The organism is Asticcacaulis sp. P2_C5 (assembly GCF_056404555.1).
Window position 1 is genome coordinate 1 of record NZ_JBFUDU010000018.1, and the last position, 115,343, is coordinate 115,343.

Sequence of the window (115,343 nt, forward strand, 5' to 3'; positions counted from 1 at the left end):
ACTCGGTCGTTAAGCCTTCCTGGGCCGATGGTACTTCGTCTTAAGTCGCGGGAGAGTAGGTCGTCGCCAGGTCTATTAAGCTCAGTCAAAATACCCTTCACTTACATCTCAAAGACCGGGCGGCCCCTAAAGCCCTCCGGTCTTTTTAGTTTCCAGCTGGCTTTTGGCGCGGGGTGGAGCAGCCCGGTAGCTCGTCAGGCTCATAACCTGAAGGTCGTCAGTTCAAATCTGGCCCCCGCAACCAAAGCGAAACCTCGGAAACACAAAGCGCCCCGGATAATCCCCGGGGCTTTTTTGCGTCTGGGCCGATGCCCTGAGGGAGGTCTATCCTAACTGCCGGCCAGCCGTCGGTAACCGTTCTGCACCGCGTCACGGGTATCGCTGTCCAATGTCGATGCGTCGGGCTGTGCGACTTCGTGGCGCAATTTGATCCCGGGCTGCGTCGGATAGTCCTTATTGTCGTCCTGGCGCTGTGCCGTTTCATCGAGGTGCCATTGCCCGGCCGCATCCCGACCGACCTTGGCCAGCATCATTACTGCATCATCCTCTTCGCGCGTGCAGGCCGCCGTAAAATGATCCTTATCCTGCCACGCAACAGGAGAACAATTGGCCTTAAATATCACGATCCGGGGATAGGCGGCGCCATTCCATTCGGCGACACGCATCTGGCTGTCCCAGTCGGTGCCGCCATAGCCGGATGCAATGAAACGGCCGTCGGGCGATATCAGGATCTCATCATCAAGCGCGACAACTGTACCGTCGCGGCGCACGATATAGTGCCAGCCGATTTCGCCACCGTTGTGATAAACGACCGCCAATGTCTCCGATTTTCCCTCGGCGTCTGCAACCTTAATCGTACCGGCAAAAACCCAGGCGACGTACGGTGCCGTGAATGACGCGACCGCCTTTCCGTCATAGCTGATGGTCAGAGTGTCGCCGGTGCGCACCGCCAGTCCCGGATGCGCGGCGATAGTGCTCTTTTCGGTCGCCAACTGCGACTTGACATACGCCGGGTCGGGCGCGTCCGGCGATACCTCAGCTTCGGACTCTGCCGAAATGGCGGCCGAAGACTGTGCAGCTTGCTCAGCCTGGCCTTGCGGGGCTTTCCACCGATCGCATCCGCTGAACGTGACCGCTGCAATAATGGTGGTAATCAGCAAACTGCGCATATTGGCCCCCCGAAGTCGCGGCCAGTTTAAATCAGTCCTGGCGGGTTGCCAAGTCTGGCCGCCGTTTCCTGAAACAAGCCCCGAAACAAACAACCTCAAAAGGACATGATTAGGGCGGATTAGCTGATATGTTTGCGGTCCGGCCATGTCCGGAATTGTTAATATTTGCCGCGCACAATCGCCTGATCGGATGCCTTCGGGCGCCAGCCTACCGAAATACTGACGACATCAGGATGCGCCGCCCGGACGGGCCGCTGCCTGGAAAAATGCCCTGCTACGAAACAAATACCTGGAGATCTGTCACCGATCAAATGGATCGGGAAAGGCTCTGGTCCTGTCCATTATCCTTGTACCCACGCAGTTTGCGTGTCTTTCGAAAGCCAACCTATTGTCGCCCCCTGAACAAGCCTGGCTCCAACGCCTGGCACCTTATCGCAAGCCCCACGGTGTGCGCAGTTCCTTCGAACTCATCATTACTGCGGTTCCTTTCATCTGCCTGTGCGCCTGCGCCTGGGCCTCGGCGCATTTCGGCTGGTGGTGGGGCCTGATCAGCGTTCCCCTGGCGGCGGGTTTCCTCGTCCGCCTGTTCATGATCCAGCACGACTGCGGCCACGGCGCCTTTTTCGGCCGCCGCCTGGCCGACGACTGGACCGGCCGGCTCATCGGCATCTTCACCTTCACCCCCTATGACTGCTGGCGACGTGACCATGCCGTGCACCATGCCCATACCGGCAATCTCGATAAGCGCGGTGTCGGCGATATCATGACCCTGACCGTGTCCGAATTTCAAAAACTGGGCTGGTGGGGCCGGCTTGGCTATCGGCTGTATCGCCACCCGGTCGTTATGTTCGGTCTCGGGCCGGCCTGGATCTTCGTGCTGCAGCAGCGCTTGCCGGCGGATCCGAAAAAAGCCGGCCTACGCGGCTGGACCTCGGCGATGGCCACCAATCTTGCCATCCTGGTCCTGTCGGCGCTTCTGATCTGGTGGATCGGCCCGTTAAGCTTCAGCCTCGTCTATCTGTCCATCATGCTGCTGGCGGGCGCTGCCGGGATCTGGCTGTTCTATGTCCAGCATCAGTTCCCCGACGCCCATTGGACGCGCACTGGTGACTGGGATTTCCAGACTGCGGCCCTGCAGGGCTCGTCCTACTATGATCTGCCGCACGTCCTGCGCTGGTTCACCGCCAATATCGGCCTCCACCACATCCATCATCTGGCCAGCCGCATACCCTTTTACCGCCTGAGCCAGGTCCTCCGCGACTATCCGGCCCTGGCCGATGTCGGCCGTATTTCGGTGCCGGACAGCCTGCGCAGCGTCAAGCTGGTCCTGTGGGACGAAGAGCAAAATCGCCTGGTGTCATTTCGCCAGGCCCGCGGCAAGCCGAGCAAGTAGGCAGGCGGTCGGCCCCGACGGAACGCAGATGGGTCTCCAGCTAGGAAAGACGCCGCAGCGCCCTATACGAACGGGGTATAGTGGGTCGCGCCCAGGAACCCGGCATCGGTCGCCATGAGGTCGTCTGTTCAAACCTGGGGACCGCAACCAATCAACAAAAAGCGACTTCAGCGCTGTGCAGGCTGGCGTTCGCACTCGTAACTTGACATCGCAGACGGCTGCGGACATGCATGCCATGTGGAACGCGCTCACAAAACCTTTCTCAATCGACTCTGGTCGTGGGTCGCCATGCTTTGCATCGGCCTCACCCTGAGCCTGAGCGTGACCACGGCTCAGGCTAGCACTTCCGTTATGTCCCACCTGGTCTGCGGAGACACGGAACTGCCGGACGGCGGTTGGGTCTCCAAATGCGCGGCGGGCGAAGTTGGTTCTTTCCAGCACACGCCCCAAGATGAGGGTCAGGCAAGTGATGTGCTTGAACTCAACCATCATCACCACGCGGAAGTGCCTTCCAGCGTGCTTTCAGACCCGCAGGCCACGACCATGCCGTCGCGCTGGACCGTTGCGTCGCCTGAGCCTGAAAAAACGGCGGCTTTGGACGACGTAACGCCGTCTCAGGCCGATCAGCCTCCGAAAATCTAGACCCGTCGATCCGGCGCGTGCGCCGGCGTAAGCGCAGTTCTATATTTTCCAGAGGATATCATGAGATTTCTAGCGAAACGGCCGCTGTGCGCGGCCATGACAGGCGTGAGCCTGATGGCACTGGCCATGCCGATATGGGCCGATCCGGCGCCGCCCTTTTCCGAACTGCTGCGTCAGGCGCAAAATGCGCCGCGTCTGCGGGAAGCCGAAGCGCGCATTGGACAGGCAGAAGGGTTGCAGCGGCAATCCACGGCACGTCTTAATCCCAACCTCAGCCTCGAAGTCGAGAACTTTGGCGGCGGCGGTCCTTTTCAAGGCGTTGACAACGCAGAGATCACCGCAGCCATCGAGCAGACGATCGAACTTGGCGGCAAGCGCAAGGCGCGCGCCGACCTGGGCCAAGCCAACCTGGACACGGCCCGGGCCAGAGTCGTCCAGACCAGGGCTGATTTCGCTTTCCACCTGGCAGAAGCCTACGCCAATGCCGAGGCGGCGGACCTGCGCCTGCAATTGGCGCGGGACGTACAGGTTCTGGCCAAGGAGGACGCGCGCATAGCCAATGCGCGCGTGGCGGCCGGCAAGGAGCCGGATTTGCGATCCATTCAGGCCCTGGCCGCCGTCGACGCCGCCCAGGCCGGAATCGAACAGGCCGTTGCCGAGCGGGCGACCATTTTCGCCAGATTGACGGCGCTGGTGAATTCTGCGGCACCGATCACCTCGATCCCGGTCAGCCTGTTGGCACATGCAGAGCGTGACGAAGCGATCCCCGTGATCGATCCGCTGCAAAGCCCGGCCTATCTGGCGGCCCGGGCCGAACGCCTTACGATCGCCCGGCAAGTGCGCATTGAAGAAACCCGCACAAGTCCCGATCTCACCGTTTCGTTGGGCGTGCGCAATTTTTCGGGGGAGGACGCCAATGCCCTGGTTGGCGGCGTATCCGTCCCATTCCCGATCTTCGACCGCAATCGCGGCAATATCAGTGCCGCACAGGCAGAGCTAAACAGCGCGGATGAGCGGGTCACGATCGCCCGGCTGGACGCCTATGCCGACGGGCAATCCGCGGCGGCGCGCCTGCAGGCGTCGTTCAGCCGTGTTCGTGCTGCCATCTCCGGCGAACAGGCCGCTGCTGAAGCCTATCGCCTGACCCGCATCGGTTACGAAGGCGGCAAATTGCCGTTGAGCGAGCTGGTAACAGCGCGCCGTGCCCTGACGGATGCACGTGAACAAGCCATCAAAGCCAAACTCGAACGCCTGAGCGCTGAGGCAGCCCTTGCCCGCCTGCAGGGGATTACGCCTTTCGGAGACCTGTCATGACGCGCGACACCAGATTCTATTATGGGGCTGCCCTGGCGGTAATCGTCGCGGCGGCCGGCGGTTTCGGCCTGGCACGTTGCACGGGCGACAAAGCCGTTGTGCCGTCGGCCCAGGCGCACGATGACGACGCGGCCCATGGGCAGTCTGTCAAGGTTACAAACGAAGCTATTCAAGCGGCCGGGATTGACGTGACGACGGTCACGTCCGGCGGACTTTCGTCTGAGATATTGTCTCAAGCGACGGTCGTCGCCCTGCCGAACGGCCAGGCCGTCCTTACGGCGCGGGCCGGAGGCGCGGTGACACGCATATTCAAACGGCTCGGTGATCCGGTGAGGGCCGGCGAAACGCTCGCGCTTATCGAAAGTCGTGATGCCGGGCAGATTGCCGCTGACCGCGCCAGTGCCAGGGCTCGGGTTGATCTGGCGCAACTCAATCTCGTGCGCGAAAAATCCCTGTTCGATCAGAAAGTATCGCCGCGCATCGATTACGAACAGGCGCAGGCCGAGGCAAGCGCGGCCCAGGCCGAACTTCGCCGTACCGAGGCGGCGGCCAGTGCGGCGCATGTCACGGGCGACGGCCGCAGCGTCGCCGTAACCAGCCCGATCACGGGCCGGATCACCGGCAGCACAGTGACACTGGGGGCGTTCGTCCAGCCGGAAACCGAACTGCTCCGCGTCTCTGACCCTGGCCTCGTCCAGGTCGAAGCCGCGGTGAGCGTGGCGGATATCCCGCGTATCGCTGTCGGCGACCGTGCCATCATCGAGCTGCCAGACGGCGTCACTATCGACGGGCGCGTGCGCTCGGTGACCCCCTCACTCAATATCGAAACCCGTAGCGCGACGGCTGTTATAGAGGTTGTATCGCCACACCTGACTGGCCTGACGCCCGGCCTGTCGCTGCGGGTACGCATCCTGCCAAGCATCGCCACAAGCTCAAACGCCGTCGTCGTACCGGATGAGGCTGTCCAGACGGTCGAAGGCCAGCAGGTCGTGTTTGTACGAACCGCCGATGGTTTCAAGCCGCAGCCTGTGACCGTCGGCCAAGGTTCGGCCGGTCGGGTAGAAATCCTCACCGGTCTTGCCGGCGGCGAAGCCATCGCTACACGCAACGCTTTCGTCCTGAAGGCGGAGCTTGGCAAGGGCGAAGGCGAGGAACATTGATATGATCGCCAATATCATTGCCCTGAGTGTGCGCGCCCGCTGGGCGGTCGCGCTGCTCTTCGTCATCGTCTCGGCCGTCGGAGCCTGGCAACTGACAAGGCTGCCGATCGATGCCGTGCCCGACATCACCAACAACCAGGTCCAGATCAATACGCTCGACGCTGGCCTGTCGCCGATCGAAATCGAAAAACGCGTGACGTTTCCGATTGAAACGGTTCTGGCCGGTATTCCTGGTCTGGAGACAACGCGCTCGCTATCGCGCAACGGTTTTTCGCAGGTCACGGCGATCTTCAGTGAAAGCACCGACCTCTATTTTGCCCGCCAGCAGGTCAGCGAACGATTGACCCAGGCGCGCGATAGTTTGCCGGAAGGCACCCAGCCGCAAATCGGGCCGGTTACGACGGGCCTTGGTGAGGTCTATATGTACGCAGTGGACTTCGCCAACCCAGGTGGCAAGGGCGCAACCGTTCGCGACGGTCAGCCGGGATGGCAGTCGGACGGCAGTTTTCTAACCCCGGAAGGCGACCGTCTGATCGACGAGGTCGCGCGGGCGGCCTATCTGCGGACAGTCCAGGACTGGATCATTTCGCCGCAGCTTCGCGCCGTGGCCGGCGTGGCTGGCGTCGATTCCATCGGCGGCTATGAGAAGCAATATGTGGTCGAACCCGATCCGGTAAAACTCAGCGCCTATGGCGTCTCGTTTTCGGAATTGGCCGAGGCTTTGGAAAAAGCCAATCTCTCCGTCGGCGCCAACTTCCACAATCGCGGCGGTGAAGCCTATCTGGTCAGGGCTGATGCCCGCATCCGTTCGCTTGACCAGATCCGCGAAGCCGTCATCGCCACACGGGGCGGCGTGGCGGTCGCGATCAAGGACGTCGCCAGTGTGCGCATCGGCGGCGAGTTGCGCACCGGCGCCGCCACCATGAACGGCCATGAAGTCGTTATAGGCACGACCCTGATGCTCATTGGTGAAAACAGTCGCACTGTCGCCAAGGCCGTTGGCGACAAGCTGAAAGTGATCGAAAGATCGCTGCCGCCCGGCATCAGGCTCACGCCCACACTCGACCGGTCGAAGCTGGTCAATGCGACCGTCCATACCGTTCAGAAGAACCTGCTGGAAGGCGCAGTCCTGGTCGCTGCGGCGTTGTTCTTTCTGCTCGGCAATGTCCGTGCAGCCATTATCGCCGTCCTGGTCATCCCGATTTCGTTCCTGATGATGGCCATCGGCATGAACGGACTCAAGGTATCGGGCAATCTCATGAGCCTGGGTGCGCTCGATTTCGGATTGATCGTCGATGGCACGGTCATCATTATCGAAAACAGCCTGCGGCGCCTGGCGGAGCGGCAGCATGGTGAGGGGCGCCTGCTCAATCTGCGGGAACGGCTCGAAGAAACGACCGGGGCTTCGCAGGAGATGATAAGGCCAACACTTTATGGCCAGGCCATCATCTTCCTCGTCTTCGTACCGCTGCTCATGTTCACGGGAGTCGAAGGCAAGACCTTTTCGCCGATGGCGATCACGATCATGCTCGCGCTCGGCGCGGCATTCATTCTGTCACTGACATTTGTGCCGGCGCTGATTGCCTTGCTTGTTCGTGGCAGGATCGCCGAAAAGGAAGCCGGGCTGATCCGTTACATCAAGACCCTGTACGCGCCGGTTCTCAGCCGGGCCGTGGCAAGGCCCTGGCCCTTCATCGCGGGCGGTTTCGGCATTGTCTTGATCTCGGGATTTGTCTTCACCCTGCTGGGGCAGGAATTCATCCCGCAACTCGATGAAAAAAACATGGCGCTCGCCTCCCAGCGCGTACCCTCAACCTCGCTCGAGCAATCCGTTGCCATGCAGCGCGGTGTCGAACGCGCTGTCTCCAGCCTTCCGGAAGTCGAGTTGATGTTTTCCAAAACCGGGACGGCAGAGGTCGCCACCGATCCCATGCCTCCCAATATCTCGGATGGGTTCGTCATTCTGAAGCCGCAAAGCCAATGGCCGAAGGGCGTCAAGTCCAAGGCCGATATTGTGGAGCGGATAGAAGACCGTGCCAATGGCCAGATCGGCCAGGGCTATGAGATCAGCCAGCCGATCCAGCTTCGCTTTAATGAACTGATCGCCGGCGTGCGCGGGGATGTCGCCATCAAACTCTATGGCGACGACCTTGAGAAGATGGGAATGACGGCCGGCAGGATTGTCGCAGCGCTCCAGTCGGTGCGCGGCGCAGCCGACGTCAAGGCTGAACAAACGGACGGCTCTCCCACGCTCGATGTCCAGTTCGACCGCGCCGCCATCGCGCGTTACGGCCTGACGGTCGAAGACGTGGCCGATACCGTCGCCACGGCCATGGGCGGGCGGGAGGCGGGGCTTGTCTTCGAGGGCGACCGGCGCTTCGACATTGTTGTCCGCGTGCCGCAAGCGACACGCGATAATCTCGATGCGCTGAAGGGCCTTCCGGTCATGTTGCCGCAAGTCGGTCAGGTTCGGGCTTCGGTGCCATTGTCCGAGGTAGCTCAGTTCCGTTTCTCGGAAGGGCTGAATCAGATCAGCCGGGAGAATGGCAAGCGGCGCATCGTCATCCAGGCCAATGTGCGTGACCGGGACGTCGGCTCGTTCGTTAAGGACGCGCTACCGAAGGTCGAGGCGGTAGCGCTTCCAACCGGCTCATGGCTCGAATGGGGCGGCCAGTTCCAGAACCTGAAGGCGGCCTCCCATCGTCTGATGATCGTGGTTCCCATCTGCTTCGTCGTCATCTTTGGGCTGTTGTACCTGGCCCTTGGTGGACTGGGCCGTGCCATATCGGTCTTTGCGGCCGTGCCGCTCGGCCTGGCGGGTGGTGTTTTCACCCTGGCGCTCACCGGCATCGCCTTTTCCGTGTCGGCTGCCGTTGGCTTCATATGCCTGTCGGGTGTCGCGGTGCTCAACGGCCTGGTCGTCATGACCAGTATTCGCGAACGCCTGGAGGCGGGCCTTGAACTGGGACGCGCCATCATCGAAGGCACGATGGCGCGGGTCCGTCCCGTGATCATGACCGGTCTCGTGCCCGCGATCGGTTTTATCCCCATGGCGATTGGCACCGGCACAGGCGCGGAGGTGCAAAAGCCGCTGGCAACCGTCGTCATCGGTGGTCTTCTGACCGCGACGATTCTGACCTTGCTGGTTCTGCCGGCGATTACGCAGGTGATTTTGCGTGCGACCGCGCGGCTTCGGCCGCAACGCGAGCGTACGGTCGTCGTCGAAACGCCCGCAGAATAGTCTGAACAACAAAACGCCGCCCGGAGACAAGGCGGCGTTTTGCGGTTCGATCGGCCGATCGTATCAGGCGGAGAAGGCCGCCAGGGTCGCCTTGTTCAGGTGGCCGGAGGCGTGCAGGTGATGCTGGGTCTGGAACGACTTCAACGCAGTAACATAGGCGATGGTGCGTTTGCCGTCGATCGGGCCGGAATAGTCGCCCGCCGCCGTGAGCTTTTGCTGGGCGGTCATGCGTTCCTGCACAAGGCTGGCCTGCACCAGGCCGGACGGCTTGCTGCTCTTGCTCTTCGCCGCCTGTGCGGTAGCGGTCGATCGGGCAGAGACGTTGGCGGCCTGGGTCAGCACGGGCGTGGCCAGTAGGGCGACGGTGAGGGCGGCGAAGGAAAGCGAACGGAGGGACATGGCTAAGGTTCCTTTTTTTGACGTCAGGCGTCGCAACGGTGCGGCGCTGACAGGAACTTTAACGGCTCTGTCTGTCGTCCATCTCACCGTCGCATTACATGCGTGACAGGTAATCGGAAATGTTCGTTTTTGTAGTACGGAACTAAAATCCGAGACATCGCCATACAATTATCACAAAGGCGGCTCAGAACGGCAATCATCACCGCGTATTCAGAACAAGGTTCGCCATATGATACGGGCAAATACAGCCGTCATGCTGATGACTAGGATGATTTCAGCGGCATTGGCCGAATGGAAACTTATGTAGGTGATGGCAGATGCAATAATGCCGACAGCGAATAAAGCTTCTTCGATATAAAACCGTTTCAAGATGGCCTCCCTCATCGCCAAACGGCTTAAATTATGAACCCGGTCTGACACGCCCCTGTGCCAAACCTTACATGGCTGTAAGTTTCGGAGCTTGATCCATGCCCTTTCGTATCCTGGTCGTGGAAGATGACCCGAACGGAGCAGAGTTCGTCATCAATGGCCTGCGCCAGGCCGGCTACACGGTTGAACTGGCCATGACCGGACCGGACGCCCTGCATATGGCCATTTCCGAGTCCTTCGACGCCCTTGTTCTCGATCGCAACCTGCCGGGTCTCGATGGCCTGTCAGTGTTGAAAGCGCTCAGGGCGGCGCAGAAGAATGTCCCCATCCTCATTCTCTCGGCCCTGGCCCATGCCGACGAACGGGTGAACGGCCTGCGCGCCGGCGCCGGCGATTATCTCGGCAAGCCCTTCTCGTTTTCGGAGCTGGAACTGCGCCTGCAGAATCTCCTGAAGACACGCGGCGATGGGCGCACGGACACGACCTTGCGCTGCGCCGATCTGGAGATGGACCTCCTGACCCGGCGCGTGTCGCGTGGCGGCCGGGCGATCGACCTGCTGCAACGCGAGTTCCAGATTCTGGAGCAACTGTTGCGTCACAAGGACAAGATCGTCACCCGCACCATGCTGCTGGAACAGGTATGGGACTATCGCTTCGAGCCCCATACCAGCCTGATCGACACCCATATGAGCCGGTTGCGCAAGAAGCTCGAGGACGGCTTTGCTTTGCCCCTGCTGCATACGGTGCGCAGTGTCGGATATCGCCTGGCCGAAAGCCGGTGACCCGCCGCCTGACCCTGTCTTGGTCCCTGCGCAGCATCGCCCTGATCGTGGCGATCATCGTGGCCGTGGCCGCAGCCTACGCAACCGCCGTCTGGCTGGTCGACGCCAAGGGCCAGGCCCTGATGGCCAGCCTGGAACGCGATGCCGTCAGCGACGAACTGGACCTGTTTTCCGTTGTCTATCGCGACGAAGGCCGGACCGGCCTGTTGCGTGAAATGGCGCAACAGGTCGAACTGAACGGCGCGCACAAGGTCTATGGTGTCAGGGACGGCACCGGCGTCCTGCTGGCCGGCAATCTGAAGACCTGGCCGGAGACCGTTCCGGACACGGCCGATTGGGTCAGCCTGGAAGATCCGGGCGGCCGCGGCGAACTGCACCTGTCGGCGCATCGCCTGCCCGACGGCCTGACGGTCCTGGTCGGGCACGACAACGACGTGCTGCAAACCTTTCAGGCGACCATTGTCGGCTCGCTGTGGCTGGCCGTCACCATTGTCGCCGTCACCTGCCTGCTGATGGCCGTCCTCGTCACCGCTTTTGTCATGATCCGCGTTCGCGAACTGTCGGACACCGCGGCCCGCGTGTCGGCCGGCGACTTTTCCGCCCGGGCCACGGCCAGTCTGGGCAAGGATCCGTTCGGCCAGATCGCCCAGGCGCAAAATACCATGCTCGACCGTATCGAAGACCTGGTTACCGGCCTGCGCACCGTGACCGACAGCCTGGCCCACGACCTGCGCACGCCCCTGGCTCGCACGCGGCGCTATATCGAGCAAGGCGTGTTGTCCGACACTCCGGAGGCGAAACAGGCGGCGCTGGAGGACGCCCTTAGCGAGACCGACCGCACCATCGCCACCTTCACCGGCCTGATCGATATCGCCCGCGCGGAAGGCGGCCTGTCGCGCGACTCCATGGCCCAGGTCGATCTGGCAGCCCTTCTGGTCGACGTCTATGACCTGTTCGAGCCCCTGGCCGACGAGCGCGCGGTGCGCTTCGCCGTGCTGTCGCAGGACATCACCATCAACGGCCATAAGGCCATACTGATGCAGGCCGTGTCCAACCTGGTGCACAATGCGCTAAAGTACGCGCCCGAGGGTGGCGAGGTCGAGCTGCGGATCGCGGGCCTGCGCGACGGTGAGGCGGTGCAGATCGTCGTTCGCGACAATGGTCCCGGGATTTCGGCCGAAGACCGCGCCGACGCCGTGCGCCGCTTCAGCCAGGTCGGGGCGCAGCCGCGTCCCGAAGGTCTTGGTCTGGGCCTGGCCATTGTCGAAGCCTGCGCCCGCCTGCACCGCGGCGCCCTGCTGCTCGAAGACAACCAGCCCGGCCTGTGCGCCCGGCTGGTCCTGTCGATGGTTTGAACCTTACACACAATTAGGCTTTGGCTCAGTTGGCCCGAAGGCAGGACGCCCATAGTGAGCGGGTTCCCGTTGCCTCCAGGAGTTCGCTATGTCCTCTTCCGCTCAGCCCACGCATGGCGCCAGCCCTGTTTCGATGCGGCGTCTCGGCAACGATGCCGCATTCGAAAGGCTTTTCCATAGTTCGGAAGCCTTGCGCCAGGCCTGCGGTTTCGATTCCGAATTGTTCGATGCGGTCGACAGCCTGGCCCGGACGGCGCCTATGCGAGGCAAGAGCTCAACCAAGCGATAGGTCGTGTAGTAGACGGATCGACCGCTGTATTATTTTTTTTCAAGGTCTTGTCGTCAGGCCCATCGAAAGGCTTGAACATTTATACGGCCCCGCTTTGGCTGCTGCCGAGGCCGGGGCGGTATAAATGTAGGTCTGCCTTGGGGCGAAGGTACGGGCACGAAGTTGGCTATTTGATGCGCGGCGCACCGGCCTTGCAGCTGTCGCGGGTTTCGCCTGCGATCAATCGATCGAGTATGCTGTGAAAGGTTATTGCCATGTGCTGATTTTCGCGTACCGCCGGCACATAGTCAACGAGGCTCTCGATTGCCGAAGCCGTCGATCGGATACACGCCAGCACTTGCTTCGACAGGGTATGCTCGTTGCGTAACCCTTCCGCTTTTTGCCACAGGTAGTCTTCGAGCGCCTGGAACGCCGCCAGGTCGAACACTTCGGCCATAAGCAGCCGTCCAGTTGACCGGTACAACAGCTCTTCAAGATGCAGGTCGTAATTGTTCTCCGACATCCGATGCTCCACTGACAGACGCAGCTAGGGTAACAGCATGCTTCAGCAGATAAGCCAGATAACCCAGTTTGTCACGGCGTGCGCGTCATCAAGGTCACAGGCCCTATGAGACCCGAGGGGCGCAATGGCGCGTCGGCCGTATAGGTCGGAGCGGCGGTGAAGGTGACCTTTTGCGCGCCGGGCTGGGCGTCGCCGATCAGGCGATTGACCCACAGATTGGCGACACGGACCTCAACAGAGTTGGCGCCCATGACCGTCAGCGTGCCGATATCGACGCGGTAAGGCGCTTTCCAGGCAATGCCGGCCGACTTGCCGTTGACGAAGACCTCGGCGACGTCGCCGACCTGGCCCAGATCGAGCCACAGCGGCGCACCGGCATTGGCGCCTTTTGGCAAGGTCAGGCTACGACTGTAGATGGTCGTGCCGGAGAAATACTTGACCGCCGGATCGCTGTTGGCTGCCAGGGAGCCGAGTTCCCCGGCCTTGATCGCCGGCGGCGCAGCCAGGCCGTCGAAACGGATATCCCAAGGTCCGGTCACGTCGGCAAGCTTTGACCAGGCAACCCCTGCGACTGTGGCCGCAGGTGCCGCGGCCGGCTGGCGGAAGACGACAAAGACCGATTCCTGGGCGGCGAGGTCGAGCGGAATGACCGTGGTATCGCCTTCGGTCCGGTAGCTGACGGGCTCGGACGTGCCGGTATCGGCGTGCCACAACTCCGGCGTCTTTCCGGTAACGTGGAAACGCGCTTCGGTGGTCACCGGCGCATTGGCGCGGTTATCGACGAAATAGAGGTCGCCGTCATCCAGGCGGCGGTGGACGAACAGGATCGGGGCGTTGCCGCTTTGCACGAAGTCGGGCGTCTGGCCAACCAAGGCCAGGGCGGACTCGACGTCGGGTTTGGCGATGACCTGACCCTTGCCGACCTTGGTGACCGCGTCGCCGCTCCACAAGCGTTTGACGAGGCTTGAGAATTCAGCGGGATCATCGTTCAGACCGGGCGTTGTGGTCGGGGCGGGGCCGACTATGGTGGCGCCGGCCTCGGCCAGTTCGGCAATGCGGCGCAGTGTCGCGACCGTCATGTGGCCGCTGGTGCCGCCGAGATACAAAACCCGATAGCGCGCGCCGCTGTCGGAGACCAGATCGCCGTCCCTGACCGACAGTTTCTGCATCAGGGCGTCGCTATTGATGAAATCGTAGGCGTATCGGGTGGGCGCGTCGGCCGGGGCCTGGTTGTGGTAGAGCGTGACCAGGGGCGCTTCTTCGCCGTAAAAATAGGCGACATCGGCGTAAAACCGGCCCTGTTGGAGCAGATAGGCGTTGCGCGCGATATAGTCGACCCACGGCCGCGCCATGCCGCCCCAGGTTTCATTGCGGTTGAAATACTGGCCGAAGATCATAAGCGACAGGCCGGGCTTCTTGTCGTCGCCTAAGGGCTGGTGGACCGAGGTGTGGATGACCGGGCGATTGACGCCGCTGGCAAATTCCAGGTCGATCATTGGGCGCAGGTCGGACGGTGCAAAGGCCCAGGGCGAGACGGCAGCGGTAAGGCTTTCGGCGGCGACCAGGTTCTGGCCATAGATGTGCGACACCGAAGCGGCGCCACGCATATCGGCCAAGGCGGTCGCGCTGGGCCCGAACTGCGGGCTATAGGTCCACATGGCCGACATCGGTATGTCGGCATGGCTGCGCATGGCCATGTCGTCTCCCAGGGTGACGCGGGTGCTTTCCAACGCTTCGCCATATACCGTCAGGCCGTGCTCATGGGCGACCGTCGCGACCGTGCCGTAGTGTTCTGACGCCATCAGGTCGGCCAGGGTGCGGCGATAGTCGTAAAGAAAAGCATCGGTCTGGGCGCGCGTGCCGATGATCACGCCGGTCAGGGCCGGCAGCCACGGCCGGGCGTCGTAGCCGCGCAGGCGTTGGAATTGATCCAGCAAGGACGGCGTCCAGTTAGACGAGCCGACCTCGGTCGAGTCGGTGACCATGGCGCGCACACCCTTGGCGCCTACCAGGTCGTTGCCGACAGCGTCTTGGTACTTGGCCAGGTAGGTTTCCATATAGGCGCGCACCGCCTGGCCGTCATATTTGTCGACCTCCAGCCCGGTCGCTTCCGGCGTCGCCGGGTGGTTTTCAGTGCCAACCAGCGACCAGCCGATGCGAACGATCTTCCACTTCTGTCCTTTTGCGCCCTTGGGCGGCATCCAGGTGAGCGTGCCGTCGGCGGCGATCTTGCCCGTCAGATCGATGACCGAGGCGGCCGGAACACCGCTTTCTGCGGGATCGACCCCGTCATCCAGTTTGTAATAGTCGCTAACCGTGGCAAAGCCTGCCTTGGCCTGGAACTGGTTGACCGCCGGCTGGTCCGACAGGGCCAGTTGCCCCAGATGCAGGCCCTTGGGTTTACCGAATGCCGCGAAAGGGCCCATGTCGGCGCCGGGCACAGGGATAAAGGCCGGATTGAAAGGCGCAGGTGTCGCCGCCAGGCTGAGGCGGAAATGGGCGGCGGTGACGGGCGCGAAACCGGCCGTGCTGGGCACAAGGCTGAGCGGGATGTCGGCGACCTTGCGCCAGGCCTGGCCATCGTCGCTGGCTTCCAGCACAGGCGTAAAGGTGGCGGCATCGAAAATGGTGGCGGCGCCCGGGAAAAAGACGGTCGCCGAGCGGATCGTCTGGGGCGATGGATAGTCGATCGTCACGTAAACCGGGGCATCGGCTGTCAGCGGCGGCAGATCGGAGCCGGCGCCGAGGCTGGCCAGGGCCTTTGCGTCCAGGTTCACGGCGCCGGCGCGGATGACGGGCGCGGGCAGGGGCGTTTCCGTGACCGGCCAGGCATAAACGGCGATATCCTGGGCAAAGCGCGGCGTCTTGGCGGGATCGGGCAGGGCGCCCATGATGTCGGGCTGTACGTCCATGGCCTGGTAGGGGCCGGTGGTCTCGGGCGCCGCGGGCAGTTTGAGCTTTGCGGGCTTGCCGCCGTCGACGACGGTTTCGCTCCACACAACCTTTTTCATCCCGTCCTGGGGCTTGACCCAGGGGCCACCGGTCTCGCTCCAGCCAGGGGAGGCGGCGATGCCAAACTCCAGCCCCTTGGCGTCGGCCTGCTGGACGGCAAAGCGGAAGGCGTCGGACCAGTCAGGCGTCATATAGACCAGGCGTTTGTCGACCACCTGGGGCGTCATCAGCTGGGCGTCGAAATTCTGCAGGCCGCCCAGGCCGCTCTTCGCCATCCAGTCGATGTCCCTGGTGATGCCTTCCTTGGTGATATTACCGTTCATCCAGTGCCACCAGACGCGCGGACGGGCACTTTGCGGCGGATCCCTGAAGCCCGAGGCCAGGGGATCGTCGCCGGCCATGGCAGACAGGGATATGGGCGAGATAAGGCAGGACGCGGCCAGCAACAGGGCGGCAAATCTAGCTGTGCGTGGCATGAGGCATCCCTATCGGTTGACGCGAACTCTATCAGGCGAGTTTAGCAGATTTCGGAACCAGGGCGGCGATCAGGCTGAGCACCGCGGCGGCACCTGCCGCTGCGCCAATCGCCAGCAAGGCGGTCGACAGGCCATGCAATTGCGCGGTCAGGGCCAGGACGAGAACCGGGCTGATGAAGTTGCCGAGGAAGAAGGCGGTCTGCCAGCCGCCCGTGCCGGCGCCGCGCTGTTCGAAGCTGAGCCTGGCCATGATCGCCGTCAAAACGGCGGGAAGGGTGATGCCACAGCCGAGGCCGGTCATGACGATGCCGGCGCAGGTCACGGCATAGCGGCCGTCGCCGACAAATAGAAAGAGGCCACCGGCGATCAGGACGAAGGCCAGCAGCAGGTGTTGCGACAGTTTCCACTTCGACAGGATCTTGAAGATCAGGCCGCCCAGGGGCACTGCAATACCGCCGACGGCGCTGGTCAGGCCGATGATCTGCGGCGCGCCCATGCCGCGTTCGGTCAGCAGGAAGGGGGTCTGGATCGGCACGATAAAGAACAGGATGGCGATGACCAAGCCGATGACATACAGCGGCAGAACGCGGCCCAGCGGAAAGCGCTGAACCAGTTCGGCCTTTTCGTGTTTCGGTTCGCGGATCAGCAGCATCACCATGGGAATGAACAGCAGGGCCAGGCCGTAAACGGCGAACGGCGCGCGCCAGCCATATTGCCCCAGCAGGCCGCCGACGGCGGTCAGCACAACCGCGGCGACCGAGGCTGTTCCGGTTTGGACGACCAGCCAGTTTTCACGGCGCGGCCCCTTGAAATAGTCGCCGATCAGGGTGGTCGAAGCGGTCATGAAGCCCGACTCGGCCAGGCCGACGCCGACGCGCGACAGCAGGATATGGTCGAGATTGGTCAGGATAAACGGCGCCAGGCCGCAGGCAAGGTACAGCACCAACGACAGCAGAAGCACACCCTTGCGGCCGGCCCGGTCGACCAGCCCGCCGGCAAAGGGTGCGGTGACGGCAACGACCAGGGCAGGGACCGCGAGGGCCAGTATGGTCTTGGTCTGGGCGTTCGGGTCGCTGGCAAAGGCCGTCGCAATGGCTGGCAGGACCGGCGCGATCAGCAGGGCCGCCGCCACCGACAGGGTTGACAGAAGGCACAGCAATATCCCCTGCGCCGCATTGCCGTCTCCGCGTTCGACCTCGGTCATGTTGGTTCCTTTTTGTCCTGCAACGGTTGGTTGCTTATCGAAGCTTAGATTGACCCCTCCGGCGCTGCGCGCCACCTCCCCACCTTCGATAGGAAGGAGGGAGCCAGTTCGGCCCCTTCGGGCTATTGTGAAGCCGTGGTCAGGTGTTCGGCAACCAGCCAGTTGTAATAGTCGTCTATCCAGTGATCGGAACTGGTGCCCAGATGGCGCATGCCGAAGCCGTGCTCGCCATGAGCATAGATGTGCAGTTCGGCTGACTTGCCGGCTTCGCGCCAGGCATCGAAGATCGGCGTACCGGCATAGCCCAGCAAGCCGTCGTTGGCGGCGAGCGCAATAAAGGCCGGCGGCGCATCGGCCGGAACCGGCGTGTCATGCATGGCGCCGTAGATGACGCCGATAAAGTCGGGGCGCGAGTCGGCCGTGTAGGTGGTGGCGACGTTCATCGTCGTCATGCCGCCCGCCGAAAAGCCCATGAAACCAATCTTGTGCGCATCTAAGCCGTAATCGCCGGCATGGGCGCGGACATAGGCCATGGCCGCCAGGCCATCGGTCTTGGCGAGCGCCTCGGCGGGCGCCTCGATCTGGCCGTGGGTCATTTTCGGAGGTGCGCTTCCCATACGTTGCCCCATTGTCTGCATGAAGCCCATGGTATCGACCGGCGTCGCATCGACACGATATTTCAGCACAAAACAGGTGATGCCGCGCTCGGCGAGGTATTTCGCCACCAGCAGGCCTTCGGAATCCATCGACAGGGCTAGGAAGGCGCCACCGGGGGCAATAATGACCGCTGTACCATTGGCCGTGCCGGCCTTGGGCAGGACCGGGATGAGGGCGGGTTGGGTGACATTACGCACCGACAACTGGCCAAACATCAGTTCCCAGGTATCGGAATTGGGCGTGCCAGTCGATGACAGCGGAATTTGTTTCAACTCGGCAGGAACCGTGATCTTCTTCGGCGGATTGTCGCGCAGCATGGCATCCCACGCCGCTGCCCCGTTGTCTTGGGCGGTGGCTATGGCTGGCATGACCAGGCAGGCGCTGCACAATAGGAGGGCTTTCACTAATTTCATGGTTTCGACTCCGGTGCTGTCAGATAGGTGATGAAGAAATCCGTGGCGCTTTTGTAGGCCTGGCGACCCTCCGGGCTGTCGGCCACAAAGGCCTGGAAGCCGTGTGGCAGGCCTTCGTACAGGTCGAGTATCGCGACCTGGCCGGCCATGCGCGCAGCCTGGTATTGGCGCACAAAGTTGGAAAGGAAGATTTCGCGTGTGCCGCCCTGGATCAGCATCGGTGGATAGCCCTTGCTGTAATCGCCGTAGACCGGCGAGACATAGGGGTTTTTCTGGTCCGTCGGTGCCGCATAGAGATCGGCGCCGATTTTCAGGCTGTCATAGGTCAGGATGGGATCGGCATTGGCCAGGGTGCAGTAGCTGTCGCCGGTATTGGTGATATCCGACCAAGGCGACATCAGGACCAGAGCACCCGGCAGGGGCAGGCCCTGGTCGCGGATCTTGAACACCGCTCCGCCGATCAGTCCGCCGCCCGCGGAACCGCCGAACAGGCCGATCTGGCCTGCTGCATGGCCTTGTTTGAGCAGGCCGCTATAGACGGCCGCGAGCTCATCGGTCGCCGTCTTCCAGGTGCCGTGCGGCGCCAGGGTATAGTCGACAGAGACGACCGGCAGGCCTGTGGCGTGCGCCATCTCAATGGCTGCCAGCAGATTGCCGCGCGCCGACCCCATGGTGTAGCCGCCGCCATGGACAAAGACCAGGACTCGGCCGTCCGTGACCAGGGAAGGTGATTCGACACGAATGACGTGGACGCCGTTGATCGTGTCGTCGCGAGAGGATTCCGGGAAGGCCGCCAGCTTTGGGGCATCCATATGGGCAATAAAGGCATTGAAACCGGCATTGAGCTTGTCCCAGTCCTCAGTCGTCCTGGGCGGGGGGCCAGCCGCTGGCCCGCCCGAGGCAAACAGTCCGGCCAATTTGTCCAGCTCGCCGCGCGCCTCCGGACTCACCGTGTCGGGTGTGAAGTTGAGACTCTTGCGTATGTCCGGATTGAGCGCCGGGCAGGTTGGATTGGCAGTGGCACTACCGCATAACACCGCCAGTGCTAAACCGATCATGCTTACGCGGTACAGGGTTTTCGGCAGGGACATGCAGTGTGTCATGGTGATCAGATCCGGTTGGCCTTAGCGATGTTGCCGAGCAGGCGGGCGCTCGGCTTGACGGTGCGCTTTTGCGTGGTGCGATCAACGGCAATCAGGCCCAGTTTGGGCCCGTACCCCGACACCCACTCGAAGTTGTCGAGAAGCGACCAGTGGATATAGGATTTCACTGGAATGCCGTCCTTCAGGCAGGCCGCGACGCCCTTGAGTGCGGCCGGTATATAGGCGACGCGGCGCGTGTCATCGTCAGTCGCAAGGCCGTTTTCGGTGACATAGACGGGCTTGCTCGTCTCTGCATAGGCATAGCGGATCGAGGCTTCGAGCGAGGTGGGCCAGTATTCCTCGCCCTGCTGGTTCAGTTCCACCCCGGCTTCGGGCGGCATGGTGCCCTTAGCGTCGATGCGCGTGCGGCTGTAGTTCTGGACACCGACAAAGTCGCTGGCCTTGGCGGCGTCCAGCCACGGGGCATAGACCTGGGCGCGCTTCTCGTCGCGGCGGCTGTTATCGCCGATTGCCCAGTCGTCCTGAATGGCCAGGGTAACGCCGACGGGGAAGTCGCCCGGGCCGCTCTTGATCGCCTCATAGCCCTTGCGATGGGCGGCCAGCATGTTGGGCAGCATCTTCTGTTGATTGCCGAACTGGATGCTGGAAAAGCTCGCCGTACCCGTGACTTTGGCGGCGTCGGCCATGGCCTGGTGCATGCCGGCGACGACGAAATCGGGCAGCATCCATTGCAGCAGGATACCGAGCTGCGGTTCGTTGAAGGTTGCGGCCAGGGCGACATAGGGGCCGACGGCCTGGGTGGCATACTCACAGAAACGGGCGAACAGGTCGGCGGAGTCGGGGTTTTCAAACCCACCAAGGGCCGCGAACCAGACGGGCACCGAATAGTGATTATAGGTCAGGACCGGTTTGATACCATGCCTCAGGCAGCATTGCGCCACTCGGACATAGTGGCTCATCTCGGCGGCAGAAAACTCGCCCTGGGCCGGTTCGATGCGCGCCCATTCCAGCGAGAAGCGATAGCTGTTCAGCCCCAGTGAGGCTAGCAGAGCGATATCGCGTTCGTAGAGGTGGTAATGATCGACCGCGTCGCCGGACGGCTCCTTGAAGGGACCACCTTTGAGATGCTCCAGAAGCCACATATCGGAATTGACATTGCCGCCTTCGACCTGATGGCCGGCGGTCGCCGCCCCCCACAGAAACCCCTTGGGGAAGGCAAAGCCCGCCGTGGCAGCGCGGGCCGCGGATGTGGCGAGCAAGCTGCTGGCGATGCCACCGGCGAGAAGGCTTCTGCGTGTCGAAAGGATCATGGTGTACTCGAATCTGTCTGTGAAAACCTGGAAAAGACCTTAGCTGAGTCGAACCTCCGGACCGCTTACGGGTGCGGCGGGACTGCGCCCAACAGGGTCATAAGGTCCTTGTCATGGTCGCGCCGGACCTCGGACCTGGTATCGAAGATCATGGTGTCGCCACCGTCGGCGGTGAAGCGTTCCCAGTGCGGCATGCCGGGCTGATTAGGATTGCCGCTACGGGCAAAATTGATCCAGGCCTGGCTCATCTGATCGGCCAGGGCGGCCACCTGTGCGCCGCCGCCCGTCGCCTGGGCGCCCAGATCGGCATTGTCGAAGGTAAAGGTCAGGTCGGTCGAGTGGCCGGCGCCCCAGAAGCCGTCAAGAATGGGCGACTGCCAGGCAAACAGGTAGCTGTAAACGGGCGCCGTCTGCGTCGCCTTCATCCGCGCCGCCCGCAGTACGCCAGCCCGCCCCATGCTGTCGACGACGGCCCAGTCCTTCGGCGCCATGGCCGGGTAGGCTGATTTGAAATCGGCGACGATGCGCGGCGTGGCGTCGCCGTAACGGTTGCGGAAATAGGTCGTGGCTTCCGCTTCGCCCCAGGTGGCTCGCCCGGCCTTGTCCGGGGTCGGTATCATCTGGAATTCGTTCAGCGTGCTGCCGATCAGCAGCGGGACATCGGCTGAGCCCGCCGGGGGCGAAGCTGTAAACGGGTATTGCGACAGGAAATCGCCGTCGGCGGTCGGGCCCCAATTGACGATCGGGAAGCCCAGCGGCCCGCCGCTGCCGGGTGCGATTTCATTGCTGACCTTGCGCAGGGCGCGATCACCGGCCGCGGCTAGCTGGTCGTACGGCAGGGCGGCCAGGCCCTGGACGTCGCCGGGCTTAAGTCCGGCCTCGGCAAAGGTAAGTTCGGTGACGCGGCGCGCCGTCGTCTGGCTGCCGGCATCGGGGCCGCCGCCCATGACGCCGCTCTGGATAATAGCCTTGTCAAACAGGCCCTTGGCCGACGGCGTGTAGAGGAGGGTGCCGACCTTGGCGCCGCCACCGGACTGCCCGAAAATGGTGACATTGGACGGATCGCCGCCGAAGGCTGCGATATTGTCGCGCACCCAGGCCAGGGCGGCGACGATGTCCTCCATGCCGGCATTGCCCGAATGGCTGTAGTCGGCGCCGTAGGCCGACAGATCGAGGAAGCCCAATATGTTCAGGCGGTGATTGATCGAGACGACCACCACGTCGCCTTTCTGGCTCAGATTGCTGCCGTCATAGATCGGCAGTTCCATCGACGAGCCGCTGAAAAACCCGCCACCATGCAGCCAGACCATGACGGGCCGCTTCTTGCCGTCGTTAAGGCCTGGCGTCCAGATATTGAGGTTCTGGCAATCTTCCGACTGCGGCCAGTAGCGGTTATCCGAAATGAAGGTCTGGGGTTCACGCAACTCGGTGCTTACCGGCTGCGGGCAGGTTTTGCCCCATGACAAGGCCGGTCTCACGCCCGTCCAGGCGGCCGCGGCCTGCGGCGCCTTGAAACGCTCGGCGGAGGCGTAGGGCATGCCGCGGAAGGTGAAGATGTCGCCACGCTTGAAGCCCTGGACCTGGCCTTGCCGGGTTTGTGCGATGGCAACGTTCGATGAGGCGACCAGGACCGGCGCATGGGATTCGAACGCCACGGCCGGCGTCAGGGACAGCAGGGAGAGGGCTAACAGGGATACGGAGAGTTTATACATGTGAAGCTTCCTCGGCACGGCTGGGTTTCAGGACTGTGGTCGAGCGCCGCTCACGACGCCGGAGCTTGTCTCAAAAAAAGAGCGTTCGCCCGACCGTCTTGGGTCGATCGGGCGAACGCAGGGGGTCGCTACGGGTCAGAAGCGGCCGTCGAGGCTTATGCCAACCTGGCGGAAGGATTGCGGCGCCAGCATCTGGCCGATCGAGCCGGTCGAGCCATCCGGGAAGTTGCGGATGCGCAGGACGGGTTCGTGTTCGTTGCCCAGGTTGCGGCCATACAGCGACAGGGTCCAGTTGCCGCTCGAGTCGCGAATGCCGATGCGGCCGCCCGTGATCCAGTGGGCGCGATAGAAGACGTCCGGACTGGAGGAAGCGTCGTAGCGGATCTTCGACTTGTAGACGGCGTCGAAGGAGATGAAGCCGTCGAGCTTGTCGCCCAGGCTGTGGCTGTATTCGCCGCCGACATTGAACTTGATCTTGGGCGCCAGGGCCAGCTGGGTGCCGCCGATATCGGTGCCATCGCCGCCGAGGAAGCCGTCGGGATAGGAAACCTCGTTGTAGATCAGGCCGGCGTTCATGTTGAGGCCTTGCGCCACCTTACCGGAGATGCTGGCTTCGATGCCCTTCGAGATGACTTGCGAAATATTGGTCGGCGTGCAGTTCAGGCCGCCCGTGCTTACAGAGACGCAGACCTGACCCTGATAGTCCTTCATATCGATATAGAAGGCATTGAGGTCGGTCGACAGGCGTCCGCCCATCAGGCTCGATTTCACGCCGGCTTCGAAGGCGGTGGGCAATTCCGGATTGATGATGGTCGGCGGGGTTGGATCCGAGGCGGCGCCCTGGGCGATCTGCGGACCCTTGTAGCCGCGTGAGGCCGTAAAGTAGCCCATGGTGTCGGCGCTGAACGTATATTGGGCGCCGAGTTTGAGCGAGACGTTGTCGATAGACGCCTTGGCGCTCTTTTCGGTAATGACCGGCGTGGAGGCAACATAGGTCAGGTGGAAGGACGGCGCGAAGACCGGCACCACGGACTGGCCCTGGCTGCCATAATCCTTGTAAAAGACCGACAGGTTTTCATGATTCAGGCGCGTGCCGGCGATGAGACGCAGCTTGTCGCTGACCCGCCAGGTCAACTGGCCGAACAGGGCATAGGATTCGTCGCTGATATCGATATAGGAACCCAGATTGTCGACCGGCTTGAACAGGCCGATCGGACCCGGGACGATGACGCTGAAGGTCTGCGGATTGCGGACCGAAGTCGAATTCGAATAGAAGGCGCCCACAGTATATTCGACCGTCGAGCCGGTCGGTGACGCCAGGCGGAATTCCTGAGTGAACAGTTCGTCCTTGCCCGTCTGGTCGCCCGCAATCAGTTCCGGGTGATAGGGATCGAGGCGGAAGATGTTCAGATTGTTGGGGCCGACGTCCTGCTGGCGGCTGGATGTGATCGAGGTAAAGCTGAGATTGTCGAAATCATAGTCGATCTGCGCCGACGCGGCCTTTGTCTCGAAGTTGTTGTGGATGCCGGTGTTGGAGCAGTAGTCGCGATTGCCGTCACCCGCAGTGATGTTGCAGGTCGCCAGGGCGCCTGCCAACTGGCCGGAGTCGGCGTTGTTAGCGACCTTCTGGATTGTGAAGAAATCGAGGCCTTCATCCCTGACCTTGGCATACTCGCCGATCAGATTGACGGTCAACCTGTCATTGACTTCCCACAGGTAACGGGCGCGAAGGCTGTCGGTGCTGTGGTCGTCGAGCTTGCCGGTCAGGATGTTGCGGTCGACACCCTGGCGCTGGTTGCGGCTGGCCGACACGCGCAGGGCCGAGGTTGAGGTCAGGGGAATATTGAGCAAGCCCTGGACGACCTGCTGGCCGTATTCGGAGCCGAGCGTGCCGTCATTCGACAGTTCGGCGCGGACGCGGCCGCTGAAACGGCCCAGTTCCGGCTTGTTGGTGCTGATATTGATAACGCCGGCCGAGGTGGTCAGGCCGAACAGGGTGCCTTGGGGTCCCTTCAGAACTTCGACGCGGGCGATGTCGAACAGGTCGGGCGTGTTGATATTGCCCTGGGAGACCTGATCAATAACCATGGCGACCGAGCCGGTGGCGCCGCTTTGAAAAGATTGTGTGCCGATACCGCGCACCTGACCGCCGCCACCGACGCTCTGGCCAGACGCCTGTTGCATTTCCAGGGCCGGTGCGACCCGCTGCAGGTCGGCGACCGAATTGATCTGGAGACGTTCCAGCTGCTTTCCGCTGGCGACCGTGATGGAGAGCGGTACGTCCTGCAGCTTCTGTTCGCGCTTCTGGGCGGTAACGACGACGACGATGGGTTCTTCAGTGGCAGCCGCCTTGGCGTCGGTCGCCTGGGTATCTTGCGCGGAGGCTGCACTGCTGATGGCAATCAAGCTGCCCGTGGCCATGAGGGCCACGATGGTATTACGACGGATCATGTCGTCTCATCCCTTTTTCTGATGTGCTCCGATCGACGGAACAGCGTTCTCTCTGTGTGCCGGCGCTGGACTGCGCCGCGTTTTGGTTTTGCGTATTTAGGCTATGAGACGCGGTCATTCGCCGCAAATTCAATCGTTCAATGCGACCCATCACGGGTACTTATGACTTGCTTATGACTTGCGAAGCGGCGAGGACTGTGATGTTTGATGGCCACAATGCGATCGGACGACACTCAGGAAATCGCGAAATAACAGAAGAAAAACAGAGGGAAAGATGCGTTTTCACCGACTTGATCTGAACCTGCTTGTCATTCTCGATCACCTCTTGCAGGGCAAGAGCGTCAGCCAGACGGCGCAATTTCTCAGCCTGACCCAGCCGGCGATCAGCAATTCCCTGTCGCGATTGCGTGTGCATTTCGAGGATGACCTGTTCGTCCAGGTCGGCCGGCGACTCGAACCGACTCCTTTCGCCAAGACACTTGCCCAGCCGGTGAAAGAGGCCTTGCAGGAAATAGAGCGGATCATAATCGCCCGTTCGGACTTCGATCCGGCAACCGTCGAGCGCGATTTCACCATTGTCTGTTCCGACTATGTCTATACGGCCTTTATCACCCAGGTCATTCGCAAGCTGGCGGCCATTGCACCCAATATCAATCTGCTGGTCCTGCTCAATTCCGAAATGACCTCGCCGCTATTGAACGAAGGCCAGGTTGATTTTCTGATTACGCCACAGGGACTTACCTTTCCGCACCATCCATCGGTACCGCTGTTCAGCGACGATTTTTCATGCATCGTCTGGTCGGAAAACAAGGATGTCGGTGAGACCTTGACGCGCGAGGAATATCTCGAGATGCGTCATGTCAGCGTGACGCTGGGGCCGAAAAACCCCAAACATATCGAACAGAAATCGCTGGATATGTTGAATATCGAGCGGCGGATCGTCGTCTTCGCGCCGACCTTCAATGCCGTGGCCGACACCATTGTCGGCACGCCCTATATCGCCACCGTCCATTCGCGCACGGCCCGCCTGTTCGCCGAACGCTTGCCATTGCGCGTGCTGGCGGCGCCCGTGCCGATCGCCACCTTTACCGAGTGCCTGCAATGGCATCGCAACAAGGATACGGACACCGGTACCTTGTGGCTCAAGGAATTTCTGCTGACCTGCGCCAGGGATTTTTAAGGGCATGAATGGATGGCAGGAAAACGGCTGCGAGGCATGTCGAAACGGGGTTGTGTCCGGCAGTCGTGATGTGCCCGCGCGGGTCGCCACCAGTATTGAAATGCATGCACATTTGCACAGGTGCCAAGTTTGTGGGGCATGGTGGGAGGAAAATGCACGTGAAGCGCATGTCATTTCCGAAAGTGAAGCGAGAGAAGTATTCCCGGCGTATTTCAAAGAGTAATTCCTGGAAACCTTTGAATCCGCCTCTTCCCGTCGCTTTACGGGAAGAGGGGGATAAGATCGCGTCGAAGTCACATGCGACAGCTTTCTCGCTTGGGAAGCACCGAAGCGGACATGCATAAAATCCGCTGATAGGACATATGGGCCGATTGAATTATCGCCGGCCTGCGAGTTCGGCCATACCAATCCACATAATGAGACGAGCGCTCCCATGGGGCGCCTAACAGTGGATGGCCGCCGTGAAGCGTATTTTATTCAAGAATGTCCGTATCTTCGACGGTTCGGGCAGCGACCTGTTTCCCGGCGAAGTCCTGGTCGAGGGTGAGCGCATCGTCAAGGTGGCGCGCCGACCCGAAGGCCTGTTCGCCAAACGCGATCCCAAGATCAGCGAAGATGGCGCCGAGGTCATTGACGGCGGCGGCGCCGTGCTGATGCCCGGCATGGTCGAGGCGCACGCCCATCTCAGCTGGCCATCGTCGACCGAGCGCTTCGTGCCGGAATTCATCCTGCCGGTCGAAGAGATGATGATCGTCACCGCTCAGAACGCCCGCATCCTCCTCGACCAGGGCTTTACCAGCGCCTATAGCGCCGGCGCCCTGAGCGAACGCATCGAGGTCGTTATCCGCGACAATATCAACAAGGGTTATCTGCCGGGGCCACGTCTGCGCGCGTGTACGCTGGAACGCAGCCCCGAGGAGGACGAAAGCAAGCCAGGTGCGGTTAATCACGGTCGCGGTCCCGACGCCATGCGTGCCTTTGTCAGGAAGTGCAAGGCGCTCGGCATGGACCAGGTCAAGCTGGCCATCTCGGGCGAGGATGCGCTAAACCCAGGCTCGTCGCACCATCTGGTGTGCACCGAGGAAGAGGCCCAGGCCGCCGGCGAAACCGCACGCGAAGTGGGGCTGCCGCTGTCAGCTCATACCCAGGGCAATGAAGCCGTCAAGATGGGCCTGCGCGCCGGTGTCCGCGTCATGTACCACTGCACCTATGCCGACGAAGAGGCCATCGACATGCTGGTGGCGCAAAAGGATCGGATATTCATGGCGCCTGCCATCGGCGTCATCGTCGCCACCCTGGAAGCCACGCCGCCACCGCATATCGACATGTCGTCGATGAAGGAGATGGCCAAGCCGGTCATCGAGCGCGCGAAGAAGATGATTCCGGAACTCAAGAAGCGTGGCGTGCGCGTCCTGATCGGTGGCGACTATGGCTTCCCGTTCAATCCCAACGGCACCAATGCCCGCGACCTGCAGCACTTTGTCGACCTGTTCGGCTATACGCAGAAAGAGGTCCTGGTCGCGGCGACCAGGCTGGGTGGCGAACTGATGGAGTTGGACATCGGTGAGATCAAGCCCGGCTTCCTGGCCGACATCCTGCTGGTCAACGGCGATGTGACCAAGGACGTCCGTATCCTGGAGCGCAAGGACAATCTGCTGGCCATCATGAAGGGCGGCGCCTTCCATAAATGCAACCTGTCGAAGCGGACGCCTACGCCGGTGCCGAGCCGGGAAGAGCATGCTTAAGCCTGACATCGTCCTGGATGCCGCCCGTCAGGTGACGGCCGACCTCTACCTGCCCGAAAGCCCCGGCTCGCATCCGGTGGTGGTCGCCGTCCACGGCGGCGGCTGGCGGCGCGGGTCGCGCAAGGCCCTGGCCCAGTGGGGGCATTATCTCGCGGCCAAGGGCATCGCCGTGCTGGCGGTCAGCTATCGCCTGACGACGACGGGCGCTGTGTGGCCCGACAATCTGGCCGACGTTATGGTCGGCCTGGCCTGGGTTCAGGCATCGGGCGCGCTTCACGGGCTTGACATCTACAGGGTCGGCCTGCTGGGGGCTTCGGCCGGGGCACATCTCGCGGCACTGGCAGCCCTGACACGGGACGAGACGCGGTATCCGCCGATACGTTCACTGGTCGGGGTCTATGGCGTCTATGACCTGGTCAGCCACTGGCAGGCCGATCTGATCAAGGCAGCGCCGGCGTCGGAAGATCCTACAGTCCGCATGCTGGGCTGCACGCCAGTCGACGATCCGAAGCTCTATTTTGAAGCCTCGCCGATCAGCCACGTGACGCGGGCGGCAAGGCCGCTGCGCGTCCAGCTTATCTATGGCGATCATGACGAGGATATCGACTGCGGCCAGTCGCTGGCCTTTGCCCAGCGGTTGCGTCAGGCAGGCGCCGCGGTGCAAACCGTCCCAGTTCTGGGCGCCGGACACCTGTGGTTTTCGAGCGAAGATATGACGGACCCCACCAGCCATTGCGCCTATGTGGCGCCGCGCCTGCTGGCCTTCCTGAAACAGACCCTGGTGACACCATGACTTACGATGTGATCATTGTCGGCTGCGGTCCGGTCGGCGCTGCGGCGGCCAACCTGCTGGGCCAGGCTGGGCACAGGGTGCTGATTGTCGACCAGTTTGTCGATGTCTTCGGCCTGCCGCGCGCCGTGCATATCGATCACGAGATGATGCGGCTGTTCCAGGGACTGCGCCTGGCTGAAACGCTCCTGCCGATCATGCGCGAAACCCAGGGCCATATGCACCTAGGCGCCGATGGCGACGTCATACGCTATATGGGCAGTGTCGGCAAACCCAAGCTGTACGGCTGGGCCAATGACTATTTCTTCTATCAGCCGGAGCTGGAACAGCATCTGCGTGAAGGTTTCCGGCGTTTCGGAAATGTCGAATTCCTGCAGGGCGTGGCGGTTGATGCAGTCAGGCCGTCGGAAGCGGGCTGCGAGGTTATGGCGGGCGACCGGGTTTTCAAGGCGCGCTACGTCATCGCGTGCGATGGAGCGCGCAGTCCCGTACGCGAGGGCCTGGGAATTGCGCTCGACGATCTGCAATTTGCGGAATCGTGGCTGGTGGTCGACGCCAATGTCGACGGGCCGATCAGCTTTCCGGCCATTCCTGGTTTGCCGCAGGGCGCTGACGTCCAGCAACTGTCGGTCATGACCTGCGACCCCAGGCGTCCAGTGACCATCGTCCCGGGACGCGGCCGCCATCGGCGCTGGGAATTCATGCTGCTGCCTGGTGAAAGCGAGAGCGATATCGTCGCGCCGACATCGATCCAGGCCCTGGTCGGGCCGTGGCTGCAGGGCTGTGACTACGAAATCGTGCGCACAGCGACCTATCGCTTCAATGCCCGGGTGGCGAAACAATGGCGCTCTGGCCCGGTATTCCTTGCCGGTGACGCGGCCCATCAGACGCCGCCCTTTTTCGGCCAGGGTATGTGTCACGGCTTGCGTGACGCTTCCAATCTCAGTTTCAAGCTGGATCTGGTTCTGCGCGGACTGGCCGACGATGCCGTGCTCGATACCTACCAGGCCGAACGCGAACCGCAGGTCCGCCACGTCATTGGCGCGGCGGTCAATGCCGGGCGCTATATCTGCGAACTGGACCCGGTCAAGGCCGCCGAGCGCGACGAAAACCTGCGCCGCCAGGCACGGGAAGGCCGCGATATTGCCACAGCCGCCGACCTGATCGCGCCTTACCGCGACGGTCTTGTGGCGCCCCACGCCGGTGAGCGCTTTATCCAGCCGCGGATAGACGGTGTGCTGCTTGACGATCTTTTGCCGCGCGGCTTCGTCCTGCTGACGCGGGAAGCCGTCGTTCACCCGGTGCTCGACCGCCTGGGCATCGGCCAGTTTACGGTCGTCGAGGGCGAGCTCGATGCGGCCCTGCAAGCCCGCAAGGCACACGCCGTCCTGCTGCGGCCCGACCGCTATGTCTATGGTTGGGCGACCGATGCCCTGTCGGTCGGCGATCTGCTCGATCATCTCAGCCGGCAATTGCTGGCGCAAACTGAAAAGACCCGTATCCATGCCTGATCTGACCCTGGACCATGCCCGCGCGACCATCGCCGCAGCCCTGGCAACGGCGCGAGACAAAGCCTTCTCGCCGCTCGCCATTGTCGTGCTCGACGCCGGCGCCCACCCGATTGCCTGCGAGCGCGAGGACGGAGCCGGGTTCCTGCGTCTGGAAATCGCCCGCGCCAAGGCGTCGGGCGCCATCGGCATGGGCTACGGCACGCGTGACTTGGCCAAGCGAGCCGCGGGTAATCCCGGATTTTACGCGGCCCTTTACGCCGTCAGCGGTGGTGAGATGGCGCCGTCGCCCGGAGGTGTGCTGATCCGTAATGACGCCGGTGAAGTGATCGGCGCCGTCGGAGTCAGCGGCGACACCGGCGACAATGACGAAGCGTGCGCCGTTGCTGGCCTGACGGCGGCGGGCCTGGCCTTTGATACCGGAGCATAACCCATGATCAGCTTGCGCAGCATCGAACTGACACTGCCCAATGCAGCGGCGGCGCGCGATTTCTTTCTCAACCGCTGGGGTGTGGCTGATGCCGGCATTGTCGGCGTGACCAGTTATCTGCGCGGATCGGGTACCTTCCCGTATCTTGTGTCGCTGACCGAAGGCGAGGCGTCGCACGTCCTGTCGACGACCTTCGAGGCCGATGCGTCCGAGATCGCGACGATTCGTGACAAGGCACGGGCGCATGGCCTGACGGTGGTCGACACCGTGTCGCGTGACCCCGGCGGCGGGGAGGGCATACTGGTCCGTCTGCCGGAAGGGGAGGTCTTCCGCTTTCTCGCCGGCGCCACGCGCGTCGCAGCCATCAGCGGCCGCGACCTGCCGGTCAAGCTGACCCATGTCGTCATGAACTCCGCCGACGCCGAAGCAACCGCCACGACCGCCGAACAGGTCCTGGGCTTCAAGGTTTCGGACCGCACCAAGGGCATGGTTTTTGTGCGCTGTTCGCCGTCGCACCACAGCGTCGCCTTTGCGCGCCAGGGCTTTCCTTCGCTCAATCATATCGCCTTCGAGATGGAGGATATGGACGCCGTTATGCGCGGCATAGGCAGGATGCGCGACCATGGCTACAGCCCGGCCTGGGGGCCGGGTCGGCACGGTCCAGGCGCCAATGTCTATGCCTATTTCATTTCCCCGTTCGGCGCGGTGGTCGAATATTCGACGGCGGTCGAGATCATCGGTGACGACTATCCGACCGGCGCGCCCGAGGACTGGACCTGGCCGCCCAACCGGATCGACCAATGGGGCATTTCGGACAAGGATTTCGTGGGTTTGGGCAAGGCCGAGAAGGTCTTCACCTATGCCCCGTTGATGGAGAAGGTTTGATGAAATATGTTTCCTACCGCCAAAATGGCCGCGATAGCTGGGGGCACGTGGAGGATGGCATGGTGTCGGACCTCGGTGCCTTTACCGGCGTCGACCTGAAGACAGCTCTGGCGGAAGGCAGGCTGGGCCAGGCGAAGGCGGACATTCCGCTGAGCGACATCAAGTTGTTGCCCGTTATTCCCAATCCGGCCAAGATCTTCTGTGTGGGGCATAATTACGAGACCCACCGCCAGGAAACCGGCCGCGCCAAGGTCAGCTATCCGTCGATTTTCCTGCGCTTCGCCGATACCCTGATCGCCGACGGCGACGAGATCATACGGCCGAACAATTCGACCAGCCTGGACTATGAGGCTGAACTGGCGATCATTATCGGCAAGGGCGGGCGACATATCGCTGAAGCAGACGCCATGAGCCATGTCGCAGGGTTCGCCTGTTCCAACGACGCCTCGGTGCGCGACTGGCAATGGCATACGACGCAGTTCGCGCCGGGCAAGAACTTTCCCGCTACTGCGCCGCTAGGACCGTGGATGGTGACGCCGGACGAGATCAACGACCTCCGCAGTGTCCGCGTCATCTCGCGGCTGAACGGCCAGGTGATGCAGGACGCGACCTTGGCCGACCTGATTTTCCCACTGCCGGTGATCATCAGCTATCTGTCAGGCTTCACCACCCTCAGCCCGGGCGATGTTATCCTGACGGGGACACCGGGCGGCGTCGGCGCCAAGCGCGAGCCGCCGGTGTGGATGAAGCCCGGCGATGTCATCGAGGTCGACATTTCGGGCGTCGGCCTGCTGCGTAACACGATCGGCCAGGAACCATAGGCTGCGGTGCCCCGACGTCGGCTGTTTCAGCCGACCCCGAGGAAGGTGATGGCAGACAGGAAGTCAGAGTCGCTGGCGTCGGTATTCAGGATGGTAATGCTGTTGCCGTCCCCCAGGTCGATCAGCACATTGGCGCCGCTCTGGCTGATGATGGCCGTCGATCCATCGCCTTCGATCTGCAGGGTGTCGCCCTGGGCCAGCGAGAAATCGGCGACCGTGTCCGCGCCGCCGTGCGCCAGGAAGGTGAACACATCCGCGCCGAGCCCGCCGGTCAGGACGTTATTGCTGCTGTTCCCAACCAGCACATTGCCGATGTCGTTGCCGGTGCCGTTGATGGCGCTCGTTCCCGTCAGCCACAGATCCTCGACATAGGCCGCGAGTGTATAGGTCACCTGGCTGAAGACGACATCAGCACCGCTGTCGCCGTATTCACGCAGCTTGTCGGCCGTGCTGTCGACATAATAGCTGTCATTGCCCGTTCCGCCGCAAAGCAGGTCGTCGCCGGCCCCGCCGTCCAGCCGGTCATCGCCGGCCCCGCCGTTCAGCGTGTCGGCACCCAGTCCGCCGTACAGGGCGTTGTTGGCGGTATTGCCGGTGATGGTATTGGCCCCGGTGTTGCCGGTGCCGTCGATGGCTTCCGTGCCTGACAGGCAAAGTGTCTCGAAATTCTCCAGCAGGGTATAGGTGATGTAGGCGCGCACCTGGTCATTGCCTTCGCCGCTTGCCTCGATCACGCTGTCGCCCAGGCTATCGACATAGTAGCGGTCGTCGCCCGTGCCGCCGGTCATGGTGTCGTTGCCGGTGCTGCCGTTGAGGGAATCGTTGCCGTCCAGACCATACAGAGCGTTGTTGCCGGTATTGCCGGTGATCGTATTGGCCGAGGCATTGCCGGTGCCACTGATGGGGTCCGCGCCCGACAGGGACAGCGACTCGAAATTGTCCAGCAGGGTGTAGGTAAAGGACGCGTAGACCGTGTCCGTGCCTTCGCCGCTCAACTCGACTACGCTGTCGCCCAGGCCGTCTATATAGTAGCGATCGTCGCCCGCGCCACCGATCATGGTGTCGTTGCCGGTGCCGCCGTTGAGGGTATCGTTGCCGTCCAGGCCGTACAGCCCATTGTTTCCCGTGTTGCCGGTGATCGTATTGGCTGACGTATTGCCGGTGCCGTCGACGGGATCAGCGCCTGACAGGTACAGTGTCTCGAAATTCTCCAGCAGGGTATAGCTGAAGGACGCGTAGACCTGGTCAGTGCCTTCGCCGCTCAGTTCGATCACGCTGTCGCCCAGGCCGTCGACATAGTAACGATCGTCGCCTGCACCGCCACTCATGGTGTCGTTGCCGGTGCCGCCGTCAAGCGTATCATTACCATCCAGACCGAACAGCCCATTGTTGGCCGTATTGCCGGTGATCGTATTGGCTGACGCATTGCCGGTGCCGCTAATCGCCTCCGTACCCGTCAGGTACAGCAATTCGATATTGTCCTGCAGGGTGTAGGTAAAGGCAGCGTACAGCATGTCCTTGCCTTCGCCGGACAGTTCGATCGTCTGGTCGTCCAGGCTGTCGACATAGTAGCGATCGTCGCCCGTGCCGCCGGTCATGGTGTCCGTGCCCGCGCCACCGTCGAGCGCGTCATTACCTGCCGCGCCGTTAAGTTGGTTGTTGCCGGAATTGCCGGTGATCGTATTGGCAAGCTCGTTGCCGGTGCCATTGATCGGATCCGCCCCGGTCAGGGTCAGTTTCTCGATATCGCCGGTCAGGGTCCAGGTGACGCTCGACTTGACCAGGTCGGTGCCTTCGCCGGTCAGTTCGGTGACGACGTCGTCCGTGCTGTCGACCGTATACTGGTCGTCGCCGGTTCCGCCAGCCATTGTGTCGGCCCCGCCGCCGCCGCTCAGGACGTCATTGCCGGCGGCGCCGTTCAGTTGGTTGTTGCCGGTACTGCCGGTGATCGTATTGGCCAGTTCGTTGCCGGTGCCATTGATGGGGTCGGCTCCCGTCAGGGTCAGTTTCTCGATGTCGCCGGTCAGGGTCCAGGTGACGCTCGACTTGACCAGGTCCAGACCTTCGCCTGTGACCTCAGTCACCACATCGTCCGCGCTGTCGACGGTATACTGGTCGTCGCCGGTTCCGCCGGCCAGCGTGTCCGCTCCGCCGCCGCCGACCAGCACATCATTGCCGGCCAAGCCATATAGCGCATTATTACCGGTATTGCCGGTCAGGGTGTTGGCCCCGCTGTTACCTGTGCCGCTGATCGGATCCGCGCCCGACAGGTACAGCAGTTCGAAATTGTCCAGCATGGTGTAGGTGATGGTCGCATAGACCGTGTCACTGCCTTCGCCGCTGACTTCGACCACGCTGTCGCCCGGGGCATCGACATAGTAGCGGTCGTCGCCCGTGCCGCCGACCATGGTGTCGTCGCCGAGGCCGCCGTTCAAGGAGTCGTTGCCGGCCGCACCGGTCAGCACATTGTTGACTGTATTGCCTGTCAGGAGATTGGCTAAGCCATTGCCCGTGCCGTCGAGCGGATCCGTACCAGACAGGGACAGCGCCTCGATATTGTCCTGCAGGGTCCAAGTAACGGATGCGTACACCGTGTCATTGCCTTCGCCACTTACTTCGATCGCGCTGTCACCCAGGCTGTCGACATAGTAGCGGTCGTCGCCCGTGCCGCCGGTCATGGTGTCGTTGCCGGTGCTGCCGTTGAGAGAGTCGCCGCCGTCCAGGCCATACAGCGCATTGTTTCCGGTATTGCCGGTCAGGGTATTGGCCGAGGCATTGCCGGTGCCGTTGATCGGATCGCTTCCGTTCAGGTACAGATATTCGATATTGTCCTGCAGGGTCCAGCTGATGGTGGCATATAGCAGGTCCGTGCCTTCGCCAGCCAACTCGATCGCGCTGTCACCCAGGCTATCGACATAGTAGCGGTCGTCGCCCGTGCCGCCGGTCATGGTGTCGTTGCCGGTGCCGCCGTTGAGCGTGTCGCCGCCGTCCAGACCATTCAGTACATTGTTGCCGGTATTGCCGGTGAGGGTGTTGGCCGACGCGTTTCCGGTGCCGTTGATAGGGTCTGCGCCGTTCAGGTACAGAAATTCGATATTGTCCTGCAGGGTCCAACTGATGGTGGTGTACAGCAGGTCCGTGCCTTCACCGCTCTGTTCGATCGCGCTGTCGCCCGCGTTGTCGACATAGTAGCGGTCGTCGCCCGTGCCGCCGGTCATGGTGTCTGCACCCGCGCCGCCGTCGATCGTGTCATTACCCGCCGCGCCGCCAAGCCCGTTGGCGCCTGTATTGCCGGTCAGGTAGTTGGCCAGTTCGTTGCCGGTCCCATTGATGGGGTCGGCCCCGGTCAGGGTCAGTTTCTCGATCTCTCCGGTCAGGGTCCAGGTGACGCTCGACTTGACCAGGTCAGTGCCTTCGCCGGTCAGTTCGGTCACGACGTCGTCCGTGCTGTCGACGGTATATTGGTCGTCGCCGGTCCCGCCGGCCATTGTGTCCGCCGCACCGCCACCGCTCAACACGTCATTGCCGGCGGCACCGCTCAGTAGGTTATTGCCGGTATTGCCGGTGATTGTATTGGCCAGTTCGTTGCCAGTCCCGTTGACCGGGTCGGTCCCGGTCAGGATCAGTTTCTCGATGTCTCCGTTCAGGGTCCAGGTAACGCTCGACTTGACCGTATCCGTGCCTTCACCGGTCAGTTCGGTCACGACGTCGTCCGTGCTGTCGACGGTATACTGGTCGTCGCCAGTCCCTCCGACCATCGTGTCTGTCCCGCCACCGCCGGTCAGCACATCATTGCCCGCCGCGCCGCCAAGCCAGTTAGCGCCGGTATTGCCGGTGATCGTATTGGCCAGTTCGTTGCCGGTACCGTTGATCGGGTCGGCCCCGATCAGGGTCAGTTTCTCGATATCGCCGGTCAGGGTCCAGGTAACGCTCGACTTGATCGTATCCGTGCCTTCGCCGGTTAGTTCGGTCACGACGTCATCTGTGCTGTCGACGACAAATTGGTCGTCGCCGGTTCCGCCGACCAGCGTGTCAACACCGCCGGCGCCGGTCAGTATGTCGTTGCCGGCCGCGCCGCTCAGTATGTTGTTGCCGGTATTGCCGGTAATGGTGTTGGCGACGGCGTTGCCGGTGCCGTTGATAGGGTCGGCGCCTGACAAGTACAGATATTCGATATTGTCCTGCAGGGTCCAGCTTATGGATGCGTACAGCACATCCGTGCCTTCGCCAGTCAGTTCGACCGCGCTGTCGCCCAAGGTCTCGACCGTGTAGCGGTCGTCGCCCGTTCCGCCGATCATGGTGTCCGCGCCCGCGCCGCCGTAGAAGGTATCGTTGCCCTGCAGCCCCCCTAATGTATTGGCGCCGGAATTACCGGTGATCGTATTGGCGAGTTCATTGCCGGTGCCGTTGATCGGGTCGCCACCGGTCAGGGTCAGTTTTTCGATCTCGCCGGCCAAGGTCCAGGTGAGGTTCGCATTGACCGTGTCCGTGCCTTCGCCGTTTGCCTCGGTCACTACGTCGTCGATACTGTCGACCGTATATAGATCGTCACCGGTTCCACCGACCAGCGTGTCCGTGCCGCCGCCACCGATCAGGGTGTCGTTGCCGGCCGCGCCGCTCAACAGGTTATTGCCGCTGTTACCGGTGATTGTATTGGCCAGTTCATTGCCGGTGCCGTTGATTGGGTCGGCACCGGTCAGGGTCAATTTTTCGATCTCGCCGGCCAGGGTCCAGGTGACGCTGGCATTGACCGTGTCCGTGCCTTCGCCGCTCACCTCGGTCACGACGTCGTCGGTGCTGTCGACCGTATATTGATCGTCGCCGGTTCCGCCCACCAGCGTATCCGTGCCTCCGCCCCCGACCAGGGTGTCATTGCCGGCCGCGCCGCTTAACAGGTTATTGCCGCTGTTGCCGGTAAGGGCGTTGGCCAGTTCGTTGCCGGTACCGCTAACGGGCGCTGAGCCGGTCAGCACCAGGTTTTCGATATTGGCGCTCAGCGTGTAACCGACATTGGCACTGACCGTGTCGGTGCCTTCGCCGGACAGCTCAACGATAAGGTCCGTGGTGCTGTCGACGATATAGCTGTCGCTGCCCGTGCCGCCGGTCAGCGAGTCATCGCCTGCACCGCCATTCAGGGTATCGGCACCCAGGCCGCCGCTCAGCGTATCGGCGCCGGCGCCGCCCGTGATAAGATTGGCGCCGTCATTACCCGTGCCGCTGAAGGTGGCCGAACCGCTATAGGTCAGGTTCTCGACGTTGGTTGTCAGGGTATAGGTGGCCAGGCCGGCCAGAACGGTATCCGTACCTTCGCCGGCGGCTTCAACGACCAGGTCGCCGGCATTATCCACCACATAGGTGTCGTTGCCCGCGCCGCCGCTTAGCGTATCCGCGCCGGCTGCGCCGTCGAGCTGGTTGTTGCCGCTATTGCCGGTGATCGTATTGGCCAGGCCATTGCCGGTACCGTTGATGTCGTCGGCGCCCGTCAGGACCAGGATTTCGACATTGGTGGGCAGGGTGTAGCTGACAGAAGCCTGTACCGTGTCCGTACCCTGGCCCACGCCTTCGGTAATGACAAAGCTCGAATCGCTGACCACATAGGTCGTATCGCCTGCTGCCGGGTCCAGGCCAGAGACGGAATAGATGCGCTGGTAGATGTCGAACTGGGTCGCCGACAGGCTGGCGTGGCTGGTATAGGTAACGATAAAGCGGTCGCCGGACAGGGCGCTGACATCCGGGCGTGGTTGCGGCGGGTAGCCGTAACTGTTGCTGTTGGTAACCGTCGATATGCGGAACTCACCGCCGACCGCCGTGCCATTGGCGTCGTAGACCTGGCCATAGGCGTTATAGGTCCATGCGCCCATCATGCCGGCATTGCGATCATACAGGCCCGATTGCCAGACCACGACATAACCACCGCTGCTCAGCAGCGCGATATCGGCGTACATCTGGTCGCCTGTCGTCGACGTATTGACCCGCACCTCGCCGGTGGTCGCATTGCCGTCGGCGTCGAAGCGGCGCGTATAGACACCATAGCCGTCGCCGTCCTGCCCCTGGCTCTGCCACGAGACGAGGTAGCCACCGTCGCTCATGGCGACGACCTTGCCGTAATACTGATGACGGTAGTCGTAGGGCAGGTTGATGCGGACGTCGCTGCCGACCTTGTTACCGCTGCCATCGAAACGCTGGGCATAGACATCATACTGGTTGATGTCGCCATTGTAGTCGCTGTAGACGACCAGCAGGCCCCCGTCATTCAGCGCTGTGGTCTGCGGCGTGTCCTGGTTGCCGCCGATCCGTCCGGTCAGGTGTATTTCGCCGCCGATGGCGGTTCCCGCCGCGTTGTAGCGCTGTCCATACGAGCCGTAGCTGTCGCCGTCCTGTCCCTGGCTCTGCCAGGCGACGAACCAGCCGCCATCGGCGAGGGCGGTGATCGACGGCAGTTCCTGGTAAAGATTGCTGTAGGTGTTGACCTTGGTTTCCGTGCCGACGGGGTCGCCATGCGAGTCGTAGCGCTGCAGGTAGACGCCGGTGCCACCGGTGGCGCGGTTCCACGCAATGACATAACCGCCATCGGCCAGCCCAGTGATGACGGGCGCTACGGCATAACAATAATCGATCGTATTGACCTGGAATTCATTGCCAAGCTTGGCGCCGGCCGAAGAAAAGTGCTGAGCGTGGACTTTCAACACACCGCTGATATACAGCAGCCATGTGACGACATAGGTGCCATCGGCCAGGGTCGCTACCTGGGCACCGCCTTCATTGCTCGCGACGACGGTGTTGACCATTGTCTCGTCGCCGGGCTGGATTGTGATGGTCATCGCTGCCTTCTGCCGTACGCCACAAGCCGCGCTTCCGGCGGCCATACAGCCGACAGTTTAGGCAAGAATGGAAAACATCACGTAAACCGGAAGCAACAATTCAGCGTTAACCGTTGATTATCCATAATATTCCCTTGGAGAAAGCGGTCGGGGATTGGGTATTCATGCCGGGGTTCCTCTGCGTTTGCAGTCCGCGGTATCGCCCCGTCATGTCAGACCCTTAGGCCTCCCTGTTATAACTGTGTCACTCCGCGCTGACGAAGGTGAGGGCGCCCAGGAAGCCGGCATCGGTCGCCAGCGTGTGCAGCACGGTTATAGTGTCGCCATTGGCCATCACAATAACGGCGCTACTGCCCGACTGCGAGATGGTTGCCTGGCTGATGTCGCCATCGATGCGCAGGGTATCGCCCTGATTGGCGTGGAAGTCGGTGATGACGTCATTGCCGAGCCGCTCATAGAAGACGAACATGTCGGCGCCCAGCCCGCCGGTCAGGTTGTTATTGCCCATATTGCTGACAATGACATTGTCGTAGGCATTGCCCGTGCCGTCGATATTGCCGGTGCCGGTCAGATACAGGTCCTCGACATAGGTTCCCAGCCTGGTCGTGATCGAACTGTAGACCGCGTCATGGCCGCTGTCGGCATATTCGCGGACGACGTCACCGGTTTCGTCGATAAAGTAGATGTCGTTACCCAACCCACCGGCCATCACATCCGCGCCGGTGCTGCCGTCCAGCTGGTCGCCGCCCAATCCGCCGCTCAGCGTGTCATTGCCTTCGCCGCCGTACAGGGCATCGTTGCCGATATTACCGGTTATGACGTTATTCAACCCATTGCCGTACCCCCAGACCCCACTCGTATTGCTGACGGTCAGGTTTTCGACATCGTCGTTCAGGGCATAGTTGCTGGTTGTATAGACGATGTCTGTGCCCTGGCCGGCGGCTTCGACTATGACGTCGTCGTCGCTGTCGACATAGTATCTGTCGTCGCCGGTGCCGCCGGTCATCGTATCGTCGCCCAGGCCACCATTGATGGTGTCATTCCCGGCCAGGCCGTTCAGATGGTTGTTGCCGCTATTGCCGGTCAGGGTGTTGGCGAGACCGTTGCCGGTGCCGTCGATAGGGTCGCTGCCGCTGAGATAAAGCTTCTCGACATAAGATGTCAGGCCATAGGTGGTTGTGGTGTAGACGGCATCGATGCCCTGGCCGTCGAGTTCCGTCACGCTATCGGCTGCGGTGTCGACATAGTAGGTGTCGTCACCGGCGCCTCCGGTCATGGTATCCCAGCCTATCCCGCCGTCGAGGCGGTCATTGCCGTCCAGGCCGTCGAGCATGTTGTCCATGCTGTTGCCCGTCAGCCAGTTGCCGAGCGCATTGCCGACGGCGGTCACGGCTGTGATGCCCGTCAGATAGAGTTTTTCAATATTGGCGCTCAGGGTGAAAGCGACCGAACTGAACACCGTATCGGCGCCCTGGGCCTCGAGTTCGGTTGTGATATCGTCGGTATTGTCGACATAATAGGTGTCGTCACCCGCGCCGCCGGTCATCGTGTCGGTGCCCAGCCCGCCGGTGAGGACGTCGTTGCCGGCCAGGCCACTGAGCGCGTTATTGCCACTGTTGCCGGTTATCCGGTTGTCCTGGGCGTTGCCCGTACCCGAAATGCCGATGCCGCCATTCAGGTACAGTCTCTCGATATAGTCCCCGAGCGTATAACTCGCCGTGCTGTAGACGAAATCGAGACCCTGTCCGTCGAGTTCGATAGCGCCGTCATTCGTGGCGTCGACATAATAGGTGTCGTCGCCGGCGCCGCCGGTCATCGTGTCCGTACCCAGCCCGCCGTCCAGGCGGTCATTGCCGTCCAGGCCACTGAGCGTGTTGTTGTTGTCATTGCCCGTCAGCCAGTTATCGACTGCATTGCCGGTGCCGATAAGCGCGTCACCGACTGTCAGATACAATTTCTCGATATTGGCGCTCAAGGTATAGCTCACCGAACTATACAGGATGTCATTGCCCTGAGCCTCGAGCTCAGTAGCGATATCGTTGCCGCTGTCGACATAATAGGTGTCGTCACCCGCACCGCCGGTCATCGTATCGTCACCCAGCCCGCCGTCGAGACGGTCGCTGCCGTCAAGGCCGCCCAGCGCATTGTTGCCACTGTTGCCATAGAGCCGGTTGTCCTGGGCGTTGCCCGTACCTGCAAGGCCATCGCCGCCGCTCAGGTACAGTGCCTCGATATAATCGCCCAGGGTATAGCTCGCCGAGCTGTAGACGGTGTCGAGACCCTGGCCGTTCAGTTCGACCGTAGCGTCGTCGGAACTATCGACCTTGTAGCTGTCGTCACCCAACCCGCCCGCCAGTGTGTCGGAGCCCAGACCGCCATCGAGGCTGTCATTGCCGGCCATGCCGTTAAGCGAATTATTGCCGCTGTTGCCGTAGAGCCTGTTATCCTGAGCGTTGCCCGTGCCCGAAATGCCGTCGCCGCCGCTGAGGTACAGTTTCTCGATATATTCACCCAGGGTATAGTTGGCGGTGCTGTACACAGTATCCAGACCCTGGCCATCGCTTTCGACGGTGGCATCGCCCGTGCTGTCGACATAATAGATGTCGTCACCGGAGCCTCCGGTCAGTGTATCCGAACCCAGACCGCCGTCGAGGATGTCGTTGCCGCCCAAACCGCTCAGCGCATTATTGCCGCTGTTGCCGTAAAGCCGGTTATCCTGCGCATTACCGGTCCCGGTAAGGCCTTCAATGCCGGTCAGGGACAGTCTCTCGATATTTGCCGCAAGCGTGAGGCTGGCTGTGCTGTAGACAATATCGAGGCCCTGGCCATCGCTTTCGACCGTGAGATCGTTGGAGTCGTCGACATAATAGATGTCGTCACCGGCCCCTCCCGACATGGTATCCCAGCCCACCCCGCCGGTCAGCATGTCGTTGCCGTCCATACCGCTCAGGACGTTTTCGCCGCCATTGCCGTAAATGCGGTTGTCCTGAGCATTGCCGGTACCCGCAAGGTTGTCGCCGCCGTTCAGATACAGTTTCTCGACATAAGTCCCCAATGTGAAACTGGCCGTACTGAAGACCGTGTCGAGGCCCTGGCCGTCGATTTCGACGGCGGCATCGTCGCTGCTGTCGACATAGTAGATATCGTCACCGGCCCCTCCGGTCATGGTGTCCGCGCCCGTCAGGCCGTCCAGTACGTTATCATAGGCGTTGCCGGCCAGGCTGTTGCCCAGTGCATTGCCAGTACCTTTGAGTGCGCTGCTCCCGACCAGGGTCAGGTTTTCGACATGGCTGGTCAGGGTATAGCTGATAGTGGCCGTGACGAGGTCCGTGCCCTGGCCCGAGGCTTCGATAACCACATCGCCGGCCTGTCCGACATTGTAGCTATCATCGCCGTCGCCCCCGGTCATGGTGTCGTTGCCTGTGAGGCCGTCCAGCGTGTTGGCGCTGCTGTTACCGATCAGCGTATTGGCACGGCTATTGCCGGTTCCGGTGGCGCAACCGTCCTCCATGATCAGGTTTTCGACATTGTTGGTGAGGGTATAGCTGCTGACACTGGCGTGGACTGTGTCCGTGCCCCGTCCGGCGTCTTCCGTGACGGTTTCGCCGGTGGTGTCGACGTAATAATCGTCATTGCCCGCGCCGCCGATCATCGTGTCGACACCTGCGCCGCCATCCAGGCTGTCATTACCGGCCGCGCCGGTCAGGGTGTCATCGCCGGACCCGCCAATCAGCCTGTTGTTAAGGCCGTTGCCGGTCCCGGCAAAGCTCTCTTCGCCCGTCATGATAAGGGTTTCGAGATTGTCCCCCAGTGTGTAGCTCGTCAGGTTGGTATAGACGACGTCCGTGCCCGTGCTGTCATGCTCGTCCACACTATCGCCTTCACTGTCGACATAGTAGGTATCGCTGCCGCCGCCGCCGGCCATGGTATCGGCGCCTTCGCCGCCCTCGATCGAATTGGCGCCCGCATTGCCGGTGATGACATTGTCGAGCGCATTGCCGACGGCGTCAAAATCGCCGGTCCCTCCCAGGATCAGGTTTTCAACATTGTCGGCCAGGATGGAGGTTTGCAGGGTGCTGATCTGGGTGTCGGTACCCTGGTCCGAGCTCTCGCCGACGTAGTCGTCGGCATCGTCGACAACATAGGTGTCATCGCCCGTATAGCCTGCCATGTCGTCCGCGCCAGCGCCGGCGTCGAGATAATCGTCACCGATGCCGCCGTAGACCGTGTCGTTGCCGTCGCCGCCATGGACCGTGTCGTTACCGTCTCCGCCTTCCAACCGGTCATCGCCCGCGCCGCCGGCCAGCGAATCCGCACCGCCAAAAGCCATGAGCGTATCGGCGCCGTCGCCGCCGCTCAGGATGTTGGCGCCGGAGGTGGCCCGAATATTGTTGTCCGATCCGTTGCCGGTGCCGTTGAGATCGCCGCCGATCAGGGTCAGCCTCTCGATATTGCCGCTGAGGGTGTAGCTGACCGTGGCCTTGACCAGGTCATCGCCTTCGTCATCGCCATGTTCGATTATGTTGTCGCTCGAACTGTCGACAAAATAGACGTCGTTGCCATCGCCGCCGCGCATTGTGTCATTGCCCAGGCCGCCGTGCAGTTCATCGTCGCTCCTGCCGCCGTCGAGACTGTCATTGCCGGCGCCGCCGGTCAGGACGTTTTGCCATTCGTTGCCGGTTCCGGTAAAGTTGCCGCTGCCGATATAGGTTACGGACTCGACGAAGACGTCGTCGTCCAGCTCATAGCCGGTGAGGGTGACACAGATCAGATCATTGCCGTTGTTGCTGGTTTCCGACACCTGATCATTGGCATTGTCAATGTAGAAGGTGTCGTTACCGCTTCCGCCGTTCATGATGTCGCCGCCGGTGCTGCCGTCCAGCCAGTCATTGCCGTTTCCGCCGCTCAGCGTATCGCTGCCCGCGCCGCCATCCAGTATATCCGCGCCACTGTCGCCCAGGATGGCGTCATCGCCGTTGTCTCCGGTCAGGCTGTTGTTGCCGCTGTTGCCGGTGACCACATTGTCCAACTCGTTACCGTTGCCGGAAAGGGCGCTGCCGGTCAGGGTCAGATTCTCGACATTGTCAGCCAGGGTGTAGACGACCAGCGAGCTCAGGACCAGGTCCGTGCTTTCGCTGTCTTCGTCGGTCTCCGTCACCTGGTCTGAAAAATTGTCGACATAGTAGGTGTCGGCGCCAGCGCCCCCTGTCATGCTGTCGGCACCCGCGCCGCCGTCCAGCACGTCGTTGCCGGCGTAGCTCGTCAGGGTGTCGTTGCCCACCAGGCCGTACAGCGTGTCGTTACCGCCGGCGCCCTGCATGATATTGGCAGACGCGTTGCCGGTTCCGCTGAAGGCAACGGAAGCAAAGCTCACATAGGTCAGGTTTTCGACATTGACACTCAGGGTATAGCTGGTGAGCGTCGTGACGACGATATCGGTGCCCTGGTTTTCGACTTCGCTTTCGACCACAAGGTCAGCGGCCTGGTTGATGAAGTAGCTGTCGTTGCCTTGCCCGCCGGTCAGGGTGTCGTCGCCGGCGCCCCCGTACAGGTTATCGTCGCCTCCAGCGCCGTACAGGTGGTTATTGCCGGAATTTCCCACCAGAATATTGCCCAGAGTGTTTCCAGTAGCGTTTATTGCATCGCTGCCACTCAAGGTCAGGTTTTCGACATTGTCGCCCAGTTCAAGGCTCACATAGGTCTCAACGGTGTCGATACCGCTGTCGGCGTCTTCCAGTACCTGTTCGTCCGTACTGCTGATCGAATAGGTGTCGTCGCCTGTTCCCCCGGACAGGACGTCGCTGCCACCGCCCCCGATCAGAAGGTCATCGCTATTGAGACCGGTGCTCGACAGCGTGTCGTCGCCCGCACCGCCGTTCAGTATGGCGGAGACTGCGCTGACGGAAATGCTGTTATTGGCGTCATTTCCCGACAGGTCTGCAGCGCCGGTGCAGGTGGCTTCGAGATTTTCGACGAAATCGTAAATGGTGAAGCCCACGTCTCCAGTGAACGCTGCAATGATCAGGTCGGTCCCGGACTCGGCCTCTTCAACCACTGTGTCGTAGTCTGTATCGATATAGTAGGTGTCGTCTCCCGTACCGCCGGTCAGGTTGTCATTGCCAGCGCCGCCGTCCAGGCTGTCATTGCCGGCGTCGGCGGACATGGTGTCTTCGCCGTCACCGCCGTCCAGCCTGTTAGCGCCGGCATTGCCGGTGATCATGTTGTTGAGGTCGTTGCCGGTGCCGTCGATATCGTTCGTCCCGGTCAGGATAAGGTCCTCGACATTGTCGTCCAGGACATAGCTGATCGAGGCGTCCACCTCGTCGAGGCCGCCATCGGAGCTCTCGTGCACAGCGTCGGCCGTACTGTCGACATGGTAGGTGTCGCCGCCGCCGAGGCCGGTCATGTCGGTAATGCCGCCGGTGCCGTCGAGATCGTTGTTTCCGCTGGTCCCGGTTGTCGTGATCGTCGCCGACAGAGAGGTGGTATAGCTGCGTTGCCAGGCGTCGGGATGCGCCCAACCGTCGGTCGGATTGCCGGTCCAGGTGATGATGAAGCCGGTTTCGGTGGCCAGCAGGCCGATTTGGACTTCCCAGCCGATACTGGTCGCGTCGGTGACGCGGATCTCATCGCCCAGCGTATCGCCTTCGGCGTTGTAAACCTGGGCGTAGACGTCGTTGAGGGAGGTGTCCGCGTCCCAGTCATAAGTGCCCGACTGCCAGGCGATTACCCATCCGCCGTCGGCCAGGCCGACGACCTTCGGCTGGTTCTGGTCGTGCAGGGTCGTGGTGTTGACGGCGAATTCGGCGCCGATGGCGTGGCCACTGCTGTCAAAGCGCTGGGCATGGATTCCGTAGCCATCGCTGTCGGAGGTCTGCCAGGTGACGACATAGCCGCCATCTTCAAGGCCGGCTATGGCCGGACAGTTTTGCGCGTTCGCTGCTGCCGTATTGACCCGGGTTTCAACGCCGGCTTTTACGCCGGTGCTGTCGTAACGCTGGATCCAGATATCTTCACCATCGCTGCCGTCCTGGCTGCCGTTGCCCGACCAGGTGACGGCGAAGCCGCCGCCGGCCAGGACGGCGACGGCGGGTTGCCGTTGTCCGCCCTCCGTCGTCGTGTTGATGCGGAACTCGCCGCCGTCACTAAGGTCACTGTCGTAGAGTTTGCCGTAGACACCGGAGTCGTCACCGTCCTGGCCATCGCTGGTCCAGGTGACGAAAAAGCGCCCGGCGCCCAAGGCGGTAATCGCCACACTGGCCTGGTCGCCGGACGTCGTGGTGTTGACACGGATATCGTTGTCATCCAGCGGCAAACCATCGGCGCCAAAACGCCTCAGAAAGATACCGTAACTGTCTCCATCCTGATAGTAGCTCGACCAGACGACAGCGAAGACGCCGTCGCCGAGGGCTGCCACACCGGCGCCGCTCTGGTTATCGCTGTCGAAGCTATTGACCCGGGTCTGGTCGCCGACCTGATCGCCGCCGGCGCTATAGAGCTGGAAGAAGACATCGTCGCCACCGTTGTCGTCACCACCGTCGCCGTTCCATGCCACGACCCGGCTACCGGTGCTCAGCCAGGTGCTGACGGGCGCGCCCTGAAAACCGTCGGTGAAGGTGTTCACTCGCTCTGCCGCGCCCGCGACATAGGCCTGGACGTCGAAGCCCTGTGTCGCCGCGACGACGTCCGTGCCGTCGCCGACATCGTAGCTCAGGGTCACGGCGCCGGTGTAGCCGCCGGCCGGGGTAATGGTATAGGTGCCGTCGCCATTGTCGTGGACCGAGCCGTGATCGGCGGTCAGGTTGGTCACCGACAGGGTGTCGCCGTCGTCGTCGCTGTAGCCGCTGAGCAGTTGCGCCTCGGTGAAGGTTACCGGGCGGTTCATGGTGGTGCCGGCGAGTTCGTTCTGGGCGCCGGACAGCTCCGGTACCGCATTGGGCGGTTCGGGCAGGGTGTAGATGCGTTGATAGATATCGCTCGTGCCGCCAGTCCAGGTGGTGACGAAGCCGTCACCGTGCCCCGCGACATTGACCGACGTCGACGCCGAACCCGAGGTGATCACGAAGGCGCTGCCGTCGGCGTCGCCATCGGCGCCATAGACCTGGCCGCGGGCCGTGTAGGTCATCGACATCATGGGGAACATGATCAGGGTCATGGTTTCCCAAACCACGACCCAGCCGCCGTTATCGAGCGCCGCGACCTTGGCGTTTCCACCACTCATGCTCACCTGGAACGCGCTGCCGGCCGCGCTGCCATCGGCGTTGAAGTGCTGCGCCACGGTCCCGATGCCCTGCCATGTGGCGACGAAGCTGCCGTCGTTGAGGACAGCGAATTGGGGCGAGAATTCGGAACCGCTGTCGTTTGTCAGGTGGAACTCATTGCCGACGGCGTCGCCGTCCGCGTCGTAGCGTCGTCCCACCAGGTCGTAGCCCGTCGTGTCGTTAAAGCCGGCCCAGGTGACGATGAAGCCGCCGTCCGCCAGCGCGATGACGCTGGGGGACAGGTTGTTGTGGTCCGTGGAACTGGTGGTAATCTCATTGGTCAGGGCGGTGCCGTCGCCGTCATACAGGCGCACATGGATCGTCCACAGACCGGTGTCGTTATGGAAGCCCTGCCATGTGACGGCGAAGTTGCCATTGCTCAGCACGCTGACTTTCGGCGTGTTCTCGTCGCCCTCGGTTCTCTGGTTGACGGCGAGTATGCCGGACAGGGGATCGCCGTCGCTGTCGAAAGTGGCGACGTAGATGCCGCGTGAGTCGCCGTCCTGGGCATTGCTGGCCCAGGCGACGACATAGCCGCCGTCGGCCCTGGCGGCGACGCTCGGTGTATATTGGCCGCTGTCGTTGTAGGTGTTCAGCGTCTGCTCTTCGCCGACGGGATTGCCGTCGGCGTCATAGAGCTGGGCCTGGACGACATTGGGCGACTCGGTCATCGACCAAATGATGACATAGCCGCCGCCCGCCAGGTGAGTCACGACGGGCGATCTCTGGATGCCGGACGTGGTCGTGTTGACGATGTGGACCGTGCCGGCGAGCACGCTCACGGCGTCGAAACTCTGCGTGGCCGCGGTGGAGAGGATATCGTCGCTTACATCATAGCTCAACGTCACCGTGCCCAGGTAATCTGTAGCCGGCGTAATGGTCCAGCTGTTGTCGCCGTTGTCGTGGACCGTACCATGGTCGGCGCTCAGGTGGGTCACTGACAGGGCGTCGTTGTCGCCGTCGCTGTAGCCGCTCAAGAGCTGGGCCCGGGTGATGGTGACGCTGTGGTTGATGAGCGTGTCGGCCAGATGGTCCTGGGCACCGGTCAGGGCCGGCGCCGCATCGGTCAGGTCGGCCAGGCTGTAACTGCGCTGCCAGACACTGGTACCGTCCCATCTATATCCCGCATTGCCGCCCCAGGTGACGACGAAGCCTGTGGCGGTTGCGGCGACTTCCGGGTATGTATCGGCTTCGAGACTGCCGGTGCTGCTGACCGCGATTTCCCCGCCCACCGCGGCGCCTTCGGCATCGTAGACCTGAGCCTGGACGCTGCTGGTGCTTTGGTAGTAAGCGTCCGTCGCGGAGGTCATCCAGACGACAACCCAGCCGCCGTCGCCCAGGGCGGCGACTCTTGACCCCATCTGGCTGCCTGCCGTTGTTGTGTTGACCCGGGTTTCAGTACCCGACGCCGTGCCCGCCGAACTGAAACGCTGCATGTAGATGCCGTATTGGGCGCCGTCCTGGCCTGCGCTGGCCCACGTCACGACATAGCCGCCATCCGCCAGGCTGGCGATCGAGCTCTGCAACTGATGATCGGACATCGTGGTGTTGACGCGCGTCAGGTTGCCATCGGTGTCGCCATTGCTATCGTAACGTTGGGTGTAGACGTCGAAATACGAGCCTCCCGGGGCATCGCCATGCCAGGCGATGATATAGCCACCGTCGCTCAGGCTCGTTACGGACGGTTGACGCTGTGGGCCGCCGATAGAGGCGTTGATCCGGGTCTCGTCGGTGATCGCCGTGCCGTCGGCGGCAAAGAGCCGGCCGTAGACGCCGTAATTGTCACCGTCCTGGGTCCAACTCTCCCAGGTAACGAAGAAGCGGCCGCCGGTAAGGACGGTGATGGCGGGGTTGACCTGCCCGCTGGCGGTCGTCTGATTGGCCCGGATGTCGCCAGAGTCCAGAGCCTGGTTGTCGCCGTCGAAGCGCTGGAAGTAAATGCCGCCGCCGCTGCCATCCTGGCCCTGGCTGGTCCACACGACGATATAGCCGCCGTCGGCCGTTGCGGCGACCTCGGGGTTGAATTGGTCGTCGGTCGTATAGCTGTTGAGCGTGGTAATGCTGCCGACAGGGGCACCATCGGCGTCGTAACGCCGCAGCATGATGTCCGTTCCATTGTCGCCCTGGTCGCCGCCCCAGACGATGACATAACCCCCGTCGCTCAGCCAGGTGATGGAGGGGCTGGCGTTGTTGCCCTCCGTGGACGTACTGACCTGGGTGACGTCTGTGTCGGTGGTTACGGAGTTGGTCATGCTTTATGCCCCTGCGCTTCTGCACTGCGGCGTCCCTGACTCGGAACGCTTCTGGGAGCATGGTATCCAAGAAACGAAAATTTACGGTAAAGCAGAGGTAAATATGCGGTAAATTTCAACTACTTGTAGCACAGTTGCGGTGTTAACCTGTTTTTACAATGGCATCACGCGAGGCCCGTGAAGCTGAGGGCGCCCAGGAAGCCTGTGTCGGTGGCTACGGTATTGAGCAGGGTAATGCTGTCACCACTCTCCAGCAATATGACCGTGCTGCTGCCCGACTGGGTTATGGTGGCGTGGGCCTGTTCTTCTTCGATCTGCAGGGTGTCGCCCTGGTTGGCATGGAAGTCGGTGATGATGTCGTTGCCGAAGCCGTATTGGAAAGAGAACCGGTCCGCGCCCAGGCCGCCGGTCAGCCGATCGGCCCCGCTGCCGCCGTCCAGCGCATCGTTGGACGCGCCGCCGCTCAGCGTATCATTGCCGCCCACGCCGTACAGGGAATCAATTCCGGCGCTCCCGGTCATAAGGTTTCCGAGACTGTTGCCGATGCCGACCGCGCCCGAAGCCGTGTTGACATTCAGGTTCTCGACATAATCGTCCATGCTGTAATAGGCCGTGATATAGACCGTGTCGATCCCGCCGTCGCTGGCTTCGGTGATGCGGTCATGGGCGCTGTCGACATAGTATTTGTCGTTGCCGGCGCCGCCGGACATGCTGTCGTCGCCCAGGCTGCCGTTGAGGGTGTCGTTGCCGCCGGCGCCGATCAGCCTGTTGTCTGCGCTATTGCCGTTAAGGCTGTTGGCGAGGTCATTGCCGGTACCGTCGATGGCCAGAATTCCGGTCAGACCCAGCGCTTCGATATTGTCGCCAAGGCTGTAGGTGACGCTGGAGCGCACCGTGTCCGTGCCTTCGCCTGACACTTCGGTGATCGTGTCGCTGATGGTGTCGACATAGTAGAGATCATCACCGGCTCCGCCGACCAGGCTGTCGTCGCCGACGCTGCCGTTGAGGCTGTCATTGCCGCCGCCACCCGTCAGCAGATTATTGCCGCTATTGCCGGTGAGTGCGTTGGCGAGTGTATTGCCGGTGCCCGACGAATTTCCGCTTCCCGTCAGGACCAGGTTTTCGAAATTGTCCAGCAGGCTGTAGGACGCGTGGGCGCGAACCGTGTCGGTACCGCCGCCCGCGCCTTCGGCAACGGAATCGCCGGCATTGTCGAGATAATACAGGTCGTCGCCAGCCCCGCCGGTCATGGTATCGGCGCCCAGTCCGCCATTCAGCGTATCGTTACCGTCCAGGCCGATCAGAGCATTGTTGCCGGTATTGCCAGTCAGGGTATTGGCCAGGGCGTTCCCTGTCGCATCAATGGCTGTGCCACCGGTGAGTATCAGGTTTTCGACCTGCCGGTAAATCAATCCGAAAACTTCATGAAAGCCGGGAGACAAGGTGTAGGTGGCCGAAGCGTAAATCGTATCCGTGCCTTCGCCGTTCCATTCGCCGACCATTTCATCGGATGAGTCGACATAATAGGTGTCGTCGCCTGCGCCCCCGAACATGCTGTCGACTCCCGCGCCGCCATTCAGGACGTCGTTTCCCTGGTAGCTCACGAGCGAATTACTACCCGAATTACCGGTGATCCGACAATTCTGGCCGTTGCCCAGACCCATGACATTCGCAGTTCCGATGAGGACCAGGCTTTCGACGTTTGCGCTCAATTGATACCTGACGGTCGAACGGACGGTATCTGCGCCTCCACCGTCTGCTTCGGTTACAACGTCATCCTGGCTGTCAACGAAATAGACGTCGTCGCCGGCGCCGCCATTCATGGTATCATTACCGGCCACACCGTTCAGCGTGTCATTACCATCGCCGCCATTCAGCACGTCGTTGCCGCCGCTGCCGTTTATGCTGTTGTTCAGGGCATTGCCGGTACCGGTAACGGCCCGGCTGTTGCGGAAGATCAGGTTCTCGACATTATCGGTCAGGGTATAGCTTGTGAGGGTGGTGGTGACCAGATCCGTGCCGCTGCTCGACGCCTCGACCACGCTGTCACCGGCATTGTCGGCATAGTAGGCATCGTCGCCGACACCGCCGGTCATGGTGTCGGCCCCGGCCAGGCCGTTCAGCGTGTTATTTTCGCCGTTGCCGGTCAGGCGGTTGTTCAGCGCATTGCCAGTGCCGGTCACCGCGCTGCCGACCAGGATCAGGTTTTCGATATCGTCGATCAAGGTGTAGGTGGTGAGGGTTGTAACGACGGCGTCGATGCTGCCGTCGGCCGTTTCGTCCAGGTTATCGTTGACGTTGTCGACATAGTAGGTATCGGCGCCATTGCCGCCGCGCAGCCGGTCGGCGCCGTCGCCGCCGTCCAGCGAGTCGTTGCCCGCTCCGCCGTACAGGCTGTCATCGCCCAGACCGCCGGAAATCGTGGCACTGAAACTGCTATCGCTGTTGTTGAAATACATCCAGTTAGCGAGGCCATTGCCCGTGGCGCTGAAGTTGGCAGCACCGGTGGCGATCAGCTTCTCGACATTAGCGTCCAGACTATAGCTCGACAGGGTGGTCTCTATAGTGTCAGTGCCCTTACCCAGGCCTTCGACGACGTGATCGCCGGCATCGTCCACCGCATAGGTGTCGTCGCCGTCGTTGCCGGTCAGCGAGTCCGCGCCCAGTCCACCCTCCAGCCTGTCGTCGCCATCGCCGCCGCTCAGGCTGTCCACGCCTGCACCGCCAGTGATCGCGTTATTCAGTTCGTTACCATCGCCGGTGAAACCACCGACACCTGCGAAAGTCAGGTTCTCGACATTGCCGTCCAAAGAATAGGTGGTGAGCGTGGTATGGACGGCGTCTCCGCCTTCGCCGGAGGCCTCGGTCACGACGTCGCCGGCCTGGCCGACAAAGTAGGTGTCGTCGCCCGTGCCACCGGTCATCGTATCGGCGCCCGCAGCGCCGTCCATCCGGTCATGGCCATCGCCGCCAAACAGCGCGTCATTGCCGGCGCCGCCGGTCAGGGTGTCATTGCCGGCAAGACCCTCGACGCGTCGGATGGCGCCTGTGGCCGTCAGATCGTCGGCGTCCGGCGTGCCGATCAGCACCTCGGTCACGTCGGTGACCGTGATGGCGACATCGAGATCCGTCGCATGCGCGCCGGAGGTTGCGGTTATCTTGATATCGTAGACATTGTCGTCGCCGTCATCGGCGGGCGCTTCATAGTCCGGCACAGCCACGAAGGTGACCTCTCCGGTCGCATCGTCGATGTCGAACAGGGCGGCGTCCACGCCGGACAGAGACCAGGTAATGTCACCGACACCAACCGTCCCCGTTGCCTGATAGACGACGCCGGTCGAATTCTCGTTCATGCTGGCGGTCGTACCGGAGGTAAAGTGTGGCTCAGGATCAAGCACGGTCAGCATCACATCGTTGCCGGTCCCCCCGAGATAGGTAATCTGAAGGGTTGTGTCGCCCGAGGTAAGGGTGGAGCCTTCGGAGAGGCCTGCAAAGGTGCCGACAATGGCGTCGCTGCCGTCATTGTCGATCAGGGTGAAGACGTCACCCGCCGCTGCCGTAAAGCCCATATTGAGGGAGAGGCTGACATCGGTCAGATTGACCGCACCGTTGACGGCAATCTGGTCGTAGCCTGTGCCCGCCGTTGTTCCGGCGATATCCGCGGCCACGACGCCGTCGTCGATAATCGTCAGGCCGTTGCTCAGTGTCAGGATCCCGCCGTCGGCGCCGATCGTGCCGCCTTCAACAGAGACAGTGCCGGTGACGCCGGTTGTGCCGACGGAACCGTGGCCAACAAGCGTGGCGCCGCTGGCGACCGTAACGCCAGCGGTTGCCGCAAACGTGCTGTCGATTTTCAGTGTGCCGGCCGAGACCGTCAGCCTGCCGCTCATGTCCGCAGCATCACCCGTCAGGGTGAGGGTACCTGCGCCGTCTTTGGTCAGGTCGGACGCGCCGGTCAGGGTTCCGCTCAGTGTCACCGCGGCCCCTGCCGAGAGGGTTGCCGCGCCGGTCAGTTCGATGGCATTGTCGATCGTTGTCGCCCCGGTTACGGCGAAGACTGCGTCGCCGTCCAGATAAACCGTGCCTGCAACCAGATTGCCATCGCCGGCTACCGACACAGTGCCGGCCGCAATTCTAAGGTCACCGGTCATGGCCGAGCCGTCGCCAACCATATATAGTGTGCCAGTACCCGTCTTGGTGAGGTCTGCGTCACCCGTCAGCGTGCCGGCCAGTTGGACATCCGTGTCATCCACGATCGTGGCGTCGCCTGCCACGGCAATGGTGTTGTCGATCGTCGTCCCGTCGGTAATCGCCAGAGTCGTACCTTCGCTGAGGGTGACTGTGCCAGAGCCCAGATTGCCGTCGCTCGCGACCGAGACCGTGCCGGCCGCTATTGTCAGGCCACCGCTCATCCCCGAAGCGTCGCCGGTCAGGGTCAATGTGCCGGCACCACTCTTCGTCAGGTCAGCCGCGCCGGTTAGAGCACCGCTTAGCGTCACCGCCGCAGCCGTCTGGAGCGTCGACCCACCGGCAACGTCGATGGCATTATCGATTGTCGCAGCACTCGAGACCACCAGGGTGCCACCAAACAGCGTGACCGTTCCACCAACAAGGGCGTCGTCACTCGCGACGCTGAGCGTGCCGGCGTAGATTTGCAGGCCGCCGGTGAACGAAGCTTCATTGCCTGTATTGGTCAGTATGAGGGTTGCGGGGCTGATCTTGGTCAGGGTCGAAGTACCTGACAGAACACCGGAAAGCGTCACGGATGCACCATTAACAACACCGATGCTTGCGTCGCCGGTCAGGGAAAAGGCATTGTCGATGGTGGTTGTGCCATTGACAATCAGCGACGTGCCCGATCCCAATGAGACGGTGCCGGCGACCAGATTACTGTCGCTGGCGATCGAGACCCTGCCGGCTGAAACGGTAAGCCCGCCGCTCATACCTGTGTTATCGCCCGACAGGGTCAGGTTGCCCGAACCGATCTTGGTCAGGTCTGACGAACCCGTCAGCGTCCCGCTCAGGGTGACCGCGGCGCCGTTGTTGATGGTCGCAGCACCCGTCAGGGCAATGGCGTTGTCGATGGTCGTCGAACCGGTGACGGCCAGGGTTGTGTTGGCCGCCAGGGAGACCGTGCCGCCGACCAGGTTGTTGTCGCTTGCCACCGAGACTGTGCCGGCGGAGACCGTCAGCCCCCCGCTCATGCCCCACCCAGAGCCGGACAGGGTGAGGGTACCAGCACCGCTCTTGGTCAGGGTAGAGGAACCCGTCAGGTTGCCGCTCAGGCTGACGGCAGCGCTCGCTTGAACCGTAGCGTCGCCCGTCAAATCGATTGCATTGTCGATGGTCGTCGCACCGGTAACCGCCAGCGTACCGCCGGCCAGGGTGAGGGTGCCGGAAACCAGGGCGTCGTCATTCGACACCTGGACTGTGCCGTTATTGATTTGCAGACCGCCGGTTATGCCTGCTTCGTTACCGGTATTCGTCAGGACCAGGGTGCCGCTGCCGGCCTTGCTCAGGGTCACTGCGCCACCTGTCAGGGCAGCCGACACGGTGATCGTCGCGCCACTGGCCGCGCTCAGGGTCGCGTTGCCGCCGAGAACGAGCCCGCCACCGCTGCTGCCGGCTATGGTCAGGCTTGAGCTGCTGCTCAGGGACAGTGTGTCGCCCGAACCGAGTGTCGCCGTACTGCCGGCCAGGGTTACGGTCGTGCCGGTTGTCAGGGAATCCAGCTTGATCGTGTCGCCGCCGGCCTGGGCCACACCGCGCGCCAGGGCCTCACGCAGCGAAAACCCATCGGAAGCGTCGCCGTCGGCATCATCGTCGGTGCGGTCGACATAGATTGCAGCACTGGTGAAGGTGACGTCGGCTGTCGAATTGCCGTTATTGTCATGCAGGGTGACGCGCAGGGTGCCGTCGCCATAAGGCTGGGCGCTGCCGTAGCCGATGTGGGCCAGGACATCCTCGATCAGCGCCTTGGTCGGCGCACCCGTCACGCCGCTGTCGCCCGATGCGGCGCCGAACTTGATGGTCAGGGTTCCGGTGGCATAGACAAAGGTGTAGCGCGCAAACGCAAGACCACTGGCCGTGCTGACCAGGGTGCCGGTGACGTCGCTGGTTGCGTCGGCCAGGGCGCCGGCACTGACGCCACCGAAGGCGCCACCGCTGGAATTGACGCTGAACAGGCTGCTGGTCAGCAGGCTGTAGCTGTCGTGCGAACTGCCGTCGGCGACTCCGGCCTTGACGCGATTGATGGTGAGGGTGGCGCTATTCAGCGATCCCGACGTCACTGTCGCGGCGGTGCCGCTGTCGAGCGCCGTATATTGCCCCGAAGACGCCAAGGCGAGACTGTCGCCGGACAGGTTGGCAAGGACCGGCGCAGACACGGGCGCCTGCATGATCCGAAAAGAAATACCGTTGGCGTCCCCGCTGCCCTGACCGTCCCAGACAACGACGAAATTTCCATCAGGGTCCATGCTCACGTCGGCGCGCTGCTGGATACTTGTCGTGTAGGTATTGATCTGGAACTCGCCGCCATCGGCGACGCCGGCAGCCGTGTAGCATTGCCCGTAAACACCGTAGCTCGCGCCGTCCTGCAGATTGGACTGCCAGACGACGACGAAATCTCCGTCCTGATCCATGCTGACCGAAACAGCCCCCTGGTTGTTGGTCGTATAGGTGTTGACCAGGAATTCGCTGCCCTGCGTGACGCCCGAGGCGTTGTAACGCTGGCCGTAGACGCCATTGACGCCGCCGTCCTGGCCGGCGGATTGCCAGACGACGACAAAATCGCCGGCACCGTCCATGGCGACACTGGAGTTGGACTGTGCGCCGGTGGTGTAGGTGTTGATAAGGAATTCCGAGCCTTGCGCCACGCCCGAGGCATTGTAGCGCTGGCCGTAAACGCCCGAAGTGCCGCTGTCCTGTGTGGCGGAATTCCAGGTGACAACGAAATTGCCGTCATCGTCCATTGCAATGCGGGACACACCCTGTGTACCGCTGGTATAGGTATTGACCTGAAATTCCGAGCCTTGCCGTACGCCGCTGGCGTTGAAACGCTGGCCATAGACGCCATAGGCCGACAGATCCTGGCCACTGGAGCCCCAGACGACGGCAAAATCGCCGTCCTTGTCCATGGCCACACTTGCCACCGACTGACTGGCGGTGGTGTATGTATTTACCTGAAATTCCGAGCCTTGCTTGACCCCGCTGGCATTGAAGCGCTGGCCATAGACGCCGCCGGCGGCGCCATCCTGAAAGGCCGAGTCCCAGACAACGACGAAATTGCCATTGTCGTCCATGGCGACCTGAGGCGCCTGCTGGGCAGCGGTGGTAAAGGTGTTGACCTGGAACTCCGACCCTTGTGCCGTGCCGGAAGAATTAAAGCGCTGGCCGTAAACGCCGTAGCCGGAGCCGTCCTGACCATTCGACTGCCAGACCACGACATAGTCGCCATCCGAATCGACGGCGACGGAGGCGCTGCGCTGCCCCGACGTGGTGTAGGTGTTGACGGGGGCTTCGGTTTCGGTGACGCTTAACATGACATTCTGTCCGATCGACGACTAAGTACGCGGGTGAGGCCAGGATCTGGCCAGGCTTTTAGATTTGCGCCCAGAAGCCTTGTTCTGGCAGGGCGAGTGCGGCGCGATGGCCGGGATCGACGTGGTTCAGAATGCCGTGACGACCGGCGCCGGGCAGCAGGGCGATATCTGAGATCTCATCGACGCCGCCTGAAAAATCGAGGCTGCCGAGGATGTGTCCATCATGGCGGTCCAGCGCTACGACACCGCAGGACAGGCCAGGCGCCGCGGCTTCCACGGGCAGGCTGGTGTGGCCCGCACCATGCCGGTCGCGCAGGCGTGACAGACCGACAAAGAGCACATCGCCGTGCATGGCCAGGCCGCGGACATAGCCGGGAAGCCGCGCCAGGACCTGCATGCGGCCATGAGCATCGGCCCGCAGCACTTCGCCGGTGCCGGAATTCAGGACATGCAGGACTTCATCGATCAGTCGCGGCGAGTGCGGCATGCACAAACCGTCCATGACGATGCGGCCATCCGGAACCGAAATCAGCACACCGCCGCCGGCGCGACCGGCGCGCCAGCCTTCGGCAGTGTCGGCAGCACCCAGCGCCGTGACGAAGCGCGGCTGGCCGGCGGCGTCCAGCGCCATTCCATTCAGATGGCAGCGGTCGTCGGGAACGAGATCCGAAATGAAGCTCGGACGCCACAGCGGCGAGAAACTGGCCGTGTCGTCCAGCCGCGCCAGGCAGGAAAATCGCGTAGCGGCGCCCAGAACCGTGTCGCCCGCGAAGGCGATGTCGTGCATGTCGATTTCGCCGGTAAACCGGACCGTGCGTGGCAGCCATATCTGCTGATAGATGTTGCGGGCGCGGGGGTAGTCGGGCGCCAGGGTCTGGGATGCCGCCAGGATGACCAGTTCGTTGCGCGTGGCGATGGCGAGGCGGCCCTGGGTTGCCGCCAGGGCCATGGGTTTGTCGAAGGCACGCGGCAGGACCGACAGTCCGGCCGTGTCCGTCGAGGCGAGGATGACGCTGGACGACTGATAGCTGGCTATGGCCAGGGCGACGCCCAGGTCGGAGAGCACGGCATCGAAACTGCCCGTCGCGGTGGCCTGGATAGGCGTGGCGGACGGACGCGATGCGGCGGCGTTGCCGGGAGCTTCGGATTGTCTATCCAGGGGCGAGGCGATCATGGTTTTAACCAGCTTACTGTGGCTAAGATTTTACCACTGGTAAGGTTAATAATTTGGGCCCGATATGTCCGAAATTCGAAGATGCAATCCTGAGTTAAGAGCCTGAATGGATTGAAATTTATCTGCTGTTAATCTAACATATTCGCGATTTTCGGTGTTATTGCCAGCCGACGATCAAATCCTTACCGTGCTGCGCCACGGCTGGCCGAGATCGGCGATCCGGGCCAGGCAGACGAATTGCAGGACGATATAAGGCGGCCTCATGCGCTTATCGTTCACGCATTTGCCGGTAAGCGTCCTCAAGTTTACGAGCGAAGGCCTGAACGTCGAACAACGAACTGGCAGACAGAGCTTTACTTAATCTGTGCTTGACGTCGGCGAAGGCCGTCTCGTTGCCGGCCAGGGCCACGGCACGTGCAACATAGTCAGCGCGGCTGACCGCAATTAAATCATGAAGACCCGCCACGCTCAAAAGACTGGCTGCGACCCGACCGGCAAAGGTGGCACCCAGTCGGGTCAGGACCGGCACACCTGCCCACAGGCTGTCGCTGGCGGTGGTGTGCGCATTATAAAGCGGCGTGTCGAGCATCAGGTCGGCCAGTGCGTAGCGCGCCAGGTGACGGGCCTTGGGCTCGTTCCTGGCAAAGACAAGACGGTTGGGGGCGACACCATGGCGCTGCGCCTCTTCGCGCAAATTAACCACCGAAGCATCCGGGCCGTGCAGCAGCCACAGGACGCTGTCGGGAACGGCGCGCAGGATTTCCATCCAGTCGGCAAAGACCTCGGGGACGAACTTGTAGGCGTTGTTGAAGCACGAAAACACGAAACCATTTTCGGGAAGGCCCACTTCGACTCGCGTGGGACGCCAGTCGCTCTGGGGCTGGTCGCGGTCGTAGACCTGGTAGCAGCCGGGCAGCCGGATCACCGTCTCGTCGAACCACGTGTCCTGATCGGGCGGAATAACGATCGCATCAGCAAGGATATAGTCGGCGAACGACGCGCCGAATGTGCCCGGAAAGCCAAGCCAATTGACCTGAACCGGCGCCGGACGCCAGGCCAGTATCTCCTGTTCGCCAAACATGGTGTAGCCGGTCAAGTCGACCAGGATGTCGATGCCGTCGCTGCGGATACGTTCAGCGGCGGCGCGCGCATCGCCCTTCGGCAATATGACGAAGCTGTCGCAGCCAGCCATGATGCGTTGACGCCAGTGGCTGTCGTCGGCGGGGCCCAGCGCGTAACCGGTCACTGTGACCTGGTTTCGGTCGTGGGCGGCGAACAGGCCGGCGGTCAGGTGGGCGATCGGATGTTCGCGGAAATCGGCCGACAGATAGCCTATGCGCAGCGGTCCGGAGCGCGATATCGGTCGTGGCGGCAGGGGTGTTACACCGGCCATGAGCTTGCGGGCATAGGTCCGCGCAATGGCCTGCTGGTCCCGGGACGTCAGGGGCAGGGACAGGGAGGTAAAGGGGGCCGTGGGAATATCCTCACCAGCGTCAAGGCGGCGGCGAATACCGGCGACAAGCCGTTCGGTCAGGGCCTCGACATCGCTCCAGTCGGCCAGTTCGCGCAGGTGAAAGACCAGCGAATCGACGACGGCGATATTGTCGGGTTCGCGGGCCAGGACGAAACGAAGGTGCGCGATCGCGGCTTCCGTCTGGCGGGTTTCGGCCAGGATGCGCGCCAGGTTGGTCCGTGGCGCGGTCTGGTTGGGGTCTTGCGCCAGGGCGTCCTCGTAGAGCGCCATGGCTGCCTTCAACTGGCCGCGACCGGACAGCAGGTTGCCGAGATTGTTGATCGCCATCTGAAGGTTCGGCTGCAGCACCAGGGCCTGGCGATAGGCGGCTTCCGCATCGTCCTTGCGGTCCAGCGACTGCAGGGCCATGCCGCGGGCGAAATGTCCGTCAGCCACACGCGGGGCCAGGTTCAGGCCGTGATCGATCATAGCCAGGGCCTCGGCAAATTGGTCCTGCTTGCGGCGGATAGTGCCCAGGCGCAGCCAGGCCATGGCGTGGCCGGGCGCCGCGGCGGTCAGGGCGAGCAGAATCTGCGCCGCCTCGGCGAGACGGTCCTGGCGTTCCAGGACCAGGGCCAGATTGTATTGGGCGTCGATAAGGCCGGGGCGCAGGGTCAGGACCTGGCGCAGACTGGCCTCGGCTTCGGGCAATTGCCCGGCGGCAGCGGCGGTGACGCCGTAATGCATAAGAAACAGCGGTTTATCGGGCTGCAGGGCAATCGCCCTGCGTAACGGCTCCAGTGCCGCCTCGGGCTTGCCGCCTTGCGACAGGGCCAGGCCCAACAGATGCAGCGCGTCGGCGTCATCGGGACGCCGGGCGACTAGCGCCTGCGCCATGGCCTGGGCCTCGGCAAACCTGCCCGACTGCCCTAAGGCAGCAATCTGGTCGAGCACGGTCTGATCGCCGGCCTCCGTGGCGTTCATCGCATCAGGCCCGAAGATGGATAGCACGCGAAGGCCGCGGGTCGGTTTCTCATCTGTGTATCCCTTGCCTGGATGCGATTTCACGAATCGCCCAGACAAGGTTTACCACAGTTCGAACATGGCCAGAGACGGCCGGACCGGTCAGGCCTCTTCCAGTTGCCCCAGCGATTGGGTCAGGGCCAGCAGCTTGCGGCGGATCTTGCCGTTGCTGATGCGCGGAAACGCTTCGGCCAGCTCGATGCCTTCCGTCGTCATCAGGAAGCCATGCACATGTTCTTCGGCCTGGGAAGGGGCTTCCCCTGCGGCGGTTTCGGCATCGCCGAAGCCTTCGAAGAAATAGCTGATCGGCACTTTCAGCGCCTTGCCGGTCTCATAAAGCTTGGACGCACTGACGCGATTTGAGCCGCGCTCGTACTTCTGAACCTGCTGGAAGGTCAGGCCCAGCTCGCGCGCCAGATCGGTCTGGCTCATGCCCAGAAACTTCCGCCGTACACGCACCCGTGCGCCAACATGCAAATCCACCGGGTTGGGGCCGTTTTCCTTGGTACTCATAAACTATCTCCTCTTACTTCACGTCTGTCTTTCTTTGCCGGAGACTGTTCCCGGGCAGCGAAAAGGTGGTTGTTACTAATACGCTCTTTCAACTCTATCCGATCAGCCCGCGCTGCATGGCCTTGACGACCGCCTGGGTGCGGTTTAGCGCCCCAAGCTTGCGGGCCGCGGTCTTCAGATAGGTATTTACTGTATCGACCGAATAAACGTCTTCGGCAGCGATATCTCCGCTGGTCAGGCCCTGCGAGGCCTTGTCCAGGCAGTACAGTTCGCCATGGGTCAGCTTCAGTTCGCGGTTCAGGACCTCCAGGGCCGGCCGCGCGCAAAGCGCATGCAGGGTGGCCGCGATCTGGCTGAGCAGACGAGACTGGGACTCGGTGACGGGATCGTCGCTGATCAGCGACAGTGTGCCGACCAGCCTGATACCGTTGCGCACGGGAAGGACCGTCCGCTCGCGGATACCGTGGCGGCGCAGCAGATCCAGCATCTTGTAGCCCTGCCGGCGCGCTTCCTCGGTCGCGAAGGCGTCACAGTCGCGGCATACGTCGCGCCCGTCCCGGAAAAGGGCGATCAGCGGGTCGATCCCGATATAGCCGCCGCTGTAGTATTCCGTCATATAGTCGATCGGGAAATCGCAGACCAGAAAGGCGTTGTTGCCGACCTTCAGGCCGTCCACGTCCAGGCCGGTAATGGCTATGTGACGGAACGGCACCTGCTGGCGTATCTGGTCGATCAGTGCAAATTCGTCCTGCGCGCTGGACCGCGCCAGCGATTCGAGCGCCTTGCGGATCACGTCCGGCGAGGGATCAGATGGCACGACGACGAAACGGCTCATGAACGAGCGATTCTCCTAGAAATGGGATAGGTGCGCAAGGCTCGGCTATCCTGTTGGACCGCTGTTAGCGCAGCCGTCAGACATTGTCATCAAAATACACGTAAACAGGCACGATCCATACTAATCCTTTATTTCCAACGCGTTCGAACTGGCGTTTCCGCCTTCCAATTGCGAAGCTCCAAGCTTTTAAGCGAGAATCGTGGCCGATTCGTAACCAAAGGTGGTTACGATTAGCTATCCCAATTTTGGCGATTTCGGGGCGGCTATGTAACAGACATTATTCTATTTTCGTGCGATGAGGACGAACCTGTCCCGTCAGCCGATCAGCTTGCCGGATGCGGGGGTCAAACGGCATGCGCCAGGCCCGACTGGGCGACGCCGTCGCAGAAGAACGAAATGTTCTCAAAGGCCTGGCGGGCGCCCCAGACCGCCTCGTCGGCATCCAGCCGCGCCTCGCAGCCATCGAGCCACAGCGTATATTCGCGCCATCTTATGCCGTTATGCTCGCCATAGCCGGCAAAGAACCATTGGCCGGTATGAGGCTTCAAACCGAGCTTGCGTTCCAGGTGGCGGCTGATGACATGGCCGCCCAGAGTCGATGCCTGCTTGGCATACAGATAGCCGGCCCTTTTTGACAGGGTATCGAGCGGCGGATGGCGGAAGGTGATTCGGTTGGCGTAAGAGCTCAGGCCGTGTTCGCGGAAATCGTCGGTCAGCCATGACAGCACGGGCGCATTGGGGGCGGGGGGCGGTGGCGCGCTGGCGAAGGCGGCCTCTCCGTGATGATAATAGGCCTCGAAAGCCAGCAGGATACGGCGAAATCCATCCAGGGTCAGGCTGTCGTCGGACAGGCCTTTCAGCAAGCTATGGCTGTGGAGGGCTTCGTGCTGTTGACGGGTCTCGCGCCGCAGGACGTCTAGCAGGGGCATGATCGGTTCGGGCTACAATCAGCAGGAGAGAAGGGGACTGGCCCCATGATTCCCGAAACCATATAAAAACCGAATATGGAATTGTATTTGGTCGTCGCTTCTTCGAGGTTTCATACCAGCCTTTCATGTCGGCCTTTCACGTCTGGCATTTCAGGTTTGACAAGGCCGCGATTTGATCGTTAGTCCATGACAAAAAAGCCGGCCAACCCCGCCATCACCGTTGAGGAAACGTCATGTCAAGTCTCGATCGCCGCCAATGGCTGATAGCCTCGGCTTCCACTGCCGCCCTGGTTGCCGCGCCGGGCGCGTTTGCCAAGGGCGCCGGCCGCAAGGTCGAGCTGGACATCGGCAAGGCCACCCAGCCCGTCGACCGCTTTTTCGACCTGTCGATCGGGGCGGACTATCCCGGCACGACGATCCGCGACGCCAACCTGGCGCAGTTGAAGATCGCCGTCGATGAACTGGGTTTCCGCTACACCCGTTTCCACGCCATCTTCCACGACGATCTCGGCACGGTGAAACTGGTCGACGGCAAGGTCGTCTGCGACTGGACGAAGATCGATTATCTCTATGACAGCCTGCTCAAGATGGGCATCAAGCCGTTTGTCGAGCTCGGTTTCACGCCGTCGGCGATGAAGACGTCGGACCAGACCATCTTCTACTGGAACGGCAATACGTCGCATCCGCGTTTCGACCTGTGGGAAAGCCTGATCGACAGCTTTGCCCGCCATCTGGTGGCGCGCTATGGCATCGACGAAGTGCGCTCGTGGTATTTCGAGGTGTGGAACGAGCCCAATCTCGACGGTTTCTGGCAATATGCCGACCAGGAAGCCTATTTCGCCCTGTATAACCTGACCGCCCGCACCTTGAAGGCTGTCGATTCCGGCCTGCGCGTCGGTGGTCCGTCGACGGCCGGCGCCGCCTGGGTGCCGGAATTCCTGGCCTATACCAAGGCGACCAATTCGCCCGTCGATTTCATCACCACCCATACCTATGGCGTCGACGGCGGTTTCCTTGACGAAGACGGCAAGCAGGACACCAAGCTGTCGCCTTCGCCCGACGCGATCATCGGCGACATCCGCCGTGTCCGCAAGGAGATCGAAGCCTCGTACCAGCCGGGTACGCCGCTCTATTTCACCGAATGGAGCACCAGCTATACCGACCGCGACCTGGTCCACGATTCCTATATCAGCGCCCCCTATATCCTCAGTAAGCTGCGCCAGAGCCAGGGCCAGCTTCAGGGCATGAGCTACTGGGTCTATTCCGACCTGTTCGAAGAACCCGGCCCGCCGCCGAAGTCGTTCCACGGCGGCTTCGGCCTGATGAACCGCGAAGGCATCCGCAAGCCTGCCTGGTTCGCCTACAAATATCTCAATGCGCTAAAAGGCAAGGAAATCCCGACCGGCGATGCCCAGACCTGGGCAGCCGTCGACGGCAAGTCCGTATCGGCAGTGATCTGGGACTTCCAGCAGCCGGAACAGGCGGTCAGCAACCGGCCCTTCTACAGCCGTCTTGTGCCGAACCACAAATCCGCGCCCGTGACCCTGTCGCTGAGCGGCCTGGCGCCGGGGAAATACGCTTTGGAGATTCATCGCACAGGTTATCGGTCGAACGATCCTTATAGCGCCTATATCGACATGGGCGCACCCAAGGACCTGACCCCGGCGCAACTGGCCCAGCTCCAGGGCCTGACGCGGGATCTGCCGGAAACGGCGAAGACCATCACGGTCGGGAAGGGCGGTACGGCCGAGGTCACTGTCCCCATGAACAGCAACGATGTCGTGCTGGTCAGGCTTGTCCCGTCAGCTTGACAGCAAAGCGAGCGCCGACCTCCTTCTTCCTTCACCTCTTCCCTCGATTGAGGGGAGAGGACGAGAGCCAAGCGCAGCGCCGGCGATCGGGTGAGGGGCTTTTTCGCAAAGTTCCACATTTCCGGACGATTCAATCCTGGCAACCTGTGCAGCGCGCACATAAGCCAGGTCACGCCCACGCCTGACGATAGGCCGCGGCGAGGCCGGGATGCGTTCCATCGGAAATTCGGCAATCGATTACTTCGCTGCGGTCCCACCAGCAATGGTGATCGAGCGTCGACCCCATCGTCTTCAGCCACGCCGAAACCCGGCTGAGATCGCCTGCGAACGCGTCCGAATCCATGCCCCATTCGGACAGGCCATAGCCAAGCCCGTGGCTTTTGGCGAAATCGAGCCCCCGGAGCAGCCCGCGGCTTTCGTTCAGGAACCAGTCCAGACCGCCGGGCTTGTCATAGGCCGTCTGCATGTAGACATCCTGGGACACGACCTCGACATAGTCTGTTCCCGGCCAGCACAGCAGCGGATCGACCCCGTGGGTGCAGACATTGGGACACCAGATGCGGCGAAAGCGCGGTGACACCTGCCGCGCCAGGTCGGACAGACGCTGGAAGGCCTTGACGAACAGCGTGGCGTCAAACGCCCCATCCTTGTCGATCGCTGCGTTTTCCTGCTGCGGCAAATTGAATTCCCACGGCAGGCGCAGAAGAATGGCACGATCGCCGGCGGGCTCGGCAGCCAGGATCGATGCGAACAGCTTGCGATATTGGCTGTCCCATGTGCCGGCGACGATCGCTTCAAGCTGCCTGGCGCCCGGACATGGTACGGACCAGAGCACCTGTGCACCGGCGGCGATAAAGCTGGCCGCTTGTTGGCAAATATAGGGGACAGAATCCCACAGGGCGTCCGGACCCATCTGGTTAAAGTAGAGCAGGGCCAGCGCCGGTCGACGGCCAAGAAACTGCGAAAACCGCAGATAGCCCGCTGGGTCATTGGTAGTAATGCAGCCCGTCGCGGCCTGAGTTGCGTCCGCAGCCGCCGCCGTCGGGACGCGCAGCGCTCCCGCCGCCGCGGCGATGGTCAGGCCATGTAGGAAACGGCGGCGGGATGTAAAAGCCATGGTTGGATCTCGTCAGACATCAAACCGTGAGGCTTTGTAAGGAGTTTTGCAAGGGTACCGCCGGCGCGAATGCGCATCAATGTCTGAATGTGGGCATTGGCGGAAGACTGGGAATCTATGCAAGTTCGTGGTAAATACTGCAGTCTATGGTGAATTGCCGTCGAATTAGGAAGCGCTCAAAGATCGGTCCAGCTTCTCAAGTTATGAGTGACGTATCGGTCGTACGGGGTGGGCCTGCGGCGGTCTGCTTCGCGCATTACGAAATTCAAGATAGTGAAATAGAAGTTGTTAATCGCCCCGCCAGCGGCGTCTTCTAGGCGGGCCTTGCGGAAATTGAAATTGATAACGCCGCGCCCCAGAACGTAAGTTGCGTCGATTAAATGATCATCGCCCATTTTACGGTAAAATCGGTCGGCCTCGTTCGCCGGCCATTTTCCTGGGATGAGGTCAGTGTCGAAGGCAAAGACGAAGTGCATATATCGCGCACGCTTCTTGTCATCTTTGTGATCTCCTACATCTCGCCCAGCGAGTTCGCGGTCATGAGGCCTCAGCAACCGAAGTTTTCGTGCCGCTTCGACACACTTGTCTACCTCGCCAGCATTGAGGCGAGATTTAATTTCAATACTCGCAAGTAGTGCCTCCGCCGCAAGTATCGACTGATTGCCGGGGTTGAAAGCAAAGTCTGATATTCTATCATAGATTAAAATATCGAGTTGTGGACCCGAAACTCCATTAAGGTCAATGACTTCTCCGGCGGTCACGCCGAAACGTGCCGGGAGTCGCTCGCGGAAGAATTTTGTCAGACTTTGCTCACGCTCGCTGCCCTTGATAACCGAATGTTTCGTTTCGGCCGAAGCCCTAAGGTCAGCGCCAAAGCGTTCGATAGCGGCCGCGAACCGCTTATTGAGATATGGCGAACGCGGTAGCGACGGCATTTCATTACTCCAAGATTCCAAGGGGGGGCGCATTGTGTGTCGTCTCGGATGCTTACGTCGAGCTGATTCGTAAGAAAATTCCACCTACGGGCTTGAACCAATTGCATTCAACGGGCTATAGCGGAGTCAACGGAGCAGGCTCCAACGCCGCGACTCCCAGGCGGCCCTCCAACGCTGCGGGCCGTGACGGTCGAGTGACCTACCTCGGCGGGTTATCCCGCCGAGGTGGCTGGGTATTTTGAATAGTGCATGCCGTTAGAGTGTTGTTCGAACAAGAGTTTGACTTATTTTGCGCAACAATGACAAAAAGTAAGTAGTTGAAATATTTAACATAATGTGAACACTTGCCTAATATAAGCCTTCAAGCATTTGAAATTTTAGATTTTTCGAATTTAGTTTTGGTTAGTTTTGGTGACAGGATAAATTGCAGTATTTCTGTTGCTGGCGCGAGAGGAACAACGTATTACGCTGGGTGCGGCGTCCATTCAGTGTATCCGCCGGCATTCCACAGCGCGTCCAATGCAGGTTTGAGGGCATTTTTATAATCGTCTGCTGATCCAAAATCCTCAATTAGGCATATCGGTAGATTGAGGTCTGGCGCTCGCAATACCGGCGGACCGTGAAATAAATCATTGCTGTCCCTGCAGATCACGCGGGCACCTGTAACTTGGGTAAGTGTAACCGCGACATACAGGGGAGGGGCGACCCCAAGCTTTTGCTGAGCGTCCACGAATCTGGGCAAGGCATCGAATAGAGTCTTCACGATTGCCCTCGCTTGAATGCAAGGCGCACCGCGGAGATCTTGCAAGTAGCCTGCTTGAACCGCTTCTAAACTCCCATTCCTGAACAGCTGTGTGTAGGAACTAATGTCGTCCCCCCCAGTGGTGATCGCGAAACCATCGACGTTCATGCGTGGGGAGTAGCCCATTAGATTACCCATTGGCCGAAGCAATTGGTCGTCCTGCTGAGCACTGCTGAATTTGACTGCGAAAGGGTGCCCAGCAGTCCCAATGGGAAGTACATGAACAACAAGTCGTTCAGCTTGCCCAGTCAGACCAATCGCACTGTGGGGCGACCGCATCAATCGAATTCGGGACCGATGGAATTCGACGGCTCTGTCGCCGGCATTTGCGGTTTGTAGGAACATGTTTTTTAACTCGTTATAGCTCGCTTCGAAGACTCCTTTGGAATGTCTCAAGTAATAGCGGTTGCTGTTTTTGAAGATCACGCGATGTGGGGGGGAAGCACTTTTAGGTACATGAATCGCCAAAATTTCGCCCGCATAAGTTGAAATATTACGAATTTTTACTCCGTGCAATGTAGGCTCAAGCCCCGTACGGTAGCTTTCTTCGAACCGCAAAATGAACTTGTCGATTTCGGTCGACGCGATTCCTTTAATACAGCTCGCGGCACCGTCAACCTCTTCCACACCTATGAGGAGAGTGCCTCCGCTAGTGTTGGCTAACGCGGATAAGTCTTTCAAAAATTCCTTTTTTTCTTCGTCTTTTGTGCCGTAAGGCTCAGATTTGTATTCGAGTGAGATGCTTTCGGTGACGCCATTTCTAATAAGTGCAAGCAGACCGCCTTCATCGAGCGTTTCGAAATTCCAAAACATTGCTTCCCCTCCTTCCATTGATCGCTCGCTATCCGAAACCGGCAGCTCAAACCGCGGCGTCGTGACTTCTGCGCGATTCTACTATATGGTGTGCCGGCCTATGACAAACGTTTCAATGCCTGCAATCGAAACTAGGGTCAAACAGGTCGGAGTCATATTGACACGTGGGGCGCAATGAACAGTGCATAAAATGTCATTGCCCCTTTTCTACTCTAAGCGAAACAGTCGAGGTTCCGATCAAGACAGCGTCGCTCGCCTGTTGACCAGCCAACATTGAGCTTTACAGTCGCGAGCATGATACGGTCGGGTGACTGTCGCGGTGGGGTTAAGGCAGCCCTGGATGGAGGTGACATCGACATGGCGGATAAGGCCGTACGGATATGTTCTTTTTTATTTGGAGATGGGCAGGGCCTTTAAGCCCTTGTCGGTCTAAGGGGAGTAGATCTGGATGATAACCAAGGTGCCGATTGTTTTGGACTTCCGGCAGATCGGTCAGTTGTTTGTCCCGCCAGGGCCGAACATGCCAATGCCTATTCCGGATTGCGCGTCACTGCAGGTTCTGTATGAGCCCGCGCCGAGTGCCAACAATCCAAACGTTATGGACCTGAAGGCGTTCATGCGTTTTGGGGATCAGAGCTGCCAAGTGACGGATGTTGATAACAATGGCGCGACAAGGGCCCTAAAATTCCGCTTGAGAGTACGGCATGCGACACTTGAGATTCTGCAGATGGAAAACGTTAAGATAAAGCCGTCGACAGTCCATGGGTTCGGCGCCGACGGGAAGTCGGTCAAATTCGAACGCACGACCGATATCGCAAAGCAAAAAGCTACAGATGTTGAAGGCGAAGTTGCTGGGGGGGTGTCGCTTAAGCCATCGTTCAAGGCCATGGGGAAGACGAAAGGTCAAAGGACGACCCGGCACACATACTCGTCAAAGGCGGTAAGCGAACAGTTTGATGATTTGATACATTATGTCCCGACGGGCGATGGAAAATTCAAGTGGTCGATACTGCCAGAGCTCATTAATAGCGGAGTGGATGGTGAGCCAGTGAAGCAAGTATTGGATGGCGTCTATCTCTCTGGTGCTGAGAGACTGCTTCAATTCAAGCGCACAAGCAGTAGTGACAGCGTGACGCTTGTCTTTGGAATAAGGTCCTCAATAGCGAATTTTTCCTTCGACTTCGAGGAGGATGACGATTCTGACTGGTGGGATGTTCGCTTCAAGGGCGCCGGCTTCAAGGCGAAAAAGCCCGTCGCGGAAGAGCTGTTTCGGGAGTTCTTGCGGAAAGCAATCAATTTGCCGACAGGATCGAATGACGACGTTTTCCTGGGGATAGCGGCGGCGGAACTAGATGACTTCTAATCACGATCGTATTGACGATGTGTTTGATCTGCTTACCGGTCCAGAGCGGCATATCCTGGATCATTTTGCATATTATTGTTTGAATCCGCGGCATGCTTTGAGGCATGCGGATTTGTCAGGTGTTGACTTTTCAGGACGAGATTTGAACGGTTTTGATTTTACGGATGCAAATTTAGAGGGTGCGACATTCGACCGCGCGAATATATTTGGAGCGCATTTTTGGAACACAAAGATGAAGCATCAACAATACGTATCAGCGAAAGATGCATTTTTTTGCTTTCCATGTAAGAGTGAGTATAATCAAGTATTCCTGAGTCATCTTATTTCGGATGTTTGGTGGCGTTATAATGAATATGGCTCAGAAGGCGCTAAGAAATATTTCAAAAAGTGTCATATTTTTATCAATCACCCACATAAATATCTAATTTTTGTTGATAATAATTTTAGTATTATGTCATTTTTCAATTTAAGTATTTATGAAGTGAATATTAGTTACGTATTTAATCAATTCAATAATTTTTCTGAATTAAATAAATATGTTAAAATAAATTTAAATTTAGCGAAAAGTAAACATTCATTTGTTGTGGATTTGGACGAATTATTATTGAATTTGGTTAAATACTTTGAAAAATTTTTAAAAATTAAGGTTAGGCACTTGCCCAGCCATTCTCCGAATGATGGCGTTGGTGCCATTATTTATACCATTCGCAAAGGGTAGTAAGCCTTGTAATACTATACGGTGATATGGCGTAATTGCAGTATTTTCAGCAGAGAGAGACCAGATTACGGTGAAATGATATCAATTGTAGTATTTCCGCTAAGAGCCTGGATTACGGAGACAGGGGTACTATTCCCACAATATGGAAGATAGGCCAGACCTAAGCATTCAACTCTCAAACAAAGGGAATGTTACTTATGCCACACAATACCTTCCCGAGGCCATAATATCGCCGTCTCTGGGTTACGGTGACACGACATCAATTGCAGTATTTGCCACTAAGAGTCCCAAGCGGACGCAGTGCACGTCACCACATTAGCCTTGCAACCGGATGCTCCCCGCCGCCCGCGCTTTCCTTTCCGCCAAAGACGCCCATGCCCGCAAGAGGGGCAGGGCGCTTTGCCGGACAGGAAGGACGTGGGGCTGCGGCCCCACACCCGTTACTTCGCTGTGTCGACGATTGCCTTGATGACATCCGAAAAGTGCGTCACACTTTCCGGAAAGCGTGCTAATTCAGCGGCGAGTAGTCCGTCGGGTTCATCTCAACCGAGACAACACCGGCGGTAGCGACGAGGATCGGGCCGTCCACCTGGCTGTCGGCAGCGACCTTCTTCCATGCCTCGTCAGCGCCGAACGCGGCCCACGCCGCATTGCGCGCGTCCTTGTTGGGGAAGGCCAGAGGTAGACCATCTTGTTGTCCATGCCCGGCTGGTCGCTGGTTGGGCGCCAGTAGAGTATGTTGGTCATGCCGTGCTTCTTGAAGATGCCCAGTGTATGGTCGCGAAAGCGGGTGTGGAGATTTTCCAGCTTGCCTGGATTGGTGGTGTAGGTACGCAGCTCGAAATAGCGTGGCGGCGTTGCGGACGTGAGGTCCAGGGCCGGGGAGTAGTCGGTCGGCACGAGGAATAAGGTCTCGACCTTGGTGGTGAGCGAGCCATTGGCCTGGCTGGCGCTGTAGACCCTGGTCCATTCCGGATCGGTGTTGAAAGCGGCCCACGCGGCGTCACGCGCAGCGCGGTCCTTGTAGCCCATGAGATAGATGAGGCGATGATCGTCGGGATTTTCCGGATGCGGATTACGGTGACATGATATTGGCATCCCTGAAATCAACCGCTGCTCCAAGAGGCGACGAAGGTCGAGCGGCGAGACGGTCTTTCAGAATGCCCGGTCGAGACGCGCACGCCTTATATTCAGGGCCAAGGCTTCGATTCCTCTTTCGAGGTCATCCGAGGAAATTCCACCCAAGCCCAGAACCAATCCGTTCAGTGGTTTTTCGCCCATCCACATCGAATTCGTGGAAATCAGGCGCAGGCCGTTCGCCCGTCCAAGCCGGACAACGTCGGTGCAGTTCACTTGCTCTCGAAATTCGACAGTCAGGAAAACGGCGCCCTCATTGGCGATTCGGCGGACGCTGTCACGGCAGTGTTTCCACAAGGCGCGTACAGCCACCTCGCGCTTCTTGGCATAGATCGCAGAGACCTTTCGAACGTACCGGGCCAGGTGACCTTCCAAAATGAATGCGGCGAGAGCGTCCTGCTCCAACTGGGGCGTTTCGTGACACATGAATTGCTTGGCTGAGAGCAGGGAGGCAAAGGCCCACTTGGGCGGCGCGATGTATCCGAGCCTCAATTCGGGAAACATGCATTTCGAGAACGTGCCGAGGTAAAAAACGCAGCCGGACTGATCCAGCGACTGCAGGGCGTCGGCCGGCTTGCCTTTGACCGGGAACTCCGCCTGGTAGTCGTCCTCCAGGATGAGCGCGCCAGCTTCTGCGGCGAGGTTTAGCAATTCGCGACGCCGGCGCGGAGACATGACCACGCTCATCGGAAACTGATGAGACGGCGTGACGTAGATCAGGTCGATATCGACGGGAATCATGCCGACGATCATGCCCTCGTCATCGACGGGGATCGGGACAATCCGGGCGCCCGCCTGCTCGAAGGCACGCTTTGCGAAGGTATAGCCCGGATTCTCGACTGCGACCGTCGTCTGACCCGGTTTCACGAAAATCCGGCATAGAATATCCAGGGACTGTTGCGTACCGGCCGTCACGAGCAGATTTTCAGGCGTGCACGCTACGGCGCGTGACAGCGAGACATGCCTTGAGATGGCATGCCTCAGTCCTTCACGGCCTTGCGTTTGCGCGTAGGTCGTTGCTCCGGTCCGGTATTCACGCGCGGATCGGGCGCAAAGCCTCCTCCAGGCCTGTGATGGAAACGCCGACACATCGGGAAGGCCTGGCAGGAAATCGAATTTGACATTGATGGCAGCGAAATCGAAAACCTGGCTCGTGCGCCAGTAGGGATTTATGTGTTTCAGGGCGAGATCATAGGACTGCGGCACGACGGACAGCCCGGTAGGCGTTTCGGCCTGGACGACGAAAGCGCCGTTACCGGCCTTCGATTCGATATAGCCTTCGCTGGTCAGGCGGGCATAGACGTTGATCGCCGTGTTTCTCGAAATGGAATAGTCGCTCGCCAGCTGCCGGGATGAAGGCAGCCGCACACCTGGCACCAACCTCTTTTCCACTATCGCCGACAGTAGCCGTGCGTAGATCGTATCGGCCAAGCGTCGGCGCGGCGCATCGGCCAAACCCGTCAAAATCTGTGTCAGTGGCTCCATAGCAAATTCCGATAATGGATCTTTAAGGGAGCCACAACCTTTGTGTATGTCGAGGGGCTGGTTTTCACACGCAAATTCTCAGGGCGCATTTAACTTTCCTTTGAGTGTTACGGACCGGTAACGGTAGAGCAGGGTATTCCAATGAAAAATCCATCGAGCGTCGACGTGACATCAAATGAAGCTTTTTTTGCTCGCCTCGGGCGCCTAGGTCAGACCAAGGGAGGGATAATACTCCTGGGATTGGCGGCGATCATGTACGGGATCGCCTGTTTCTTGCAGCGAGACTTCGCGATCTATTGGCAGCCGGTGCCGCAAAACTTGCCGTTTCGGCTGCCGCTCGCCTACTTGTCGGCGGGCCTGCTTGTCCTGGGGGGCGCGGGCCTGCTGATCACCCGTACCGTTCGGGCAGCGGCAATGTTGCTGCTGCTTCTCTTCTTGCTCTACGACGCCTGCTACTTATGGATACTCATCCACGAGGGCCTCCAGAAATCCCTGTTGGGCCTGGCTGAACAGTCGTCAGTGGTGATCGGCAGTTGGGCGATCTTGCTTAGGATGCGCGCGGGCGGATCGGCGGCAACAGCGGTGGCGCGCATAGGATTCGGCATCTGCTCGATCATTTTCGCCCTTGCCCACTTCATAGGGTTCAAGATTACGGCGAGCATGGTGCCGGCATGGATGCCCGGCGGTCAGCTTTTCTGGGCTATCGCGACGGGTGTAGGTCATCTCGCCGTTGGCCTCGCCTTGATCGGGAACCGTCTTGCAATACCGGCGACGCGCCTGGGCGCGTTAATGTACTCCGCATTCGCGCTGCTGACGTGGATGGTTCCGGCTTTCATACATCCAACGGAGTGGCTGCGGTGGGCTGGCGTCGCCATCAGCCTATGTATGGCAGGAGCCTTGTTGCTGGTAGGTGATCTGCTGGCTGCGCGCAAGGAGGATAGATGATTTCCAAGCACGAGGGGATACCACCGTTGCTATCACCGGGCGTCTGGGGATGCCAGAGCCGCGGCCACGATCGGTTTATGGAGACCGGGTAGAGTCAAGTCGGCGCTTATAGATTATTGTTTTAACGCGCTTTTCCATCCGAGAACTGCGTCAAATTTTCCGGAAAGCGTGCTACTTCAGCGGCGAGTAGTCCGTCGGGTTCATCTCAACCGAGACAACGCCGGCGGTGGCGACGAGGATCGGGCCGTCCACCTGGCTGTCGGCAGCGACCTTCTTCCATTCTTCGTCTGCGCCGAAGGCGGCCCAGGCAGCGTTGCGCGCGTCCTTGTTGGGGAAGGCCAACAGATAGACCATCTTGTTGTCCATGCCCGGCTGGTCGCTGGTGGGGCGCCAGTAGAGCATGTTGGTCATGCCGTGCTTGTTGAAGATGCCCAGCGTATGGTCGCGGAAGCGGGTGTGGAGATTTTCCAGCTTACCTGGATTGGTCGTGTAGGTTCGTAGCTCGAAATAGCGCGGCGGCGTTGCGGATGTGAGGTCGAGGGCCGGGGAGTAGTCGGTCGGCACGAGGAATAGGGTCTCGACCTTGGTGGTGAGCGAGCCATTGGCCTGGCTGGCGGTGTAGGCCCTGGTCCATTCCGGATCGGTGTCGAAAGCAGTCCACGCGGCGTCACGTGCGGCGCGGTCCTTGTAGCCCATGAGATAGATGAGGCGGTGATCGTCGGGATTTTCCGGATGAAAGAAGGCGATCGGCGTCATGCCGTGCTTGCGGAAAAGGCCGATCGTGTGATCGCGGAAGCGGGCGTCGAGCTCGGGCATCTTGCCGTCGGCCGCCGTGTAGACGCGCAACTCGTAGAGGCCGATCTGCGGAGGCGGTGGGATGCCTTCGCCGCGGGCCACGCAGGCGGCGAAAAGGGCGGTGGTGGCAATGGCGATGATCAAGGCGGCATGGCGAAAGACTAAGCCGGGACGTGTTTGGGCAAGGGTCGTCATATTTCCCACCTGTCTTTCGGCCTGTTTGTCGACCTGTGATGGCCTGGACCGTAAATGAAGTTGTCCAGACCATAATCTCTGCGCCGCATGCGGCCCTGGTCACCGAATTTATTGTGTCTCACCTAAGGTGTGCAGTCCATTATGAAATGCATAATTGTCTCCTGGAAATTATGCATTGCATAATCGCAGTCGGACAGGCTCCTGGAGCGTCGATCTGGTAGAGTTAGGTAGACCTTTAGATTATTGGTTTAACGCGCTTCTTTATCCGTGCGGTCGCCGTGTTTCCTTGGTTTTGGGCGTTTCTGTTTGAATATCGTACCGTTCGTATTTAATTGCAGGGGTCACCAGATGTCCGCGACAACGCAACACAATCCCAACCGGAAACTCAATCAGCTACTTCTTGATGCGGGCGCAACAAAGACCGTATATGCCTTGGTCACTCCAGAAACGGAGGCAGCAAAAGCAGCCATTCTGGGCAACGCCGCTTCTGATGCCATTTGCGATCAGGCGCGTGCAACCTACCTGGAGCAGTTTCGGGAGGCATGGACAGGCAAGCAGGAGCAACTGCACCAGGAATTTTTTGACACCTGGCACACTTGGTCTTTGCCTCTGATCGATCTGGATCGGGAGAAATTCCCCTTCTCATTTCCGACGGCCGGCGCGAGCGAACCCTTGCGCCATTTGATTTATGACTACGGAAATACGGCCCGCGCCGAAAATTTTATTCCGCGCGTCCATGTTTTCGAGGGGGATTACGAAGGTTACAAAGCCTATGCGGAAGCCGCCCATATCGAGCTTGTCGAACATGACCGCCGCGAGTGGCAGGTAATCGCGGATAGCTTGCCCGACACTGAACTGTTTTTTCTTAGCCAGCCATCGGCGATCGATGGCAATGTCTGGCATGAAGCCAATCACTTTCTGAAGCGATTATCGGCGAAATCCCAAACGCCGCGTGTCATTATGGACATGACCTATGTGGGCGCCATTGCCGACGCACCTTCCGAAAAGTTTGCACTTTCGGAACCTTGCGTTCGCAATATTGTCTTCAGCCTGTCAAAGCCATTCGGGGTCTATTATGACCGTATCGGCGGCGTGTGGAGCCGTGAACAGGATTTGGGCTTGTTCGGCAACATGTGGTTCAAGAGCCTGCACGCCCTTCAGTTGGGAACAGAATTGATGAAGCGACATACTGTCTTCAGTTTGCCGCGCACCTACCGTCCCATTCAACTTGAACAGATACAGCGCGCCAGTGAACGGCTCAAAATTCCGCTCGTGCCTGCAGATGTCTACATCCTAGCAACCGCGCGGCCCTCGACCCAGATAGATAGCGACCTCGCAACCTATCTAAAGCGGCCGTCGTCCGACCCTGCCGCCCCGCTGAGGCTATGTTTAACGCCGGGTATGGCAGAAGCCATAGGCACGAGTGGGCCGGTGCGCACCAACATCGCAAAAGGGCATGTCCTGAATTCTGGAGTAATGCTTTGAAAAATATAGAGATACTGGAATCGTATAACGAGATTTATGATTTTGTTCTGGACACATGGCAGACAGATGTCTTTCGAAACTCTCATGCTCAGGGCGGACACATTCACGATATTGTAAGCCAGTTTGCCAAGATGCCGCGGCTATTTTGTGAGGCGAGCAACGACGATCTGGAACGCTCGCATTTCCCCACATGGTTTGGCGCCTCGATGCAGCGGCACGATTACAGCAATCCTGTTATCGCGGATCTCTATCGTTACCACGAGTTCCTTCACGGGGGCACAATGCCTTATTGGCCTGGACTGGGGCCGGATGCCTTTGAAGAAAAAATGACCCGTAACGAACTGGAGGCATCAACCGCGTCAGAAATTGCCATTTATTTTGAAATGCCGGGCCTGCGCGAAGCGTCCTTCAATCATCCCATCTATGCAGATCGTTATCTCACCAATCCGGCAATGCAGGTATTGTGGGATAACAACAAGACTGTGGCATTGGAAACTTTTCGTCTCATGCGACGAAATGTAATGATCGGCAAACCTGATAACGAACTGGACATAACCGAACGCTGGGTGAGAAAATTTACGGAACAAAACGCACAGTATTTTTTGATCTGGCGCAACCGCTATGACGAAGTCGAACGGCATATGTTTGAATTTCAGCAAAGGGTCTACGGCGGAGACCGAAAGGGTGCAATCTGTCTTCATGCTGACTGGCTAGAGGCAGAAATGGCCGGCGATCCGATCGACCAGGTTCCCTTTCGCGATGAAGCACAATTATTTGCCCAGCACTATCTGCACAATAGAAAGCTGTATAATTTAGCCATGCAGGTCGAGACTCAGCGATTGCAACAGGAGGCTTAGGCCGTGTTACGGTGACATGATCAATTGCAATATTTATGAGACTGCAAAGCTGACGTCTTTCACCACCCAGCCCCACACCCCGTTACTTCGCTGCGTCGACAATCGCCGTAATCACATCCGGAAAGGCCTGTTTGCCCGAGTCCCGGTTGAACAGCCCCGACGAATGGTTCGACGTCGGTCCATTGTCCCAGTACATCGGTATCACGCCGTGTTTGTAGGCCGACGACGTCACATACTGATCCCAATAGGTGCGGTACTTGCCCGGCGCGTCATATTCCGTGCGCACGCTGGCGCCATATTCGCCCAGGATCACCGGCACGCCCTTGTCGACGAAGTTGGTCTTCATCTTCTGGAACTGTCCGTCAGTAAAGTTTTCATTGGCCCAGGTCTGAGTATGGGCCGCGTCCTTGGCGATCGATCCCCACTGCCAGATGGCGCCATTGGTGTTCAGCGTGAAGTCATACGGGTCGTAATAGTGCACTTCCATCATCAGCTTCTTGGGGGCGCTGTCACTCGGCAGCGTCGTGTTGCACAACAGGGTATTGTCGATATTGGTGTTGTAGCCCTGGACGACCAGCCAGCGCGACGCATTGTTGCCGCCGGTGGCGCGCACGGCATTGACGAAGGTCTGGTTGAAGCTGTTCTGCACCGCACAGTTTTCCGGCGTCGGGGCGCTGTAGACGTCCTTGACCATGATCTCGTTGGTGCCGGCGAATAGCAGATGGTCGTCATAGTCTTTGAAATTGGTCGCGATCTGCGTCCAGAAGGCCGCCAGCCGCGCATTGGCTATGACCCGGTTACCCTGGACCGGCTGCAGCCAGCCGCCGTCCCAGTGGACATTGATCATCACATACAGCCCGGCCTTGCGCGCCGCGTCGACAACCTCGGTGACGCGCTTCATCCAGAACGGCTTGATCGTGTTGTCGGGGGCAGCGTACTGGTTCCACGCCACGGGAATGCGGATGCTCTTGAAGCCGGCTGCCCGGACGCCGTCCATCAACTGCTGGTCGGCCGCCGGATTGCCCCACAGGGTTTCCTGCGACACACCGAACGGCGCGCCATTGCTGTTCATGGCCTCAAGCGTGTTGCCAAGGTTCCAGCCAGGCGACATCTGGCTAAGGGCGTTTTCACCCGTCAAGGCCATGTCGGCCGCAGCCCCGACAGGTTCCGCGGCCTGAGCCACGCCGCATAAGGCCAGCACGGCCACAGCCGCCAATCCTGAAACAGACTTCAAGGAAAACAATTGGATGTCCCGTCTTATAGGTTTTTGGCAGCGTCGGTCGCGCCGTTTTGTTCACCGTATAATCGCCTGAGCCTTGCCGCCAACAGATTATTTCATATCTGGCGACCTTTTTACGGGTGTGTGGCGCCCGTATCGCGTCAGGCCAGCTTGCCGATCCAGGCGTCGAAACTGTCGAGGAAGCCCTTCAGGAACTTGGCCGTACCTTCGCTGGCAAAGGCGCCGTCGTCGTTGAGCATCTCGGGTTTGAAGCCGATATAGACCTCGGGCTCACCCATGACATGGGCGCCGCAGATGACCATGGTGCTGCGCAGTTGCGACTGGGCGACCGCGGTTCCGATGGCGCCGGTCGACGCACCCGTGATGGCGACCGGCTTGCCCGACCAGGCGTTTTGGCCGAAGGGCCGCGATGCCCAATCGACGGCATTCTTGGTCACGGCCGGCAGCGAGCGGTTATATTCCGGCGTGATGATCAGTATGCCGTCGGCGGTTTTCACCTGGTCCTTGAGCTGCGTCACCTTGGCCGGCGGATCGCGCCACAGGTCGTCATTATAGAGCGGCAGGTCCATCTCGGCATAAGTAAAGACGAATGCGTCCGCCGCCACCTTTTCCAGGGCGTGGGCAAATTTGCGGTTGATCGAGTCCGCGCGCAGGCTGCCGACCAGGACCAGGATGTTACGCATAGAAATCTCCATCAAACGATTCGCGTCATCCTGCGCCGCTGTCGCTCAATCGTCCAGCATCTCACCCAGCCGCCGCACGGTATTCCATATCCGCGATGTGCCGATCCCCAGCCGCTTCGTCGTCAGGGCGCCGAGCAGCCGTGACTCGCTGGGCTTGCCGCCGAATTTGACCCACAGATCGCCGCCGGCCACGCATATCTGGTCGTCTGCCGGCCTATAACGCTCCAGGGTTTCCAGAATATCATCCTGCAAAGGCGTTCGCATGACCCGCACCATAACCTTGTCGGTGTCGTCGCCGGGGAAGGGATTGGCCGCGACGGTTTTCCGCCAGCGGGCGGCGTCGCGCACGATAATATCGACATGCTTGCCGAACCGCGCCGCAAATGCCTTCTCCAGTTCGCGCTCCAGGGCAGCTTCGGTGGTGCCGTGGGCTTCGAACAGCAGGTTGCCCGTCGCCACCAGGGTGCGCGGATTTTCAAGCCCTATGCCGGCAGCCACGTCTTTCAGGTCGGCCATAATCAGCCGGCCTTTCGGCAGGACTATGCTGTACAAAAGGGCCACATAGGTCGTCATGCAGCGTAAATAGCCTCTTGCGTCCCGGTGCGCAATATGTTCACTATTTGTTCATGTTCGCCAATGCCTCGCTTTTCGACTGTCTTGACCCCAAACCCTTGCCGGGATTGGGATACTGCGAGGATTACATAACACCGGCCGAGGAAGCCGAATTGATCAAGCGGATCGATGAGCGACCGTGGTCGCTGGAACTGCTGCGTCGCAGACAATGGTATGGCTGGGCCTATGGCGATACGGTGCTGGGCCGACCCGACGATTATCAGCCCGAGGCCATGACGGAATGGCTCAATGTCTTCGCCCGCCGTCTGCATGCCGACGGTCATTTCGACGGCGTTCCCGACCGCGCCCTGGTCAATGAATACGAGCCGGGGCAGGGGATCGGCGCGCACAAGGATCGCGACAGCGAACATATCAAGTCAGTCGCCATCATCAGCCTGGGCTCAGCGGTGATGATGGATTTCACGCGTATTGGTCATGAAACGCGTTCCTATTATCTGCGTCCGCGCAGCCTGGTGACCATGCGCGGCGAGGTGCGTGAAAAATGGCTGCACGGAATTCCCGGCCGCAAGAGCGATAAGGTCGGCGGGCTGGTCCTGCCGCGCACGCGTCGACTGTCACTGACATTTCGTTATGCTGCGCCGGATAGATAGCTCTGAACTTAGCCGGGTTTTCTCCCTCCTCCCTGTGCGAAGCGTGGGGAGGTGTCGGCAAAGCCGACGGAGGGGTAGTCATGTCGGATAGGCTTTTCTGCCGTTCCAGGTGTACATGATTGGCATGGTCCAAAGGCTTGGATAGCTCGGTGAAATAACCCCTCCGTCGGCTGCGCCGCCACCTCCCCATTGCTACACAAGAGCTTCGCAACAGGGAGGAGGGAGTATCCTCGTCTACCCGGAAACAAAGCCAATACAATATGTAGCTGGGGCTGAACCGCCTATGCTCCCGACCCTTTCCCGAGCTATCCTTTTGACGCCGTAATCATGGCCTCGCGCTCGGTGGGGGTCATCAAGCGCCACTGGCCTTCCGGCAGGTCGCCCAACTGCAACGGCCCGATGCGATCGCGAAACAGGTCCAGAACCCGCAGTTCCACCATGTCGCACATGCGGCGAATCTGGCGTTTGCGGCCTTCGCGCAGGACAAAGGTCATGGTCTGCTCACCCGTCCGCGTCACCTCAGCGGGCCGCAGTTGCCGGCCGTCCAGTTCCAGGCCATGGCGCAACCAGGCCAGCTTGGCCTCGATGATCTTGCCGCCGACGCGGACGTGGTATTCCTTGTCCAGCTCAGACTCCGGCCCGATGACCGCCTTGGCCAGGACGCCGTCCTCCGACAGGATCAGCAGACCGCGCGAATCCTTGTCCAGCCGGCCGATCGGCGCCAGTTTCGAATTCTGGTCCGGATAAACATCGGCCGGGCCATAGACATTGGCGCGGCGGATCATCCGCACAGCCGGGGTTTCGCCCGGTTCAGGCTGGCCCGACACGATGCCGAGCGGCTTGTGATAAATGACCGTCAACCGGCCTTCCGGCGCGGTCTCGTCGCGATCCAGAGTCACGGTCTGGCCGGGCAGGACCTTGCGCCCGGCATCGCGGACGACCTCGCCGTCGAGGCTGATCAAGCCTTCCTCGATCAAGGCATCGGCCTCGCGTCGCGAACAGACGCCGCTCTGCGCCAGCCACTTGTTGATCCGCACCGGTTCCGTGCCGTCATAGGTCTTGCTAAACGCCATGATAGGGTCGATCCTCCATTAGGATTTCGTCGCGATATGAGTCGAAAATCGCCCAGTTCCAGGAGCATAGCTGCAGCAAGGGTTGTCCCCTTGCAAGGCTTTGCGACGCTGAAATGGGCGATTTTCGCCATACCCCGAAGGGGCGCCGCCAATTTGTTCGCTGGCGGCGTTGAAAAGTCCTTGTGGTGTGGTGCACCACGGCGGCCTTTCCGCCTGGCCAGCGAACAAATTGGCTGGCGTCGCGACGGAAACCTAGTGGAAGATCGACCCTAATCTCCACTGGGCGGCCATAGCCAAATTCGGCGCGGGAAGCTAGTGTTGCGTATGAGCGAACTCTACGACCGATACCAGGCCTGGCTGGCCGCGCGCACCGAACCACCCGCCGAAGTGATCAAGGGCCTGCACGGACCGGAGATAGACCATGTGCGCCTGGACGCCGAAGGCCTGGCTGCCAACAACTGGCCGGTGGCCTTTCCCCCCGACTTGACTGTCCAGAAGGGCGACCGCCTGGCCTATGGCGGCTATGACGAAGACCGCGCCATCTATGATGGGCCGGTTTTCACGCCGCAGGCCGGCGGCGAAGTACGCACAATCCACCTCGGTGTCGACATTTTCGCGGCGGCCGGAACGCTGGTGTATGCGCCGCTGGATGGCCGCGTCCATAGCTTCCAGGACAACGCCAACCCCAAGGATTATGGGCCGACCATCATCCTGGGACACACAGTCGGCGAATTGGTTTTTTACACGCTGTATGGCCATCTCAGCCGCGACAGCCTCGACGGATTGCATGCAGGTAAGGCGTTCAAGGCCGGTGACCGGATCGCGGCCCTGGGCGGCGTCCAGGTCAATGGCGGCTGGACGCCCCATCTGCATTTCCAGGTCATACTGGATATGATGGACAAGGCGGGTGACTATCCCGGCGTCTTCAAGCTGAGTGAGCGTGCCTACTGGAAACGGATATGCCCCGACCCGGGGCCCCTATTGGGATTGACATCATGACGTTGCGCTTCGTTCTTGCCTGCCTGGTCATGGCCCTTACGCTGCCGGCCTGTTCGCGGGCCCAGGATGTGGCCGCGGGCAAGGCCTATTTCGATAACAATTGCGCCCTGTGCCACGACGCGAGCCCGCAGGCCCAGGCCTTTGAGGGGCCGGCCCTGTTCGGCGTCGCCCATCGCAAGGTCGGCGGTGTCGCCGACTATGACTATTCCCAACCGCTGAAAGACGCCAATGCCGCCGGCAAGACCTGGGATGCGGCGGCGCTCAATGCTTTCCTGGCCGATCCGCAAGCCGCCATGCCCGGCACGCGCATGCCGGTCGCCATTGCCGATGCGGGCGATCGCAAAAACGTCGTCGCCTATTTGATGAGCCTGAGCGGGGCAAAGGCAACCGCGCAGAGCACCACTTCGGGCGCCGACACCTTCGACTGGCGCCAGGATGCGCCGGGTGTCCGTCACGAGGTGACCGTCGCCGACCTGCCCAAGCCCTTTGCCACCAACTCGGCCGGTAACAATCCCTCCGTTGTCGCGGCGGATACGGGCGTGATGCCGAAGGTCCCGGCGGGCTTTACGGTTTCTCTGTTTGCCGACCATCTGGACGGGCCGCGCCTGGTGCGCACGGCGCCCAATGGCGACCTCTATGTCGTCTTGTCCGGTGCCGGCAGGATCCTGGTCTATCGTAACCAGGGTGGCCAACTGGCGACGACAGCGCAAACCTTTGCCACCGGCCTGAACCGTCCTTTCGGTATCGATTTTTATCCGGCGAAAGACTCCAAATATCTCTACGTCGCCAATGTCGGTTCGGTGGTGCGTATTCCCATCGCTGGCGGTCCCGCCGAAACCGTTGTCGATGACCTGAGCAGCACCGGCGGGCACAATACGCGCAACCTCGTCTTTTCGCCCGACGGCCAATATATGTACATTTCAATCGGCTCGGCCAGCAATGTCGCCGAAGGCATGGGCAAGGCGCCGGCGGGGTTTGTGGCAGGGCGCGCCCTGGGCGAAAGCTGGGGCGGTGAGGATGGCCGGGCCCTGGTCCTGCGTTTTACGCCCGATGGCAAGAACCGCCAGGTCTATGCTACGGGCCTGCGCAACTGTGTCGGTCTGGGTTTCCGGCCGGGCAGCGAAGACCTCTATTGCTCGGTCAATGAACGCGACGGTCTGGGTGATAACCTGGTGCCGGACTATTTTACCCGGGTGGGGCAGGGGCAGTTTTTCGGCTGGCCGTGGTATTATCTCGGTGACCATGCCGACCCGCGTCAGGCGGGCGTGCGCAACGATCTGGAAGACCGGATAACGGTGCCGGATATCTGGTTCGTGTCGCATTCGGCGCCCTTGGGCTTTACCTTTTACGTCCCGCCGGCGGGCGCGGCCAAACCTTTCCCGGCCGACTATACCGGCAATGCTTTTATCGCCCTGCATGGATCGTGGAACCGCAGCGTGCGGACGGGCTCCAAGGTCGTGCGGGTTCGGTTCGAGGATGGCAAGCCGGTCGGGGGTTATGAGGATTTCATGACCGGTTTCGTTATCGACGATAAGCGGGTGTCGGGCCGTCCGGTGGCGATCGCTGTCGGTCCTGATGGGGCTTTGTATGTCAGCGACGATGCTGGCGACAAGATCTGGCGGATTTCAGCTGAGTGAGGATATGGGAGTGGTTTTCTGTAGTGCTTAAGTGTGTATACACGTCGTCTACAGTGGAATTTTTCGTGCCGAAAAATTCCACTGTAGACGACGTCGGTGCGCTGAATTGCGCGAGTCTGGCTACACCCGGATGCCGGCCTTTAAGGCTGCCGCAGCCAGTGCCTTCAATTCCGCCTCGCTCAGGGCCTCGACCTGGGCCGCGAAGCTAGTCTCCGGCACGTCGATGATCCGTCCCTTGTTCATCCGCAATACCCGATCGGCCAGGCGTTCGATCTCATAGGCGTCATGACTGACATAGAGGATCGGCAGGCGCTTGCCGATATCGGCGATAAGCGGAATAATCCCGGCCTTGGCATCGGAATCGAGGCTCGACAAAGGCTCGTCCATCAGCAGCAGGTCGGGGGCGCCCAACAGCGTTCGGGCGATGGCCACGCGCTGGCGTTCACCGCCCGACAGCCGCGCAACGCCCCGGCCCAGCAACGCATCGATGCCCGTAAGGCGCACGATCTCGTCGAAGTCGACCGCAGCGCCGCCATTGCGATAGCGGGCATAGTCGAGATTGCCCTGGACGCTGAGATGGCTCAGCAAGGACGGCTCCTGGAAAACATAACCAAGCCGGCGTTGATGCACGGGTACGAAGCGCCTGCCGTCCTGCCACACGCTGTCGCCGATGCGGACATGGCCATCGAACCGGGTCAGGCCGGCTATGGCGCGCAGCAAGGTGGTCTTGCCCGATCCGGACGGTCCCCACACCGCGGTAATCCCGGTCGCCGGCACGTTAAAGCCGGCATCGAGCACAAAGTCGCCGACCGACCCGTTCAGCGCGATATCGAGCCTCTCAGTCATGGGCCTGTCCGATCCGCCGTTCGATGACCAGCAGGCTGAGCAGGACCGCAAAGGCAAAGGCCATCAGCCCACCGGCCAGGATATGGGCGCCCTGCCAATTCAGTTGTTCGACCATTTGGTAGATGCGGATCGACACCACTTCGGTCTTGCCCGGTATGGCGCCGCCGATCATCAGCACCACGCCGAATTCGCCTACCGTATGGGCGAAGACCAAAAGGATGGCGGTCAGGAAACCCTTGCGCGCCTGGGGGATGGCGACGCTCCAGAAACTGTCCCATGGTGACGCGCGTAAAGACGCCGCCACTTCGAACGGCCGCTTGCCAATGGCTTCGAAGGCGTTGCGGATCGGCTGCACGGCAAAGGGCAGGGAATAGATGACCGATCCGATGACCAGGCCGGCAAAGCTGAAATTGAGCGTGCGCACGCCGAACGGATGCAGCAGCGCCATCAGCGGGCTTTTCGGCCCCATGGCGACCAGAAGGTAAAAGCCCAGCACGGTCGGCGGCAGGACGATGGGCAGAGCGACGACGGCGGTGACGATATCGCGGACCAGGCCCGTCCGCCGCGAAAGCCACCAGGCAATCGGCGTCGCGATCACGATAAGGCACAGCGTCGTCACCGCCGCCAGGTTAATCGTCACCACAATTGCGTCGCCTATACCTTCCATTATTTTGGCTCGTCCATCAGCCCTGCGTCCTGAACCAGTCGACGATCGCCGTCATGTCGGGCTCAAACCCGCCGGGGATATAGATGTTCAGCACGCCGGCGCGGGCCTGTGACGTGTTGGAAAAATCATGGATCACACCTGGCGGAATGCGCAGAAAGGCGCCTTTTTCGGCGTGAATCGTCTCGTCTCCGGCCAGGAAGGTCATGGTGCCTTCCAGGACGTAGAAGATGTCGTCATTGGCGTCGTGGCTGTGCGGGCCGGGGCCGGCCTGTCCGGCATCCAGCCACCATTCCGAAATCGAATAGGTGTCCGCCGTCTCCTCGCTGTCGGCGAGGAAGTCCGCCTGCATGCCGCCCATATCGTAGTGGCGGCCACGTCCCGCGGGCACATACAGGACGCGTTGACGTGCCTCGCTCATGCCGCCTCCGGCTTATGACAGACGGCTTCGATATTGTAGCCGTCGGGATCGAGCACGAAGGCGCCGTAATAGTTGGGGTGGTAGTGGGCACGCACACCGGGAGGGCCATTGTCGTGACCACCCGCCGCCATGGCCGCGGCGTAGAACGCGTCGACCCCGGCGCGATCGGCGCTTTGGAAGGCGATATGGACGCCCGGAGTCGGTGTGCCGCCATTGATCCAGAACATCGGCACGCCGCTGGTGCCGAAACCGGCGCCGGAGACATGTTCCATCAACAGCCTGAAGCCCAGCGGGGCAAAGGCGGCGTTGTAAAACGCCTTGCTGCGTTCGTAATCGCTGACGCGCACACTCATATGGTCGATCATTTGACGTCGTATCCGTAGGACTGGATGATCTTCACGCCTTGCGGGCTTTTCAGGAAATCGAGATAAGCCCGGGCGGCCGGGGCGTCCTTGCCCGGATTGAGCAGAACGGCCTGCTGATCGATAGGTGTATAATAGTCCTTGGGCACATACCACACCGAACCGCGTGGGAATTTGAAGACCTGCGACAGGGCGATGAAGCCCAGCTCGGCCGACCCCGTATTAACAAACGTATAGGCCTGGGCGATCGAAGCCCCCTTGACGATCTTGGGGGTCAACTTGTCGTACAGACCCATCTTTTTCAGGGTTTCGACGGCCGCAACGCCATAGGGCGCCGCCGCCGGATCGGCGATGGACAGATGTTCGAACTCGCCCTTGGCCAGGACATTCCCCTTCTTGTCGACAAAGCCCGGCGTGGCGCTCCACAGGACCAGGGTGCCGTAGGCATAGACGAAGCGCGTACCCACAACGCCGTAACCGTCGGCTTCCAGCCTGGCCGGGCGCTCGGCATCGGCGCTGAGGAAGACCTCGAACGGCGCGCCCTGTTCGATCTGGCTGAAGAAGTTGCCGGACGGGCCGAAGCTCATCACCACCTTGTTGCCGGTCTTCTTTTCGAAGGCCGTGGCGATCTCCTTGGCGGCGTCGGTAAAGTTGGCGGCGACCGCCACCTGGACGTCCGCAGCCTGGGCTGTGAACGGGAGCAGGGCAGCCATGGCAAATGCGAAAAGCGTTCTGCGTTTCATTCGGAACCTATCTGTAGGATTAGAAATTAAACTGGCTCCGCACGGCGAAGCTCTTGTAGTCCTGGCCAACCTGAAGGTTCGACGCGTTGACGCGGTCAACCTTCACGCTCTGGCCCATGAAGATAAAGCGGACGGCCGGGTTAAGCTGCCAGTCGAGGCCGAGGCTGGTGATATCCTGCTGCCCGCCCAGCACGCGGTCGCCGGGGAGGGTGGCGTCGGCGTGGTAGTTCAGGTCGATGGTCGAATAGCGCGCCACCAGTTCCATGGCGCCCCAATGGCCGTTCGACGGATCGAAATTGGCCTTGGGCGCGATGCCGTCGAAAGCGGCCGTCTGCGTATTGTATTTGCGTGCTTCGCCGGTCAGCACCCAGCCGCCTTCGATATACCAGCCGCCAAAGTCGGGGTCGGTGACGCCAGCCGCCGGATTGAGGCGGGTGACGCTGTAATGGAAGGCTTCGGTCGAGGCGTAGAACGACTTGTACTGCCAACCCAGCTCAAAGCCGGTCGCGGCGCCGGAGCCGGCATTGATGGCGCCCGTATCGATCAAACGCGTACCGTCAACCCGCAGTTCCGGACGGTCACGCAACTGCACCGGATAGCGCGTGGTGACGGTTCCGCCGGGGAGGGCGGTGTTGGCGTCGACCGGATTGATAATGCCGGAATAGTTGACCCCGGCATGGACCAGCCAGTCGAAACCGCGGAACGGCGTCCCGGCGAAGCGAGCCGCGATACCCAATTGTTCGTCATTGGTAGGCGGGGTCAGGGTCGTGGCCTGGGTATTGAACTGAGACACCGTCCCGCCGGTCAGGGCCACCGACCACAGGTGGCGGTCGCCATAGTTGAAGGCGGCCAGGCCGATGCGCGTATCGCCGCCGGCGAAGTTGCGGGCGATTTCGGCCGAGGCCGGACGTTCCAGGAAGGGCGAGGCATTGGTCGAACCGGCATCGGCCAGGCCGACATTGGGGGCGAATTCGCCCAGCCGCAGCCTGGTGTGCTTAAAGCCGTTATATTGCAGATAGGCTTCGTGGAAGCGACCGACGTCTTCCGCCCCGGCGCCGCCGAAGTCGAGCAGGATATTGTAGTCGAAATCCTTGAACAGCTTGCCGCCGATGCCGATGCGGGCGCGGCGGAAATTGGTGCCGGAATTGAGATCGCGTGCCGACACCGACGCCGGCAGATCCTTGTCCTGGCTGTAGGTCGCGGCGTCGAGCTGGAAGACGCCCTTGAGATTGACCGTAAAGGCGCCGTCATTAGACGCGATGGTCGCCGTGCCGTTCTTGATCGTAACGGCGGTGGTTGGCGCTGCAGGCGTGGCTGCCGGGGTTGCTGCGGGAGCGGCCGGCGCCGCCGCAACGGCGACAGGCTTGGGCGCAGGGGCGGGCGCATTATACTGGGCAGCGACGGTCGCCTTGAGGTTATTCAGTTCGGCCTGCTGTGCATCGATCTGCGCCTGCATGGCGTCCATCTTGGCCTGTATCTCGGGTGGAACCTGCTGGGCAAGGGCAGGCGTGGCCAATACGAGGGCCAACAGGCTGACGGAGGCGGCTTTGACAACTGTCCGGTTCGTCCGGTGCGTGGTGAGGGTCATGGGTGGAAGGCTCCTGGTGCGTGCGCGAAGATTAAAGCGATTCTTTCTGTTCGTGTTCCGCCGTGGAACGGGTTCGCCGGCGCCAGAATGAGCGATTGCCTTGTAGAAACATGGTCGCGTTATGTAGTCAACCTTAATAACGAAATTTTCTGCGACGGAGCTTTTGCCGCCCGCCCACCATGGATATAGTCAGCGTCATGACCGCAAACCCACAATCGCTGAAGGCGCTGCTGATGCTGAAAGCGCGGGATGGCGCGCAAGTCGGCGCTGCCCGTATCCATCTGTTGCGTACCATTGGCGAGCTCGGTTCGATCACGGCCGCGGCCAAGGCGGTCGGTCTTAGCTATAAAGGGGCATGGGACGCGGTACAGGCGCTCAATAACCTGTCGGCCCATGCTCTGGTTGTTGCCCAGACCGGCGGCAGCCGTGGCGGCGCGGCCCAGGTCACGTCCAGGGGACTGGCCCTTATCGCCGCCTATGACCGGCTCGAGACACTGCTCGAATCCTGCGCCAGCCGGATCGATGACGTGCTGGACGAGACCGGCGTATCGGTCGACGATATGATGAGGAGCCTGACCATGAAGACATCCGCCCGCAATGCCTGGTCCGGCGTGGTCACCCAGGTTGTCGATGGCGCGGTCAATGCCGAGATTATCCTGCGCCTTTCCGAAGGCATGGACCTCGTGGCCATTGTTACCCGCGAGAGCGTCGAAGCGCTGGGCCTCGTTCCAGGCAGAGCCGCCACAGCCCTGGTCAAGTCGAGTTTCGTCCTGCTGGCGGCCGGGCATGCGCCTCTGCCGGTTTCGGCGCGCAACAAATTGCCGGGCGTGGTCAGCGCCATTATCGAGGGCGCGGTCAATGACGAGGTCACTTTACAACTGGCTGGTGGCAAGACCGTAACGGCGGTGGTGACGTCGGGTTCGCGACGCGAACTGGGGCTCGAGATCGGCCAGCCAGCCCAGGCGCTGATCAAGGCGTCGCATATCATCCTGGCGGTGGATTAGGCGTTTTCATCGGGCGCGAAACCGAATAGAAGACGGCGGATTACACAGGAGTACCGTCATGGCCATTGCGCAAAGCGATCTCGAAGCCCGCCTGCATCAGGCCTTCCCCGACGCCGAGGTGACGGTGACCGACCTGGCCGGCGATGGCGATCATTATAAGGCGCGCATCGTGTCGGAAGCCTTCAACAGCCTGCCGCGCGTCCGCCAGCACCAGATGGTCAACCGTGCTTTGGCCGATTTGCTGAGCGGGCCCTTGCATGCCCTGGCGCTGGAGACTGTGGCCAAGGGCTGATTTCTGGTAGCGGGCGGCATGACTGCCAGTGAATGTGCTGATTTTACAGCTATTTTCAACGCGGAAAGCGCCGAAAAGTCGGAAAGACGCGGAAAGGGTGTGGGCGAAAAACCTGCGCCCGAAGGGCATTCATTCTACGATCGTAGTACCATGCATGGAAGACAGCGCTGCGCGCGGTAGAAAACATATCCTGAATTTCTGCGTCTTTCCGACTTTTCGGTGGTTTCCGCGTTGAAAATAGCTGTAAATTCAGGACGTTCCCTAGACATGTAGCCGAACACCGAGGCCGACCCTATACCGACGGCGACGCATCCCGTTTCAGCCGACGCAAGCAAAACGTCGATCGCGCGTGGCGGATGCCCGGGAATTTCAGCAGCCGCTTGCGCAGGAACTGTTCGTAGTCCTCCGTATCCTCGACCGCGGCGATGATGACATAGTCATATTCGCCCGTGGTCAGATAGGCGTCGGTCACCTCGGGCAGTTGCGCCAGGTGGCGTGAAAAGGTCTCGATCTTCTCGTCATCATGCTGGTCGAGATTGACTTCGACTATCACCGACAGCGGACGACCGATCTTTTCCGGGTTGAGCAAAGCGACATAGCCGGCGATCACACCCGACTCTTCCATGCGCTTGATCCGCGACCAGCACGGTGTCTGCGACAACCCGACCTTGTCGGCGATCTCCTGTGTGGTAAGGTGGGCATTCTCGCGCAGCAGGCGAAGAATCCGCCGATCGATTTCATCCAGGCTTGGCGCGGTTTGACTACGTTTCATTGCGTCTTTTTGCTCTGCAGCAGAAAATCTATCTCAATTCTACAACTATCGCAGAAAATCCTTCCCAAGGCCAGAGGTTTGCAAAGGCCACTTTGGAAGCACATTCTCGAAATTCGGGTCTAGTATCTCGGGTAACAATAAAAACCGGCAACAGTAAAACAGGATACAGGTTACATGCGCGCACAGGTGACCCTTGCCGACAAGTACGAATTGGAGTCCGGCCGGGCCTTCATGACCGGTGTCCAGGCCCTGGTTCGCTTGCCCATGCTGATCCGTGAACGCGATCGCAAGGCTGGCCTGAATACGGCGGGTTTCATTTCCGGTTACCGTGGCTCACCGCTCGGCACCTACGACATGCAACTGGCCACGGCGCAAAAGCTGCTCGACGCCCACGATATCGTCGTCCAGCGCGGCATCAACGAAGATCTGGGCGCTACTGCCGTCTGGGGCACCCAGCACGTACCATTGTTTCCGGGCGCCACGAAGGATGGTGTTTTCGGCCTGTGGTACGGCAAGGGACCGGGCGTCGACAGGACCGGCGATGTCTTCAAGCACGCCAATCTGGCCGGCACCTCGGCCTATGGCGGTGTCCTGGCCCTGGCCGGCGACGACCATAGCTGCAAATCCTCGACCCTGGCCAACCAATCTGAATTCGCCTTCCTCGATGCCGAAATGCCGACCCTGTCGCCGGCGACCATCGACGAGGTCATCGATTTCGGCATGAAGGGCATCGCTCTGTCGCGCTATTCCGGCTGTTGGATCGGGCTGAAGACCATTGCCGACCTGATGGACGCCTCGACCTCGGCCCATATCGATCCGACGCGCTATGTCTCGGTCACGCCCGATTTCGAACTGCCAGAAGGCGGGCTGAATATCCGTCTTAACGATCCGCCCGAAGCCAAGGAAATTCGCCACCGCCATTTCCGCCTGCCGGCCGCCCAGGCCTTTGCCCGCGTCAACGGCATCGACCGCGTGATCAAGGACAGCGCCCGCCCGCGTTTCGGCATCGCCGCCTCGGGCAAGGGCTTCCTGCATGTGCTCGACGCCCTGCGCCTGCTCGGTATCGGCGACGCGGAAGCGGCCGAACTGGGCCTGCGCCTGTGGAAGGTCGGCATGGTATGGCCGCTCGACCCGCAGGCGGCGACCGACTTCGCCGATGGACTGGAGACCGTCCTGGTCGTCGAAGAACGCCGCAACCTGATCGAATACCAACTTCGTGACGTGCTTTATGGCCTGCCCGACGGCCGCCGCCCGCGCATCGTCGGCAAGCTCGACGTCCGGGGTGCGCCGCTGGTCCGCGATACGCTCGACCTCGACACCACCCACGTTGCGCTGTGCCTGTTCGAAGCCCTTCCGGACGCTGCCCGCACGCCCGAACGCGCGGCAAAGGTCGCTCAGTTCCGCCAGGAAGCCCAGGCGCGCGACAATGTCGTGCCGCTGCATACGCGCAAACCCTTCTTCTGCGCCGGCTGTCCGCACAACACTTCGACGACCGTGCCCGAAGGCTCGCGCGCCACGGCGGGCATTGGTTGCCACTACATGGTCCAGTTCATGCCGAACCGGAATTCCGAAATCTGCACCCATATGGGCGGCGAGGGCGTGACCTGGGTCGGCCAGGCGCCATTCACCGAGGAAAACCACATCTTCGCCAATCTCGGCGACGGCACCTACTTCCATTCCGGCCTGCTGGCCATCCGCCAGTCGGTCGCCGCCAAGGTCAATATCACCTACAAGATCCTGTATAATGACGCGGTCGCCATGACCGGCGGCCAGCACGTCGACGGCGTGCTGCATCCCGTCACCGTCGCCCAGCAGGTGGCGGCCGAGGGCGTCAAGACGATCATGATGGTGTCGGATCATCCCGATCGCTGGCGCGGTCACCCTAAGATGCCGGCGAAGGTCAGCTTCTATCACCGCGATGACATGGCGGTGGCCGAGGAAGAACTGCGCAACACGCCGGGCACGACAGTCATGATCTACGACCAGATGTGCGCCACGGAACTGCGCCGCCGCCGCAAGCGCGGCCTGGCGCCCAAGGCCAAGCAACGCATCTTCATCAACAGCGCCGTTTGCGAAGGCTGCGGCGATTGTTCGGCCAAGTCGAACTGTATCGCTGTTGGGCCGAAGGAAACGGAACTGGGCCGCAAGCGCGAGATCGACCAGTCGGCGTGCAATATCGATACCTCCTGCGTCAAGGGGTTCTGCCCCAGCTTCGTGTCGCTGGATGGCGCGCAACTGAAGAAGGTGGCGGTCGCCGACGTCGATACGCTTATTTCCGATTTACCCGAAATCACCCCGCCCCAGCTGTCGCGCGAACCTTATAATGTGCTGCTGACCGGTATCGGCGGGCTGGGCGTTACTTCGCTTAGCGCCATGATCGGCATGGCGGCCCATATCGACGCCATCGAGGTTCTGTGCGTCGACCAGATCGGCCTGGCGCAACGCGGCGGCGCCGTCGATGCCCATATCCGTCTGGCAGCACCCGGCGTCGACCTGCCGGGCGGGCGTATTCCCCTGGCCGAGGCCGACGTGCTGATCGCCGCCGATATGGTCACTGCCCACGGTAAGGCCTGCCTGCCGCTGATGAGCCCGACACGGACGGCTGGCTTTATCAGCGACGCCATGACGCCGACCGCCGAATTCACCCTCAACACCGAAACGCGTTTCGACTCCTTGAGCATGATGCGCAAGGTAAGAATGGCGACACACAGCCTGACGCCGTTCGACGCGGCGGGCTTGTCGCGGACCTATCTCGGTGACGCCGTCTACACTATCATGGTCGTGCTGGGCGCCGCCTGGCAGGCTGGTACCGTGCCTCTGAGCCGCGCCGCCATCGAACGCGCCATCGAGTTGAACGGCGCCGAGGTCAAGGCCAATCTGCGCGCCTTTGCCCTGGGCCGCGCCTATGTCGCCGGCCGCCTGGCGTCGCGCGAAACTACGCAAAAGCCGGAAATGGCGTTTGATCTCGACAGCTTTGTCGCTGCGCGCATGGCGGACCTGACAGCCTACCAGGACGAGACCTATGCCCGTGACTACAAGGCCCTGGTCGAGATCGCCCGCAAGGCCGAGGTCCGCGTCGGGGGTGATGGCGCCTTTGTCGAGGCCGTGGCGCGTTATGGCTATAAGCTGAAGGCCTATAAGGACGAATACGAGGTGGCGCGTCTCTATCTCGATCCGGCCTTCCGCGCGTCCTTGGCGGCGCAGTTCGAAAACCCGGATAAGATCAGCATCTTCCTGGCGCCGCCGATCTTCGGCGAAAAAGACCAGCACACCGGTCTTCCGAAAAAGCGGAAGTTCGGCCCGTGGATATTCAAGGCCTTCGGCGTCCTGCAGGCCCTGAAGGGCCTGCGCGGTACGGCGCTCGACATCTTCGGTTATTCGGATGAGCGCCGCATGGAGCGCAGGCTGATCGTCGACTATGCGCAGTTGATCAACCGCCTGGCGCGCGATCTGGCGCCGCATAACCTGGCCCAGGCCGTGGCCCTGACCCGCCTGCCGGAAGATATCCGCGGCTTCGGCCATATCAAGAAGGCCAATTACGACAAGGCCATGGTGAAATGGGTCGAGTTGCTGGCGCAGTTCGAAACGGCCCAGCCCGAAGCACCGGCGCCGGCCTTCAAAATTAATAAAGTACGGAACACCAAGGAGAGCGTTCATGTTTGATCACCCCGATTACGACGGCCACGAAAAGGTAATGATGGTAGAGGATGCGGCCAGTGGCCTGCGCGCCATCATCGCCGTCCATTCGACGGCCCTTGGGTCGGCCGCCGGCGGTTGCCGCCTGTGGAGCTACGCGTCGGCGGGTGACGCCATGACCGACGCCCTGCGCTTGTCGCGCGGCATGTCGTTCAAGAACGCCATGGCCAACCTCCCCATGGGCGGCGGCAAGGCGGTAATTCTCGGACCCGTCGCTTCTGAAAAGCGTGAAGCGGTTCTGGAAGCCTTCGGCCGCGCGGTCGACAGCCTGAACGGCCAGTATATCACCGCCGAAGACGTGGGGGTGTCGGTCGCCGACATGCAGATCGTTTCACGCACCACGCGCTATGTCAGCGGCATTTGCGCTTCGGCCGGCAAATCGGGCGGAGATCCGTCGCCCTTTACGGCGCGCGGCGTACGCGTTGGCATCGAGTCAGCGGTGCGCGCCCATCTCGGCCGTCCGGAACTGGCCGGCCTGACCGTCGCTGTCCAGGGCCTGGGCCATGTCGGCATGTATCTGTGCGAAGAACTGTATGCCTGCGGCGCCAACCTGGTCGTGGCCGATATCAATCCAGCGCGCGTGTCGGAAGCGCAGGCGCGCTTTGGCGCCCTTGGCGTCTCGATCGACGATATCCTGACCCAGCCTGTCGACGTCGTGGCGCCCTGTGCGCTGGGTGGCACGATCAGCGAATACGCCGCACGTTATATCCGGGCGGGCATTATCGCCGGCGCTGCCAATAACCAGCTGGCGACCGAAGAAGCCGGGCGCATCCTGGGCGAACGCGGCATTCTGTACGCGCCCGACTACGTCATCAATGCCGGTGGCATCATCATGGTCAATGGCGAGATCTCGGGCGATAACGACGCCGACCTGATCCGCAGCCGCGTCGATGCGATCGGTCCGCGCCTTGACGCCATCTTTGCCCGGGCAAAAAGCGAAAATGTGATCACAAATGAGGTTGCTGATTCGATGGCGCGGGATAAACTCAACGCCGCCCGGCTGGCCCGCATTCGCGTGGCTGCATAAACCTCAGAGATAATATGCGCGATATCCACCACTTCATCAACGGCGTTGCTGTGCCCGGCACGTCTGGTCGTTTCGGCGACGTCTACGATCCGAATACCGGCAAGGTCCAGGCGCGCGTTGCCCTGGCCTCGGCCGCCGAGGTCGATGCCGCCATCCAGAAGGCGGTCAAGGCGCAGCTCGGCTGGGCGGCGATGAATCCGCAACGCCGCGCCCGCGTCATGTTCGCTTTCAAGGCCCTGCTCGAAAAGCACATGGACGAATTGGCCGTTCTGCTGTCCAGCGAGCACGGCAAGGTCGTCGCCGACTCGAAAGGCGATATCCAGCGCGGTCTCGAAGTGGTGGAATTCGCCTGTGGCATCCCGCATCTGCTGAAGGGCGCCTATACCGAAGGGGCAGGGCCCGGCATCGACGTCTATTCGATGCGCCAGCCCCTGGGCGTTGTCGCCGGTATCACGCCGTTCAACTTTCCGGCCATGATACCGATGTGGATGTCGGCCGTGGCCCTGGCCTGCGGCAATGCCTTTATCCTCAAGCCGTCGGAAAAGGACCCCAGCGTCCCGGTGCGCCTGGGCGAACTGCTGATCGAGGCGGGCCTGCCCGAAGGCGTTTTCCAGGTCGTCCATGGCGACAAGGAAGCCGTCGATACCCTGCTGACCCATCCCGACATCCGGGCGATCAGCTTTGTCGGCTCGTCGGACATCGCGCAATATGTCTATTCGACCGGCACGGCCCACGGCAAACGCGTCCAGGCGATGGGCGGGGCGAAGAACCACGGCATCATCATGCCCGACGCCGACCTCGACCAGGTGGTAAAGGACATTGTCGGCGCGGCCTATGGTTCCGCCGGGGAACGCTGCATGGCCTTGCCGGTGGCGGTACCGGTCGGCGCCAAAACGGCCGACGCCTTTATCGAGCGGATGATCGACGCGGCGCGCGGATTGAAGGTCGGGGTTTCGACAGATGCGGAGGCCCACTACGGACCGGTCATCTCGGCAGCGCATAAGGCCAAGGTCGAATCCTATATCCAGATGGGTGTCGACGAAGGCGCCGAGCTCAAGCTTGACGGCCGCGGTTTGAAGCTGCAGGGCCACGAAGACGGCTATTTCATCGGGCCGACCCTGTTCGATCACGTTACGCCCGCCATGAAGTCCTATCAGGACGAGATCTTCGGCCCGGTGCTGCAGGTCGTGCGCGCCGAGACCCTGGAAGAGGCGGCGGCCCTGCCGTCACAGCATGCCTATGGCAATGGCGTCGCCATCTTTACCCGCAATGGCCTGGCGGCCCGCGAATTCGTCGCCAAGGTCAATGTCGGCATGGTCGGCGTCAACGTGCCGATCCCCGTGCCCGTCGCCTATCACAGCTTCGGCGGCTGGAAACGCTCGGCCTTTGGCGACACCAACCAGTATGGCGAGGACGGCGTGCGCTTCTACACCAAGGTCAAGACGGTGACCCAGCGCTGGCCTGATGGTGATATCGGCGACCAGGCGTTTATCATTCCGACAATGGCCTGAGGCGGATATGGAAACACTGACCTTCGAACAAAAAGGCCGGGTGGCGGTCGTCACCCTCAATCGCCCCGACAGCCTGAATGCGTTGAACGCCCAGATCATGACCGAGCTATCGGGGTTGATCTGCGAGATCGACCGCAATCGCGAGATCGCGGTCACCGTCCTGACAGGGGCGGGCAGGGCGTTTGCCGCCGGCGCCGACATCAAGGAAATGGCCGACAAGTCGGTGTCGGACATGTATCTCAACGACTATTTCGCCGGTTGGGACGCTTTTGCCGCCTGCCGCAAGCCGGTGATCGCCGCAGTCAATGGCTTTGCTCTCGGGGGAGGCTGCGAACTGGCCCTGATGTGCGACATGATCATTGCGTCCGACAAGGCAAAGTTCGGCCAGCCCGAAATCAAGCTGGGCGTCACGCCGGGCATGGGCGGCTCGATCCGCCTGACCAAGGCGATCGGCAAGGCGCGGGCCATGGACCTGATCCTGACCGGGCGGATGATCGATGCGGCCGAGGCAGATAAGATCGGCCTGGTCAGCCGCGTTGTGCCGCATGACGACTTGTTGACAGTCGCCATGGAGGCGGCCAATACGATTTCCGGCTATGGCCTTCCGTCGATCCTGGCCGCCAAGGAGATGGTGTCGCGGGCGTTGGAACTGCCGACGACCGAAGGCGTGCGTTTCGAGCGCCGGCTGTTCATGTCGCTGTTCGCCACCGAAGATCAGAAGGAAGGCATGGCGGCCTTTGCGGAGAAGCGGCCAGCCAACTTCAAGGACAAGTAGTCTGGGAAAGCGCGGATTATTGTCTTCTTCCCGCCTGCGGGGAGAAGGTGGCCGAAGGCCGGATGAGGGGCTTCCTGATTACATCGGAGCCCCGGACTTCGACGGCAGGCCCCTCAGGCTCGCCGCCCCGCGCCTTCCCTCTCCCCGTAAACGGGAAGAGGGAATAAAAAACAGGACCAGGAAATGCCACTTAACGACGACCAATTGATGATCCAGGAGGCGGCGCAGCGCTTCGCCTATGACAAGCTGCGCCCCAATGCCGGCCACTGGGATGAAACCAAGACCTTCCCGGTCGACGTCATGCGCGAAGCCGCCAGCCTGGGCTTTGCCGCCATCTATACCGGCGAACAGCACGGTGGCACCGGCATGACGCGCCTCGACGGCGTGCTGATCTTCGAACAGCTGTCGCGCGGCTGTATCGCCACGGCAGCCTTCCTGTCGATCCACAATATGTGCACCTGGATGATCGACGCCTTCGGTTCCGAAGAGCTGCGCGCCGCCCATGTGCCGTCACTGGTGACCATGGACGCCATCGCTAGTTACTGCCTGACCGAGCCCGGCTCCGGCTCCGACGCCGCAGCCATGAAGACTCGTGCGGTCAGGGAGGGTGACTTCTACGTTCTCAACGGCTCGAAACAGTTTATTTCCGGCGCCGGCGTTTCGGACATCTATGTCGTCATGGCCAGGCACGACGACGCCATTTCAGCCTTTGTGGTGCCAAAGGACACGCCCGGCCTGTCGTTCGGCGCCAATGAAAAGAAGATGGGCTGGAACGCCCAGCCGACGCGCCAGGTCACGTTCGACAATGTTCGCATCGCGGCGGAAAACCTGCTCGGGACCCCAGGTTCCGGCTTCAAATACGCCATGAAGGGCCTTGACGGCGGTAGATTGAACATCGCCGCCTGTTCATTAGGGGGAGCCCAGGATGCGCTCGATCGGGCTTTTGCTTACGCCTCCGAGCGTTCACAGTTCGGCCGGCATCTCAACGAGTTCCAGGTCACCCAGTTCAAGCTGGCCGACATGGAAACCGAACTGTGTGCCGCGCGCAGTATGCTCTACGAAGCCGCCGCCCGTCTGGATACCGGCACTGCCGACGCCACGCGCTGGTGCGCCATGGCCAAGCGCTTCGTCACCGACACCGGTTCAAAGATCGCCAATGACGCCCTGCAGATCCACGGCGGCTACGGCTATCTGCATGACTATGGCGTCGAACGAATCGTCCGCGATCTGCGGGTGCATCAGATCCTCGAAGGCACCAACGAGATCATGCGCGTCATCATCGCCCGCGATATGCTGAAGGCCGTATCGTGAGCGAGGTCCTTGTCCGCGTCGAAAACGGCGTCGGCCGCCTGACGCTGAACCGGCCCCAGGCTCTGCACGCCCTGACGACCGCCATGTGCGCCACCATGAGCGAGGCACTGGCGGTCTGGGCGGGCGATCCGGCTATTCGCATGGTGATGATCGATCACACCGAAGGCACACGCGGTTTTTGCGCCGGCGGTGATATCCGCATGGTCGCCGAAAGCGGGCGTGGAGACGGCAAGGCGGGTGAGGCGTTCTTTGCCGTCGAATATAAACTCAACACCCAGATCAAGCGCTTTCCAAAGCCCTATCTGGCCGTTCTTGACGGCGTGACCATGGGCGGCGGAGTCGGTATCTCGGTCCACGGCTCGTATCGCATCGCGACCGAACATACCCTGTTCGCCATGCCGGAAACAGGTATCGGCCTGTTCCCCGACGTCGGTGGCGGCTGGTTCCTGCCGCGATTGCGTGGGGAACTCGGTACTTGGTTGGCCTTGACCGGCGCGCGTCTGAAGGGCACCGACGTCCTGGCCGCCGGTATTGCGACGCATTTTGTCCCATCAGCCAGCCTGTCCGAAGTGAAACAGCGGATTCTGGCCGGTGACGATGTCGATGCCGTTCTGGCCGAGCTTTCGCAGACGGCCGCCTCGCCGTCCTATGGTGACAATCTCGCCGTGATTAACCAGTGCTTTGCGAAGACGACTGTCAGCGATATTTGTCAGGCGCTTAAAGATAGCAACGATGAATGGGCGACTTCACAAGCCGATATCCTCGATACGCGCTCGCCCCTGTCCATGGCGGTTTCACTGGCGCAGTTGCGCAAGGGTCGGGCGATGACCTCGTTTGAAGAGGTGATGCGTATGGAATATCGCATCGCCTGTCGCATCATCCGTACGAACGACTTTTCCGAAGGGGTGCGCGCGGTCATCGAGGATAAGGACAATGCCCCGCGCTGGCAGCCAGCCAGCGTCGCTGATATCACACCGGCCATGATCGATGCCACGTTCGAACCGCTCGAATCTGAATTAGAACTATCGTAAAACGGAGCCTGTCATGAAGATCGCTTTTATCGGACTGGGCCACATGGGTTCCGGTATGGCGGCCAATTTGGTCAAGGCCGGCCATGACGTCCACGCTTTCGACATCAGCCACGAAGCCATAGCCCAGGCCGTGACCGACGGCGCGGTCGCGGCGGCCTCCCTGACCGATGCCTGCCGAGACGCCGAGGCGGTAGTGACCATGCTGCCGGCCGGGCAACATGTGCTGTCGGTGTATGGCAATGTCTTTGCGGCGGCGCCGCAGAATGCCATTCTGATCGATTGTTCAACCATTGATGTCGACACCGCCCGCAAGGTCGCAACCCAGGCGGACGATCGAGGCTTCGCCATGGTTGACGCGCCGGTGTCGGGCGGCGTCGCCGGAGCGCAGAGTGGCACCCTGACCTTTATGTGCGGCGGCACGGTCGATGGCTTTGCGCGCGCCGAACCGATCCTCGCCAGGATGGGCAAGGCCGTCATCCATGCCGGGGCGGCGGGCGCAGGTCAGGCGGCCAAGATCTGCAACAACATGCTTCTGGCCATCACCATGATCGGCACCTGCGAAGCCTTCGCCCTCGCCGAAAAGCTGGGGCTGGACGACCAGGTGTTTTTCGACATCGCGTCCAAGGCGTCGGGACAAAGCTGGTCGATGACCAGCTATTGTCCGGTGCCAGGCCCTGTGCCGACGTCGCCGGCCAATCGCGACTATCAGCCGGGCTTTGCCGCGGCCCTGATGCTGAAGGACCTGACCCTGGCCATGCAGGCCGCCGGACGGGCGGGGGCCGATACGCCATTGGGCGCCAAGGCGCACGCCCTCTACGACGCCCTGTGCGCCCAGGGCCACGCTGGTCGGGACTTCTCGTACATGATTGATCGTATCCGCCGCGGGGCGTAAGAGACATCCGTATAAGCAAAAAGGCCAGTCCTCCACCGCTTGCGGTGGAGGACTGACTTTTTTAGAGCAACATTGACGGTTGCATGTCACGCTTTCCAAACAATAGGCGTCACCAAAACTCTACAACCTGCGGTACATGACCAGCAGGTCGACATAGCCATCGATCGGATGGTGGAAAGCTTCGGGCAAACGGCCGACGATATCGAAGCCGAAACGCTGCCACAGGGCTACTGCGCGGACATTGGTCGCCACCACGGAATTGAACTGCATGGTGCGAAAGCCCTGGGCCCGCGCTGTGTCCAGGGCATGCTGGCACATGGCTGAGGCCACACCACGCCCGATGGCAGCGGGCGCTGTCATGAAGCCGCAATTGGCGACGTGGCTGCCGCCGCCCATACGGTTTGGGCCCAGGAAATAGTTGCCGAGAATCTCGCCGGCGACTTCCGCGACATAGACCTGGTGCGGGGCGGCGAACCAGTAGTCCAGCGCCTGCGCGCGCGTCCAGTCGCGGGGCAGGGTATAGGTCTCTCCCGCGGCCAGCACGGGTTCGATGATGGCCCACAGGGCATCATGGTCCAGGGCGGTCGCCGGGCGGATTTGCAGGTCAGATGACATACATATCGACATACGCATGGACCGGTATGGCTTCAAGCAGGGATTGGTCCAGGCTGACCTTCAAGATGGCGTCCTGTTGCTTCTTGGGGAAGCGGCGCTTGAGGTTGGTGACGAACTTGGCTTCGAGGAGGGGGATGCCGTCCTCCCGGCGCAGGCGGTGGCCAATCGGATACTCGACCTTGATCTCATCCAGGACGGTGCCGTCCTTCAGTTCGATCGTCATGGCATTGGCGATCGAGCGCTTGTCCGGGTCATGGTAATCCTGAGTAAATTCAGGTGATTCGACGCAATATATAATGTCGCGCAAGACGTCGATGCGCGGATCGTTGGCGACGACATCTTCGTAGTCGGCGGCGGTCAGGCGGCCGAAGATCAGCGGCACGGCGACCATATACTGGATGCAGTGGTCGCGGTCTGCCGGGTTGTTGAGCGGGCCCTTCTTGTCGATAATGCGAATACAGGCCTCGTGCGTGCGGATCGTCACCTTGGCGATATCCGCGACGGACTTGCCCATAGCGGCCAGCTTCCCGTGCAGGGTCATGGCGGCTTCGACGGCGGTCTGGCTGTGGAATTCGGCCGGGAAGCTGATCTTGAACAGCACGTTTTCCATGACATAGCTGCCGTAGGGGCGCTGGAACCTGAACGGCTGGCCCTTGAACAGGACGTCGTAAAAGCCCCAGGTCTTGGCGGACAGGACCGACGGGTAGCCCATCTCGCCCTTCTGCGCCATCAGGGCCAGGCGCACCGCTCGCGAGGTGGCATCGCCGGCTGCCCATGACTTACGCGAGCCCGTATTGGGCGAGTGGCGGTAGGTTCTCAATGATTGACCGTCAACCCAGGCCAGGCTAACAGCATTGATAATTTCGTCGCGGTCGAGGCCAAGCATCTGGGCGACGACGGCGGTCGAGGCGACCTTCACCAGGACGACGTGGTCGAGGCCGACCTTGTTGAAACTGTTCTCAAGCGCGATGCAGCCCTGAATTTCATGGGCCTTGATCATGGCGGTCAGGACGTCGCGCATGAGGAGCGGAGGTCTGCCGGCGGCCACGGCGTTGCGCGACAGCCAGTCGGCGACGGCGAGGATGCCGCCCAGGTTATCGGACGGGTGGCCCCATTCCGCTGCCAGCCATGTGTCATTGAAATCGAGCCAACGGATCATGGCCCCGATATTGAAGGCGGCCTGGATGGGGTCGAGCTGGAACTGGGTTCCGGGAACCTTGGCGCCGTTGGGCACGATGGTGCCGGGAACGATGGGGCCGAGATGCATGGCACAGGCCGGATAGTCGAGGGCTTCCAGGCCACAGCCCAGGGTGTCGATCAGGCACGAGCGCGCGGTCGAATAGGCCAGTTCCGAGGTGACCTCATAGTTCAGGACATAGTCGACAATGTCGGTCAGGACGGCATCGGGTTCGGGGCGGACATTGGAAATATGGGCAGACATCGGGGTGCTTTCTGGAAACGCCTGAGACGGGGAAGGGTGTGGTATGGTTTATCCACAGATTACGCAGATTACGCAGATTTTTCAGAGTTCTACGGGCAGAGATTCGCGTGATCTGTGAGGTCTGCCGGCGCGTAGCGCCTTTATCTCAATCTGTGTAATCGGTGTAATCTGTGGATAAACCTTCTTGACTTAGGGACGGTCGTTCAACGCGACAAACGGGCGGTCTTCCGGACCGATATAGTTGGCATTGGGGCGGATGATCTTGCCGTCCTGGCGCTGTTCGATGATATGGGCCGACCAGCCCGAGGTGCGCGAGATGACGAAGAGGGGGGTGAACATGGCCGTCGGTACGCCCATCATGTGGTAGCTGACCGCGCTGAACCAGTCGAGATTGGGGAACATTTTTTTGATGTCCCACATCACCGTCTCGAGACGCTCGGCGATATTGAACATCTTCATATTGTGCTGCTCGGCACTGAGGGCCTTGGCGACCGCCTTGATGCATTCGTTGCGCGGATCGGACACTGTGTAGACCGGATGGCCGAAGCCGATGACGACCTCCTTGCGCTCGACCCGGGCGCGGATATCCGCCTCGGCTTCGTCGGGGGTATCGTAGCGTTTCTGGATATCGAAGGCGAACTCGTTGGCGCCGCCGTGCTTGGGGCCGCGGAGGGCGCCGATGGCGCCAGCGATGGCGCTGTAAAAATCGGAGCCTGTGCCGGCGACGACGCGGGCGGCAAAGGTTGAGGCGTTGAACTCGTGTTCGGCATACAGGATCAACGAGGTGTGCATGGCGCGGACCCACGAGTCGCGCGGTTTCTCGCCGTGCAGCAGATGCAGGAAATGGCCGCCGATGCTGTCGTCGTCGGTCTCGGTTTGGATGCGGCGGCCGTTATGACTGAAGTGATACCAATAGAGCAGCATCGAGCCGAGCCCGGCCATCAGGCGGTCGGCAATGTCCCGGGCGCCGGGATGGCCGTGGTCGTCGCGCTCTGGCGTCAAACAGCCCAGCGTTGATACGGCTGTACGCATGACGTCCATCGGATGGGCGGAAGGCGGCAGGCTTTCGAGGACGGTCTTCAGGGCGGCGGGCAGGCCACGCATGGCCTTGAGCTTGACCTTGTAGGCGATCAGTTCGGTTCGGTTGGGGAGTTTACCGTGGACCAGCAGATAGGCGATTTCCTCGAACTCGGACGTGGCGGCGAGGTCGAGGATATCGTAACCGCGATAGGCAAGGTCATTGCCGGTCCGCCCGACCGTGCATAGCGCGGTATTGCCGGCGACCGTGCCGGACAGGGCGACGGATTTCTTGGGTTTGAAACCGGTGGTGGGTTCGCTGGCCGTGTCCATGGTGAGACTCCCTGTGTTTCGTTTTAGCCGCGAAAAACGCGAAAAGCGCGAAAAGGCAGCCGCTGGTATCTGCGCGAAGCGCCGTCAATCCAGACTGCCGCAGCATCAAGTGAAAGCCCTTCGGGCGAAGGTGGTTCCACAGCCCTATTCGCGCTTTTCGCGTTTTTCGTGGCCAAAATCCTGTTATTTTTGTCCGCTGAACAGTGTGTCCAGCTTATGTTCGAAGGCGTAGTAGCCGATGCGATCGTACAGTTCCTCGCGCGTCTGCATTGTGTCGAGAACGTTCTTTTGGTGACCATCGCGGCGGATGGCTTCGTAGACTGTCTCGGCCGCCTTGTTCATGGCGCGGAAGGCCGACAGCGGATACAGCTGGATGGCGACGCCGGCCGAGGCCAGTTCCTCGCGGGTAAATAAGGGCGTCTTGCCGAATTCGGTAATATTGGCCAGGACCGGCACTTTCACGGCGTCGACAAAGCGCTTGTAGGTATCGAGATCATAAGCCGCTTCGGCGAAGATACCATCGGCGCCGGCCTCGACGCATTTGACGGCGCGTTCGATGGCGGCGTCGACCCCATGGACGGCGATAGCGTCGGTACGCGCAATCAGGAAGAAGTCCGGATCGGTCTTGGCATCGGCCGCGGCCTTGACCCGATCGACCATTTCTTCGGTGGTGACGATCTCCTTGCCGGGGCGATGGCCGCAGCGCTTGGCGCCGACCTGGTCTTCGATATGGCAGGAGCTAGCGCCGAACTTGATCAGCGATTTTACGGTACGTTCGATATTGAAGGCCGACGGACCGAAACCCGTATCGATGTCGACCATCAAGGGGAGGTCGCAGACATCGGTGATGCGGCGGACATCGGTCAGGACGTCGTCGAGCGTATTGATGCCGAGATCGGGCAGGCCGAGCGAACCGGCCGCGACGCCGCCACCGCTTAGATAGATGGCCTTATAGCCGGCGCGTTGGGCCAGCAAGGCGTGATTGGCATTGATGGCGCCGATCACCTGAAGCGGCTGTTCGTCCTTCAGGGCCTGGCGAAATTTCGCGCCGGCGGAGTTTAACGCCATCCCGGTACATCCTTGTGTTCTTTGGCTTATGCTTTTGGCCGAGGTCGTATCGTTTGATACGAACTGAGTCAAGCCATTGTCATATAGGCCTTGCCAGGGATGGGGTCAATTCAACGATCGTTGAAATTAGTAATTTAGCTGCCGCCGCAGCACGACGCGGCGGGTTTGGCGCTTTCATACTTGTCGTGATGGCGGACCCAGTCGGTCAGGTTGAAGTTGGGACCGGTTTCGTTGCGGCCTTTCGGCGTGATGTCGAGCAACTGGAACACGCCCGAGGTCAGTTCCGTGCCGCGCGAATAGACCGAATAGGTGTGATAGATAGTGCCATCGGCGTCCTTGTAAAAGACGCTCATGCCCGGCAGGTCGGCGATGTTGATGCCTTCGCGCTCGGCGTAATTGTACCACACCTTGCCCGAGGCCATGTCTTCCGGACGGAAGGAGACGTCGAAATCGTAGTTGAAGTCGGTATTGGCCGACGATACCCAGTCGAAGCCCCAGCCCATGCGCAGTTTGAAGGCGTCGATCTGGGCGACCGAGGCGCGGGAAATGGCGGTGAACTTGACGTCGTGGTTTTCCAGATGCGGCCAGATGCCGTGCATATGATCGGCGCCCAGGGAACAGCCGACGCAGCCCTCTTCCCAGTCCGGGCTATACATAAAGTGCTGGACCAGCAACTGGCTGCGGCCTTCAAACAGGTCGGACAAGGTTTTGGGGCCGTCCGCCGTCTCAAAGACGTAAAGCTTGTCGACCTTGACCCACGGCAATTGTTTGCGCCGGGCGGCCAGGGCGTCCATTTCGTGCAGGACGCGTTTTTCCTCGGCCTTCAGGGCGATGCGGGCGGCCAGCCAGTCTTCGCGTGAGACGACCTGCGGGGTGAGGGGAGATGCGGTATCCATGGTAGGCCTCCTGTGTTTATGTCAAGTCCGTGGGCTGGGCAGGCACCCCCACCGTCGGCTTCGCCGCCACCTCCCCACGAGTGGGGAGGTTTTCCGGGCGCAGGGCGTTGAGGTAGGTGACAATCTGGCGGATGCCGACGGCCATGATCGCGCCGCTGCGCGTGCTCTTGGCGATCGAGAAATAACCTTCATAGGACGCGATCAGGCCCGTGGCCGCTTCACGGGCGTCAATATCACTGCGCACAAAGCCTGTGGCCTGGCCGCGTTCCAACGCCTCCGCGACCCCGGCAATCCACATCGTGAACAATCCGGCGATGCGGGTGCGAAATCCTTCGTCGACGCCCGACATCTCCTGGGCCAGATTGTTGAGCGGGCAGCCGCCGGCAACAGCCTCGTCGGTGGTCACCGTGCTTTCGACAATGGCGATCAGGGCAGAAATCGGGTCTTCGGCATCACGAAGTGGCGCCAGCCACTTGCTGTCGGTGATGACACCCACCACATCACTGATAATGGCGTGGCCCAGGGCCTCCTTGTTGTCGAAGTGATGGTACAGCGCGCCCTTGGTAACACCGGCCCGGCCAAGGATGGAGTTGAGGTCGCTACCCTGGAAACCCAGGCGGTAGACCTCCTCGAAGCCGGCCGTCAGCAGGCGTTCGCGCGTCCGGGCAGGATCGCGGCGCGAGGCGTTAGGAACGGACTGTGGTGTTAAGTCTATTGACATACCGACCGGTATGTATGTTTATAGAAACTATGTCAAGGCGGCGAAATAATTACAATGCCATGCTGACAAATTTTGGCACTATGTGTCTTTAGTTACGTCTGTAATAAGTCCTGTTGCGTAGCGTACCCTTCCGGCCATCCTCTTCGGGCGACTACCTTATGACACGCGCCACCCGTCTTCTCGATCTGTTGCAACTGCTCCGCCGCCATCGCTATCCCGTAGCGGGCGCCGAACTGGCGCGTGAACTGGATATATCGCTGCGTACCCTGTACCGCGATATCGGCGCGCTGCAGGCCCAGGGCGCCCATATCGAAGGTGAACCCGGCGTAGGCTACGTGCTGCGACCCGGCTATATGCTGCCGCCGCTGATGCTGTCGCAGGAGGAGCTGGAGGCGCTGGTCCTTGGGACGCGCTGGGTCGCCGACCGGGCCGATGCGCGTTTGGGCGAGGCGGCGCATAACGCCCTGACCAAGATCGCCGCCGTCCTGCCCAAGGATATGAGCGACGATATGGAATCGACCGGCCTTTTGATCGCGCCGGCCTGGCCGCGTCACGAAAGCATTATCGACCTGGGCGATGTGCGCAGCGCCATCCGGTCGGAACAGTGCGTGGCGCTAAGCTATACCGACCTGAAGGGCGAGACGACCCAACGCGTGGTATGGCCCTTCGCCCTGGGCTTTTTCGATCATGTCCGCCTGCTGATCGGCTGGTGCGAAATGCGCCAGGACTTCCGCAGCTTTCGCACCGACCGCATCAAGGGCTGGGAACTAACGGGCAAGCGCTATCCGAAACGTCGGGCAGCCCTGCTGAAGGCCTGGAAGGCGCAAAAGGACGCGGAAAGCTGCGACTGGAAGGCGTCGGCCAATGCCTATGGCGGGATGGGTGAGGGACAGGCAGTGGTGGTTTAGGGGGCGCGATCATAATTTGGCATAGAGGTCCCGACCTTCAAGATAGTCCAGCCACCTTGGTGGCCCGGGCAGGCTTGGTCTACTTGTTGTCGTCTCCGGACATCATTTCGACGGTCAGGCGATCCGCCGTGGCGGCCGGCAGATCCAGCACGCTGCGCTCGACTATAACCGAGATCTTGCATTGCTCATCGGCGGTGGCAGTTTCGAGTTTCTCAGGTTCGGCGAGCAGGCGCGTCTGGGCCTGCGTGAGGCCGGCGCGCTGCATTGCCTTGAACATGGCCGCGTGATCGGCAGCCGTCGCCTTGCCGCGCCGCGTCGGATGCGCCCGGCCAGCGGCGATGGCGTCGAGGCGTAAGGCGACCAGGTTGACGATGGATTCCATCGTAACGTTGTCGAGCCCGTCAGGCGGCAGCCCCGTCATGAAATAGGCCGCGCATTGCGCCTTCGAGGCAATCTGCAGGCCGGTCGTGACGTCCAACTGCGCGATTCGTAACGCTTTCAGGTTTTCCGTTGGCGCCGCCGCGAACTCCGCGGCATGCGTGGCGAGGAAGTTTTGCATGAAGTTACGGCTGATGGCCTCGATCTGTTCAGCACTCTGGTGCGATCTGTTGGCATTGATCACCTCTGTTTTCAGGACGACATACTCATCCGGAAACGCCGCCTTCAGCTTTACGAAGATTGGACCGTAGGGCTTGTTGGTGAGAAGGGTGTTATCGTAGCGCTCGGAATCGCGCTGGTTTTGCCGAAGTTCCGCGTCCGCCTCCCAGGTGCCGGCATGGCGGGACAGGGTGTGGAGCCCGGCATAGGCGCCGACGCCGACCGCCACGATGACGATAAACCAGATCAGGCTGAAGCCCGACTTGCGTCCTTTGGTTTTGGCCATGATAACTCCCCTCACCATCCCCCAATTAGCTGCGATGGCTCGGCGCATGTCAAGCGTTGGGCCGCTTTACGGGTGCGGAATGGAGGCTCGCGTTCTCTTTTACGGCGATGTGGTGGCGACGGCTATCCAGAAGGAGAAGATACAGACAAACAGAAGCGCGCCGAAGACAAGGGTTGCCGCCGCGACGGTCAGGAAAAACCTCACCGGCTGTTTCTCACGACTAAGGTCGCACACATTGTCAATCTTGAGGTGGCCTACACTAAGTGTTCCGAAAACGGCGAGGAGACCCGCGGCACCCAGAACACCGATGCCAAGAAGAAATACCATACTGCGTCAGAGCCCTATGATCTGTTCGACCATGGCCTTGTCCGCCAACTCTGCGGGGGCGGTGGTCATGCTTTTGGCGATGATGATGCCGATCGCGCACTGGTCATGGGAACTGGCCGCCAACAGTTTTTGTGAATCGGCCAGAAGGGCAAGTTGCGCGTCCGTCACGCCGTTGCGGCGAAACTCCTTCAGCAGGGCGCGTTGATCGCTTGTCGTCATTGACTCTCGGCCAGGTAAACCGGTTTGGGCCGCTCCCATGTCATCCAGGCTAAGCGCCATCCTGGGATTCTGGGCCGTTCGGCCGGTCTGGCTCGCGATAATGGCGTCTATGCTTGCGGCTGTCAGATTGCCCATGGCCGACAGCGATTTGGGATCAAGCTTTTGTCCCCGTTCGGAGCCAGTACGGAAAAGGAGAGCGCATTGGTCTTCGGACGCGCTTTGCAAGGCGTAGTAGGCTGCGAGTTGGCTGTCCCGGATCGCCTTCAGGTTTTCGGAGGGGGCGTAGGCCATGTCCCTGCGATGCGTAGCCATGAACCTGGTCATGAAAGCGGTGGTTATTGAGACAATCTGTTCCTTGGTCGCACCGGATTTGTCAGCGTCCAAAATCTGGGTTTTCAGGTCCTGGTAGTCCTTCGGAAACGCTGTCTTCAGCCTGATCATGACAGGACCGACCCGCGGGTCTGTCTCCACGCGTGTATCGAAATTTGCCGATGTTCGCGCAGCCTGTTGCTGAGGCGACAAGGTAAAGATCAGACCCCCGATCGTCGAAAACGCGGCAATGACGACGCACGCGATCAGAAGGGCGTTGGGCCCCTTGCGCTTTATGCGGCCGTAGCTGTCTCGCTGATGACGAGTCCGATTGTAGGGATCTCGACCATAGGGCGGCAGGTCGGAATTGTCCTGATTTGAATCGTTATCCACCCGTCGTTCCCCTCTACGTGAACACCGATTAATGACATCCAAGATGGATGTGTCAACAGCTACCCGTTCAGAGGCCCTGTTGGCGACATTGCCAGGGATGAACGGCCGTTGGCGTAATACCAGACCTTGAAAAGCTTCGCAGGTTTTGCTTACCTGATTTTGGTCTCAGCCAGGCCGGGAGGGAAGACCTGGCGAGGCGAAAAGCTGGGGTCTGGTAACAGGCAGACGAGTATCTCCCGCTCTCCCAGCACCAATTTTGCCAAACGCAAAAAACCATGCGAAGGCCCAGGCTCAGGCCGATTGCTCCGCTTATGTCGTCAGGGGGCTGCGATGAAACCGGAAGGCGCAAAAGGACTTGGAAAGCTGCGACTGGAAGGCGCCGGCCAACGGCTTTGCCGGAGGCGACAGTGCCCGGGTTGATGTACGACTACGTCTGATGAAATGGCTCTGCGGTGCGCCGCCGCGTTCGGGCAATGTGTTTTACGCACCGTCAACCCTATTTTGGGTCGGGCGGCACCGTTGCCATTTCCACGGTAAGCCTGTCCGCTACGGCGCCGGGTAGATCGATGACGCTTCGTGACACAATGACGCCAATGGCGCATTGGTCGGCCGAGCCGGCGGCTTCCAGTCCGTCCTGCTCGGCGAGCATGCGGGTCTGGGCTTTCGTCAGGCCGTTGCGCTGCATCGCCCTGAAAAAGGCCGCGTGATCTGCCTTCGTCGCTTTTCTGCGCGGCGTCGGATGCGCCCGCCCGGCTGCCATGGCGTCTATCTTCACGGCTGCCAGATTGGCGACGGCTTCGAGTGTGATATCATCGAGATCGTCCGGCAGGCGGCCCTCCATAAAATAGAAGGCGCACTGTTGCTTCGAGAAATTCTGTATGGTGGTCATGACGTCAAGATTGGCGGTTCTCACCGCCTTCAGGTTTTCCGCAGGCGCTGCCGCGAACTCCGCAGCGTGTGCGATAAGGAATTTATGCATGAAGTTGCTGGCGATGGCTTCCAATTCCTGGTCTTGTGCATGAGATCTCTGGGCGTTGATCACCTCGGTCTTTAGGGCAACATAGTCGTCGGGATAATAGGTCTTGAGCTTTACGTAGATAGGACCGTAGGGTTTGTTGGTGAGAAGGGTGTTATCGTAGTGCTCGGAATCGCGCTGGTTTTGCAGAAGTTCCGCGTCCGCCTCCCAGGTGCCGGCATGGCGGGACAGGGTGTGGAGCCCGGCATAGGCGCCAACAGCGACCGCCACGATGACGATAAACCAGATCAGGCTGAAGCCCGACTTGCGTCCTTTGGTCTTGGCCATGATAAGTCCCCTCGCTAGCCCCCAATTAGCCGCGACGGTCCGGCGGATGTCAAGCGCCGGGCATGTTTCGGGTGCGGAGTGGGACTCGCGTTCTCTTTTACGGCGAAGTGGTCCCGAGGACTGCCCAAAAACTGGCGATGCAGACAAACAGAAGCATGCCGAAGACAATCGTGGCCGCAACGAGGGTCAGGAAGAACCTGGCTGGTTGTCGCTCACGACTGAGGTTGCAAACATTGTCTATCTTGAGATGCCCCGAGCTCAGTGTTCCCAGAACGGCCAGGAGGCCCCCAGCGCCCAAAATGCCAATGCCAAGAATAAATATCATGTCGCGTCAACCGGCATGTCGTTCGGGATTCCGGAGGTGGCATAGGCAGCGCACAGTTCGTCCGGCGATGCCTGCAGCACCGTGAGGGCCGTCAGTTGCGCCGCGCGGACGGTCTTGAGATTCTCCGATGGCGCGGCGGCGACGTCGCAGACGGATGGGTAGGATATGATGGTTTCTCCCTGAGGTGAGCTTAATTCTGGCTCTGAAGGCTTTCGACGAACGCCCCGTCCGCCAGGGCCGGCGGAAGCTGGTTCATCGCGGTTGCAGCCTTGACGGCCATGTTGCATTGGTCACGGGAAGGCAGCGCCATCAGTTTTCGCGTGTCTGCGATCGTGACCAACTGGCTCTGCGACAGTCCGGTGCGGCGGAATTCGCGGGCCACCGCGGCGTGTTCTGAAGTGGTCAGGGGAGAGCGGGCCACCGGATGGTCGTGGCCCGCCACGATGGCGTCGAGGTTGATGACAGACAAACGGCCCACGATGGCAAGCGAATCCCGGTCGAGGCTTTTGACGTGTCCGAGAAGCGAACCGGTGCGAAACAATTCGGCGCACTGCTCGGTGGAGACGGCCTGCAGCGCCAGATAGAGGTCGAGGCGAGCTTCCCGGATGGCCTTCAAGTCTGCGGTGGGGGCATGCGCCAGGTCGTCGCTGTGCATTTTCATGAATCGGGCCATGAATCCGGCGGTGACGATATCGATCTCCTGACGGGAGGCGCCGGCCCGGGTGGCCGCGACGACTTTTGCCTTCAGCTGGTTGTATTCGCCGGGGAACGAGGTTTGCATCCGGACCACGCCCGGGCGAGCCTGCGGATTGGCCATCATCTCGGCGTCGTAATCCTGCGCCAGCCGTTCCGCCCGCTGCTCAGGGGAGCAGGCGACGAGGGCCATGACGATCCGGACGGCGACGATAGAACCGACGACCAGCAGGATCCTGACCAGGGTGGTTGATCCCTGGGGGCGGCCAAAGGTATCGCGGCGCGACGGGGTACGATCGTAGGGATCGCGACCGGACGCATCCGGCTCAAAATCGTCCTGCATGCTAAAGCCCCCCGTCACCCGAATGGCGTGATTAGGAAGGATGAGGCCTAAAATGTCAACCGGCAGAAGGCGTTGCGCCGGTGAATGAGGCATTAGGCCGCCGGCCTTAACCATGTTATAATCATGGCGTGACGGCGACCGTGTCCGCGCGGCGTCATAGGGGGGAACTGTGAGCGTAGGTAATGGGCTGCCGGTGCAACGGCGTCCGCTAACTCGGAGGAGCTCGCCATGTCTTTTCTATCCCCAGGAATGTCCCTGATTTCCCCTAAAAGTGTAATGGTTTCCCTGTGCCTGATAACGGGCGGCGGCCTGCTCCTGATGGCAGCGCCAGCCGTTCGGAGCGCCGGCGCGACCCAGCAGTACGAGATCAATATCGAGACCCGCATCGACGGCGGTGAGCCTAAGATCGGCCTGTCCTACATATGCATGGGACTGGCGCAGCTCAATCATCCGCCGGAAAAGATCACCGGGCCGCGCTGTCCGGGCCAGACCTTTCAGCGGACGGGCGACAGCCTGACCTGGACGGCCAACTGCACTGCCGCGAAGGGCGAGGGCAAGCTGACCTTTGCGAGCGATAACAGCAAATTCAGCGGCGAAAGCACGATCGCGGCCAATGGACGCAGTGTGCAGACCACGATCGACGCCACGGCGGTCGACAGCTGCAGCCTGTGACGGCGGCGCGAATCCGATTGTTTGCTTGCGCGCCAGTCTCGGTGCAATGGAGGTAGTAATCGTCATCGTCGTGTTGCGCTGATCGGCAACCGTCTGCGCAAGCGCAAGGCGTGAAACCTCAGGAACGCTAGAGCCGGCGTTTGGCGGCTGGCGTGCTGCACGCCGGGAGGACGACATCTTCGCGCGGTTGGCCTGAGACCGTATAGAGGCGTTCGGCCGGAAACTTGATCCTCAGGCCGGTCTTGGGCAGGTCGAAATCGTAGACCGCGCCTTTTAGGCCGGCCATTTTCCGGCTGGATGAGGCCGTGCTACAAACCGGCTTGCCTAGCGCCATGAAGCCGACAGCCAGGCCTTCGCCCAGGCTGCCCGTCCAGCGCCCGGCGATGACGCGGACCGGTCCCGGATGGTACTTGCCGGGACGGGGCAGGACTTCCTCGATCCATTGCCGGGCAATCCCGGTCTCACGTTCCTCAGCCGGCAGGTTATGGACCTGGTACGGCATGGCTTTTGTGACAAACCAACCCATGACGGCGCGGGCGACGCTGGTATTCCCGCCGCTCGGCGTGTCGCTGAGGTCCAGGGTGACCGTCGCCCTGGGCGCGATGGCGGCCATGGCGGCGTCAAAGGCCGTGATGGTGGCGGAGTCGCCGAGGTCATTGTTGAAGCGGATCGTGACAGCGCCTTTCGCGCCCGGGATGACCATGATCGGCGGCAGGTCGGCCTGGAGGCTGTAGAGGCTGGGTAGGGTCAGAGCGCGCGTCTGGCCGGCGGCATTGGTCAGGGTGAGGTGGCGGTCGCAATCGCGCCGGCCGGCGGCCAGGACGCGCGCGGCATAGGGCGCGCGTTCGCCGCTGGCTTCCAGCCCGAGGCGGGACCAAAAGGCCGTGACAGCCGTATCGATGGGTGTGTCGTCAATGGTTGTCAGGCGATCGCCACGTTGGATTCCGGCCAGGTCGGCGGGGCTTCCGGGCTTGACGGCGTCAACGACGTAGGCGTTGTTTGTCCGGACCAGCCACAGGTCGGCATAGGTCGGCACCAGCGCCCAGTCGTCGTTGAACGAGTTCTGCGTCAGGGCGTGGTGGTCGGCCAGGACGGTGATCATGTCTTCGGCATAGTGCAGCAGCGAGTCGTGATCGTGGACGGCTTCGCGTTCGGCATCGAGCATGGCGGAATGCGGGACGACCCCGCCCGGCAGGTCATCCATATAGGCGTAGTTAGCGGCGATCAGATCGGGTATGGCGCGGGCGTCGGCCAGGTAGTCGGCAGCCAGGTAGCTGGAGATTGGGGGCTCTGCGTGAACCGGTGTGGCGACGAGCAGTGCGGCGAGGAGCGGGGCAAGGAGAATCTTGGTCATAGCGTCAGGATAACGCAGGCGCGGATTGCGGTCTTGAACGCTATTGCTGTCCGTAGGCGCCAGGTGAGACGCCGACCAGTTTCTGGAACTGGCGTGTCAGGTGGCTCTGGTCGGCAAAGCCCAGGTCGAGAGCTATATCGGCGATGCGCTCGCCGGCCAAAAGGCGGCGGCGCGCTTCGGTGACGCGGCGCTGGTTGCGGTAGGCGAGGGGGCTCAGGCCC

Annotated in this window: 84 protein-coding genes and 1 tRNA gene (1 of these 85 running past the window's edge); 36 read left to right on the plus strand and 49 right to left on the minus strand. The window is 61.1% G+C overall.

The window, feature by feature from the left end; translation table 11 throughout:
* The first annotated feature begins 167 nt into the window (after window positions 1–167).
* A tRNA-Met gene (locus AC1DXO_RS23745) sits at window positions 168–244 on the plus strand.
* A gap of 85 nt (window positions 245–329) precedes the next feature.
* On the opposite strand, the gene AC1DXO_RS23750 is transcribed toward AC1DXO_RS23745, so the two are convergent.
* Window positions 330–1,160 carry a hypothetical protein gene (locus AC1DXO_RS23750; RefSeq protein WP_476980688.1) on the minus strand — a complete coding sequence of 277 codons (831 nt, stop codon included), beginning with the start codon at window positions 1,158–1,160 and terminating at the stop codon, window positions 330–332.
* 457 nt (window positions 1,161–1,617) lie between these two features.
* On the opposite strand from AC1DXO_RS23750, the gene AC1DXO_RS23755 reads away from it, so the two are divergent.
* The 5 genes from AC1DXO_RS23755 (at window position 1,618) to AC1DXO_RS23775 (ending at window position 8,919) form a co-directional block, all read left to right on the plus strand.
* Entirely contained in the window at window positions 1,618–2,562 is a 945-nt protein-coding gene (locus AC1DXO_RS23755) for a fatty acid desaturase (protein WP_476980689.1), read from the plus strand.
* 351 nt (window positions 2,563–2,913) lie between these two features.
* Window positions 2,914–3,204 (plus strand): hypothetical protein, encoded by a 291-nt coding sequence (locus AC1DXO_RS23760; protein ID WP_476980690.1) that lies wholly within the window; start codon window positions 2,914–2,916, stop codon window positions 3,202–3,204.
* 60 nt (window positions 3,205–3,264) lie between these two features.
* A complete protein-coding gene (locus AC1DXO_RS23765) occupies window positions 3,265–4,518 on the plus strand; it encodes a TolC family protein (protein ID WP_476980691.1) in 1,254 nt (417 codons plus the stop codon).
* A complete protein-coding gene (locus AC1DXO_RS23770) occupies window positions 4,515–5,678 on the plus strand; it encodes an efflux RND transporter periplasmic adaptor subunit (RefSeq protein WP_476980692.1) in 1,164 nt (387 codons plus the stop codon). The genes AC1DXO_RS23765 and AC1DXO_RS23770 overlap by 4 nt, the downstream gene beginning before the upstream one ends.
* A 1-nt stretch (window position 5,679) precedes the next feature.
* Window positions 5,680–8,919, plus strand: a complete 3,240-nt coding sequence (locus tag AC1DXO_RS23775) for an efflux RND transporter permease subunit (RefSeq protein ID WP_476980693.1) — start codon at window positions 5,680–5,682, stop codon at window positions 8,917–8,919.
* A gap of 63 nt (window positions 8,920–8,982) precedes the next feature.
* On the opposite strand, the gene AC1DXO_RS23780 is transcribed toward AC1DXO_RS23775, so the two are convergent.
* Together AC1DXO_RS23780 and AC1DXO_RS23785 are read right to left on the minus strand one after the other, a co-directional pair.
* Window positions 8,983–9,318: a peptidoglycan-binding domain-containing protein gene (locus AC1DXO_RS23780; protein ID WP_476980694.1), complete on the minus strand. Its 336-nt coding sequence runs from the start codon at window positions 9,316–9,318 to the stop codon at window positions 8,983–8,985.
* A 210-nt stretch (window positions 9,319–9,528) separates the two neighbouring features.
* Window positions 9,529–9,687, minus strand: a complete 159-nt coding sequence (locus tag AC1DXO_RS23785) for a hypothetical protein (protein WP_476980695.1) — start codon at window positions 9,685–9,687, stop codon at window positions 9,529–9,531.
* A 98-nt stretch (window positions 9,688–9,785) separates the two neighbouring features.
* On the opposite strand from AC1DXO_RS23785, the gene AC1DXO_RS23790 reads away from it, so the two are divergent.
* The 3 genes from AC1DXO_RS23790 to AC1DXO_RS23800 all read left to right on the plus strand — a co-directional run bounded on the left by AC1DXO_RS23790 (window position 9,786) and on the right by AC1DXO_RS23800 (window position 12,113).
* Complete coding sequence (locus AC1DXO_RS23790; RefSeq protein ID WP_476980696.1) at window positions 9,786–10,469, plus strand: response regulator transcription factor; 684 nt, start codon at window positions 9,786–9,788, stop codon at window positions 10,467–10,469.
* The gene (locus tag AC1DXO_RS23795; RefSeq protein WP_476980697.1) at window positions 10,466–11,824 is read left to right on the plus strand and encodes a sensor histidine kinase; all 1,359 of its coding nucleotides are present in this window, start codon (window positions 10,466–10,468) and stop codon (window positions 11,822–11,824) included. The genes AC1DXO_RS23790 and AC1DXO_RS23795 overlap by 4 nt, the downstream gene beginning before the upstream one ends.
* Window positions 11,825–11,912: 88 nt before the next feature.
* Window positions 11,913–12,113 carry a hypothetical protein gene (locus AC1DXO_RS23800; protein WP_476980698.1) on the plus strand — a complete coding sequence of 67 codons (201 nt, stop codon included), beginning with the start codon at window positions 11,913–11,915 and terminating at the stop codon, window positions 12,111–12,113.
* Between the two features lie 166 nt (window positions 12,114–12,279).
* Here the strand turns inward: AC1DXO_RS23800 and AC1DXO_RS23805 are convergent, their stop codons facing one another.
* The 8 genes from AC1DXO_RS23805 to AC1DXO_RS23840 form a co-directional block, all read right to left on the minus strand.
* Window positions 12,280–12,615: a hypothetical protein gene (locus AC1DXO_RS23805; RefSeq protein ID WP_476980699.1), complete on the minus strand. Its 336-nt coding sequence runs from the start codon at window positions 12,613–12,615 to the stop codon at window positions 12,280–12,282.
* A 71-nt stretch (window positions 12,616–12,686) separates the two neighbouring features.
* Window positions 12,687–16,043 (minus strand): glycosyl hydrolase, encoded by a 3,357-nt coding sequence (locus AC1DXO_RS23810; protein WP_476980700.1) that lies wholly within the window; start codon window positions 16,041–16,043, stop codon window positions 12,687–12,689.
* 31 nt (window positions 16,044–16,074) lie between these two features.
* On the minus strand, window positions 16,075–17,247 hold the full coding sequence (locus AC1DXO_RS23815; protein WP_476980701.1) for an MFS transporter: 1,173 nt from the start codon (window positions 17,245–17,247) through the stop codon (window positions 16,075–16,077).
* A gap of 122 nt (window positions 17,248–17,369) precedes the next feature.
* A complete protein-coding gene (locus tag AC1DXO_RS23820; RefSeq protein ID WP_476980702.1) occupies window positions 17,370–18,317 on the minus strand; it encodes an alpha/beta hydrolase in 948 nt (315 codons plus the stop codon).
* Complete coding sequence (locus AC1DXO_RS23825; RefSeq protein WP_476980703.1) at window positions 18,314–19,408, minus strand: alpha/beta hydrolase fold domain-containing protein; 1,095 nt, start codon at window positions 19,406–19,408, stop codon at window positions 18,314–18,316. The genes AC1DXO_RS23820 and AC1DXO_RS23825 overlap by 4 nt, the downstream gene beginning before the upstream one ends.
* A gap of 17 nt (window positions 19,409–19,425) precedes the next feature.
* Window positions 19,426–20,730: a glycoside hydrolase family 1 protein gene (locus tag AC1DXO_RS23830; RefSeq protein WP_476980704.1), complete on the minus strand. Its 1,305-nt coding sequence runs from the start codon at window positions 20,728–20,730 to the stop codon at window positions 19,426–19,428.
* Window positions 20,731–20,795: 65 nt separating this feature from the next.
* Window positions 20,796–22,442: a carboxylesterase/lipase family protein gene (locus AC1DXO_RS23835; RefSeq protein ID WP_476980705.1), complete on the minus strand. Its 1,647-nt coding sequence runs from the start codon at window positions 22,440–22,442 to the stop codon at window positions 20,796–20,798.
* Between the two features lie 135 nt (window positions 22,443–22,577).
* The gene (locus AC1DXO_RS23840) at window positions 22,578–24,893 is read right to left on the minus strand and encodes a TonB-dependent receptor (protein WP_476980706.1); all 2,316 of its coding nucleotides are present in this window, start codon (window positions 24,891–24,893) and stop codon (window positions 22,578–22,580) included.
* Between the two features lie 274 nt (window positions 24,894–25,167).
* Here AC1DXO_RS23840 and AC1DXO_RS23845 point away from each other — a divergent pair, with 274 nt between their 5' ends.
* From AC1DXO_RS23845 to AC1DXO_RS23875, 7 genes are all read left to right on the plus strand, one after another.
* A complete protein-coding gene (locus AC1DXO_RS23845) occupies window positions 25,168–26,073 on the plus strand; it encodes a LysR family transcriptional regulator (RefSeq protein WP_476980707.1) in 906 nt (301 codons plus the stop codon).
* A gap of 452 nt (window positions 26,074–26,525) precedes the next feature.
* On the plus strand, window positions 26,526–27,818 hold the full coding sequence (locus AC1DXO_RS23850) for an amidohydrolase family protein (RefSeq protein ID WP_476980708.1): 1,293 nt from the start codon (window positions 26,526–26,528) through the stop codon (window positions 27,816–27,818).
* Window positions 27,811–28,611: an alpha/beta hydrolase family protein gene (locus tag AC1DXO_RS23855; RefSeq protein ID WP_476980709.1), complete on the plus strand. Its 801-nt coding sequence runs from the start codon at window positions 27,811–27,813 to the stop codon at window positions 28,609–28,611. The genes AC1DXO_RS23850 and AC1DXO_RS23855 overlap by 8 nt, the downstream gene beginning before the upstream one ends.
* The gene (locus tag AC1DXO_RS23860) at window positions 28,608–30,119 is read left to right on the plus strand and encodes a bifunctional 3-(3-hydroxy-phenyl)propionate/3-hydroxycinnamic acid hydroxylase (protein ID WP_476980710.1); all 1,512 of its coding nucleotides are present in this window, start codon (window positions 28,608–28,610) and stop codon (window positions 30,117–30,119) included. Before AC1DXO_RS23855 ends, AC1DXO_RS23860 begins: the two co-directional genes overlap by 4 nt.
* Window positions 30,112–30,546 (plus strand): GlcG/HbpS family heme-binding protein, encoded by a 435-nt coding sequence (locus AC1DXO_RS23865; RefSeq protein ID WP_476980711.1) that lies wholly within the window; start codon window positions 30,112–30,114, stop codon window positions 30,544–30,546. Before AC1DXO_RS23860 ends, AC1DXO_RS23865 begins: the two co-directional genes overlap by 8 nt.
* Before the next feature lie 3 nt (window positions 30,547–30,549).
* Entirely contained in the window at window positions 30,550–31,431 is an 882-nt protein-coding gene (locus AC1DXO_RS23870) for a VOC family protein (RefSeq protein ID WP_476980712.1), read from the plus strand.
* Window positions 31,431–32,252: a fumarylacetoacetate hydrolase family protein gene (locus AC1DXO_RS23875; RefSeq protein WP_476980713.1), complete on the plus strand. Its 822-nt coding sequence runs from the start codon at window positions 31,431–31,433 to the stop codon at window positions 32,250–32,252. The genes AC1DXO_RS23870 and AC1DXO_RS23875 overlap by 1 nt, the downstream gene beginning before the upstream one ends.
* Before the next feature lie 26 nt (window positions 32,253–32,278).
* Here the strand turns inward: AC1DXO_RS23875 and AC1DXO_RS23880 are convergent, their stop codons facing one another.
* The 8 genes from AC1DXO_RS23880 to AC1DXO_RS23915 all read right to left on the minus strand — a co-directional run bounded on the left by AC1DXO_RS23880 (window position 32,279) and on the right by AC1DXO_RS23915 (window position 63,054).
* The gene (locus AC1DXO_RS23880) at window positions 32,279–39,073 is read right to left on the minus strand and encodes a hypothetical protein (protein WP_476980714.1); all 6,795 of its coding nucleotides are present in this window, start codon (window positions 39,071–39,073) and stop codon (window positions 32,279–32,281) included.
* A gap of 244 nt (window positions 39,074–39,317) precedes the next feature.
* Window positions 39,318–49,586, minus strand: coding sequence for a cadherin-like domain-containing protein (locus AC1DXO_RS23885; protein WP_476980715.1), 10,269 nt, complete (start codon window positions 49,584–49,586; stop codon window positions 39,318–39,320).
* A gap of 164 nt (window positions 49,587–49,750) precedes the next feature.
* Window positions 49,751–57,127 (minus strand): autotransporter-associated beta strand repeat-containing protein, encoded by a 7,377-nt coding sequence (locus tag AC1DXO_RS23890; RefSeq protein WP_476980716.1) that lies wholly within the window; start codon window positions 57,125–57,127, stop codon window positions 49,751–49,753.
* A gap of 58 nt (window positions 57,128–57,185) precedes the next feature.
* On the minus strand, window positions 57,186–58,301 hold the full coding sequence (locus tag AC1DXO_RS23895) for a TIGR03032 family protein (protein ID WP_476980717.1): 1,116 nt from the start codon (window positions 58,299–58,301) through the stop codon (window positions 57,186–57,188).
* Between the two features lie 268 nt (window positions 58,302–58,569).
* On the minus strand, window positions 58,570–60,738 hold the full coding sequence (locus tag AC1DXO_RS23900) for an O-linked N-acetylglucosamine transferase family protein (protein ID WP_476980718.1): 2,169 nt from the start codon (window positions 60,736–60,738) through the stop codon (window positions 58,570–58,572).
* Window positions 60,739–60,879: 141 nt separating this feature from the next.
* Window positions 60,880–61,290, minus strand: a complete 411-nt coding sequence (locus AC1DXO_RS23905) for a helix-turn-helix domain-containing protein (RefSeq protein WP_476980719.1) — start codon at window positions 61,288–61,290, stop codon at window positions 60,880–60,882.
* A 94-nt stretch (window positions 61,291–61,384) separates the two neighbouring features.
* Complete coding sequence (locus tag AC1DXO_RS23910; RefSeq protein WP_476980720.1) at window positions 61,385–62,125, minus strand: helix-turn-helix transcriptional regulator; 741 nt, start codon at window positions 62,123–62,125, stop codon at window positions 61,385–61,387.
* Window positions 62,126–62,469: 344 nt separating this feature from the next.
* On the minus strand, window positions 62,470–63,054 hold the full coding sequence (locus AC1DXO_RS23915) for a biliverdin-producing heme oxygenase (protein ID WP_476980721.1): 585 nt from the start codon (window positions 63,052–63,054) through the stop codon (window positions 62,470–62,472).
* Window positions 63,055–63,287: 233 nt separating this feature from the next.
* On the opposite strand from AC1DXO_RS23915, the gene AC1DXO_RS23920 reads away from it, so the two are divergent.
* Window positions 63,288–64,865, plus strand: coding sequence for a GH39 family glycosyl hydrolase (locus AC1DXO_RS23920; RefSeq protein WP_476980722.1), 1,578 nt, complete (start codon window positions 63,288–63,290; stop codon window positions 64,863–64,865).
* A 169-nt stretch (window positions 64,866–65,034) separates the two neighbouring features.
* On the opposite strand, the gene AC1DXO_RS23925 is transcribed toward AC1DXO_RS23920, so the two are convergent.
* The 3 genes from AC1DXO_RS23925 to AC1DXO_RS23935 form a co-directional block, all read right to left on the minus strand.
* A complete protein-coding gene (locus AC1DXO_RS23925) occupies window positions 65,035–65,982 on the minus strand; it encodes a glycoside hydrolase family 26 protein (protein ID WP_476980723.1) in 948 nt (315 codons plus the stop codon).
* A 176-nt stretch (window positions 65,983–66,158) separates the two neighbouring features.
* Complete coding sequence (locus AC1DXO_RS23930; RefSeq protein WP_476980724.1) at window positions 66,159–66,917, minus strand: DUF6602 domain-containing protein; 759 nt, start codon at window positions 66,915–66,917, stop codon at window positions 66,159–66,161.
* 463 nt (window positions 66,918–67,380) lie between these two features.
* Window positions 67,381–68,532, minus strand: coding sequence for an AlbA family DNA-binding domain-containing protein (locus AC1DXO_RS23935; protein ID WP_476980725.1), 1,152 nt, complete (start codon window positions 68,530–68,532; stop codon window positions 67,381–67,383).
* Between the two features lie 448 nt (window positions 68,533–68,980).
* Here AC1DXO_RS23935 and AC1DXO_RS23940 point away from each other — a divergent pair, with 448 nt between their 5' ends.
* Together AC1DXO_RS23940 and AC1DXO_RS23945 are read left to right on the plus strand one after the other, a co-directional pair.
* Entirely contained in the window at window positions 68,981–69,895 is a 915-nt protein-coding gene (locus tag AC1DXO_RS23940) for a hypothetical protein (protein ID WP_476980726.1), read from the plus strand.
* A complete protein-coding gene (locus AC1DXO_RS23945) occupies window positions 69,885–70,613 on the plus strand; it encodes a pentapeptide repeat-containing protein (protein WP_476980727.1) in 729 nt (242 codons plus the stop codon). Before AC1DXO_RS23940 ends, AC1DXO_RS23945 begins: the two co-directional genes overlap by 11 nt.
* Before the next feature lie 537 nt (window positions 70,614–71,150).
* Here the strand turns inward: AC1DXO_RS23945 and AC1DXO_RS23950 are convergent.
* Complete coding sequence (locus AC1DXO_RS23950) at window positions 71,151–71,711, minus strand: NIPSNAP family protein (protein WP_476980728.1); 561 nt, start codon at window positions 71,709–71,711, stop codon at window positions 71,151–71,153.
* A 57-nt stretch (window positions 71,712–71,768) separates the two neighbouring features.
* On the minus strand, window positions 71,769–73,235 hold the full coding sequence (gene pdxR, locus AC1DXO_RS23955) for a MocR-like pyridoxine biosynthesis transcription factor PdxR (protein WP_476980729.1): 1,467 nt from the start codon (window positions 73,233–73,235) through the stop codon (window positions 71,769–71,771).
* 141 nt (window positions 73,236–73,376) lie between these two features.
* On the opposite strand from pdxR, the gene AC1DXO_RS23960 reads away from it, so the two are divergent.
* The gene (locus AC1DXO_RS23960; RefSeq protein ID WP_476980730.1) at window positions 73,377–74,180 is read left to right on the plus strand and encodes a hypothetical protein; all 804 of its coding nucleotides are present in this window, start codon (window positions 73,377–73,379) and stop codon (window positions 74,178–74,180) included.
* A 171-nt stretch (window positions 74,181–74,351) separates the two neighbouring features.
* On the opposite strand, the gene AC1DXO_RS23965 is transcribed toward AC1DXO_RS23960, so the two are convergent.
* Entirely contained in the window at window positions 74,352–75,170 is an 819-nt protein-coding gene (locus AC1DXO_RS23965; RefSeq protein ID WP_476980731.1) for an NIPSNAP family protein, read from the minus strand.
* Window positions 75,171–75,518: 348 nt separating this feature from the next.
* Here AC1DXO_RS23965 and AC1DXO_RS23970 point away from each other — a divergent pair, with 348 nt between their 5' ends.
* Both AC1DXO_RS23970 and AC1DXO_RS23975 read left to right on the plus strand, forming a co-directional pair.
* Window positions 75,519–76,655 (plus strand): hypothetical protein, encoded by a 1,137-nt coding sequence (locus AC1DXO_RS23970; RefSeq protein ID WP_476980732.1) that lies wholly within the window; start codon window positions 75,519–75,521, stop codon window positions 76,653–76,655.
* Entirely contained in the window at window positions 76,652–77,512 is an 861-nt protein-coding gene (locus AC1DXO_RS23975; protein ID WP_476980733.1) for a hypothetical protein, read from the plus strand. The genes AC1DXO_RS23970 and AC1DXO_RS23975 overlap by 4 nt, the downstream gene beginning before the upstream one ends.
* A gap of 82 nt (window positions 77,513–77,594) precedes the next feature.
* On the opposite strand, the gene AC1DXO_RS23980 is transcribed toward AC1DXO_RS23975, so the two are convergent.
* The 3 genes from AC1DXO_RS23980 to AC1DXO_RS23990 all read right to left on the minus strand — a co-directional run bounded on the left by AC1DXO_RS23980 (window position 77,595) and on the right by AC1DXO_RS23990 (window position 80,008).
* The gene (locus AC1DXO_RS23980; RefSeq protein ID WP_476980734.1) at window positions 77,595–78,746 is read right to left on the minus strand and encodes a glycoside hydrolase family 5 protein; all 1,152 of its coding nucleotides are present in this window, start codon (window positions 78,744–78,746) and stop codon (window positions 77,595–77,597) included.
* 146 nt (window positions 78,747–78,892) lie between these two features.
* Window positions 78,893–79,435 carry an NADPH-dependent FMN reductase gene (locus tag AC1DXO_RS23985; RefSeq protein ID WP_476980735.1) on the minus strand — a complete coding sequence of 181 codons (543 nt, stop codon included), beginning with the start codon at window positions 79,433–79,435 and terminating at the stop codon, window positions 78,893–78,895.
* A gap of 45 nt (window positions 79,436–79,480) precedes the next feature.
* Window positions 79,481–80,008, minus strand: coding sequence for a DUF1697 domain-containing protein (locus tag AC1DXO_RS23990; protein ID WP_476980736.1), 528 nt, complete (start codon window positions 80,006–80,008; stop codon window positions 79,481–79,483).
* Between the two features lie 53 nt (window positions 80,009–80,061).
* On the opposite strand from AC1DXO_RS23990, the gene AC1DXO_RS23995 reads away from it, so the two are divergent.
* Window positions 80,062–80,658 carry an alpha-ketoglutarate-dependent dioxygenase AlkB gene (locus AC1DXO_RS23995; RefSeq protein ID WP_476980737.1) on the plus strand — a complete coding sequence of 199 codons (597 nt, stop codon included), beginning with the start codon at window positions 80,062–80,064 and terminating at the stop codon, window positions 80,656–80,658.
* A gap of 305 nt (window positions 80,659–80,963) precedes the next feature.
* Here the strand turns inward: AC1DXO_RS23995 and AC1DXO_RS24000 are convergent, their stop codons facing one another.
* Window positions 80,964–81,731 (minus strand): pseudouridine synthase, encoded by a 768-nt coding sequence (locus AC1DXO_RS24000; protein ID WP_476980738.1) that lies wholly within the window; start codon window positions 81,729–81,731, stop codon window positions 80,964–80,966.
* Window positions 81,732–82,055: 324 nt separating this feature from the next.
* On the opposite strand from AC1DXO_RS24000, the gene AC1DXO_RS24005 reads away from it, so the two are divergent.
* Together AC1DXO_RS24005 and AC1DXO_RS24010 are read left to right on the plus strand one after the other, a co-directional pair.
* The gene (locus AC1DXO_RS24005; protein WP_476980739.1) at window positions 82,056–82,730 is read left to right on the plus strand and encodes a peptidoglycan DD-metalloendopeptidase family protein; all 675 of its coding nucleotides are present in this window, start codon (window positions 82,056–82,058) and stop codon (window positions 82,728–82,730) included.
* A complete protein-coding gene (locus tag AC1DXO_RS24010) occupies window positions 82,727–84,367 on the plus strand; it encodes a PQQ-dependent sugar dehydrogenase (RefSeq protein WP_476980740.1) in 1,641 nt (546 codons plus the stop codon). The genes AC1DXO_RS24005 and AC1DXO_RS24010 overlap by 4 nt, the downstream gene beginning before the upstream one ends.
* A gap of 120 nt (window positions 84,368–84,487) precedes the next feature.
* Here the strand turns inward: AC1DXO_RS24010 and AC1DXO_RS24015 are convergent, their stop codons facing one another.
* The 6 genes from AC1DXO_RS24015 to AC1DXO_RS24040 are packed head-to-tail and all read right to left on the minus strand — an operon-like array spanning window position 84,488 to window position 88,991.
* Window positions 84,488–85,213: an ATP-binding cassette domain-containing protein gene (locus AC1DXO_RS24015; RefSeq protein ID WP_476980741.1), complete on the minus strand. Its 726-nt coding sequence runs from the start codon at window positions 85,211–85,213 to the stop codon at window positions 84,488–84,490.
* Window positions 85,206–85,880, minus strand: a complete 675-nt coding sequence (modB, locus tag AC1DXO_RS24020; protein ID WP_476980742.1) for a molybdate ABC transporter permease subunit — start codon at window positions 85,878–85,880, stop codon at window positions 85,206–85,208. Before modB ends, AC1DXO_RS24015 begins: the two co-directional genes overlap by 8 nt.
* A 16-nt stretch (window positions 85,881–85,896) precedes the next feature.
* Window positions 85,897–86,298, minus strand: coding sequence for a cupin domain-containing protein (locus AC1DXO_RS24025; RefSeq protein ID WP_476980743.1), 402 nt, complete (start codon window positions 86,296–86,298; stop codon window positions 85,897–85,899).
* Window positions 86,295–86,663 (minus strand): VOC family protein, encoded by a 369-nt coding sequence (locus AC1DXO_RS24030; protein WP_476980744.1) that lies wholly within the window; start codon window positions 86,661–86,663, stop codon window positions 86,295–86,297. The genes AC1DXO_RS24025 and AC1DXO_RS24030 overlap by 4 nt, the downstream gene beginning before the upstream one ends.
* Window positions 86,660–87,373 (minus strand): molybdate ABC transporter substrate-binding protein, encoded by a 714-nt coding sequence (modA, locus tag AC1DXO_RS24035; RefSeq protein WP_476980745.1) that lies wholly within the window; start codon window positions 87,371–87,373, stop codon window positions 86,660–86,662. Before modA ends, AC1DXO_RS24030 begins: the two co-directional genes overlap by 4 nt.
* A gap of 49 nt (window positions 87,374–87,422) precedes the next feature.
* Window positions 87,423–88,991, minus strand: coding sequence for an OprO/OprP family phosphate-selective porin (locus AC1DXO_RS24040; RefSeq protein WP_476980746.1), 1,569 nt, complete (start codon window positions 88,989–88,991; stop codon window positions 87,423–87,425).
* 197 nt (window positions 88,992–89,188) lie between these two features.
* On the opposite strand from AC1DXO_RS24040, the gene AC1DXO_RS24045 reads away from it, so the two are divergent.
* Complete coding sequence (locus AC1DXO_RS24045) at window positions 89,189–89,995, plus strand: TOBE domain-containing protein (RefSeq protein WP_476980747.1); 807 nt, start codon at window positions 89,189–89,191, stop codon at window positions 89,993–89,995.
* 58 nt (window positions 89,996–90,053) lie between these two features.
* On the plus strand, window positions 90,054–90,287 hold the full coding sequence (locus AC1DXO_RS24050) for a BolA/IbaG family iron-sulfur metabolism protein (RefSeq protein ID WP_476980748.1): 234 nt from the start codon (window positions 90,054–90,056) through the stop codon (window positions 90,285–90,287).
* 292 nt (window positions 90,288–90,579) lie between these two features.
* On the opposite strand, the gene AC1DXO_RS24055 is transcribed toward AC1DXO_RS24050, so the two are convergent.
* Window positions 90,580–91,059, minus strand: a complete 480-nt coding sequence (locus AC1DXO_RS24055; protein ID WP_476980749.1) for an Lrp/AsnC family transcriptional regulator — start codon at window positions 91,057–91,059, stop codon at window positions 90,580–90,582.
* 174 nt (window positions 91,060–91,233) lie between these two features.
* Between AC1DXO_RS24055 and AC1DXO_RS24060 the strand changes: the two genes are divergently transcribed.
* The 7 genes from AC1DXO_RS24060 to mmsB all read left to right on the plus strand — a co-directional run bounded on the left by AC1DXO_RS24060 (window position 91,234) and on the right by mmsB (window position 101,302).
* Complete coding sequence (locus AC1DXO_RS24060; protein WP_476980750.1) at window positions 91,234–94,722, plus strand: indolepyruvate ferredoxin oxidoreductase family protein; 3,489 nt, start codon at window positions 91,234–91,236, stop codon at window positions 94,720–94,722.
* The gene (locus AC1DXO_RS24065; protein WP_476980751.1) at window positions 94,715–95,782 is read left to right on the plus strand and encodes a Glu/Leu/Phe/Val family dehydrogenase; all 1,068 of its coding nucleotides are present in this window, start codon (window positions 94,715–94,717) and stop codon (window positions 95,780–95,782) included. Before AC1DXO_RS24060 ends, AC1DXO_RS24065 begins: the two co-directional genes overlap by 8 nt.
* Window positions 95,783–95,796: 14 nt before the next feature.
* Window positions 95,797–97,293 (plus strand): CoA-acylating methylmalonate-semialdehyde dehydrogenase, encoded by a 1,497-nt coding sequence (locus AC1DXO_RS24070; RefSeq protein WP_476980752.1) that lies wholly within the window; start codon window positions 95,797–95,799, stop codon window positions 97,291–97,293.
* Between the two features lie 7 nt (window positions 97,294–97,300).
* Window positions 97,301–98,068: an enoyl-CoA hydratase-related protein gene (locus tag AC1DXO_RS24075; protein WP_476980753.1), complete on the plus strand. Its 768-nt coding sequence runs from the start codon at window positions 97,301–97,303 to the stop codon at window positions 98,066–98,068.
* A 183-nt stretch (window positions 98,069–98,251) separates the two neighbouring features.
* Complete coding sequence (locus AC1DXO_RS24080; protein ID WP_476980754.1) at window positions 98,252–99,379, plus strand: acyl-CoA dehydrogenase family protein; 1,128 nt, start codon at window positions 98,252–98,254, stop codon at window positions 99,377–99,379.
* Window positions 99,376–100,410 (plus strand): enoyl-CoA hydratase/isomerase family protein, encoded by a 1,035-nt coding sequence (locus AC1DXO_RS24085; protein ID WP_476980755.1) that lies wholly within the window; start codon window positions 99,376–99,378, stop codon window positions 100,408–100,410. The genes AC1DXO_RS24080 and AC1DXO_RS24085 overlap by 4 nt, the downstream gene beginning before the upstream one ends.
* A 13-nt stretch (window positions 100,411–100,423) precedes the next feature.
* On the plus strand, window positions 100,424–101,302 hold the full coding sequence (gene mmsB / locus AC1DXO_RS24090; protein WP_476980756.1) for a 3-hydroxyisobutyrate dehydrogenase: 879 nt from the start codon (window positions 100,424–100,426) through the stop codon (window positions 101,300–101,302).
* 120 nt (window positions 101,303–101,422) lie between these two features.
* Here mmsB and AC1DXO_RS24095 read toward each other — a convergent pair whose 3' ends face one another.
* The 6 genes from AC1DXO_RS24095 to AC1DXO_RS24120 form a co-directional block, all read right to left on the minus strand.
* Window positions 101,423–101,917 carry an N-acetyltransferase family protein gene (locus AC1DXO_RS24095; RefSeq protein ID WP_476980757.1) on the minus strand — a complete coding sequence of 165 codons (495 nt, stop codon included), beginning with the start codon at window positions 101,915–101,917 and terminating at the stop codon, window positions 101,423–101,425.
* Window positions 101,907–103,358 carry a bifunctional 2-methylcitrate dehydratase/aconitate hydratase gene (locus AC1DXO_RS24100; RefSeq protein ID WP_476980758.1) on the minus strand — a complete coding sequence of 484 codons (1,452 nt, stop codon included), beginning with the start codon at window positions 103,356–103,358 and terminating at the stop codon, window positions 101,907–101,909. The genes AC1DXO_RS24095 and AC1DXO_RS24100 overlap by 11 nt, the downstream gene beginning before the upstream one ends.
* Window positions 103,359–103,547: 189 nt before the next feature.
* The gene (gene prpC / locus AC1DXO_RS24105) at window positions 103,548–104,708 is read right to left on the minus strand and encodes a bifunctional 2-methylcitrate synthase/citrate synthase (protein ID WP_476980759.1); all 1,161 of its coding nucleotides are present in this window, start codon (window positions 104,706–104,708) and stop codon (window positions 103,548–103,550) included.
* 183 nt (window positions 104,709–104,891) lie between these two features.
* Window positions 104,892–105,776 (minus strand): methylisocitrate lyase, encoded by an 885-nt coding sequence (gene prpB / locus AC1DXO_RS24110; RefSeq protein WP_476980760.1) that lies wholly within the window; start codon window positions 105,774–105,776, stop codon window positions 104,892–104,894.
* A 134-nt stretch (window positions 105,777–105,910) separates the two neighbouring features.
* On the minus strand, window positions 105,911–106,672 hold the full coding sequence (locus AC1DXO_RS24115) for a DUF899 domain-containing protein (protein WP_476980761.1): 762 nt from the start codon (window positions 106,670–106,672) through the stop codon (window positions 105,911–105,913).
* Window positions 106,673–106,688: 16 nt separating this feature from the next.
* The gene (locus tag AC1DXO_RS24120; RefSeq protein WP_476980762.1) at window positions 106,689–107,393 is read right to left on the minus strand and encodes a TetR family transcriptional regulator C-terminal domain-containing protein; all 705 of its coding nucleotides are present in this window, start codon (window positions 107,391–107,393) and stop codon (window positions 106,689–106,691) included.
* 158 nt (window positions 107,394–107,551) lie between these two features.
* Between AC1DXO_RS24120 and AC1DXO_RS24125 the strand changes: the two genes are divergently transcribed.
* The gene (locus tag AC1DXO_RS24125) at window positions 107,552–108,301 is read left to right on the plus strand and encodes a helix-turn-helix transcriptional regulator (RefSeq protein WP_476980763.1); all 750 of its coding nucleotides are present in this window, start codon (window positions 107,552–107,554) and stop codon (window positions 108,299–108,301) included.
* A gap of 79 nt (window positions 108,302–108,380) precedes the next feature.
* Here AC1DXO_RS24125 and AC1DXO_RS24130 read toward each other — a convergent pair whose 3' ends face one another.
* The 5 genes from AC1DXO_RS24130 to AC1DXO_RS24150 all read right to left on the minus strand — a co-directional run bounded on the left by AC1DXO_RS24130 (window position 108,381) and on the right by AC1DXO_RS24150 (window position 113,096).
* Entirely contained in the window at window positions 108,381–109,184 is an 804-nt protein-coding gene (locus AC1DXO_RS24130; protein WP_476980764.1) for a hypothetical protein, read from the minus strand.
* Between the two features lie 99 nt (window positions 109,185–109,283).
* Window positions 109,284–109,511 carry a hypothetical protein gene (locus AC1DXO_RS24135; protein WP_476980765.1) on the minus strand — a complete coding sequence of 76 codons (228 nt, stop codon included), beginning with the start codon at window positions 109,509–109,511 and terminating at the stop codon, window positions 109,284–109,286.
* A gap of 6 nt (window positions 109,512–109,517) precedes the next feature.
* Complete coding sequence (locus AC1DXO_RS24140) at window positions 109,518–110,432, minus strand: hypothetical protein (RefSeq protein WP_476980766.1); 915 nt, start codon at window positions 110,430–110,432, stop codon at window positions 109,518–109,520.
* 496 nt (window positions 110,433–110,928) lie between these two features.
* A complete protein-coding gene (locus AC1DXO_RS24145; RefSeq protein ID WP_476980767.1) occupies window positions 110,929–111,735 on the minus strand; it encodes a hypothetical protein in 807 nt (268 codons plus the stop codon).
* Between the two features lie 515 nt (window positions 111,736–112,250).
* Complete coding sequence (locus AC1DXO_RS24150) at window positions 112,251–113,096, minus strand: hypothetical protein (RefSeq protein WP_476980768.1); 846 nt, start codon at window positions 113,094–113,096, stop codon at window positions 112,251–112,253.
* 228 nt (window positions 113,097–113,324) lie between these two features.
* Here AC1DXO_RS24150 and AC1DXO_RS24155 point away from each other — a divergent pair, with 228 nt between their 5' ends.
* Window positions 113,325–113,768: a DUF3617 domain-containing protein gene (locus AC1DXO_RS24155; protein ID WP_476980769.1), complete on the plus strand. Its 444-nt coding sequence runs from the start codon at window positions 113,325–113,327 to the stop codon at window positions 113,766–113,768.
* Between the two features lie 127 nt (window positions 113,769–113,895).
* Here AC1DXO_RS24155 and AC1DXO_RS24160 read toward each other — a convergent pair whose 3' ends face one another.
* Together AC1DXO_RS24160 and AC1DXO_RS24165 are read right to left on the minus strand one after the other, a co-directional pair.
* Window positions 113,896–115,122: a PDZ domain-containing protein gene (locus AC1DXO_RS24160; RefSeq protein WP_476980770.1), complete on the minus strand. Its 1,227-nt coding sequence runs from the start codon at window positions 115,120–115,122 to the stop codon at window positions 113,896–113,898.
* Window positions 115,123–115,162: 40 nt separating this feature from the next.
* A protein-coding gene (locus AC1DXO_RS24165) for a helix-turn-helix transcriptional regulator (RefSeq protein ID WP_476980771.1) crosses the window boundary here: on the minus strand, window positions 115,163–115,343 show its end. Its footprint extends 632 nt past the window's final position; only the last 181 of its 813 coding nucleotides appear in the window; the start codon falls outside the window, past its right edge — the gene reads right to left on this strand; the stop codon is at window positions 115,163–115,165.

Coding starts and splice junctions, on each gene's coding strand:
- AC1DXO_RS23760 (WP_476980690.1), top strand. CDS start 2,914: ATGTCCCACCTGGTCTGCGGAGACACGGAACTGCCGGACGGCGGTTGG.
- AC1DXO_RS23765 (WP_476980691.1), top strand. CDS start 3,265: ATGAGATTTCTAGCGAAACGGCCGCTGTGCGCGGCCATGACAGGCGTG.
- AC1DXO_RS23770 (WP_476980692.1), top strand. CDS start 4,515: ATGACGCGCGACACCAGATTCTATTATGGGGCTGCCCTGGCGGTAATC.
- AC1DXO_RS23775 (WP_476980693.1), top strand. CDS start 5,680: ATGATCGCCAATATCATTGCCCTGAGTGTGCGCGCCCGCTGGGCGGTC.
- AC1DXO_RS23780 (WP_476980694.1), bottom strand. CDS start 9,318: ATGTCCCTCCGTTCGCTTTCCTTCGCCGCCCTCACCGTCGCCCTACTG.
- AC1DXO_RS23790 (WP_476980696.1), top strand. CDS start 9,786: ATGCCCTTTCGTATCCTGGTCGTGGAAGATGACCCGAACGGAGCAGAG.
- AC1DXO_RS23800 (WP_476980698.1), top strand. CDS start 11,913: ATGTCCTCTTCCGCTCAGCCCACGCATGGCGCCAGCCCTGTTTCGATG.
- AC1DXO_RS23805 (WP_476980699.1), bottom strand. CDS start 12,615: ATGTCGGAGAACAATTACGACCTGCATCTTGAAGAGCTGTTGTACCGG.
- AC1DXO_RS23810 (WP_476980700.1), bottom strand. CDS start 16,043: ATGCCACGCACAGCTAGATTTGCCGCCCTGTTGCTGGCCGCGTCCTGC.
- AC1DXO_RS23815 (WP_476980701.1), bottom strand. CDS start 17,247: ATGACCGAGGTCGAACGCGGAGACGGCAATGCGGCGCAGGGGATATTG.
- AC1DXO_RS23820 (WP_476980702.1), bottom strand. CDS start 18,317: ATGAAATTAGTGAAAGCCCTCCTATTGTGCAGCGCCTGCCTGGTCATG.
- AC1DXO_RS23825 (WP_476980703.1), bottom strand. CDS start 19,408: ATGTCCCTGCCGAAAACCCTGTACCGCGTAAGCATGATCGGTTTAGCA.
- AC1DXO_RS23830 (WP_476980704.1), bottom strand. CDS start 20,730: ATGATCCTTTCGACACGCAGAAGCCTTCTCGCCGGTGGCATCGCCAGC.
- AC1DXO_RS23835 (WP_476980705.1), bottom strand. CDS start 22,442: ATGTATAAACTCTCCGTATCCCTGTTAGCCCTCTCCCTGCTGTCCCTG.
- AC1DXO_RS23840 (WP_476980706.1), bottom strand. CDS start 24,893: ATGATCCGTCGTAATACCATCGTGGCCCTCATGGCCACGGGCAGCTTG.
- AC1DXO_RS23845 (WP_476980707.1), top strand. CDS start 25,168: ATGCGTTTTCACCGACTTGATCTGAACCTGCTTGTCATTCTCGATCAC.
- AC1DXO_RS23850 (WP_476980708.1), top strand. CDS start 26,526: ATGGCCGCCGTGAAGCGTATTTTATTCAAGAATGTCCGTATCTTCGAC.
- AC1DXO_RS23855 (WP_476980709.1), top strand. CDS start 27,811: ATGCTTAAGCCTGACATCGTCCTGGATGCCGCCCGTCAGGTGACGGCC.
- AC1DXO_RS23860 (WP_476980710.1), top strand. CDS start 28,608: ATGACTTACGATGTGATCATTGTCGGCTGCGGTCCGGTCGGCGCTGCG.
- AC1DXO_RS23865 (WP_476980711.1), top strand. CDS start 30,112: ATGCCTGATCTGACCCTGGACCATGCCCGCGCGACCATCGCCGCAGCC.
- AC1DXO_RS23870 (WP_476980712.1), top strand. CDS start 30,550: ATGATCAGCTTGCGCAGCATCGAACTGACACTGCCCAATGCAGCGGCG.
- AC1DXO_RS23875 (WP_476980713.1), top strand. CDS start 31,431: ATGAAATATGTTTCCTACCGCCAAAATGGCCGCGATAGCTGGGGGCAC.
- AC1DXO_RS23880 (WP_476980714.1), bottom strand. CDS start 39,073: ATGACCATCACAATCCAGCCCGGCGACGAGACAATGGTCAACACCGTC.
- AC1DXO_RS23885 (WP_476980715.1), bottom strand. CDS start 49,586: ATGACCAACTCCGTAACCACCGACACAGACGTCACCCAGGTCAGTACG.
- AC1DXO_RS23890 (WP_476980716.1), bottom strand. CDS start 57,127: ATGTTAAGCGTCACCGAAACCGAAGCCCCCGTCAACACCTACACCACG.
- AC1DXO_RS23895 (WP_476980717.1), bottom strand. CDS start 58,301: ATGATCGCCTCGCCCCTGGATAGACAATCCGAAGCTCCCGGCAACGCC.
- AC1DXO_RS23900 (WP_476980718.1), bottom strand. CDS start 60,738: ATGAACGCCACGGAGGCCGGCGATCAGACCGTGCTCGACCAGATTGCT.
- AC1DXO_RS23905 (WP_476980719.1), bottom strand. CDS start 61,290: ATGAGTACCAAGGAAAACGGCCCCAACCCGGTGGATTTGCATGTTGGC.
- AC1DXO_RS23910 (WP_476980720.1), bottom strand. CDS start 62,125: ATGAGCCGTTTCGTCGTCGTGCCATCTGATCCCTCGCCGGACGTGATC.
- AC1DXO_RS23915 (WP_476980721.1), bottom strand. CDS start 63,054: ATGCCCCTGCTAGACGTCCTGCGGCGCGAGACCCGTCAACAGCACGAA.
- AC1DXO_RS23920 (WP_476980722.1), top strand. CDS start 63,288: ATGTCAAGTCTCGATCGCCGCCAATGGCTGATAGCCTCGGCTTCCACT.
- AC1DXO_RS23925 (WP_476980723.1), bottom strand. CDS start 65,982: ATGGCTTTTACATCCCGCCGCCGTTTCCTACATGGCCTGACCATCGCC.
- AC1DXO_RS23930 (WP_476980724.1), bottom strand. CDS start 66,917: ATGCCGTCGCTACCGCGTTCGCCATATCTCAATAAGCGGTTCGCGGCC.
- AC1DXO_RS23935 (WP_476980725.1), bottom strand. CDS start 68,532: ATGTTTTGGAATTTCGAAACGCTCGATGAAGGCGGTCTGCTTGCACTT.
- AC1DXO_RS23940 (WP_476980726.1), top strand. CDS start 68,981: ATGATAACCAAGGTGCCGATTGTTTTGGACTTCCGGCAGATCGGTCAG.
- AC1DXO_RS23945 (WP_476980727.1), top strand. CDS start 69,885: ATGACTTCTAATCACGATCGTATTGACGATGTGTTTGATCTGCTTACC.
- AC1DXO_RS23950 (WP_476980728.1), bottom strand. CDS start 71,711: ATGCCAATATCATGTCACCGTAATCCGCATCCGGAAAATCCCGACGAT.
- pdxR (WP_476980729.1), bottom strand. CDS start 73,235: ATGGAGCCACTGACACAGATTTTGACGGGTTTGGCCGATGCGCCGCGC.
- AC1DXO_RS23960 (WP_476980730.1), top strand. CDS start 73,377: ATGAAAAATCCATCGAGCGTCGACGTGACATCAAATGAAGCTTTTTTT.
- AC1DXO_RS23965 (WP_476980731.1), bottom strand. CDS start 75,170: ATGACGACCCTTGCCCAAACACGTCCCGGCTTAGTCTTTCGCCATGCC.
- AC1DXO_RS23970 (WP_476980732.1), top strand. CDS start 75,519: ATGTCCGCGACAACGCAACACAATCCCAACCGGAAACTCAATCAGCTA.
- AC1DXO_RS23985 (WP_476980735.1), bottom strand. CDS start 79,435: ATGCGTAACATCCTGGTCCTGGTCGGCAGCCTGCGCGCGGACTCGATC.
- AC1DXO_RS23990 (WP_476980736.1), bottom strand. CDS start 80,008: ATGACGACCTATGTGGCCCTTTTGTACAGCATAGTCCTGCCGAAAGGC.
- AC1DXO_RS23995 (WP_476980737.1), top strand. CDS start 80,062: ATGTTCGCCAATGCCTCGCTTTTCGACTGTCTTGACCCCAAACCCTTG.
- AC1DXO_RS24000 (WP_476980738.1), bottom strand. CDS start 81,731: ATGGCGTTTAGCAAGACCTATGACGGCACGGAACCGGTGCGGATCAAC.
- AC1DXO_RS24005 (WP_476980739.1), top strand. CDS start 82,056: ATGAGCGAACTCTACGACCGATACCAGGCCTGGCTGGCCGCGCGCACC.
- AC1DXO_RS24010 (WP_476980740.1), top strand. CDS start 82,727: ATGACGTTGCGCTTCGTTCTTGCCTGCCTGGTCATGGCCCTTACGCTG.
- AC1DXO_RS24015 (WP_476980741.1), bottom strand. CDS start 85,213: ATGACTGAGAGGCTCGATATCGCGCTGAACGGGTCGGTCGGCGACTTT.
- modB (WP_476980742.1), bottom strand. CDS start 85,880: ATGGAAGGTATAGGCGACGCAATTGTGGTGACGATTAACCTGGCGGCG.
- AC1DXO_RS24025 (WP_476980743.1), bottom strand. CDS start 86,298: ATGAGCGAGGCACGTCAACGCGTCCTGTATGTGCCCGCGGGACGTGGC.
- AC1DXO_RS24030 (WP_476980744.1), bottom strand. CDS start 86,663: ATGATCGACCATATGAGTGTGCGCGTCAGCGATTACGAACGCAGCAAG.
- modA (WP_476980745.1), bottom strand. CDS start 87,373: ATGGCTGCCCTGCTCCCGTTCACAGCCCAGGCTGCGGACGTCCAGGTG.
- AC1DXO_RS24040 (WP_476980746.1), bottom strand. CDS start 88,991: ATGACCCTCACCACGCACCGGACGAACCGGACAGTTGTCAAAGCCGCC.
- AC1DXO_RS24045 (WP_476980747.1), top strand. CDS start 89,189: ATGACCGCAAACCCACAATCGCTGAAGGCGCTGCTGATGCTGAAAGCG.
- AC1DXO_RS24050 (WP_476980748.1), top strand. CDS start 90,054: ATGGCCATTGCGCAAAGCGATCTCGAAGCCCGCCTGCATCAGGCCTTC.
- AC1DXO_RS24055 (WP_476980749.1), bottom strand. CDS start 91,059: ATGAAACGTAGTCAAACCGCGCCAAGCCTGGATGAAATCGATCGGCGG.
- AC1DXO_RS24060 (WP_476980750.1), top strand. CDS start 91,234: ATGCGCGCACAGGTGACCCTTGCCGACAAGTACGAATTGGAGTCCGGC.
- AC1DXO_RS24065 (WP_476980751.1), top strand. CDS start 94,715: ATGTTTGATCACCCCGATTACGACGGCCACGAAAAGGTAATGATGGTA.
- AC1DXO_RS24070 (WP_476980752.1), top strand. CDS start 95,797: ATGCGCGATATCCACCACTTCATCAACGGCGTTGCTGTGCCCGGCACG.
- AC1DXO_RS24075 (WP_476980753.1), top strand. CDS start 97,301: ATGGAAACACTGACCTTCGAACAAAAAGGCCGGGTGGCGGTCGTCACC.
- AC1DXO_RS24080 (WP_476980754.1), top strand. CDS start 98,252: ATGCCACTTAACGACGACCAATTGATGATCCAGGAGGCGGCGCAGCGC.
- mmsB (WP_476980756.1), top strand. CDS start 100,424: ATGAAGATCGCTTTTATCGGACTGGGCCACATGGGTTCCGGTATGGCG.
- AC1DXO_RS24095 (WP_476980757.1), bottom strand. CDS start 101,917: ATGTCATCTGACCTGCAAATCCGCCCGGCGACCGCCCTGGACCATGAT.
- AC1DXO_RS24100 (WP_476980758.1), bottom strand. CDS start 103,358: ATGTCTGCCCATATTTCCAATGTCCGCCCCGAACCCGATGCCGTCCTG.
- prpC (WP_476980759.1), bottom strand. CDS start 104,708: ATGGACACGGCCAGCGAACCCACCACCGGTTTCAAACCCAAGAAATCC.
- prpB (WP_476980760.1), bottom strand. CDS start 105,776: ATGGCGTTAAACTCCGCCGGCGCGAAATTTCGCCAGGCCCTGAAGGAC.
- AC1DXO_RS24115 (WP_476980761.1), bottom strand. CDS start 106,672: ATGGATACCGCATCTCCCCTCACCCCGCAGGTCGTCTCACGCGAAGAC.
- AC1DXO_RS24120 (WP_476980762.1), bottom strand. CDS start 107,393: ATGTCAATAGACTTAACACCACAGTCCGTTCCTAACGCCTCGCGCCGC.
- AC1DXO_RS24125 (WP_476980763.1), top strand. CDS start 107,552: ATGACACGCGCCACCCGTCTTCTCGATCTGTTGCAACTGCTCCGCCGC.
- AC1DXO_RS24130 (WP_476980764.1), bottom strand. CDS start 109,184: ATGGCCAAAACCAAAGGACGCAAGTCGGGCTTCAGCCTGATCTGGTTT.
- AC1DXO_RS24135 (WP_476980765.1), bottom strand. CDS start 109,511: ATGGTATTTCTTCTTGGCATCGGTGTTCTGGGTGCCGCGGGTCTCCTC.
- AC1DXO_RS24145 (WP_476980767.1), bottom strand. CDS start 111,735: ATGGCCAAGACCAAAGGACGCAAGTCGGGCTTCAGCCTGATCTGGTTT.
- AC1DXO_RS24150 (WP_476980768.1), bottom strand. CDS start 113,096: ATGCAGGACGATTTTGAGCCGGATGCGTCCGGTCGCGATCCCTACGAT.
- AC1DXO_RS24155 (WP_476980769.1), top strand. CDS start 113,325: ATGTCTTTTCTATCCCCAGGAATGTCCCTGATTTCCCCTAAAAGTGTA.
- AC1DXO_RS24160 (WP_476980770.1), bottom strand. CDS start 115,122: ATGACCAAGATTCTCCTTGCCCCGCTCCTCGCCGCACTGCTCGTCGCC.